The organism is Myceligenerans cantabricum, from assembly GCF_054777735.1.
On record NZ_BAAHAJ010000011.1, the window covers coordinates 346,029 to 441,511 of the forward strand.

Genomic DNA, 95,483 nt, shown 5'->3' on the forward strand with positions numbered 1-95,483 from the left:
GGAACGGCTCCCGGCCGCCCGTGGAACGCGTGACCTGACTCACCGCAATTTCGGTTTCGTGCCTGGCCCCCGGGTCGGCTATGCTGAGCAGGCTTCCGCGGCCCGAGGGCCACGGGCGGCACTCCGGGGTGTGGCGCAGCTTGGTAGCGCGCCTCGTTCGGGACGAGGAGGTCGCAGGTTCAAATCCTGTCACCCCGACCCTCCGAAAGGCTCCCTGACCAGCGGCAACGCGTGGTCAGGGAGTCTTTTTTGCGTTGTCGGCACCATCGCCTCGTCAACCTCTTCGCGGCCCGGGCGCCCGACGACGGGCTGCCGTCGCGCCGCGGGAAACTTCTGAGCCGTCACGGGGTCACGCCGGGGCATCCCTCGTGAGAACCTGGAGCCATTCGTCCGCGCAATCCCTGGAGGCTCGTGATGGAACCGATCGTGCTGGTCGGCGGGGGCCTGGCGAGCGCCCGCGCCGCCGAGACGCTCCGCGACGAGGGGTACGACGGCGACGTCGTCGTCGTGACCGCCGAGCCTCACCACCCGTACGAGCGGCCCCCGCTGAGCAAGGACCTCCTGCGCGCGGAGGCGGAGCGCGACGTCGTCTTCCCGCTCGACGACGCCTGGTACGACTCCCACGGCGTCGAGGTCCGCAACGCCGCCCTCGCGGTCGGGCTCGACGCCACCGACCATGTCCTGACGTTCGCGGACGGCTCGACCCTCCCCTACGGGCAGTGCCTGCTCGCCACCGGATCCGCGCCCCGCCCGCTCGACGTGCCCGGCACCGACCTGTCCGGCGTCCACTACCTGCGCACGCTCGATGACGCCGACCGCCTCTCCCACGTCCTCCTCGACTGCTCGCTGGAGGGCGCGGGGCGGGTCGCCGTCATCGGGGACGGCTGGATCGGGCTCGAGGTCGCGGCGTCGGCGCGGTCGCTCGGCCTGGACGTCACCGTGGTGGGCCGGAACGCCGCACCGCTCGGGAACGTGCTCGGACCCGAGATGGCAGAGGTCTTCGCCGGCCTGCACGCCGAGCACGGCACCCGGCTGGTCCGCGAGATCTCGGCGGTGCGCCTGCTCGGTTCGGAGTCCCGGGTGGTGGGTGTCGAGCTGTCGGACGCGACGGTGATCGACGCCGACATCGTCGTCATCGGCGTGGGAGCGACGCCGAACGTCGGGCTCGCGGAGGCCGCCGGGCTCGACCTGCGGCCGGCCGGTCTGGGCGGCGGCATCGCCGTCGACGGCACGCTGCGCACGTCTCACCCCGACGTCTTCGCCGCCGGCGACGTCGCGAGCATCCCCTCGCGGCGCTACGGCCGCCCGCTCCGCGTCGAGCACTGGGCCGCCGCGAACGACGGCGGGACGCACGCCGGCCGCGCCATGCTCGGCGCCGACGCGCCGTACGACAGCCTCCCCTTCTTCTACTCCGACCAGTACGACCTCGGCATGGAGTACATCGGCTGGGTCGACCCGAGCGCCGGGTACGACGACGTCGTCGTGGCGGGGTCGGTGCACAAGCGGGAGCTGGTCTCGTTCTGGGTGCGCGACGGACGGGTGCTGGCCGGGATGGCAGTGAACGTCTGGGACCAGGTCGACCGGATCAAGGAGCTGATCCTCACCGAGCACGACGCGACGCGCTCGGAGCTGGAAGGCTTCACGTGGTGACGGACCACATACCGAACACCGCTGGACGCGCACGCACGTCGGCGACTACCGTGCGGAGCTGTGAACATCCGTTGGTATTGGCACTTTACGTCGGCTCCTGGTGGAGCCCGGCGCGTGAGCGCCTGACCACATCCACCCGGAGCCACAGGGCCTAGGACACCGACCGTGTCCGGGCCCTTCGTCATTCCAGACGGGCCGCTCCGGATCACGAGGCGGTGGCGGCACCCGCCTGGACGCAGCAGCAGTCCGAGCACAGCCGAGCACCACCGACTCCCAGGAGCCATGAGACCGATGAACACGCCCACCACACAGCCCGGCCTCGACCCGTCGTCGTCCGAGCCCTCGCCCGACACCTCCACCGAGCTGCAGGCACGCACCTCCGACCTGCGCGTCCGTGCCTTGGCGCCGTTGCCGGCGCCGGCTGGTGTGCTGGGGGCGATGCCGTTGGGGACTCGGTTCGGGGATCTGGTGGCGACCTCGCGGCGGGAGGTGCGCGACGTGTTGACGGGGGAGGATGACCGGTTGCTGGTGATCGTGGGTCCGTGCAGCGTGCATGATCCGGTCGCGGCGCTGGACTACGCGGGCCGGTTGGCCAGGGTGGCGCGGGGGTTGGCGGATGATCTGGTGGTGGTGATGCGGGTGTACTTCGAGAAGCCGCGGACCACGGTGGGGTGGAAGGGGTTGATCAACGACCCGTTCCTGGATGGTTCCCATGACGTGGAGCACGGGTTGCGGCTGGCTCGTGAGGTGTTGCTGGGGGTGTTGGACGCGGGGGTGCCGGCGGCTGCGGAGTTCTTGGAGCCGATCAGTCCGCAGTACATCGCGGATGCGGTGACCTGGGGTGCGATCGGGGCGCGGAACGTGGAGTCTCAGGTGCACCGGCAGCTGGCCTCGGGGTTGTCGATGCCGGTGGGGTTCAAGAACGCGACCGACGGGGACGTGCGGATCGCGGTGGACGGTTGTGTGACCGCGGCCAGTGAGCACACGTTCTTCGGGACCGATGGTGCGGGGCGGGCTGCGGCGGTGGCCACGGCAGGCAATCCGGACTGTCACGTGATCTTGCGTGGTGGGCGTGGTGGGCCGAACTACGGTCGTGATCAGGTGGCCGGGGCGTTGGAGGTGGCGCGTTCCGCGGGGCTGGGTGGTGCGGTGGAGCACGGTGTGGTGATCGATGCCTCGCACGGCAACTCGGGCAAGGACCATGTGCGTCAGGCCGAGGTGGTGCGCGAGATCACCGACCGGCTGGCCGGGGGCGAGCGGGGGATCAGTGGGCTGATGCTGGAGTCGTTCCTGGAGGCGGGTGCCCAGCAGCCCGGCCCGCTGGACACGCTGACCTACGGCCGGTCGGTGACCGACAAGTGCATGGACTGGAACACCACCCACACCCTCCTGAACCAGCTCGCCCACGCCGCACGCCAACGACGCACCGCCTGACCCCTCCCCCTCGGACGCCCGCGAGAGCGGCCGCCGGTCACCGGTAGGGTGACCGGCGGCCGCAGCGGTGCGGCCCCGCAGGGACGACCCCAGGGAGCAGCATGAACGTCGTGCGCAGGACCGCGGAGCTCGCCGGACGATGGTTCGCCGTGCTCGTCGTGCTGGGGGGAGTCGTCGGCCTGCTCCTGCCGGGGCCGATCGTGCCCCTCGCCCAGCACATCCCGCTGTTCCTCGGGATCATCATGTTCGGCATGGGGCTGACCCTGCGCGGGCGCGACTTCACGCTCGTCGCCCGGCGGCCGTGGGCGGTGCTGATCGGGGTCGTCGCGCAGTTCCTCGTGATGCCGCTCGCCGCCTGGGCCGTGGGCGGGCTGTTCGGGCTCACCGGCATGGCACTCCTCGGCATGATCCTGGTCGGGTCCGCGCCCGGCGGGACGGCGTCGAACGTCGTCGTGCACCTCGGGAAGGGTGACACCGCGCTGTCCGTGACCATGACGGCCGTCTCCACGCTGCTGGCGCCGCTGATCACGCCCGTCCTGATCCTGTGGCTCGCCGACGAGACCCTCGACGTCGCCTTCATGGACCTGTTCGTCTCGATCGTGCAGGTGGTGCTGGTGCCCGTGCTGGCAGGCCTCGTGCTCCGGGCTCTCGCGGGGCGGTTCGTGGAGCGGCTCCTGCCCTACCTGCCGCTCGTGTCCGTCACCGGCATCGTCGTGGTCGTCGCGGCGATCGTCGCCGCCAACGCCGATGCCGTCCTCAGCACCGGGCTGCTGGTGGCGCTGGCCGTCGTCGTGCACAACCTGTTCGGGCTCGCCCTGGGCTACGGCGCGGCGAAGGTGGCGCGGCTGGACCGCGCCGCCCGCCGGGCGGTCAGCATCGAGGTCGGCATGCAGAACTCCGGTCTCGCGGCATCCCTCGCCGCCACGCACTTCACGCCCGCGGCCGCCCTGCCGGCGGCGCTCTTCTCCGTGTGGCACAACGTCTCGGGCTCGGCGCTGGCCACCTGGTGGGCCCGGCGGCCCGGGACCCGCGGGTAGCGCGTAGCGAGGTAGGGGCAGGTGCTCACGTAGGGGCGTGGGGAGCGCCCCCTGGCGCCTACCTGGGCACTCGCCCCTACCTCGCCGTCGCCCCTGCCCGCGCGATCTCCTAGGCTTCCGCCATGAAGCCGTTCCTGCTGCTGGCGACCCGCGCCGAGGACGAGGCAGCCGACGCCGAGTACCAAGCCTTCCTGAACTTCGGCGGGCTCGCCCCCGAGCAGCTCCGCCGGGCCCGGCTCGAGGCGGAGCCGCTGGGCGAGGTGGACCTCGACGACTACTCCGGGATCATCACCGGCGGCGGCCCCTTCAACTTCTCCGACCCGCCCGTGCTGAAGACCACGGCGCAGCGGCGCGTGGAGTCGGAGATCTTCGCCCTGCTCGACCGGGTCGTCGAGCGGGACTTCCCGTTCTTCGGCGCGTGCTACGGCGTCGGGACGCTCGGGGCGCACCGGGGCGCCGAGATCGACCGGACCTACGGCGAGGCCCCCGGGCCCGTCTCGATCGAGCTGCAGCCCGCCGCCTCCGACGACCCGTTGCTCGCCGGCATGCCGGCGACGTTCGCGGCGTACGTCGGGCACAAGGAGGCCGTCCGCAAGCTGCCCGACGACGCCGTCCTGCTGGCCTCCTCCGCCGACTGCCCGGTGCAGATGTTCCGGGTGAAGCAGAACCTGTACGCCACGCAGTTCCACCCCGAGCTCGACTTCCCCGGCATCCGCCTGCGCATCCAGGTGTACAAGAGCTACGGCTACTTCCCGGCCGACGAGGCCGTGGCGGTCACGGAACGCTCGCGCGCGGTGCGCGTGACGGAGCCGATGCGCATCCTGCGCAACTTCGTGGCGCGCTACGCCCGCGGCTGACCCCGGGGCGCGACGCGGGGCCGGACCCCCGCGGCCGTCTGCACCCGGGGCGGGTACGGGCGGCCGGGGACGCTCCCGGCTCAGGTCCAGCGGAACAGCTTCACCCCGAGCGGGAACAGCACCGCCGTCCAGGCGGCCATGACCAGCACCTCGGTCAGCGGGAAGCCGTCACCGAACCAGCCGGACAACATTCCCTGCGAGGCCGCGCCGATGGGCGTGTACTTCGCGATCTCGGCCATCCACACCGGCATCACCGGGATCGGCACCCACACCCCCGAGAGCAGCAGACAGGGGAAGTAGAGCAGCATCCCGAGGCCGGACGCCGCGCTCCCGCGGTCGGCCCGGGCGGCGACCAGCAGCCCGAGCGAGAACATCGCCGCGGTGGCGAGCACGAAGCAGAGCAGCACCACCAGCGGGTCCACCGCGAACGGGATCTTCAGGATGGTCAGCCCTCCGACCACGGCCGCCACCGCGGCCACGAGCAGCGCCACGACGTTGATCACCAGGTGCACGCCGATGAGGTTCTGCGGCGGCATGGGGGTGGTCGCCATCCGGCGCAGGACGCCCTTCTCCCGGAAGGTCGCGAACTGCACCGGCATCGTCGTCAGCGAGATGGTCGCGACGGCGAGCGCGAGCATCGTCGGGAGCCAGATGGTCACGTTGGGCGCACTGGCCCAGGGCAGGTCGTCGCCCTCCATGGGACTGCGGAAGTCGGGGATCACCAGTCCCAGCCCGACGAGCAGCAGCGCGGGGAAGACGAGCGCGAAGAACACGGCGGCCGGGTCACGCAGCCACACCTTCGTCTCGGTGGCCAGAAGTGGTCGGACGGCGCTCATGCCGCCACCTCCTCGTTCTCGGGGTTCGTGGCGTCGGCGCTGTACTCCCGCCCGGTCAGGTGGACGAACACGTCCTCGAGGGTCCGTGCCACGGTCCGCACGTCGTCGGGCACGACGTCGGCCGCGGCGAGCTCCTGGACGACGGCGAACAGCACCTTGCGCGTGCCGGTGACCTCGATCTCTTCACCGGCGGGCGCGACGCCGGCGACGTCGTCGTCACGGGTGGCGAGACCGGTGAGCAGGGCGAGAGCGCGCCCGCGGCCGGCGTCGTCGGCGAACCGGAGGCGGACCGCGCGGTCGCCGCCGAGGCTCTCGGTGAGCTCCGTGGGCGTGCCCTGGGCGACGACGGTGCCGCCGTCGATCACGACGAGCCGGTCGCAGAGCCGCTCGGCCTCGTCCATGAAGTGGGTGACCAGAAGGATCGTGACACCGGCGTCCCGGACGCGTTCCACGAGCTTCCAGGTGGCGCGGCGGGCCGACGGGTCGAGTCCGGTGGTGAGCTCGTCGAGGATCGCCACCTGCGGCTTGCCCACGAGCGCGAGGGCGATGGACAGGCGCTGCTTCTGCCCGCCCGACAGCTTCGTGAACTGCACGTTCCGGTGCGCGGTGAGGTCGAGCAGGTCCAACAGCTCGGCCGGGTCGGCGCGGTTCTCGTAGAAGGAGGCGAACACGTCGAGCGCCTCGCCGACGGTGATGCGGTCGTGCAGCGCGGCCTCCTGGAGCTGGACGCCGACGTGCTCGCGGACGGAGGCGGGGTCGGACTGCGGGTCGTGCCCGAGCAGGCGGACGGTCCCGCCGTCGGCCTTCCGCAGGCCGGCGAGGCACTCGACGGTGGTGGTCTTCCCTGCCCCGTTGGGTCCGAGGATCCCGAAGATCTCGCCCCGCTCCACCTGGAACGACACGTCGGCCACGGCGATCTTCTCGGGGCCGCCCTTCACGGGATAGGTCTTGCGGAGGTTCCGGACGTCGACGACGGGTGTTCCGGCGCCGGGTTCGTGGACTGTCATGCTGCTCCTTCTCTGGGTCACGAGCTCTGGGTCACGAGCTGGCATGCTTGACAGGGATGTCGCGGAGGATGAGGCCGAGGGCGACGCACGTCGCGGCTGCCGCCGCCGCGACGACGGCGAGGCCGACCAGCGCGGGCAGGGGGCCGTCCAGCCCGAACAGCTGCTGGGCCAGCGCGGTCGCGGGCCCCGCGTACAGTGCGACGTCGGCGACGACGGCGGGGATCAGCAGGCCGAGGCAGACGACGAGGCCGAGCCACGGGCCGAAGCGCAGGAACCCGGCGCCCACGGCCGCCCCGAGCAGGAAGTAGGTGAAGGCCACCAGGCCTTCGCCGACGGTGTTCACGACGAAGCCGACGACGGCGGTGCTCTCCTCCAGCCCGAGGTTGCGGTACCAGTCCAGGCCGAGAAGCTGCCACACGCCCTGCTCGACCGCGTACAGGACGGCGATGACGAGCCCGAACCCGATCCCGGACGCCGCCGCGCCGCGCGCCACGCCGCGGAACAGGGCACGGCGGGTGCCCCCGGCGGCCACGTGCGGACGGATCATGGCCATCGGGATGATCACGCCGAGCGAGAACGCGAACCAGCGGGCGCTGCCCACGGTGTACTGGAGCGTGCTGCCGTCCAGCGCGTCGAGCCGGACCTGGATCACCGCGACGGCCAGCGCGGCCAGCGCGATGATCGGCCAGTACCAGGCTCCGACGGCGAGCAGCACCGTCCCGATCTGCCGGTCGACGGCACGGACCGCGCTCCGCTGGGCCGCGGCGCGGCGGTCGTCCAGGGCTTGTGCGACAGCACTCATCGGACGTTCTCCTTCCGGGTGAGGTGGACGAAGAGGCTCTCCAGCCCCTCGTGGCCGACGGTCACGCCGGCGGCGGCCGCTGCGCGGGCCTCGTCGTCGGACAGCCGGCCCTGCACGGCGATCCGGGTGGTGGGGCCGAGCTGCTGCCGGTCCAGCACGTCGTGCCCGGAGGTGAGGCCCTCGACGGCGGACGTGGGCCCGGTCAGGGAGGTGGCTCGGGTGCGGAGGTCCTCGGCGGGCTCGTCGAGCACCACGCGGCCCCGGTCGAGGAGCACGACGTGCTCGAACAGCCGCTCCGTCTCCCCCACGAGGTGGCTGGACAGGACCACGGTGCGAGGGTGCGCGGCGTAGTCGGCGAGCAGCGCGTCGTAGAACGCGAAGCGGGTCGGGGCGTCCATGCCGAGGTACACCTCGTCGAAGATGGTCAGCGGTGCCCGGGCGGCGAGCCCGAGGGTCGCCGCGAGCGCCGACCGCTTGCCGCGGGACAGCGTCGACGGCTTCATCCGTACGGGCACCTCGAACAGGTCGAGCAGCTCCGCGGCGTAGTCCGCGTCCCACTCGGGCCGCAGGTCCGCGTAGTAGGAGAGCGTGGCCGCGACCTTCTGGTCGTGCAGCACGTCGCCGCCCTCCTGGACGAGCAGCACCGCGGAGGTGAGGGCGGCGTCCTCCCAGGGGTCGCGGAGGTCGCCGTCGGGGCCGACGAGGACCGATCCGTGCGTGGGGCGGCGGAATGCCGCGAGCAGGCCGAGCATCGTGGACTTGCCGGCGCCGTTGCGGCCGAGCAGGCCGGTGATCTGGCCGGCCGGGAGCTCGCAGGTGATCCCTACGAGCGCGGTGCTGCCGGGTACCCGGTAGGCCGCCCCGTTGGCGCCCATGGTCCAGGTGTGGGGGAACGTCGCCTCGACGTCGTCGAACCGTGCGGCGAACGGCGGGAGCGGAGTCATGATGCTGTTCCCTTCTGTGTGTCGGGGGTGCCGTGGCCGCGGACGTAGGCGACGACGTCGTCGTCGGAGACGCCGAGGAGCGCCGCCTGCGCGAGGGCCGGCTTCAGCACCTCGTCGAAGTAGCGCGAGCGGTGGTCGGCCTGGAGCCGCTCGCGGGCGCCGGGCGCGACGAACATGCCGAGCCCGCGGCGCTTGTACAGCACCTGCTGGTCGACGAGCTGTCCGAACGCCTTCTGCGCCGTGGCCGGGTTGATGCGGAACGTGGTGGCGAACTGTGTGGTGGACATGACCTGGTCGTCTTCGGCGAGTTCGCCGGAGAGCACCTGCGCGCGGATCATCTGCGCGATCTGGAGGTAGATCGGCTCCGGGCCGTCGAACACGGATCGCTCTCCTCGGGTTGGCTGGTTGGTTCAGGGGTTCATTACATGAGTAATGAACCACACGAAGGAGTGGTCGCGCAAGGAAAACCGGAGAAGAGCTCGCCGACGCGGTCGGGAGGTGCGACACGACGGTCGGCCCGGCGGGGGTGCGGCCGAGGACGCAAGACGCCGGGGCGGGAGGCTTCCCGTGGGAAGCCTCCCGCCCCGGCGGCGTGTGGAGGGACGGGCCCGGTACTACACCTCGGCCGCGTCCAGGGTGCTCAGCTCCGCGAGGTCGCCGGCCACCAGTTCCGCGATCTGCACGGCGTTCAGCGCCGCGCCCTTGCGCAGGTTGTCGTTCGCGACGAAGAGCACGAGCCCCTTCCCGCCCGGCACTGACTGGTCGGCGCGGATCCGGCCCACGAACGACGGGTCCGCACCGGCGGCCGCGAGCGGGGTCGGCACGTCCGCGAGCTCGACGCCGGGTGCGGCACCGAGCAGCTCACGTGCCTGCTCGGGCGTGATCGGCTCCGCGAACTCCGCGTGGATCGCCAGGGAGTGCCCGGTGAAGACCGGCACGCGCACGCAGGTCCCGGCGACGGCCAGGTCCGGCAGCCCGAGAATCTTGCGCGACTCGTTGCGCAGCTTCTGCTCCTCGTCGGTCTCGCCGGAGCCGTCGTCCACGAGGTTGCCGGCCAGCGCCAGCACGTTGAACGCGATCGGCGCCACGTAGGCCTTCGGGTCAGGGAGGTCGACCGCCCCGCCGTCGTGCACGAGACCCTCGAGGCCCGGCGCGTCCGCGGCGACCGCCGCCCGCGCCTGACCGGCGAGCTCCGCGACGCCGGCGAGCCCGGAGCCGGACACCGCCTGGTAGGTCGCGACCTTGAGCCGCTCCAGCCCGGCCGCCTCGGCCAGCGGCTTGAGCACCGGCATCGCGGCCATCGTGGTGCAGTTCGGGTTCGCGACGATGCCCTTGGCCGCCTCGCGCACGGCCTCCGGGTTCACCTCGGAGACCACGAGGGGCACCTCGGGATCGAGCCGCCATGCGGACGAGTTGTCGATCACGACGGCACCCGCCTCGGCGAACCGTGGCGCGTGCTCACGCGAGGTGCCGCCACCCGCCGAGAACAGTGCGATGTCGATGTCGGCGAGGTCCTCGGTGGCGGTCGCCGCCGTGTCCTCGACGGTCACGTCCACGCCGGCGAACTCCAGCGTCGTCCCGGCGGAGCGCGCCGAGGCGAAGAGGCGCAGTTCCTTGACCGGCAGCCCGCGCTCGCTCAGCAGCCGGCGCATCACGGTGCCCACCTGCCCGGTAGCGCCGACGACGGCGACGTTCACACCCTGGGAAGAGATCATGGCCATCTCGCGATCACCGCCCCGTGCCGGCGTAGACCACGGCCTCGCCCTCGACGTTGTCGAGACCGAACGCGGTGTGCACCGCCCGCACGGCCTCGTCCAGCGAGTCGGCCCGCGTGACGATCGAGATGCGGATCTCGGAGGTGGAGATCATCTCGATGTTGATCCCGGCGTCGCGCACGGCGCCGAACAGCCGGGCGGACACGCCCGGGTGGGACTTCATGCCCGCGCCGACGAGCGACAGCTTGCCGATCTGGTCGTCGAACTCGAGGGAGTCGTAGCCGACCTCGTCCCTGACGTCCCGCAGCGCGGCGAGCGCGTTCGGGCCGCTGGCCTCGGGCAGGGTGAAGGAGATGTCGGTCCGGCCGGTCGAGGCGGCGGACACGTTCTGCACGATCATGTCGATGTTCGCGCCGGACGCGGCGACGACCTCGAAGATGCGCGCGGCCATGCCCGGCTTGTCCGGGACGCCCGTGACCGTGATCTTGGCCTCGGACCGGTCGTGCGCCACGCCGGAGATCAGCGGGTCTTCCATGACGTCTTCCTCCTGCTCGTCGCCGTCGGGGGCGTTGGGGTCGATCAGGTCTCCGTAGGTACCGGAGACGAGCGTGCCGGGGGCGCCGCTGAACGACGACCGCACATGCAGCGGGACGCCGTAGCGACGGGCGTACTCGACGGCTCGCAGCGCCAGCACCTTCGCGCCCGACGCCGCCATCTCCAGCATCTCCTCGTACGTGATGCGGTGGACCTTGCGGGCCGTCGGCACGATGCGCGGGTCCGCGGTGAACACGCCGTCGACGTCCGTGTAGATCTCGCAGACGTCGGCGTCGAGACCGGCCGCCAGCGCGACCGCCGTCGTGTCCGAGCCGCCGCGGCCGAGCGTCGTGACGTCGTCCGTCTTCCGGTTGACGCCCTGGAAGCCGGCCACGATCGCGACCTGCCCCTTCTCGATGGTCTTGCGGATACGGTGCGGCACGACGTCGACGATCCGCGCCTTCCCGTACGCGGCGTCGGTGATCACGCCGGCCTGCGGGCCCGTGAACGACTTCGCCTTGATCCCCAGGTTGTTGATCGCCATCGCGAGCAGCGACATCGAGATGCGCTCGCCGGCGGTCAGGAGGATGTCCATCTCACGCTGCGGTGGGATCGGAGTGATCTGTGCGGCCAGGTCCACGAGGTCGTCCGTGGTGTCCCCCATCGCGGAGACGACGACGACGACGTCGTTCCCGGCGCGCTTCGCCTCGGCGATACGCTTCGCGACCCGCTTGACGCTCTTCGCGTCAGCGACCGAGCTACCGCCGTACTTCTGCACGACAAGTGCCATGTGCCTGCTTCCTGTTGCCGGCCTCCGTCTGTCTCAACGGCCCGCCGGATCGGTGTGCTTGCGGCACCAAGACTACGGTGGGAGCGGTTCCGGCTCCAGGACGTCCATCCTTCAGGACGACCATTCGACGGCCACGTCCCAGCCAAGCCGGAGTATCAGGAGTGCAACGACGATCACGAAGACGACCCGCACGAAGCGCGAGCCGCGAGCCACGGCCATCCGCGCCCCGAGGTACGCCCCCACGAGGTTCGCCGCGCCCAGGCCGAGGCCGAGCGTCCAGATCACGTGCCCCGCGGGCACGAAGAAGATCAGCGCGCCGAGGTTCGTGGCGAAGTTCACGATCTTCGCGATGGCCGACGCCGGGAGGAACGAGTATCCGAGCACGCTCACCAGGGCGATCACCAGGAACGTGCCGGTGCCGGGCCCCAGCAGGCCGTCGTAGCCCCCGATGAGCAGGCCGATCGCCGCCGCGATCCGGCGGTGGCCGTTGCCCACCCAGCGCAGGTCGTCGTACTCGCCGAGCTTCGGCCGGGCCAGCGTGAACACCAGCACCCCGGCGAGCACCAGCAGGATCACCGGCTTGAACAGCTCCGCGGGGATGAGCGCGGCGAGGGCCGCCCCGCCGACCGCCCCCGCCAGCGCCGCGACCGCCATCGGGCCGGCGGTGCGCAGGTCCGGCCCGACGCGCCGGTAGTAGGTGATCGACGACGTCGCGGTGCCCAGGATGCTGCCGAGCTTGTTCGTGGCGAGCGCCTGCACCGGCGTGATGCCGGGCACGAGCAGCAGCGCCGGGAGCTGGATCAGCCCTCCCCCGCCGACGACGGCGTCGACCCATCCGGCGGCGAGCGCGGCGAACAGGAGCAGGACGATGGTGAGGAGATCGAGCTCGGGCACGCCGCATTGTCTCCCGGCGGTGCGTGTGCGGCGGCGGACGTGTCCGGCCGCGTGAAGCCCGGCGGCGAGGGCCGTCGTCGATGTCGGGGTCCCCGCGTAGGCTGTCCCGCGTGTACGAAGGTGCGGTCCAGGACCTGATCGACGAGCTCGGGCGACTTCCCGGCGTCGGTCCCAAGAGCGCGCAGCGCATCGCGTTCCATCTGCTCGCGTCCGACGACCACGAGGTGAAGCGGCTGGTCGACGCGCTCGTCGAGGTGAAGCGGCGCGTGCGGTTCTGCGAGCTCTGCGGCAACGTCGCCGAGGCCGAGCACTGCCGCATCTGCGCCGACCCGCGGCGCAGCGACGAGGTCATCTGCGTGGTCGAGGAGCCGAAGGACGTCGTCGCGATCGAGCGGACGCGCGAGTTCCGCGGGCGGTACCACGTGCTCGGCGGAGCGATCAATCCGATCGACAACGTCGGCCCGGACGATCTGCGCATCAAGGAGCTCATGTCGCGGCTGGCGGACGGTGCCGTGCAGGAGGTCATCATCGCCACCGACCCGAACGTCGAGGGCGAGGCGACGGCGACCTATCTTTCCCGATTGCTGGCCTCGTTGGAAATCACGGTCTCCAGGCTGGCCTCCGGGCTGCCCGTCGGTGGAGACTTGGAGTACGCCGACGAGGTGACCCTCGGGCGCGCATTCGAAGGCCGACGAGTAGTCGGCACCTGACGACAGGGGTGACAACGATGAGCGAGATCGCCGCGGACTCCGACCTTCGCGAGGTGGCGGACCAGGCATCCGCGCAGGCCAGGACGTTCCTGTCGACGATGACGAAGGTCGCCTCCGGGGGGATGCCCGGTGCCGAGCTCACGCTCCTGCTGCTCGCCACGAGCGACCTGCTCGCCGTGGGCGCCCGCCTCGCGGCGATCGTCGACGTCGTCCCCGCCGAGCGCTACGAACCCGACGCCGGCGCCGAGACCGACATGGACCCCCTGCGGGACGCACTGTCCCGGCTCCTCGACGGGTTCGACGACTACCTCGAGATCTCCGACCCGATGCTGGGCGAGGAGGTCGGCCCGGCCACGCTCTCCGGCGACATGGCGTGCGTCGCGGAGGCCGTGGCCAAGGGCCTGCAGCACTTCGACGCCGGACACGAGCTCGAGGCGCTGTGGTGGTGGCAGTTCAGCTACTTCTCGGTGTGGGGCGAGCGCGCGGCGTCCGCGCTGCGCGTGCTGCAGTCGGTGCTGGCGCACCTCCGCCTCGACGTCGACGACGACGTCGCCGCCGAAGCGGAGTACGACGCGCTGCATGCGTGACCCGGGCGGCCGCCCTCCTGGGCGGCCGGCCCGTCACGCCACGCGGGTCCCCTTCGGCAGGGCACCCGTGGGGATCCGGAGCCTGCGCACGGCCACGACGACACCGGAACCCCCGAGCAGCAGGTCGAACCCGAGACCCCACGGCCACGCCATCTGGTCGGTCACCTCGACCTCGCCGGGCCCGTCGGGGTCGACACCGTTCATGGTGTAGCACTCGTTCCGCGCGGTGCCCTCGTCCGTCATCGCGTAGCGCACGCCGTACTGCACCATGGAGAGCAGGTTCGAGTCGTCCATCAGGTCGACGTCCCCGACCAGCGGCTGCGCGTCCGCCACCAGCACGAACGGATTGGGCGCGAGCATCCACCAGCTGCGCTCGTGGTGCCAGACCGGGACCGTGCGCGTCTCCCAGGCGCAGTCCTCGGCGAAGCCCGTCTCGCTGTCGTACGAGGTCTCCGACCAGACCCGCACCTCGTCCTGCGTGGTGGTCAGCGGCGCCAGCAGCCCGAACAGGATCGGGAGCACGACCGTGACCGAGCCGATCGTCAGGTAGGTGAGCACCGCGGCCGCGGAGGGCTTCGTGACGATCGCCGAGAACCCGAGACCGATCGCGCAGACGATGCCGAGCACCACCGCCAGCATGAGGAGCGTGCCCACCAGCGCGAGCACGGTGAGGCCCCCGGCGAGCACCGCCCACAGGACGAACGGCACGCTCGCCACGAGGAACGCGAGCGCCGCGATCCAGGCCGCCGCGAGCTTGCCCAGCACGATCTCCGCCGGGCTGAGCATCGTGACCTGGAGCGTGGCGAGCGTGCCCGCGTTCCGGTCGCCGTTGATCGCGCCGGAGGACAGCGTGGGTGCCACGAGCAGCCCGAGGAACAGCACGAAGCACACGACGATGCTGTAGATCAGCCCACCGAACTCGTCCGGGCCGTAGTAGGGGTCCTGCGCCTCCACGGCGAGGGCCCAGGTGGTCAGCCCGGTGATCGCCCCGACCACCACGAACCACAGCACGAGCGCCAGCTTCCACCGGGTGGACCGGATGCGCTGGCGCAGCTCCAGCAGGGTGACCGTACGCAGCCCGTGCCAGGACAGGGACCAGGCCCCGCGCTCGGCCGTGGCGGCCGTCGTCGTTCCCGTGGGAGCCGGGCCCGCGCCCGTGTCCGTCGTCGTCCCCGTCATCGCCGTTCCTCCTCGAGGGCCAGGTACTTCTGCTCCAGCACGCCACCGGCGGGGGCGAGGCTCACCACGTCGACCCCGGCGCGCACCGCATCACCCAGCAGGGCGGCCGCCTCGGCGTCGTCGGTCAGCGGGACGAGCACTCCCGTACCGCCGTCGGGGTCGGCGTCGTGCGCGACACCGGCCTGGACGAGATGCGCCAGGAGTGCCTCCCGGTCCAGGGCGGTGATCCGCCACCGGCGGGCCTCGCCCGCGGACTCGACGGTCTCCGTGGCGACGGTACGGCCGCTGGAGAGGAAGACGGCGTCGTCGGCCATCTCGTCGAGCTCGGTAAGCACGTGCGAGGAGACGAGGACCGTCTTGCCCGCGGCAGCCAGCCGCCGCACCAGGACCCGCAGGTCGACGCGCGAGCGCGGGTCGAGGCCCGACGCCGGCTCGTCCAGCAGGAGCACCTCCGGGTCGTGCACCAGGGCGCGCGCGAGGCCGAGCCGCTGCTTCTGCCCGCGCGAGAGCACGTGGGCGGGCTGGTCGGCGAGCTCGGCCAGGTGCACCAGGTCGAGGAGCTCGGCGGCACGCCGCTCGCCGTCGGCCGCGGCGATCCGGTACGCGGCGGCGACGGTGGTCAGCACCTCGCGCGCCGTCAGGGAGTCCCAGGTGCCGAACACGTCCGGCATCCAGCCGGTGCGGGAACGTGCCTGGTAGGTCTGGGTGGCCGGGTCGAACCCGGCCACGGAGATGGTGCCCGCGTCGGGTGTGAGCAGTCCGGCGAGCATGAGCAGGAGGGTCGTCTTGCCGGAGCCATTGGGCCCGATCAGGGCTGTCACGCGTCCGGGGACCGCCGTCAGCTCGACGTCGGCCACCGCCTGCACGCTCCCGAACGACCGCCGCACGCCGTGCGCCGTTATTCCGCTTTCTGTGGACATCTTCCGACGCTAGCGCGACGGGGCCGCGCCGGCGTGGAAAGTCCCTCGTCAGGGGCGTGTCGTGGCCGAGTCGTAGCCCGGGGGCGGTGGGCCGAGGGAGAGGTCCGCCCCGGGCTCCCGGGCGCGGGGTCGGTGGCGCGGGGTCGGTCAGGCCGCCGTGGCGGTCGCGTCCAGCAGCCGCGTGTCACCGAAGGCCACGTTCTGGTCGAGCGAGACCGTCACGTCGTCACCGTCGAACCGGAGCGTGAGCGTCCAGGTGAAGGGGGACCCGACCGAGATCATCCGCACCACCAGCAGGTTCGGCTCGGTCCAGGCCGCGGCGCACGCGAGCTCGTCCGGTCCGTCCACGAGGCCGGACCGTTGCCGGACCCACTCCCCGCGGCCCAGGGAGAGCGTCCGCTCCTCGCCTCCCCGCACCTCACGCAGGGCGAGGCGGCCGTCGTCGCCCCAGGTCAGCTCGAGCTCCTCCAGGCCACCGTCGTTCTCGGCCACCCGGTACGTGCGCCCGGTCACGGGCGTCTCGGGGCCGTCGCCCTCGCCCACTGGGAGCGGAAGGTGCAGGTCCCAGGTGACGCCGCCAACGGGTGACGTCACCCGTGACGACGGCGCCGTCGCGGACGGCAGGCCCGCGTCCCGGGCCGCGACGGGGTCGAGCCCGGGGAGCAGCGCGTCCCACACCGCGTCCTGCACCGACTGCAGGTTCTGGACGCCGGAGGTGATCGCGAGCACGACGTCGTGGTCGGGCCAGACGATCGAGTACTGGCCGAACGCGCCGTCGGCCCGGTACGCGCCGAACCGCGAGCGCCAGAACTGGAACCCGTAGCCCTGCCGCCACTCCGGCCAGTCGTCGTGCGTGCTGTGGACCTGGCGGGACGAGGCTGCCTCGATCCATTCCCCGGGGATGAGCTGCTCGCCGTCCCAGCTGCCGCGCTGCAGGCAGAACTGGCCGAACTTCGCCAGGTCCTCGGTCCGCACGCGCATCCCGTAGCCGCCGACGTCGAGCCCTTCCGGGTCCTGTTCCCACGTGGCGCCCTCGAAGCCGAGCGGTTCGAGCACGCGTTCGCCCAGGTAGTCGAGCATCCGGCGGCCGGTGAGACGCTGGACGATCACGCCCGCGAGGTAGGTGGCACCCGTGTTGTAGACGAAGCGAGACCCGGGCTCGTGGGGCACGGGCATCGCGAGGATCTGGCGGACCCAGTCGGCGTGCCTCAGCCCGAGGTTCGTGGGGTCGAGCGCCTCCATCGTCGAGGCGTCGTGGCCGGTGCTCATGGTGAGCAGGTGCCGGATCGTCATGGCCCGGAGGTTGTCCGACGGCGGCTCGGGAGCCTCCGCGGGGAGGTGGTCGACGACCTTGTCGTCAAGGTCGAACAGGCCGTCCACGAACGCCAGGCCGACGGCGATGCTGGTGAAGCTCTTGCTCACGGAGAACATGAGCTGTGGTGTCGCGGGCTCGTACGGCGACCACCAGCCCTCGGCGACCACGTTCCCGTGCCGTAGCAGCATGAAGCTGTGGACCGCGTCCAGGTCGTCGAGATGCCGCACGAGACGGAGGACCGCTGCCGGATCCAGCCCTTCGGCCTCGGGGGTGGAGCGGGGCAGGTCGCGCGTCGTCGTCACGCGACGATCGTAAAGGATCTGCGATGCCGGCCGGATCCTCCGCGCGGAACGTCCTACCGGGCATCGAGGTGACCTCCGCTGCCGAGACCGGCGGTGCGTGCCGATGCGGCGGCCCCCTTCGTCAGTGTCGGTGTCCCCGTCTATCGTTGCTCGCGTGACCACCGCCTTGTATCGCCGCTACCGGCCCGACACGTTCGCCGAGATGATCGGCCAGGAGCACGTGACGGGACCGCTCATGCAGGCGTTACGCAGCGGCCGGGTCAACCACGCCTACCTGTTCAGCGGACCGCGCGGGTGCGGCAAGACGACGTCGGCCAGGATCCTCGCGCGCACGCTGAACTGTCGTCGCAACACTCCCGAGACACCGCTCGACACCCCGTGCGGCGAGTGCGACTCGTGCGTGGAGCTCGCGCGCGGCGGTTCCGGTTCGCTCGACGTCGTGGAGATCGACGCGGCGAGCCACAACGGCGTCGACGATGCGCGGGACCTGCGCGAACGCGCCACCTTCGCCCCCGCGCGAGACCGGTTCAAGATCTTCATCCTCGACGAGGCGCACATGGTGACGCCGCAGGGCTTCAACGCGCTGCTGAAGATCGTCGAGGAGCCGCCCCCGCACATCAAGTTCGTCTTCGCGACGACGGAGCCGGACAAGGTGATCGGCACGATCCGGTCGCGCACGCACCACTACCCGTTCCGGCTCGTGCCGCCGGACGTGCTGTCGCCGTACCTGGAGAAGCTGTGCAGCGCGGAGGACGTCCAGGTCGGCTCGGGCGTACTCCCCCTGGTGACGCGGGCAGGCGGCGGGTCGGTGCGGGACTCGCTGTCGGTGATGGACCAGCTGATCGCCGGCGCTTCGGGCGGCGAGGTCGGCTACGACCTGGCGGTCGGCCTGCTCGGCTACACGCACGCCACCCTGCTCGACGATGTCGTGGACGCGCTGGCGGCGCGGGACGGGGCGTCGATCTTCCGGGTGGTGGACCAGATCATCGCGACCGGGCACGAGCCGCGGCGGTTCGTCGAGGACGTGCTGGAACGGCTGCGCGACCTCATCGTCATCGGCGTCTCCGGGGATGCCGCCGACGCCGTGCTGCGCGACCTCCCCGCCGACCAGCTCGAGCGCATGCGGGCGCAGGCAGGGCGCCTCGGCGTGGCCGAGCTGTCCCGCGCCGCCGACCTGGTCAACATGGCGCTGACCGAGATGACGGGCGCGACGTCGCCGCGCCTGCACCTGGAGCTGCTGTGCGCGCGGCTCCTTCTGCCGGGTGCCGACGACGGCGCCGCCGGGCTGGCCGCACGCATCGACCGCCTGGAGCGCGGGGGGATCGCGGCGCAGGGTGCCGTCGGCGCCGAACCTGCGGCCGTCGGCGACGTGGGCGGCGGGCTGACGGGAGCGGCGGCCGCGCGGGCGGTGGTGGAGGCCAACCGGGCGAAGAAGGGCGCGCCCGCGGACGGAGTCGCGGCTCCCGCGCGGGCTGGCGACGGCGCGGTCTCCGCGCACGCGAGCGGGGCCGCCACGGAGCAGGCCAAGGCGACGGGCGGCACGGCGGAGTCGGCGGTGACGCCGGAACCGGCGGAGCCTCAGGACGCGGAGACGGCCCAGGACGCGGGCGAGACACCGCACGCGGGCGGATCACAGCAAGCGGACGAGTCGCAGGACACCGGCTCGCAGACCGTCGCGCCTCGGTCGCAGCGGGCGGTGTCGAAGGACGAGCGGGTGTCCGTGCCTGCGGCGGCCCCCGCGCCCGACGCGGTGGTCCCGGGCCCCGGGGCGACGCCGGGCAGCGGGGCGATGACCACCGAGGAGGTGCGGCGACGTTGGCCCGAGGTGCTCGAGACGCTGTCCGCGGCGCGGGTGACGTGGTCGCTCGTCGGACAGAACGCGCAGGTCGCGAGCCTTGACGGAGGGATGCTGAAGCTGGCCTTCCGTGCGGACGGGCTTGCCCGGGCGTTCTCCAACCCTCGGCACACCGGCGCGGTGGAGGATGCCGTCTATCAGACCCTGGGGATCCAGGTGAAGGTGGAAGGGATCGTCGGCGACGGGCCGGGCCCCGCCGACGGGCCGGGCGGCGGGGCTGGGCCGGGCGGCGGCGCCGGACCGGAGAGCGGCTCGGGCGGTTCCGGTGGGCCCAGCAGCCCTGACGGTGCTTCCGGCGGGCCCGAGGGCCGCTCCGCGGACCCGTCCGTGCGCGGCGGCGGTTCCGCGGGTCCGGCCAGGCAGAGCGGCACAGCGGGTCCGAGCGGCACGGGCGGGCCGCGGGCGGAGGCACCCGCCGGGGCGGGCAGCAACGGCCGGACCGCACGTGCACCGGCTTCCCGCGGCGAGACAGCCTCGACCGGAGTCGCCACGCCCGACGAGACCAACGGCTGGCCCGAGGTGCCGGTCCCGGGCGGTCAGGCGACCGGGAGCGCGGGCGGCGAGAGCAGCACGTCCGGCAGCGACAGCGCGGGCGCAGCCCACGGCCGGAACGCGGGCGGCCACCGCAGTACCGGCGGCGCGGGCGGCGGCGGCGCGGGCGGCAGTGGCACGGCTCGGAGCCAGGTCGCGGCTGCCGGCGGGAGCGTGCCCGGCGCGGTCGCCGTGGCGGAGCGCACCGCGGTGGCATCGGCGCCCGCTCCGTCGTCGTCCCGTGCCGCATCGGCACCCCGGTGGAGTCCGACGCCGGACCCCGAACCGGTCCCCGAGCCGCCGCCAGGCTACGACGACGACCTCGAACCCAGCACCGGCCGCGCGCCCACGCCTCCCCCGGTTCCCGAGTCCGTCTACGCGACCCCGAAGGCAGCAGCCCGTCTGACCGGTGCCGAACGCGCCCGGGAAGCACTGCGGCGGGCGCAGGCCCCGCGCGACCCGGACGCAGCCCGCACCACCACGAGCGGAGCGGGCTCCGTCTCGGTCACGGGCGCGGCCTCCTACGACGAGCTCTCGGCCGACGACCCGGACCTCGAGGCCGGGGGGAACGGGCTCGTGGGGGTACCGCTGGTCGTGCAGATCCTCGGCGGCACGGTCATCGACGAGCAGGTCGAGCAGTCGTGACGGAACCGCTGACCACACTGCGGATCGTCGCGGCGGTCGTGATTGGCGCGGACGGACGCCACCTGCTGGTCCGCAAGCGCGGCACGACGTCGTACATGCAGGTGGGAGGCAAGATCGAGCCCGGCGAGGAGCCGCTGCCCGCCCTGCTGCGCGAGGTCGAGGAGGAGGTCGGGCTCACGCTCGCCCCGGAGCGGGCCGGCCCCTTCGGGCGTTTCGCGGCGCCGGCCGCGAACGAGCCCGGCCACGACGTCGACGCCCACGCGTTCGTGATCCGGCTGGCGCCGGGCGAGCGGCCGCGAGCGCAGGCTGAGCTCGAAGAGCTGACGTGGATCGACCCGGCCGCGCCGGTGACGCCGCATCCGATCGCGCCCCTCAGTCTCAGCCTCCTTGCCGTCTGGCACGGGTACGAGGCTGAGACCGGCGGCGCCTGGGCCGCAGACGCGACGCGACCACCGGTGCCCTGAGGCACCGGCCACCGGGTCGACGGGTGGCCATGCCGGACGGAGCGGCGAGCGTCAGGCCCGACGGCGAGTGTCAGACCGGACGGAGCGCGACCATCGGCAGGACGTCGACGAGCCGGCCTCGGTCGTCGTCAGCGTGCGGTACTCGAACCCGGCCAGCTTGCCCAGCAACAGCTGGGCGACCGGCATCAGGAGCCGGTTCCGGTAGAGCGCGTTCGGCACGGCGAACGCGCGCTTGAGCCGGCCGGGCATCAGGGTGTTCGCCATGAGTCCACCGTCGGGTCGGCGTCCTGTGGGGTACCCGCCTCTCCCTGGAGCCGTGCCCGTGCCTCCATCAGGGCGAAGCCGAGCAGGTTGCGCCCTCGCCAGCCGCTCGGGTTCTCGGCGTTCTCATGGCGCGCGCCCATTCCGATGCCCCAGATCCGGTCCCGCGGGCTTGCCTCGACCAGCACGCGTTCCCGGGTGTTGAGCAGGTAGGTCCGCAGGTCAGGAGCCGACGAGAACTTGTGGACGCTCCCGCGCACGACGACGTCGAAGCGTTCCCGCTCCCACGCCGCGTCCTCGAACCCGCGCACCGTTCGGCCGGCGGCCTTCGCGAGCGCCGGGTTCGCAGCCTCGACCGCGGCTCGCTCGGCCTCGGCGTCCTGGAACAGACGGGCCTTCTCCGCCATCATCCAGTGCTCGGCGGTCCGGTAGGTGGTCCCGTCGACGGTGAAGGGCGACGGCCACCACTGGCTCAGGCAACCCCGACCGAGGACACCGTCCGCCTCAGGCCGGTGGCCCCAGAAGTGCAGGTACTTGACCGGAGCGCCGGATGCGATGTGCGTGACGAGCTCGTCCACGGTTCGGGCGGCAACGGCGCTGATCATGGGCGGAAGTATCGCAGTGCGGCGGTGCGGGGCGGTCATCTGTGCGGGGCAGGTGCGGACTTCGAGGGCGTCGACGCCGACACAAGGTTGTGCATAACCCTGTTTATACACAGATCCGGATCCTCGGTAGCGGCTGATGCATGTGCTCTGTATCGTCGAACACCAGAGCGAAGCGGCCGGACAGCCGGCCGGAGAGAGGCGGTGGAACGGTGCAGGATGGTTCGCGAATCACACGGCTGGTTGAGATATCCCGTTCTGGCCTGGAGCACGCCCGGCCGGCCACGGCAGGCACGGCTCTGGACGCCCTCGCGGAGCACATCGCCGACCTGCCCGATGACGTGCTGGCCGGCATGGTGCGCACCGCGGCGAGCCTCGCGGGCTGGGTCGCAGGCGTCCAAGCCCGTGCGGCGGGCGAGCTGACGCGCCGTTCGCAGGGGTTCACCGGGTTCGAGGAGACGACCACGATGGTGTCCGGCGAGCTGCGCGAGACCCGCAGGACCGCACGGGTGATCACGGTGCGCGCTGCCGCGGGCCTGCACCATCCGGCAGTGATCGACCACCTGAGCACGGGACGCATCGACGCACCGCGTGCGGATGCCCTGCTGCTCGCCGGACGGTCCCTGACCGACCCGCAGCGGGCCGAAGCCATCGAACGGCTGCTGCCGATCGCCCCCGAGCGGTCGGCGGCGTGGCTCGCGAACGAGATGCGCAAGCTCGCTCGCACCCTGGATCCGGGAAGGGAACGCAAGGCGGCCGCGGAGTCGCGGGCGGTGTTCCACGATGTCTGCGAGGACGAGATGGGCACCGTGACCGCATTCCTGCCCGCAGTGGACTCTGCCGCGGTGTGGGGCGTGGTCGACGACCTCGCTCAGCAGCTGCGCCGCACCGAGGACACGCGCACGCTGGGCCAGCTCCGCGCGGACGTGCTGACCTCCATCGTGACCGGTCGCCTCGTTCCCGAACACCGCGACCTGGACGACGACCTGGACGACGACCACCAGGGCGAGAGGTGGCCGACCGTGCGGCTCACCCCGACCCGCCCGGTCGTGCGCGTCACCGTACCCATGGACGCCCTGCGCAGCCTCGACGGCCGAACCCCGCCGTTCGGCCGAGCGGCGGCCACGAACGACGCTCCGGACGCCGACGCGCCAGGCGCCGTGGCTCCAGAAGTCGTGGCTCCAGAAGTCGACGCACCGCAGCCCGGCTCCGAGACCGACCTCCCTGGCGGAGCCGCGCAGCTGGACGGGTTCGGCCCGGTCAGCGCCATCACCGCCGCCCGGGTCGCCTTCGACTCGGACTCCACGTGGACCCGGCTGGTCACCGATCCGGTCACCGGCATCCTCCTCGACTACTCCACCCGCGCATATCGACCGCCCAAGGCCTTGGCCGACGCGGTGCGCCTCCGGGACGCCACCTGCCGGGGACCTGGCTGCCAGACCGATGCACGATGGTGCGACCTCGACCACATCGACCCCTACGACGCTCGCCGCGCGCCCGTGCCCGGCGATCCGGGACAGACACGCGCCGACAACCTCCACGCCCTGTGCCGCACCCATCACCGGCTCAAGACGCGGTACGGCTGGCAGGTGCACCGTGATTCCGCAACCGGGATCACGTGCTGGACCGCGCCCACCGGCCGCCACTACCTCAAGACGCCCACCAGCGCCGACCCCGAGCCCACCAGCTTCAAGGAGTACGTGAACGCCCGGCTTGCCGCGCCGCCCGCACCAGGACCCTGTCCCTTCGACGGGGACGATGCCAGCCTCCGCAACCCCGACGACAGCCACGATCTCGACGACAACCAGAGACACGAGAGGTACGGGAGCCCCGGGGAGGACCTGCCGCACCAAGGAGTGCAGGGCACCCGTCCGGACGCGCCAGAGAAACCACCCTTCTGACGCCCGCACGGACAAAGACCGTCGGCGTCCGCCGATCACGCCTGATGCGCCCTTCCTGCGCAACGTCGGCGGCCCGGGCGGCCCGTCCGGACGGATCTCCCACCCGGACGGATCTGGCGAGATCACGCGCCATCCGGGGGCTTTGTGCCGCATCCGACCACGACCTGTAAGGATGTGCCCATGAGTCGCGGAGCGCTGCATCATGTCGAGCTCTGGGTCCCCGACCTGTCCCGGGGTGAGGACGCCTGGGGCTGGCTCCTGACCGCCCTCGGCTACTCCGAGCACCAGCGCTGGACGGGCGGTGCGAGCTGGATCCTCGGCGGCACGTATGTCGTGGTCGAGCAGAGCCCCGCCCTGACGAGCCCGCTCCACGACCGCCGGCGGCCCGGCCTGAACCACCTCGCGTTCCGCGGCGGAACCCGGGCCGAGGTGGACAGCCTCGTCGCCGATGCCCCCTCGCACGGCTGGTCCCTCCTGTTCCGCGACAAGCACCCGTTCGCCGGCGGCCCGGACCACTACGCCGCCTACCTCGAGAACGACGACGGCTACGAGGTGGAGATCGTCGCGGACGACGCGCCACCCGACGCTCCCGCGTCCGACGGTCCCGCCCTCGGCACGACCTCGGTCTCATGACCCCCGCCCTCCGCCTCCACCGCGTCACCCATTCCTTCGGCGCCCGCCGGTCCCTCGACGGCTTCTCCATCGCCGTCCACCCGGGCGAGGTCGTCGCGATGATCGGCTTCAACGGAGCCGGCAAGACGACGGCGATGCGCGTCCTCGCGGGCCGTCTCCGCCCCGACGGCGGTACCGCCGAGATCCTCGGCCACAACCCGGCTCACCTGCCCGGACACACGACACGTCGCTTCGGCCACCTCATCGACGCCTCGCTCGCCCACCCGGACCTCACCAGCACGGAGAACGTCCACGCGGCCGCCCGCCTCCACGGACTCGCCCGCACCGCCGCGGCCGACGCCACCACGACCGCCGTCGCGCGGCTCGCGCTGGAACCGTGGGCCGACGCCCGGGCCCGCACCCTCTCCCAGGGCAACCGCCAGCGCCTCGGAATCGCGTGCGCCACCGTCCACGCCCCCGAGGCAGTCGTGCTCGACGAGCCCACGAGCGCGCTCGACCCGCGTGGCGTGGTCGTGGTGCGCGACCTGATCCGCGAGCTCGCCACGCGCGGCGCGGCGATCCTGGTCTCCAGCCACCACCTGGACGAGGTCTCACGGGTGGCGGACCGGATCGTCGTGGTGCACGACGGGCGCGTCGTCGGCGCCCTCGAACCGGGCGGCGCGGACCTGGAGCACCGCTTCTTCGCCCTCGTGCACGACGCCGACACACGCTCCCCCGCCGACACCGACCAGGATCCGGAGGCCACCCGATGAACACCTTCCCGGCCGCCGGCTTCCCTGCCGCCTGGGAGACGGAGTGGCTCCTGCTCACCCGCTCCACGATCGCCCGTCTGGCAACGCCTCTCCTCCTGCTGGTGATCCCCGGCGGGTCGATCGGCGCGGTCGCGCTGGCCCGGGCCGAGACGTCGGCATCGGTCACCGCGGCCAAGCTCACCCCGTACGCGACGGGCCCGCTCGCCGAGACCCACCTGCTCGTGGCCGCGCAGATCCTCTCCGTCGCCCTCCTCATGGCCGGCGGGTTCGCGATGGCCTCAACGTTCGGCCAGGAGATCGCCGCGGGCCTGGCCGGTGCCCGTACCGGGATGACCACCTCGCGCGCCTCGGTCGCGCTCGCCAAGCTGCTGGTCCACCTGGTGTGGATGGCCGGCTGCGTGGTCGCCGTCGTCGGCCTGACGCTCGCGGCGTCCGCCCTGGTCTGCGCCGCGACGGGCGAACCGTTCGACGGCGGCGTCGGGTCCCGCGCGGGCCTCGCCCTCGTGTCCGGGCTGCTCACGGCAGGGCTCACGCTCCCGTTCGGCTGGGTCGCGACGCTCACGCGCAGCCCGCTGGGCACCGTCGGCGTGCTGATCGGCGTGGTCGTCGTGACGCAGATCGTCACGACGCTCGGCGGCGGGCCGTGGTTCCCGTACGCGGCGCCGTCGCTGTGGACGGAGATGGGTGGCCCGGAAGCAGCGTCCGCCGTCGGGCCGCCGCACCTTCTCCTGGCCGCGGCGGTCGCGCCCGTCGGCGCGGCCGTCACCGTCCGCGCATGGCGACGGCTGGACGACGTCTGAGGTCTCGGCGACGTTCCGTTTCCACCCGGTAAACATCTCCCGCGACCTCCTCGCCACCGGACATTCTTCGCGCTACGGTCATACCGTTCCCAGCGAAGGCGCTCGGCCGTGCACCCGCACGCCTCGGGCGCCACGACTCGGAGGTTCCCCGTGACGCCCATCCGCTCACACACGGCTCGTCCCACAAGGACGCCCCGAACCATCGCCCGTGCCGCCGCCGCGGCACTCGGCGCGACCGTCCTGACCGGCACGCTCCTGGTCCCGCTGACCGCGACCGGCGCGCCGGGCACCCCGGCGCCGCCCCAGGGGACGTCCCTCGCGGACGCCACGCGCGCGGCGGACACCGGCATCGTCCCGGACGGCCCCGAGCCGGTCGAGGTCGTACCGGTCACCGTCCCCGACCGGGACGCCCTCGACGACCTGGTCGCCACGGGCGCAGATCTCAACGAGGCGGTCGACGTCGTCCCGCTCGGGCTGCGCGTGGACGCCTACCTGACGCCGTCGGAGCAGGCGGCGATGAACGAGCTCGGCTTCCGCACGGGCGACCCGGTCCTCACCCAGGACGAGGCGGACGCGCTCGCCGAGGAGCAGAAGTCGTCCGCCGCGGCGGCCGCCGACGCGGAGTCCGAGGCCCTGGCGGACGGCGACGAGCTGCGCATCCAGCGCGCCGCGTGGCTCGACGACGCGCAGGGCGACTTCATCGAGGTCGAGGTCTGGTCCCAAGCCGGTTCAGCGTCCTCCGGCGTGGTCCTCGACGTGGCGATCGACGCCGGCGAGGGCACGGAGATCGGCGACGGCGGGACCTTCACGCTCTCCCGGTTCCAGGACGCAGGCCAGTACATGTACCACACCCTCGGCAGCCCGCGGCCGGTCGACGACGTCCCCGCCCGGATGCGCGTGACCAGCACCGTCGACGGCGAGGTCGTCGCGACCGAGGAGACCGCCTTCACCGAGTACCTCGACGGCGAGCTGCCCGAGGGCCCGGGCGCCCCGGGCGACTGGAGCGACATCGCCACCGGCTTCGTCGACCACTACGTGGACCCGACCGAGGCGTACGAGCGCATCGAATCCCTCGCGGCGGAGTTCCCGGACCTCGCCGAGATCGTGGAGCTGCCGGAGCCGACCGGCGGCTACCAGCGCAAGGCGATGCACCTGACCAGCGGTGTCCCGGCGAACGCCGCCGTCAACGTGACGTCCGACAACTGGGGCCACGAGGGCGGCAACGCCCTCACCGTCGAGTACGCCGACCCGGGTACCCCCGGCAGCCCGCTCGACGTCACGACCGACGGCACCGACATCACGGTCTCCCTGGCCACGGACGACGACGGCACACTGGTGAGCACCGCGGCCGACGTCGTCGACGCGATCAACGCCTCCGACGCGCCCGTCACGGCCCAGACCTACCGCGGCAACGCGGGCGCGGGAACCGTTCGGACGTCCGGCCCGGCCGGCCTGAGCGACTTCCTCAGCGCGCCGGACAGCGTGGAGCGCGGCCCGTCCACGATGAAGGTGCTGCGCATCGGCAAGCACCGGGACGGGTCCCGGACCGGCGTCTACCTGTACTCGCAGGAGCATGCCCGCGAGTGGGTCACGCCGATCACCGCGCTCGAGACGGCCGAGCGCCTGCTGCGCAACTACGAGTCCAGCACCGCGATCGCCGACATGGTCGACGACCTGGATATCTTCCTCCTGCCGGTCACGAACCCGGACGGTGCCCACTACTCGATGCACGACTTCACGTTCCAGCGCAAGAACCTGACCAACCACTGCCCGGCCGACGGCACGTCGGACGCGAACGCCCGGAACTCCTGGGGCGTGGACATCAACCGGAACTTCCGGGCGGGCAGCATCTCCGAGGGGTACACGGGCGCGTCGACCGTCTGCACGAGCGAGGTCTTCGCCGGGCCGGAGCCCCTGTCGGAGCCGGAGGCACGCAACGAGGTCTGGCTCGTCGAGAACCACCCGAACATCAAGTTCTCCATGAACACCCACACGCACGGCGGGTACTTCATGTGGGCGCCGGGCTCGTACAAGGCGGCGGGCCGCGAGACCAACGAGCGTCCCAGCATGGGCACCGAGGAGTTCTTCTACGACGCGTCGGACCTGATCCTCAACCGGATCGAGGAGCACCGCGGCACCGTGCTGTGGCCGAGCCGCGTCGGCCCGATCGCCGACGTCCTGTACTCGGCCGCCGGCAACAGCGCTGACGAGTTCTACTACAACTACGGCGTGTACTCCTGGTCCTTCGAGGCCGGCGCCCCGCGCTGGAACGGCAGCTCGTGGGAGTCGGTCGGGTTCACCCCGCCGTACGCGGAGGGCCACGAGGAGGCCATGGAGTTCTCCAACGGCTGGCTGGGCATCCTCGAGGTCGCGCGCCTGTACAGCGCGGACGACGTCGAGCCGACGGCCGAGCTCACCCCCGACGACGGTACGTACCCGGAGCCGGTGGATGTCACGTGGGAGATCAGCGAGGCCGCCGACGTCTACTACACGCTCGACGGCTCACGACCGACGTACGCCTCCGAGCGCCTGGAGCTCGAGGGGCCGCGGCAGGGGATCGAGTCCCTGACCATCACCGAGACCACCACGATCAGCTGGTTCGCGGTCGACGCCGCGGGCAACGTGTCGGACGGCTACGACCCCGAGGGCGACGGCGAGGAGTACTCGGAGGCGACGATCACCATCGGCGGAAGCTGATCCCGGAGGGTGTGCGACGGGTCCCGGCGGCCTACCCGGGACGGCCCGCAGCGGCACGGGGACAGCAAGGACCCCTCGCACACCCACCAGAGCTCACTTACCCTTGCTGCCTTCCGGCCCTGGGGGAGTTCGGCGAGGTGGTGCCGCACGAGGGGTCTGCCCACACCCTAACCGAGGCCGTCCCGGAATCCCGAATCGGGCGGCAGCTACCGCAGTCTCGCAGGCGACCGACTACGTCACACCTGCGCAACGCCGTTTCGATTCGGCTCCAGGCCGTTCGGTCCGGTATCCTCGTCAGGCCGTCGCAGGTACGTGTTCGCCTGAACTTGCCGGTGCACCCACGGGTGCGAGGAGGATTCGCCTAGTGGCCTATGGCGCACGCTTGGAAAGCGTGTTGGGTTCACGCCCTCGGGGGTTCGAATCCCCCATCCTCCGCTCTGGAAGCCCCGGGACCCTCGTGGTCCCGGGGTTTTTCGTTGCAACGGCGCGGTTTCCGGGCTGTCTGTTCAGTTGGCACCTGTACGCTGGGATGCGCTACAGACAGCATGAGACCAGTACGTGGATAGTCACAGCGGCAAGCACATCGGAGCAGGTCAGACGGCGTACTCGCCAAGACCCTGACCATCTTTCCCACCCCCACGTATGGAGTCCCGATGACCTCTGTCCCCGCTGCCGTCGCCGCCGTCGACTACGACCACTTCGTCACCGAGCCCGACGGTTCGAAACTCCCGCAGTCCTCCGCCGTCGCCTCCATCGAGCGGATGCTCACGGACCTCGACGTCGCCCCGGGACAGCGGGTCCTGGAAATCGGGACCGGCTCGGGCTACACCACCGCGCTCCTGTCACGCTTGGTCGGCGCTGCAGGATCGGTGCACTCCGTCGAGGTCTTCGCCGACCTCGTGCCCCGCGCACAGGAACGCCTTGCCAGAGCTGGCGTCACCAACGCGACCGTGACGTGCGGGGACGGCTACGCCGGACACGCCCCAGGCGCTCCGTACGACCGGGTCATCGCCTGGGCCACACCGCACCTCATCCCCGCTCCATGGACCGAGCAGATCGCCGACGACGCCGTCATCGTCGCCCCAGTCAAGATCGCACCACTGGCCACCGCCAACGCCATCAGCACCATCACCGTCACGGGAGGGACACTTGCCGTCACCACGATCCGGCCTGGCAGCTACATCGAGATGCACCCCGAACCCGTCACGAACTTCGGCCTCCCCATCCGATACGTCGACGCGTTCTACATCCCCGACAACGCCGAACCCTGGTGGATCAGCAGCGTGGACCTGCACGGCTCATCGGGCGACGCCCAGAAGCGCATCGACCAGCTCCGCCGCTCCACCACCACCGAGCCCACCATGCTGCACGCCGACGAGTCCCTCCAGGACCTTTCCGCGTGGCTCTACGCGACCCTGCCGGCAAACCTCGCCACCGCAGGGCTCTCGGACCGGTACAGGGCCATCGGCGCATCGACTCCCGACAGCGCCGCCTTCCTCACGCCGACGGAACTCGTCACCAGCACTACGGAGGGTGACGCCTCTGGGGTCCTGAAAGCATGGGTAGGTGAATGGCGTACCGCCGGACGTCCTGGCTGGAACGACGTGATGGGGACCATCGAAGCCAGCGACGATGGATGGACAGTCCGCATCATCACGGACTGAACGAGGCTCCGACCCGTGCTACCCAAGCCCAGGGACAGCCGGATCGACCTCCGCAGGCTGACCGCACTCGACCGCAAGCAAGGCCCTTCGTCATGTCCGGTGCGTTCGCCGCACGCCCCGGTCCGCGCCCCACACCTCAGCTCTCGCCCGCGGCCTCGGTGCTCTCTGCTTCCAGCGCTTCCATCTCCAGCGACAGGACCCGCTTCTTCGGGGTGATCTCGTCGGCCGGTACACAGTTGTCGACGTTCTCCAGCGGCAGCTCCGGCGCGGGCACGTCCTCCTCGTCGACTGGCCTGTCGTACTTCTCCCCGATGAGCAGGTCGACCTTCCGCCCCGCGCGATCGTCCAGAACCATGCGCATCGACGGGAACTGCGCCGCGAGCGTGTAGGCGGGCACGATCCCCTTCGTCCCGAAGCGCAGCTCCGAGTCCTCGAGGCGGTTGTCCTCGGGCATGGTGCCCAGCTCGAGGACGGTGAAACCCCGCCGGACGAGCTCCTCCTCGAAGGCCTTCGCCACGCCCTGGGCCTCCGAGGCGTTCAGCGAGTTCACCTCGATCTCGGCGGCAGGGAGCGGCAGCGCGCCGTCGGGCTGCCCCTCCACCTGCGGCAGGCACGGCGCGGGCACCTCTTCCTGCTGCGAGACGCCCACCACCGTGAAGTCCCGCTGGAACGGGCCGACGAGAGAGCCGGTGTACATGGCCAGCGCGAAGATGCCGCAGACCGCGAGGAAGGCGATGATCACGCCGAAGACCACGGCCTGGCGCTCATGCTGGTGGCGTCGCCGCGCGGCACGTGCCTCGTCAGGAGAAGTAGGGTCGGTCACGGAGAAAATCTATCCGATCGTGAGGACGCGCGCGTGCAGCACCGGGCGCTGCTGGAGCGCCGCGCGCACTGCACGATGCAGTCCGTCCTCGAGGTAGAGCGTGCCTTCGAACTCGACGACGTGCGCGAACAGGTCGCCGTAGAAAGTGGAGTCCTCCGCGAGGAGAGTTTCCAGGTCCAGCGTCCGCTTGGTGGTCACGAGCTCATCGAGCCGGACCTGCCGGGGAGGGACGTCGACCCAGTCCCGGGTGCGGGTGCGCCCATGGTCGGGGTAGGGCCGGCCGCCCCCGACGGCCTTGAAGATCATGGATAAAATCCTAAAGTTCGACAACGGTCTTTGCGGACGGAACAGCCTATCGAAACGGTCACATCACGCAAAGTCCGTGCGGTATCCACATGATCTGCCGGTACACCTCGCCGGGCGTTCATACCGGGAGGCCGGATGCCATGATGGCCGCCGACGACGGTCGCGGGTGCGCTCGCACCGGAGGCGCGACCCGCGACCGCCGTCGTGCCCGGTCTCAGGCGGAGGGGATGTCCCGCCGCCGGAAGCCGAGGAACGCGATCCCGAACAGGACGACGACCGCGACACCCAGGCCGATCATGTGCGAGGGCTCGGGCCCGTCGACGAACGCTGCCGGCAGCCAGTACATCGGGTCGGGGTAGTTCGCCGCGTCGGGCAGGTCCTCGAGAAGGTTCCCGAACATGCCGATCACGAAGCCGTACACGAGCAGCAGCCAGCCCAGTCCGGTCGCCTTCGGGAACCAGGCGTACAGGGCGGCGATGAACCCGAGATAGCAGAGCACCGCCGGGATGTACGGCCAGAACACCTCGGTGTAGTCGCCGAACGTGGGCGTCTCGGAGCCGACCACCACGCCTCCGGCCCACATCGCATAGACCGTGACGGCCGTCAGCACCACGGTCCCGATGCCCGCGACCAGGAGCTGTGCCCCGTACCAGGTGGACCGCGCCAGGGGCCGGGCGAGCACGACCTCGACACGCCCGGCGGACTCCTCAGTCTTGGCGCGGCCGCCCATGACGATCGCGTACGCGGCGACGCACAGCATGCCGTACAGGAGCATGATGCCCAGGAACGCCGCGGTGAAGCCCTCGGGGTCGTCCCCGAAGAGCGCCCCGACCATCGGGTTGCTCTCGACCATGTCGCTCATCAGGTCGCCGATGTCCGGGAGCATCGTCCCGGTCGCGAACCACATGAGCCCCAGGCCGAGCGCACTCCAGAAGAGCGCCCAGCGCTGCTGCCGCCACGCGAGGGCGACCGGCCCGGCGAGCGAGCTCGCGGCGTCCGCGTGCCCGGCGCGCTCCGCGAGCAGGCCCCCGCCGAAGTCCCGGCGCGACGCCAGGGACGAACCCAGCAGCAGGAGGAGCACGATCGCTGCCAGGGACAGCAGCGCCGGCCACCAGATCAGGTCGACGAACGGCTGCATCTGCTGCGCCCACGCGAACGGGGACGCCCAGGACAACGGGCTCCCGTGCGTCTCGATCATGTCCCCGGCGGCCCGGGCGAAGAACGCCGCGCCGAGCACGGCCATGCTGAGCCCGACAGCCCCACGACCGTGCACGGTGAGCTGCGCGAAGACGAAGGCGACCACGCCGAACACCATCGACGCCAGGGCCACGCCACCGGTCAGCGCGAAGGAGTCGGCGACGGTCACGTACTCCCCTCCCATCGCCACGAGGATCCCCGCCGAGAGCACCGCGATCAGCGCGTTCACGAGGGTCAGGGTGGTGATCGCCGCGACGGCCGGTGCGTGCCGGCCGACGACGTTCGCCCGCACCAGCTCGGACCGGCCCGACTCCTCCTCGGTCCGGGTGTGCCGCACCATGTGCATGATGCTCATGATGCCGAGCGCGATCACCCACCAGGTGATGCCCTCGTTGGCCACCGCGCGCTCGGGTGTGTAGTCCTCGACGCCGTAGCCGGGCCCTCCCATCGCGATCCCGCTGGGCGTCTCCATGAGCGCCGCCCGGCCCGCCATCGCGTCCGCGTCGAACGTTCCGAGCGCGGCCATGAAGTACACGTAGAACAGCACGATGCTGAACGACCACCAGAAGATCCGCACCCGGTCACGGCGCAGGATGAACCGGATCATCCGCCCGGCCCCGGTCAGCGAAGACCCGAACCCGGTGGTCCGGACGTCCGGCGGCGTCGCCGGCCCGGCGACCGGTGCCGTGGCCGGCGCGCTCATCGCACACCCGCGTTCTTCGCCGCGCGCTGGGCGGCCTTCCTCGCGGCACGCCCTTCCGGCGCCTCCTCGACGGCCGTCTCGGCCGCGGCCTCGTCGTCCGCGATGACGTCGCCGTAGTGCCGCATGAACAGCTCCTCCAGCGACGGCGGTGTGATGGTGATGCTGCGCACGTCGAGCGCCGAGACAGCCTTGAGCACGTCGGCGATGTCGGAGTTGTCGGCGTCGAACACCACCCGGGTGCCGTCGTCGGCCGGCGTCGTGGTCAGGTCGTTGACCGCGTCGAGCGCCGACAGGTGCGCCGGGTTCCCGCCCACCACCGCGGTCACGCTGGACCGCGTCAGGTGCCGGAGCTCGTCGAGCGTGCCGTGCTCGACGGCGGTGCCGTTGCGGATGATCGTGACGGTGTCGCACACCTTCTCGACCTCGCTGAGGATGTGGCTCGACAGCAGCACGGAACGCCCGGCGTCCTTGGCCTCGCGGATGTACTCGGTGAACACCGACTCCATCAGCGGGTCCAGGCCGGACGTCGGCTCGTCGAGGATGTACAGCTCGGCGTCGGACAGGAAGGCCGCGACCAGGGCGACCTTCTGCCGGTTTCCCTTGGAGTAGGTGCGGGCCCGCTTGCGCGGGTCGAGCTCGAAGCGCTCCAGGAGCTCGGCCTTGCGGGCGCGCAGCGCCTTCTTGTCCGCGGTGCCGCGCAGGCGGGTGAGGTAGTCGATGCACTCCCCGCCGGTCAGGTTGGGCCACAGGCTGACGTCGCCCGGGACGTAGGTGATGTGCTTGTGCAGCTCGACGGCGTCGCGCCAGACGTCGCGGCCGAACATGCGCGCGGTGCCGGCGTCGGAGCGCAGCAGGCCGAGCAGGACGCGGATCGTGGTGGACTTGCCGGCGCCGTTGGGGCCCAGGAAGCCGGCGACCTCGCCGGCCGGGACCACGAGGTCGAGGTCGTCGAGGGCCTTGACCGAGCCGAAGGACTTGTGGAGTCCCGCGATCTCGATCGCGGGCACGCCGGAGGAAGTGTTGGTCATCAGATGCTCGCTCTCTGGTTGTCGTTCCCAGTTCACGGAAGTGGAGGGGCCGCGGTGCGCGGCTCTTGCGGTACGACGTGCACCTGGAGGTGCTACGCCGTCGTCGCGCCGTGCGGCGGGTCGCCGACGTACAGGAGGTAGTCGTCGAGCATGCGGCGGGTGGTGAGGAAGCCCTCGGTGTAGAGCTCGAGCATGGGCAGGTAGGTCTGCTCCAGGAACCTGTTGAGGATCACCATGAGGTCCGCGGGGTCCGCCGGCGGGTCCAGGGTGACCTCGAGCAGCAGCGCCCCCAGTCCGGAGAGCGTCAGGTAGCGCGCCCGGGCAGCTTCGTCGCGGCTCGGCACGGCCAGGCCCGCGGCCACGGCGTGCTCGGTGTACGCCACGGCGTCCTCGATCATGTGGTCGATGAACTCCTGGGCGAGGGCGCTGCCGTCCTGCATGGAGCGCAGGACGTAGGCCAGGATCGGGGCGCTGCCCTCGGCGGCCGCGAACACCTGCAGGAAGGTGCCGCCCCCTGCCGCGTGGTCGATGTTCTCGTTCTTCAGTTCGCGGATCCGGGCGAGGACGTGCTCGTCGCACACCTCGCGCAGCGCGTCCTTCGAGCCGAAGTGATGCATCACCAGGCCCGGGCTGACTCCGGCGTCCTGGGCGATCACGCGGACCGACGCGCCGAAACCGCTGGTGGCGAACCGCAGCATCGCGGCGTCACGAATGCGCGCCCGCGCGGTCCGATCCACGGCGGGCGTCCCGTCCTGCCCGGGAGGGCGCACTTCTGCTGAACGCACGTTCAACATGCTACACACGCGTTCAGCCGCAAGGGAAGACTTTTCGGTCGAACGGTCCCGGCGGACCGTGTCGTGCGGACGGACCGCCGCGAGCCGCCGGAGCCTGCTATCCGCGCAACCGGCTGACCAGACGCATGCCGTGGTAGATCAGCAGGGCCGACGCCGCGCCGAGGGCGATGCCCTCGAAGCGGAGGTCGCCCGCCACCCACGTGTAGTTCGCGATGCCCACGACGAGCGGTACCGCCGCGGTGGTGAGGTTGACCGGGTCGGAGAAGTCCACGCGGTTCTGCACCCAGATCCGCGCACCGAGGATGCCGATCATGCCGTAGAGCAACGTGGTGACCCCGCCGAGGACGCCGTCCGGCACGGAGTTGACGGCCGCGCCGAACTTGGGCGACAGGCTCAGCACCAGCGCGCCGGCGGCCGCGACCCAGTAGGCCGCCGTCGAGTAGACGCGCGTGGCAGCCATGACGCCGATGTTCTCCGCGTACGTCGTCGTCCCCGAGCCGCCGCCCAGGCCTGCGAACGTCGTCGCGACGCCGTCGGCCAGCAGGGCACGGCCGGTGACGCCGTCGAGGTTCTTGCCGGTCATCGCCGCGACCGACTTCACGTGCCCCACGTTCTCCGCCACCAGGACGAGCACGACCGGGACGAACAGCCCGAGCACCGCAGGATCGAACGACGGTGCCGTGAAGGTCGGCAGACCGAACCAGGCGGCGTCCCCGACCGGCGCGAGGTCGACCTCGCCCCGCAGCGCGGCGAACGCGTAACCCGCGACGACCCCGAGCAGGATCGACAGGCGCCCGAGGATCCCCTTGAAGAGGACCGTGACCAGGATGATCGAGGCCAGCGTCACGACCGCTGTCAGCGGCGAGGCCTGGAAGCCGGAACATGCGCCGCCGTCGTCGCAGGACCCCCAGGCCGCGGGCGCCAGGTTCAGGCCGATGAGCGCCACGATCACGCCCGTCACCACCGGCGGCATGACGACGTCGATCCACCGCGCGCCCGCCAGGTGCACCACCAGGCCGACCGCGGCCAGCAGCAGCCCCGTCACGAGGATGCCGCCCACCGCCACCGACTGCCCGCCCGATGCCGTCGCCGCCGAGATCGGCGCGATGAACGCGAAGCTGGAGCCCAGGTAGCTCGGCAGCCGGTTGCCGGTGATGAGCAGGAAGCCCGCCGTGCCGACCGCCGAGAAGAACAGCGTGGTGGCCGGGTCGAACCCGGTCAGCACGGGCACCAGGAAGGTGGCGCCGAACATCGCGACCACGTGCTGCAGCCCGATCCCGACGGTGCGGGGCCAGCTCAGCCGTTCCCCGGGCGCCACGGTCTCCCCGGGCGCGATCCGGGCACCGTCGCCGTGCATCGTCCAGCCGATCTTCATGATCGTCCCATTTCTCGTCGCAGGTGCCGCCGGTCGGGGCGGTCCTTGAGGTCCGGGAGCGGAGCGTAGTGCACGACGACGGGCACGGGCCGGTGCTCAGTCGAGCTGCGGACGCACCTCGCGGGCGACGAGGTCGAGGTGATCCAGGTCGTGCAGGTCCAGGACCTGGAGATACACCCGGGAGACGCCCGCCTTCTCCAGGGCCCGCAGGCGCTCGACAGCCTCGTCGACCGTGCCTGCCACGCCTTGCTCGCGGACCTCGGCCGGCTCCCGGCCGATCGCGGCGGCGCGCCTCGCGAACTCGGCCTCGTCCTTGCCCACCGCGACCACGAGTGCGGCGGACTGGACCATCGAGTCCGCCTCGCGACCGGCGTCGGCCAGCGCCTGCTCGATGACCTTGACGCGCGGGCCGATCGTGTCGATCTCGGGGAACCCCTGGTTGAACTCGGACGCGAACCGGGCGGCCAGCGCCGGGGTGCGCCGCGGCCCGCCGCCGCCCACGATGACGGGGATCTTGCGCTGGGCCGGCTTGGGAAGCGCGGGCGAGTCGGTGAGCGTGTAGTGCTCACCGTCGAACGAGAACGTCTCGCCGACCGGCGTCTCCCACAGCCCGGTCACGACCGCGAGCTGCTCCTCGAGGATCCCGAAGCGCTTGTCGGGGAACGGGATGCCGTAGGCGGCGTGCTCGGCGGCGAACCAGCCGGTCCCGAGGCCGAGCTCGACCCGCCCGCCGGACATCTGGTCCACCTGGGCGACCTGGATCGCGAGCACGCCGGGGTGGCGGAACGTCGCCGACGAGACGAGCGTGCCCAGCCGGACCGTCTCGGTGTCGCGCGCGAGACCGGCCAGGGTCGTCCAGGCGTCGGTGGGGCCGGGCAGCCCGTCGCCGTCGCCCATCGAGAGGTAGTGGTCGGAGCGGAAGAACGCGCTGAAGCCCAGCTCCTCGGTCGCCTGGGCGACGGCGAGCTGGTCGTCGTAGGACGCGCCCTGCTGCGGTTCGGTGAAGATGCGAAGGTCGAGACTCATGCCACCCACAATGTCAGTGCGGCCCAAAACGTTCCGGCAGAGTTCCCGGGACTCCTGCTCAGCTGAAGTTCAGCGACCCCGTCCGGGTCCGCTTCATCTCGAAGAAGTCGGGGTACGAGGCGAGCGCCACCGCGCCGTCGAACAGGCGGACCGCCTCCTCGCCGCGCGGGATGGACTGCAGCACCGGCCCGAAGAACGCCACGCCGTCCACGTGGATGGTCGGGGTGCCGACGTCGTCGCCCACCGGGGTCATGCCGGCCTCGTGCGAGGTGGCGAGCGCCTCGTCGTACGCGTCCGACTCCGCGGCGGCCGCGAGCTCCGCGGGCAGCCCGGCCTCCGCGAGCGCCTCGAGGATCACGGCGGCGAAGTCGTTGTCGTTCCCGTTGTGGATACGCGTGCCGGCGGCGTTGTAGAAGGCCGTGAAGGCTTCGGGGCCGTGGTCGGTCTGCACGGCGCAGGCGACACGGCCGATGCCGCGCGAGCGGTCCATCCGCTCCCGGTAGTCGGCGGGGATGTCGCGGTCCTTGTTGAGCAGGTAGAGGCTCATGAGCTTGAAGGTGAGCTCGACGTCCCGGTGCTGCGCGACCTCGAGCACCCAGCGCGAGGTGATCCAGGCGAACGGGCACACCGGGTCCACGTAGACGTCGACGACGGGGGCTGGGGTGGTGGTCTTCTCGGTCATGCACCGACCCTATGCCGCCTGTCCGACATTCATCGACGCCCGGGCGGCAGTGGTCCCACCCGCTACGGTGAGCGGCATGCGCTGGTCCAGCCTGTTCACGGTCGTCGGCGGAGCGGTGGTGGCCACCGCCGGGCTGATCGGCCTCGCCACGGGGCACCCGTGGTCCGCCCTCCCGCTCGCACTGGGGATCGGGATCGCGGTCCGCGAGGTGCGCTATCTCCAGCGGCTCCGCTCGGGCCGGATCCGGGAACGGTAGCCTGCCCTGCATGACAGCGGTCCGCCCCCATACGCACGCCCAGGCGGTCGACGCCGCCGTCGGCCTCTTCACGCGGCAGGGTTACGAGAAGACCACGGTCGAGGAGATCGCGGACGCCGCCAGGGTGAGCCGTGCGACGTTCTTCCGGCGGTTCCGGTCGAAGGAGGACGTCGTCTTCGCCGACCACGAGCTGCTGCTCGAGGAGGTCGTGGTGATGCTGGCCGCCACCCGCCCGGAGGCGCGGGCGAGCGAGGAGGCCGGGGGCGACGTCGGGCACGGCTGGGACCCGGAGATGGGCCCGTACCTCGAGGTGTGCCGGGCGGCGCGCATGGTCTTCGACCACCATGTGGGCCAGCGGGAGACGTCGCTGGCCCGGTACGCCCTGCTGCAGGAGGTGGCGGCGCTGCGGGACCGTGAGCTGGTCACCACGCATCGCTACGAGCGGGCGTTCACGCAGTACCTGCGCGACACCCTGCCGCCCGACAGGTCGAACACGACCGCGTCGATCGCCTTCGCCGCCTCGGTGGTGTCGGTGCACAACGCGATCCTGCGGCGCTGGCTGCGTCATCCGTCCCTCGACCTGCGGCCGGATCTGGAGGAGGCGTTCGCGGAGCTGCGGCGGGCCGTCGCGCACGGCAGGGCCGCGACGACGCCGGAGCCGGGCGCGAAGCCGCGCCGCCGCGTCGTGGTCACGGTGCTCGACGGCGAGACGGCGCCCGACGACGTCGCCCGCGCCGTCCGGGACGCGCTGGGGTGACCTCGGAGCCGGAGGCCGTGCGTGGGATCCTTCTGGCATGGACGTGATCCGCTGGCTGTTCGACGCCACCTTCAGCATCGCTGATCAGCAGATCCTCTGGCGTGAGGTGATCGGCAACGTCTTCGGCCTGACGTCGGCGCTCGGCGGGATGCGGCGCAAGGTGTGGGCGTGGCCGGTGGGCATCGTCGGGAACCTGTTGCTGTTCACGGTCTTCCTGGGGTCGTGGTTCGGCGGGACGGGGCGGGCCGACATGCTGGGGCAGGCGGGCCGTCAGGTCATGTTCGTCGCCGTGTCCGTCTACGGCTGGTACCGCTGGCGGGAGACCCGCCGTCGTGCCGCGGACGTACGTGCGGACGGCAAGGTCCCGGCCGACGACGGCGCCGCGGTGCACCCACGGTGGGCGTCGTGGCCGGCACGCCTCGGCCTGGTCGCCGCGCTCGTGGTCGGGACGCTGCTGCTGACTCCCCTGTTCCGCGCGCTCGGCTCCTACGAGCCGGTCTGGGCCGACGCCTGGATCTTCATGGGCTCGCTCCTGGCCACGTACGGCATGGCGAAGGGGTGGGTCGAGTTCTGGCTGATCTGGGTCGCGGTCGACATCGTCGGTGTTCCGCTGCTGCTCGGCGCGGGGTACTGGGCCACGGCCGCGATGTACGTGTTCTACGGCGGCTTCACGCTCGTCGGCTTCTTCGTCTGGTGGCGCGTGAACCGCCGGGAGAGCCTGGCGGCCGCCTGACCGGTACGGCGGCACCTACATTGAGACCCCGTATCACTTGACGTGATATTCGGTACCGGCGCACGATGGTCGGCATGACTCAGACTCCCGGGGTGACGGCGCCCGAGTACGACCTCTCCCAGCCGCTCGACATCGACTTCGCCGGAGCGTTCGCCGACGCCACCGACGAGGAACGAGCCCACCAGCACAAGGTCCGGACGTTCGTGCAGGACGAGGTCCTGCCCGTCATCGCCGACTACTGGGAGCGCTACGAGGTCCCGATGGACCTGGTCAAGCGCCTGGCCGAGCTCGACCTCCTGCGCGACGGCGTGGACGTCCCCGGCCTGCCGCACGTCACCCCGTACGCCGAGGGCCTGGCCGCGATGGAGATGTCGCGCGGCGACGGCTCCGTGGCCACCATCTGCGGCGTGCAGGGCGGGCTGGCGCTGCAGTCCATCACCATGCTCGGCTCGGACGAACAGATCGAGAAGTACGCCGGCCCGATGGCGCGCGGCGAGATCCTCGGCGCGTTCGGCCTCACCGAGCCGACGCACGGCTCCGACTCGGTCGCCCTGGAGACCACGGCGGTCGCCACCACGCGCGACGGCGTCGAGGGCTACGTCATCAACGGCGAGAAGAAGTGGATCGGACTCGGCTCGATCGGCGACATCACGGTCGTCTGGGCCAGGTCCGTCGGGGACGGCGGCGACAACGCGGTCCACGGCTACATCGTGCCGCAGGACTCCCCCGGCTACGAGGGCACCACGATCCGGGGCAAGGTCTCCCTGCGCGCCATCCACCAGGCGCACATCGTCCTGGACGACGTGTTCGTGCCGGCGGAGAACCTGCTGCCGGGGTCGCGGTCCTTCAAGGACACCGGCCGCGTGCTGTTCGCGACGCGCCTGGGGGTCGCCTGGTCCGCCGTCGGGCACGCCATCGCCTGCTACGAGTCGGCGGTGGCCTACTCGAAGCAGCGCGTGCAGTTCGGCCGCCCGCTCGCCGCGAGCCAGATGATCCAGGAACGCCTCACACAGATGCTCTCCACGCTGACCCAGATCCAGCTGCTGGTGAAGCAGATGACGCGGCTCGCCGAGTCCGGCGAGCTGACCGGCCCGCAGGCGTCGATCGCCAAGTACTCCTGCACGCGGGGCGCGCGCCAGATCGCGCAGATCGCCCGCGACATGCTGGGCGGCAACGGCATCCTGCTGGAGAACCGCGTGGCGCGGCACTTCGCCGACATCGAGGCCCTGCACACCTACGAGGGCACCGAGAGCATGCAGGCGCTCATCATCGGCCGCGACATCACGGGGGTCAGCGCGTTCGCCTGAGCCCTGCTCGCCCGGACAGCACGCGGGACGACGGCGGCGGCGCGGGCAGCAGGGGCTGAACGGGTCCGGCGAAGAGTGCAAGGATGTGGGCCGTGCTCACCGACGCCCGCCCCGCCCGCGTCCTGACCCGCGTCCTGCTCTCGCCGTGGGCCGTCGCCGTGGCCTTCGCCGCCGCCCACGCCTGGCTGATCCTCGAGGCGTGGCAGTGGGAGCCGCAGATCTTCGGCGACGTCACGCTCTACGAGTGGTGGGCGCGCAACGGCACCGGTGAGGGCTACTGGCCCGTCTTCGACTTCGCGTGGGTGTACCCGGTCGGGGCGCTCCTCGCGATCACGCCGCCGGCCTGGTTCTCCGAGACCACCGCCGGCTACGAGTGGGTCTGGCTCTGCCTCGTGACCGCGCTCGACGCCGTCGCCACCGTCTTCCTGGCGCGCGCCCGCCCGCGGGGTCGCCTCGCGGCCTGGTTCTGGCTCGCCTTCCTCGTGGCGCTCGGCCCCATCTTCCTGGGCCGCCTCGACGGCGTCATCGCCCCGATCATGCTGGTCGCGCTGGTGATCGCGGCCAAGCACCCCGCGACGGCGATGACGCTGGCGACGGTCGGCGCATGGATCAAGATCGCACCCGGCGCCGTGGCCGTGGCGATCGCCGCGACGTCAAGCAGCCTGTACGGCTTCGCGCGGAACGTCGTGCTGCCGGGCGCGATCGTGACCGCCGTCGTCGTCGGATCGGCGCTCGCACTGGGCAGCGGCGGGCGCGTGCTCGACGTGTTCGGCGAGCAGAGCGACCGCAACCTGCAGGTCGAGGCGGTCGGCGCCACACCCTTCCTGCTGATCGGGATGGACAACCCGAAGTACGACCCGGCCTGGAACGACGAGATCTTCACCTACGAGGTGCTCGGCACCGCGCCGGCCGAGCTCGCCGAGGCGCTCGACGTCGCGCTGCCCCTCGCCGTCCTGCTCATCGCCCTGCTGGCGGCGTTCGTGGTCCGACGGCGTCCCGAGCGTGCCCAGGACGTCCTCCTCCTGACGGCCGCCGCCGCGCTGCTCGCCCTCATCGTCTTCAACAAGGTGGGCTCGCCCCAGTTCATCGCCTGGCTCGGCCCGCCCGTCGCCGCCGCGATCGCGCTCTACGGCCGCGACGGTGCCGAGGCCCGGCGCACCTGGCTGCCACCGGCGGTCGGCCTGCTCGTCGTCGCGTACCTCACCAAGGAGATCTTCCCGGTCCGTTACGACGAATTTCTCGGTGGTTTCCCGGGAATGACCCTGACGGGAGCGGTACGCAACGCCCTACTCGTGGCACTCTTGCTGGGAGCACTCGCGCGGTTGATCCAGATCGCGGTCACGGAGAGGCGCCGGAAGGAGGACCCGGCGGAGACTTCCGTGGCCGTCCCGGTATCGGAGAAGGAGCAAGATGACACGTGACGTTTGCCGGCACTCCGCTCGTAGGCCCCTGACGCGTCACCACACGATGGTCGAGTGGCTACCGTGCGCGTAGCCATCGTCACCGAGTCCTTCCTCCCGCAGGTCAACGGAGTGACCAACTCCGTCCTGCGGGTACTCGAACATCTCGAGCAGCGTGGCGACGAGGCCATGGTGCTCGCTCCCGACGCCGACAGCGGCGCCGTACCCCCTTTCGTCAGCGGAGCGCCGGTCGTCGAGCTCGGGTCCATCGGGTTCCCCGGCTACCCGGACGTCCGCCTCGTGGTAGGCAAGAAGTGGCGCACGGAGCGCACGCTCGCGGCGTTCGCGCCCGACGTCGTCCACCTGGCCTCCCCGTTCATCCTCGGCTGGCGCGGCATGCTGGCCGCCGAGCGGATGGGGCTGCCGACCGTCGCCGTCTACCAGACCGAGGTCCCCGGCTACGCCTCGCGGTACGGGCTGGGCCACTTCGAGCCCCTGCTGTGGAAGCGAGTCAAGGACCTGCACGAGAAGGCCACGCTCAACCTCGTCCCGTCGACGGCGACCATGCACCAGCTCGCCTCCCGCGGCATCCCGAACATGCGCCTGTGGGGACGGGGGGTGGACACGACGTCGTTCCACCCGCGGTTCCGCGACGAGAACTGGCGACGCGCGGTCGGGAACGGCCGGGAGGTGCTGGTCGGGTACGTCGGGCGACTCGCCGCGGAGAAGCAGGTCGAGGCGCTGAGCGTGCTACGGGACCTGCCGAACGTGCGGCTCGTCGTCGTCGGCGACGGGCCCGAGCGGGACGCCTTGCACCACCTCCTGCCGACCGCCCACTTCACCGGGCTGCTGCGCGGCACGGAGCTCTCCCGGGCCATGGCGAGCCTGGACGTCTTCGTGCACCCCGGTGAGCTGGAGACGTTCGGCCAGACCCTCCAGGAGGCCCACGCCAGCGGCGTACCCGTGGTGGCGCCGGCCGCCGGCGGGCCGCTGGACATCGTGCGGCACTCGTACGACGGATGGTTGTACCCTCCAGGTGACCACAAGGCGCTGCGCCGACATGTGGCCGACCTCGTGGGCGACGAACGCAAGCGGATCGCCTTCGGCGCGGCGGCCCGCGAGCGAGCAGAAGGCCGCACCTGGCACGACATCTGCGAAGAGCTCGTGCACCACTACGAAGACGCGATCCGGGTCCACGAGAGGGCCGGGTCGGCGGAGGTATGACGTGCGCATCGTCCACATCGCGAATTTCTACGGTCCGCGGTCGGGCGGGATCCGCACCGCGATGCACGCGATGGCCGGCCAGTACCGCGACCACGGGCACGAGCCGGTGCTCGTGGTACCGGGCGAGCACGACTCCGTGACGCGCGTGGACGGGGTGCGCCTCGTCACGGTCGCCGCGCCGCGCGCGCCGTTCTCCGGCGGCTACCGCGTCGTGGTCCGCCCGGCCAAGGTCAGACGGCTCCTCGAGACGCTCGAACCGGACCGCCTGGAGGTCTCCGACCGGACCACGCTGACCGGGATCGGCGACTGGGCGTCGAACGAGGGCGTGCCGTCGCTCGCGATGCTGCACGAGCGGGTCGACGGCGTGCTGCGCTCGTGGGTTCCCGGACACGGCCCGGACGGCCGTATCGCCGCCCTCGGCGCCGCCTCCGCGCCACGCTTCGCCGACCGCTACAACCTGGCGACGCTGACCAGGTTCGACCGCCTCGTGGCCACCACGGAGTTCGCCGCCGGCGAGGTGGAACGCCTGCGCCGGCGGAGACGGAACGTGGCGCTGCCGCCGCTCGTCCGGGTGCCGCTCGGTGTCGACCTCGAGATGTTCCGGCCCGGCCGGTACGACGACGCCTTCCGGGAGCAGTACGCGCCGCCCGGCACCACGCTGATCGTGACCGCCAGCCGGATCTCCCAGGAGAAGCGCGTCGACCTCGCGGTCGACGCGGCCGCCCAGGTGATGCGCGACGGCCGTCCGGTGCGGCTCGTCGTCGCCGGCGCCGGGCCGCTGCTGCCGAAGGTGCGCGACCGGGCCCTCGCCGCCGGGCTGCCGCACCGGTTCCTGTCGTTCGTGCCGGACCGGGATCGTCTCGCAACCCTGCTGAGCTGCGCCGACGTCGTCGTCGCCCCCGGGCCGATCGAGACGTTCGGACTGGCTGCGCTGGAGGCACTGGCCTCCGGGACACCGGTGGTGTGCTCCGCGACGAGTGCACTGCCCGAGATCGTCGGCCCGGCAGGAGCGGCGGCGCCGCCCGACCCCGCCCCGCTCGCCCTCGCGATCCACGACGTGCTGGACCGCGACCCGGCCGCCCGCCGCGCGGCGGCCAGGGAGCGCGCGGAGCTGTTCCCGTGGACGGCGACGGGCGAAGCGATGCTGGCGCTGCACGACAGGCCGGCGTTCGAGGACGCGAGCGCGCTGCCCGGGAAGGCCGCCGATGGCGTGGTGATGGCCGGAACCCGGCCATGATCCCGGGGCCGACGACGGCTGTCGCTCTGGGTGACTCGATCACCGCGGGCGTGGGCGACGTCGTCGGGCCCGACGCACGGTACGGCCCGGGCTGGGCCGCGCACCTCGCGGAGGTGCTGCAGGTCGAGTCGTTCCGGAACCTCGCCCACAACGGGTCCCGCGCCCGCGACATCGCGGGCGGCCAGCTCACCGAGGCGCTCCGGCTGCGGCCGGCACTCGCCACCGTGCTGGTGGGCGGGAACGACGTGCTGCGCAGCGACTTCTCGGCGCCCGAGATCGAGCTTGCCCTGGCACGGACGGTCGACACCCTGACCGGTGCCGGGACCGCCGTCGTCCTCGTGCGGCTGCCGGTGATCGGCCTGTTCGAGCTGGCGCCGCGCCTGGTGCGCCGGGTGATGCGGCGTCGGGTCGCCCTGGTCAACGCCGCCGTCGATGCCGCCGCCGCAAGGGCCCGGAAGGCCACGGACCACGTCCTGGTGGTGGACGGGGCACGGGCCATCGCCCACGCCGGCGCAGCGGCCTGGCACATCGACCGGGTGCACCCGTCGCCCACCGGGCACCGGCGACTCGCGCTGGGTGTGGCGAGGGCGTGGCTCGACGCCGTGGACCTGGCGGGCCCGACGTGCACGGTTCCGGCCACCGGCGCCGTGCACGAGGTGCCGACGACCGCGGCGCTGCCGTCCGACGCCGACCTGGCGGCCCGCCTGCCCGATGCTCCGGATCCGCCCTCCCGGCGGCAGCGGGCCAGATGGCTGGTGACCCAGGGCATCCCGTGGACCTGGCGCCGCGGCGGGGACTTCCTGCCGGGCCTGATCCGCGCGGTCGCGGCCGATCTCCGTTCCGAGCGGGCCCTCTCCGCCGGGTCCGCGATCGCCGGGATCACGGGCTCGGGACCGGACCCGCGCAAGCGCCTGAGGCGCCGGAACTGACCTGTTACCGGACGATCAGCTGGTTGATTTCGGGTATTTATAGGAACCATGTTTTCGCGCCGGTTCCAGCATTTTATTCCGTGGGTGAAATCCGACCCCCGCGTGGACAGCCAGGAAAGCCTCTGCCTAGTTTTGACGTGCCTCCCGAGAAGGCACGAGGCAGATATCGGCGCCACGGCAAGGGCCCTGAACGGCCGGATGCCAGGCGCCGCACCACAGGGGAAAGGGGAAAGCACATGGTTGACGAGACCGTGCAGAGAACCGACGTCACGGTGGATCGGGACCGCATCGCCGAGGAATTCGCGGCGCGCATGACCGGAAAGCTCGAGCAGGAGAAGATCGATGCCGCGGTGGTGGCGCTCCGGACGACCACCGCGACCTACCCGGCCACCTGCGCCCTGGCCGGCGCCATCTTCTACCTCAACGTCCAGATCACGATGGAGCAGGACGGTGAGCAGTTCAACGGCGACTCCGGCGGCTTCGGGAGCCCGGGCGGAAACGTCATGTGGGGCGACGTCTACACCGACGACCTCAACCGGCTCTACGCCGCGACCGAGACCTTCGAGCTCAACGCGACCCCGGTCTACACGAGCGTGATGTTCTTCGACGGCAGCTCCAACTTCCTCGGCCACTTCGAGTCCGGAGGGATCGGGACCATCCTGGGCGTGTACGGCGGCAAGGGGTCCTGGTCGTAGCACCGGGACGCTACGCACCACCGGATCCGGGACACCGCGCCCCTGACCGGCCTCGCGCCGGTCAGGGGCGCGGCCTCGAGCACGGCGCGACGCCGGAGAAGTGCTCGTCGACCCACACGGGGGCCTCGTGCCCCCGGAGGCCCGGGTGAAGCCGTCGCCGCCGATCGTCTTCCCGGCGGGAGGAGGCGGCGCCATCCAGCGGGTCGAGCTATCGATTGGGCGATCCGGAGCCTGAGCAGGTATCCTGCTACGGCCCGCTTCGGTGGGCACCAGGTAGCGTGTCCGAGCGGCCTAAGGAGCACGCCTCGAAAGCGTGTGTGGGTTAACAGTCCACCGTGGGTTCAAATCCCACCGCTACCGCACTTTTTGAAGGAGTCGAGCCTCTGACCGGCAGAAACACTGGTCAGAGGCTCGATTCTTCGGGCTTGCTCCCCGGAGAAGTCCCAGAAGAGGGGACGACGAGCTCGCCGGGCTGATCTCCCTGATCGCGGTCATCAACGCCTACAACCGGATCAACGTCCTGGCCGGCACCCCGGCCGGCAGCTACCGGCCGGGCGACTTCGCCTGAGGACCACGCGGCACACGGGCTCCCGCCCGGCGGCATGCCGGACGGGGGCCCGTTTCGCACCGCCGTCGTCAGTAGACGGTGGGCCAGCCGTTGTCGTACCGCAGCAGGTTGATCCCCAGCTGCGCCACGCCGTCGTCACGGTAGTAGTGGTAGAAGATGGCGTCCGCGTCGGAGTCGGCGAGCACCGTCTGGTGACCCGGCCCGTGGACCGAGCCCTGGCTCGCGAGGATCTCGGTGCCGCCGCCGCTCATCATGGACGTCCCGTTGCGGTCGACGTACGGCCCGGTGACCGACGTCGACCGCCCCACCATCACGCGGTAGGTCGAGTCGGCCCCCTGGCAGCACCGGTCGAACGACACGAACAGGTAGTAGTAGCCGTCCCGGTGGTGGATGGTCGGCGCCTCGATCGCGCCGCCGCCGCGGCTCGCGATGCTGTGGAGGTCCGAGCCGGACCGCAGGCCTGTCGACGCGTCGAGCCGGATCATCTTGAGGCCGGACCAGAACGAGCCGAAGCTCATCCACCAGGTCCCGTTCTCGTCCTCGGTCACGGCGGGGTCGATGGCGTTGAAGTCGTCGCTCGTGCCGGACTCGATGACCACGCCCCGGTCGGTCCACGACCCCGACGCGCCCGACGGGCTGGTCGCGAGGAAGATGGCCGACCGGTTGGACCCGAAAGACGACGCCGAGTACCACAGGTAGTACCGGCCGTTCGCGTACCTGAGCTCGGGCGCCCAGAGGTTGCGCGCGCCGCCGGTGTACCTGTCGGCCCAGGGCGTGCCGTTCGGGAAGGCGGCGCCGACGTCGTTCCACCGCGTGCGGTCGCTCGACGTCTTGAGCCCGACGCCGTTCGCGGTGAACGCCAGCAGGTAGGTGCCGTCCGGCTTCTTGATCACCTCGGGGTCGTGGGCGAACGTGTCGCCCGTGACGACTCCGGGGCCCGGGTAGGCGGCCGCGCCGACGTCTCCGGAGGCGTCGTCGTCGGCGGTGACCTCGGCGACGGCGTCGGCGGTCGCGACGGCGGTCGCGCCGGCGGTCGCGCCGGCGGTGACCGTCACCGCGTCGCTTCCGACCAGCCCGACGGCGACGTCGCCGTCGGCGGACGCCGCCGTGGCCGGGGCCACGAGCGACGCCATGACGAGAGCCGGCACCGCGAGCAGCATCGTTGCTGCCCTGGGCCCTCGCCAGGAGTGCGCGAATACAGATTCCATGACATCTCCTCGTTGCGGTGTGATCGCTCACACGTGCAGGGTGAAATCCAGGTTTGCATCGATGTAAATCGCTGTCAAGCACTCCGGCCGGCCGAGCTTCACCCCACCCGCACCACTCAGTAGGCTCGGAGGGTGCAGCCCCTCTCGCGCCCCACCACCTGGCAGCCCGAGCCCGTCGAGGTTGCGCTCACGAGCGTCGACGACGCCGTCCGCACGCTCGCAGGCACCCGGTTCGTGGCGCTGACCGGCGCGGGCATCTCCACGGACTCCGGGATCCCCGACTATCGCGGCCCCGACTCGCCGCCGCGCAACCCCATGACCTACCAGCAGTTCGTGGGCGACGCCGCGTTCCGCCGGCACTACTGGGCCCGCAACCACGTGGGCTGGCAGCACATGCACCGCACCGAGCCGAACGCGGGGCACCGCGCGCTCGTGCGGCTCGAGGAGCGCGGCCTCCTCGCCGGGACGATCACGCAGAACGTCGACCTCCTGCACGAGGAGGCCGGCGCCCGCAACGTCATCGACCTGCACGGACGCTACGACCGGGTGATCTGCCTGTCCTGCGCCCGGGTGGTACCGCGCGCACAGCTCGCTGCGCGTCTCGACGCGCTCAACCCGGGCTTCGCGGACTCGGTCGGCACCGTGGGCGACATCGAGATCGCCCCCGACGCCGACGCCGTCATCTCCGCCACCGCCCACTTCCGGCCCGCGCCCTGCGACTCCTGCGGCGGGATCCTCAAGCCCGAGATCGTCTACTTCGGCGAGAACGTGCCGCGCACCCGTGTCGCGGCCGCGTACGCGATGGTCGACGACGCCGAGTCCCTCCTCGTGGCCGGCACCTCCCTCACCGTGATGAGCGGCCTGCGGTTCGTGAGGCGCGCGGCACGGGACGGCAAACCGGTGGTCATCGTGAACCGGGGTGCGACCCGCGGCGACGCGCACGCCACCGTGAAGGTCGACGACGGGACGAGCGCCGTCCTGGCAGAGCTCGACGCGCGCCTGCCGGGCCCGCCCGCCGACCGCATGCCGGGCCCGCCCCGCTGACCGCCGCCCGCCGATACCCGCAGGTTTCAGTCACTAGCCCACCAAACAAGGATTTTGCTAGCGTCGTCGCACCGCAATCTCAAGGACCTTGAAGGGACGACGACGTGCCTGCTCCGAGCCTCGGCGACTGGGCGACCCACAGCCCGTACAGCAACCCCGCGCCGCACACCGACCTCCTGACCGCCATCCGGCCCGAACCGTCCGCCGTGCACGCCGCGGCGTGCGCCACCGTGGTGCACTACCGGGACGAGAACCTCCCCGGCGGCCCCACCCCGGACCAGTGGCACGACGTCGACCGCCGCTGGCTGTCGGCCACCCTCGACGCCGCGACCGAGCGTGCGCCCGGCCCGCTCGACACACCCCGCGAGCCCGCGCAGCAGGTCGCCGGCTGCTGCCGCGACCACACGCTGTTCTCGCTCGGGGTGCTGCGCAGCCACGGCGTCCCGGCGCGTTCACGGATCGGCTTCGCCGGCTACCTCCAGCCCGGCTTCGAGGCGGACCACGTGGTCGTCGAGCACTGGGACGGCACCCGCTGGGTGCGCTGGGACCCGGAGCTCGCCCCCGGTGAGGAGCTGGGCTTCGACCCGTACGACATGCCCTCCAGCGTCACCCGCGACCCGGCGTCGGACCTCGACCAGCCGTTCGTCACCGCGGCACAGGCCTGGCTCGCGATCCGGGCCGGGGTGGCCGATCCGGCGTCGTTCGGCGTGGCCGGCCTGCCCGAGCTCTCCGGCCAGGACTTCGTGCGGCGCTACGTGCTCCTGGAGGTGGCCCACCGGCACCGCGACGAGCTGCTGCTGTGGGACATGTGGGGACCGATCATCGGGACGGTCCCCGACGACCTCCCCGGCGCGGGAACCGGCAAGCAGGCCGCCGCTGCGGCGGGGATGCTCGGCCTGGACATCTCGACCGACGAGTTCGACGCGCTCGCCGACGAGCTCGCCCATCTCCTGGTCGCCGCCGACGCCGGGGACGACGTCGCCGCCGAACAGCTCGCCGAGCTCTACGACGGCGACCACCGGCTGCACCCCGGTACCCGCGTGGGCACGTTGTCCCCGTCGGACCGCAGCGGCATCACGGACCTGGCGACCCGCACCACGCAGTGGCGGCTGGACGGGGCGCCGTCGCGTCAGGCCGGCTGACCCCTCCGGGCGTCAGCCGCTGCGGCGGGTGGCGAAGAAGGTACGCAGAAGGGCGCCGCACTCGTCCGCACGGATCCCCGCGATCACCTCGACCTCGTGGTTCGACCGGCGGTCGCGGACGAGGTCCCAGACCGAGCCCGTCGCCCCGGCCTTCGCGTCCCATGCGCCCAGGACCAGGCGTGACACTCTCGCCAGCACGAGTGCGCCCGCGCACATCACGCACGGCTCGAGCGTCACGACGAGCGTGCAGCCCGCGAGCCGCCACTCGCCCCGGGCCGTGGCCGCCGCCCGCAGGGCGAGCACCTCGGCGTGCGCGGTCGGGTCGCCGCCCGCCTCGCGCTCGTTGTGCCCGACGGCGATCGTGCGCCCGGCCTCGTCCAGCACCACTGCGCCCACCGGCACGTCGTCGGACCCGAGCGCCTTGCCGGCCTCGGCGAGAGCGGCTTCCATCGCGGACTCCCACACCGCGGTCCGCTCGGCCCGCGTCGCCCCCGGGAACCCGTCGCTCATGCGGCCCAGCCTAGAAGGTCTCGCCGGCCCGTGGCGTGCGCCGTACCGTGCGCCCGGCGGTCGGATGTCCCGTGGCCAGGCCGGTACCGTGGGGCCATGCGCCTGCACGTTGCCGACCATCCGCTGGTGGACCACAAGCTCACCGTCCTGCGGGACGAGACCACCCCGTCCGCCACGTTCCGTCTGCTGGTGGACGAGCTCGTCACCCTGCTCGCCTACGAGGCCACCCGGGGCATCGCCACGGAGCCCAAGGAGATCACCACCCCGGTCACCACGATGACCGGGACGACGCTCGCCTCCCCCGCACCGCTCGTGGTGCCGATCCTGCGTGCCGGACTCGGCATGCTCGACGGCATGACGCGCCTGCTCCCGACGGCGGAGGTCGGCTTCCTCGGGATGATGCGCGACGAGGAGACCCTGCAGGCGGTCACCTACGCCAACCGGCTGCCCGAAGACCTGACCGGCAGGCACGTTTTCCTGCTCGACCCGATGCTCGCCACGGGCGGCACCCTGGTCGCAGCGATCGACTACGTGTTCGCGCGCGGTGCGCGCGAGGTCACGGCCGTGTGCCTGCTCGCGGCGCCCGAAGGTCTCCGGGCCGTCGAGGAGCAGGTGGGCGACCGGGTCGACACGGAGATCGTCGTCGCTGCGGTGGACGAGCGGCTCAACGAGAAGGCGTACATCGTGCCCGGCCTCGGCGACGCGGGCGACCGCCTGTACGGCGTGGTCTGAGGCCGTCGACCGGGAAAGCCCCGGGTCGGCAGGCCCGGGGTGTGCCGGCGCTCCGGACCCCGGAGGGCTCCGGCCTCAGCCCTCCGTCTCCTCGCTCTCCGCCTGCTCGTCGATCGTCACGAGGTCGACGGACTCCCCGGAGGCCTCGCCCGTCGGATCGCTCGACTCCCACCCCTGCCTGGGATAGGGCTCCTGGCTCCCACCGGAGCCACCGCCCACCGACGGGCCGGAGCCCCCGCCGGACGAGACCGAGCCGTCGCCCTGGTTCGTCGCAGGCCGCTCGACCTGCTCGCCGGTTCCGTCGTCCTCGTCCTTGCAGCCGCCGTTGAACCAGGCGGTGATCCAGCTCGTCGCGCCCGAGCCGCTGGTGCAGCTCGTCGTGGGCTCGCAGGCGATCGGCGCCACGTCATGGCTCTGTGCCACCGTGCGCGTCCTGCCCTCGAACTCCCGGCTGAGCCGGACCAGCACCTCCGGATCGCGGTCCAGCGCCACCGGTCCGCGCAGGACGAGCGTCGCGGCACCGTTCGCGGGTACCTCGGCCTCTTCGCCCTGGCGCCCGGAGTATGGCCGGACGAGCGCACCGGTCCAGGTGCTGCCGCCCACGTTGCGCACGACGGCCTCCACCTGCGCCGTACCGTTCACGCACTGTGCCTCGAGCCCGGCCTCGACCGACTTCCCCGGCCATCCGACGTCGGCGCACGAGGTGAACGTCACGTCCACGGTCGCGAGCTGATCGCCGCCCGTCGTCGTCAGCGCCATCCGGTCGGTGCCCCACGGCACCCGGACGTCCATGGTCCCGGTCTTCCCGGCCTCGACCTGGAGCGTGGTCTCGCCCATCCGGAAGGTGACCGGAAGGGTCGACCCGGTGTTGTCGACCGGCACCTGGAAGGTCCCGACCGAGGCACCGCGGGCGCTGTCGTACGTGCAGTCCGCGTTCATGGTGCGGGAAGGAGCCGTGTACGACGGCGCGATCACGGCCCGGCCGTACTTCGCCTCCGGACGCGACCCCGGTTCCGCCGACCGGACGGGCGGGTCGCCGTCCCTGTCGAACGTCCAGCGAGCCAGACGGAAGGTCGCCTGACCGGGATCCGTGCGGTCCTGACCGGTGGCCACCGTGAACGTCCCGAGCTCACCCGGCGGGACGGTCTTGGTCTCCGAGACGAGGCGGCCCGACTTCACCCGCACCGCCATCTCGACCCGCATCGGCTCGTCCGACTTGTTCGAGAGCGTGCCCTGGATGCCGACCCGGCCGCCGGCGTTCACCGTCACGGCCTTCGCGCTGGACTCCCAGGACGGGTTGTAGCAGTCGGTGTCGGGGAAGCCGCCCGCGGGCACCCGGTGCTGGTAGGTGACCCCTTCCACCGTCCGGGAGAGCACCCAGGTCGCGGCGCCCTTCGGCACGCGGATGCCCTCGTCGCGACGGAGCGTCACGCGCTCGCCCGGTCCGAGCGGGTCGGCGTGGACGGCCTTCTTGCCCTCCACCTCCAGCTCGACGGACACGGTCCGCGCGGTCCCGTTGGTGTAGGTGCCGGACACCTCGGCCTTGGCCACCTTCAGCCCGCCGGTCGCGACGCACGTGGAGGAGAGATCGCCGACGCCCCCGGAGGCACCGGTCCACGCCGGCGTCACGGAGACCTGGGCGCGGGCGTCCTGCGTGTGGTTCGCACCCACCGGAGCCACGCTCGCCGTCCCTTCGGAGCTCTCGACGGAGGACTGAGGGCTCGGCGGGACGGCCACGACCTGGAGCGCCAGGTCCTGCCAGGCTCCCGGCGCGAGCGCCAGCGGCTCATGGGGTGCGCAGGACCAGGTGCGCGACTCGCCGGCCGTGCAGGTGAGCGCCTCCTGCGCCGCGGCCGGGCGGACGCCGCCGGGCAGCGTCACCGACATCGACCAGCCCTTCGCCGCGCCCTGGTCACCGGTGTTCCCGATCCGCACGGGCAGGACACCGCTGCCCGGGGACGCGAGGTCGGTGGCCTGCGTCTGCGCGGAGAGCTCCGGCCCGAACGACATGACCTCGCGCACGGGGAGCGCGATGGACCGCGCGTCGATGCCGTCCGCCCGCAGCTCGGCGCCGATCGGGTAGGTTCCGCCGCCCTGTGCGCGCACGGTGACCTGCACCTCGCGCGCCTCTCCGGCGCCCACGGGCCCGACGTCGCAGAACACCACGCCGGGCTCGGAGCCCGGCGTGCAGAGGGTCCGGACGGGGGTGACAGGGCTGGACGGACCGATGGCCGACGGGGCAGGACCGCCGGTCGCGCCCGAGGCCTCGGATCCGATGCCGGTCCCGGAGGCGGACGCGTCACTCTCTCCGGCCGGCACGACCGTGTCGCCGCCGGCCGCCGACAGGTCGCCATCGGCCGCGGAGGTGTCTCCGGTCGCGGACGCGTCTCCGGCGGCCTCGCCGTCGGTCTCAGGAGCGGGGTCGATGGTGACGAGCGCCGGGGCGATCCCGGCGCCGGACGCCCCTTCCGGCGCGGCCGGCGACATCCCCTCGGGCAGCATGAGCCGCAGCGTGGTCCCGGTGACGTCCGTGCTGCCGCCGTTCGTCACCGAGACCACGAGGTTCTGCGCACGGCGCGGCTCCAGGGGCGCACCGGAGTCCGCGAAGCTCAGCGTGAAGTCCTCCGCCCCGGTGACCGGGAGCAGGTTGCTCGGCCCGGTGGCGTCCTCAGCGGGCGCCCTGGACGGCTCGGTGCCCGACGACGGCAGCGACGACGGCGGCGTCGGGATCCCCGTCGCCGCCACGACGACCGGGTCCGGGTCGCCCGTCTCCCCCTCGGCCGGTGCGCCCATCAGCTGCAGTGCGGCGACGACACCCACCGCCGCGACCGTGATCGCACCGGCGGCGATGGCCCCGGTCGTCGCCGCGGCGCCGCCCGCACCGACCACGCCGACCGCGGTCGCACCCGCCGTCGCGCCCACGACTCCGGCCGCCGTACCCGCCCCCGACGCCCCCGCCGTGGCGGCCGTCGCGCCGGCTGCCGCCGTGCTCGTGCCCGCCGCGACCGAGGTCGTGCCCACACCGGTGCTCGCTCCGGCGGCCGCGCCGCTCGCGGCACCGCCGCCGGCCGACGCTCCCGCGGTGCTGCCCGCGGACGCCGACGCCGCCTTGACCGCCGCCGCCAGGCTGGCGCCCAGCGGGATCGCCGACCCGACCAACGCGAGCCCGGCCGCGCCCAGCACGAGCGGTGCGACCACGCACTTCATCCCGTGCGCGACGTCGGCCAGCTCCAGGACGAGCGCACTGCACGTGCCACACGTGGCCAGGTGGGACTCGATCCGCGTCTTCTCCCGCTGGGAGAGGCTGTCGCGGACGTAGCCGCCGAGGTGCGGGTTCACCACCCGGCAGGTGTCCGACGGCGCATGGGTGAGGTGCTGCTGCAGGTAGCCGTCGCGCAGGGCGTCCTTCGCCCGGTACAGGAGCGCGGAGACGCCGTTCGCCGTGAGCCCGAGGACGGGCGCGACCTGAGCGGGCTTGAGGTCGTCGACCAGGCAGTACCAGAGCACCTCCCGCCACCGCTCGGGGAGGGCGAAGTAGGCGCGCGACACGACGGAACGCTCGAAGCCTTCAAGCGCGGGGTCCTCCGACGACGCGACCCTGCCGAGCGCGGCCTCGATCTCCTCGTCCTCGGTCGGCCGCATGCGGCTGGCGCCACGGGAGACGTCGTAGGCGCGGTGGCGGACCACCGTGTAGAGGTAGGTGCGGAATCCGCTGTCGGGACCCGCGCCCCGGCGCAGCATCTCGTACAGCTTCGAGAAGGCGTCGGCGACGACGTCCTCGGCGTCGCCGGGCTTCACGTACTGCCGGGCCAGGGCGCGCGCGGCCGCGGCATGGCGTGTGTAGAGCGCGCCGAATGCCTCCCGGTCGCCTGACCTGACCTGGAAGATCAGCTCAGCATCACTCGGCGCATCACCTGCGCCGCGATCCACTTGCGTCACGTTGCCAACCTCGCCGCCTCTGTGTCGCGCCCATTCGACAAGGGCCGTTCCCGGTCCCCTGAACACACTTGACAGATCAGACTATAGGGCCTCGCACCTCGAACAGGGGAGGGTGAAAGTGCGGATGAAATCGACCAGCAGGTGGTCTCAGTCGCCAATTTATGCGTCATGATGTACCTCCGTGGGGGTCCAACAATCATGAGCGAGTCGCAGCAGAAGGCGCGGAACCCCATCCGCAGCCTGCGTGAACGCTGGCGTGACGAGAGTCTGGCCACCGTGTGGATCCGTCCTGGGGACTGGTATCACCCGGCGGTCGAGGCCCTCGTGGAAGCGGTGGCGGCCGGCCGGCCGGCGGGGGGGCCTGCCGAGCGTCTTGGTGCTGCCCGCGCCGCCGTCGGCGCCGGGATCGCCGAGACGCTCGACGACGTCATGGTCCTCTTCGGCGTCGCTTCCATGCCGGTCCCCCCGCACATCATGCGTGCGGTCGCGGTGGGATGGGTGGCGGAGACGGAGCGCGTCCCGCTCCAGGTGACCGCGCACGACCCGGCGACCGGCCTACCCACCGGCGAGTACCTCGGCGAACGCCTGCGGGAGACGTACGGCGCCACGCAGCGCGAGGGCAGCCAGGTCTCCTCGACGCACTGCCTGCTGATGCTCGACGTCGGCATCGACGACCTCGACACGTGGCAGCGCCTCGCCCGGTCCGCAGCGATCGGACGCACGCTGCACCAGGTCTTCGGCGAGGGGCACCCCATGGCCGCCATCAGCGACGCCACCTACGCGGTGCTGTGCGAGCGCGGCCCGGCGACCGCCGACATGGGGCACGCGCTGCGTCGCGTCGTCGAGCGCAACGCCGAGGTGCTGGGCCTGACCGCAGAGGTGCGGCGCCCGACCCGGGTCTGGCTGGAACGCCTCCCGGACACGCACGAGGCGGCCCTGATGCTGCTGACACACCTGAGCCGCTGAGCCGGGAGGGACCGCGCGGTCTGGCACCGCGTGGTCAGCACGTCTCGCGCTCAGGTGGTCAGGCGGTCGCTCAGCCCTGCGCGCGCGACGATCAGGCAGTCTCGAACGTGAGGCAGTCCGCGTGGCCAGGGTCCTCAGGGCCCGCACCGACGCGGATCGAGCTGGCCGTGCACTCCAGGTGCTGGTTGTGTGCGCACTCGCCCCGCTGGCACGCACCGACGTGGGCGATGACCTTCTCCAGGCCGCCCTTGTCGCTCAGCGGGATGAACGTCGCGCAGGCGGCGTCGCCAGAACGCCCGGCGATGGTCACCGCCCCGGCGTGACAGCCGTGGTCGTGGTTGTATCCGCAGCCGTCGACCGAGCACTCGGCGACCTCGGGCATCTCCATCAAAGTGCTCATGCTTGTCTCCCCGGTCCGTCGGTACGCCCGAGAGACTCCCCGGGCACTCCCGTGGTTACCCGGCCAACATATTCCAGAATCTCGTGACCGTACAGCCAGGAAAGCCTTACCTGAACATTTCCCGGCGCGATTTCCGGGCAGCTTTACTTAAGAAATAGTTGCATCAGGGAAATCACCGGCGGTCGGCCCGGTGCGGCCGCCAGAGCACAAGCGCGCCGGACGTCCTCGCGCGCCGTCCCCCCTCGGCCCGTTCCACCACCGCTTCCTCGACGTAGACCTCGCCACGCCGCACGCGACGCCCCCGCGGCACCACGACCACGTCACCGCTCGGCCCCGCGGCGAAGACCCGTCCCGTCTGCTGCAGCTGGACCAGCGCCTCGTGGAGCCGCTCCTCCAGCATCGACACATGGGCCTCGAGGTCGAGGATGCGCTTGATGCCCGCGAGGTTGACGCCGTCGCCCTGGGCGAGCTCCTGGACCTGCCGCAGCCGGGCGACGTCCCGCCGGGAGTAGCGGCGGCCCCGGCCGCGCGTGCGCCGGGGCACGACCAGCCCCAGCCGGTCGTACTGCCGCAGCGTCTGAGCGTGCATCCCGGCGAGCTCGGCCGCCTGGGACACGGTCAGCACGGGTGCGTCGTCGGCCGCCATGGGGACCTCCTCTGCCCTCGCGGATCGTGTATCGAGCCAGGCTACCCGGGCCGGGCGGACGCCCGGCCGGTGCGGCCGACGTACGGCTCCTCCTCGTCTACTCTTCGGCCCGCGCCACCAGGTCGGCACGCGGATCGGTACCGTCGTTCGCGGCCGTGAACGCGTTCAGCGCGTCCTTGGCCTTCTTGCTCAGCTTCTGCGGCACGACGACCTGCACGGTCACGAGCAGGTCTCCCGTCGTGCGCGCGGTGCGGACGCCGCGGCCCTTGGCCCGCAGCACCTTGCCCGACGGCGTCCCGGCAGGCAGCTTCAGCTTCACGGTCTCGCCCGACGGCGTCGGGACCTCCACCGTGGCGCCCAGCGTCGCCTCCGGAAACGTCACCGGCAGCGTGAGGCGCACGTTCGCGCCGTCGAGCGTGAACACCGGGTGTGCCGTGACGTGCACGATGACCAGGAGGTCCCCGGCCTCGCCGCCACCGGCGCCGGGCCGGCCCTTGCCGCGCAGCCGGATCTTCTGCCCGTCGTTGACGCCGGCGGGAATCCGCACGGTGAGCTTGCGGCCGTCGACCATCAGGTCGACCGTCGCACCCTCCAGGGCGGTGCGGAACGGCACCGTGGTGGCCGCCTGGACGTCCGAGCCGCGCGCCGGCGCGCGGAACCCTGCGGGTGCGCCGCCGCCCCCGAACATGCCCCCGAGGATGTCCTCGAAGCCCGGGCCGCCCTGAGCGGCCCCGGGGCCCGTCTGCGTGTACCGCATGCGCGGCCCGGCGCCCCCGCCACCGCCGAACATCGCCCCGAGGATGTCCTCGAAGCCGCTGGCGCTGCCGCCGCCGGGACCGGCGTTGAAGCGGGCGCCGCCGGCCATGGCGCGGATCGCGTCGTACTGCCGGCGCTGCTCAGGGTCGGAGAGCACCGCGTACGCCTCACCGATGGCCTTGAACCTCGACTCGGCCTGCTCGTCGCCCTGGTTCTGGTCCGGGTGGTAGGTCCGGGCCAGCTTGCGGTAGGCCTTCTTGATCGTCGCGTCGTCGGCGTCCTTGGGGACGCCGAGCTCGGCGTAGAAGTCCTTCTCCATCCAGTCCTGACCGGTCACGGCACCTCTTCTCTCCGTGTGAGTGGGGTGTTCGGCGCGGTGGCCGCCTTCGCGGTGGACGCGCCGAACACTCCGCTCACCACGCCGCTGTCACTCGGGGCCGACGACGCCGACGCGCGCCGCACGCACGACCTTCTCGCCGATCCGGTACCCGGGTTCGACGACGAGGCTCACCGTGGTGCTGGTCGCCTCGGCGTCGGTGTTGTGCATGAGTGCATCATGCACCTGCGGGTCGAACTCCTCGCCCACCTGGCCGAACCGCGCCACGCCGAACTTGGCGAGGGACTGGTCCAGCTTCTCCGCGATGGCCGCCATCGGACCGCTCAGCTCGCCGTGCTGCTTCGCCCGCTCGACGTCGTCGAGCACGGGGAGCAGCGCCGCCAGGACGTCCTGGACGCCCCGGTCCCGCGCGGCCTCCTGGTCGCGCAGGGCGCGGTTGCGGTAGTTGGTGAAGCTCGCACGCTCCCGCTGCAGCGCGTCGAGATGCCGTGCCGCCTCCGCCTTGGCGTCGAGCACGGCGGCGCTCTCCCCGGCCTCGGCGGACGGCTCGAAGTCGAGCGCGTCCAGCGGGTCGGCCGGAGCCGCGTCGTCGCCGGACCCGGCCTCGGCGGCGCCGCCCTGGGCATCGGACCCTGCGTCCGGTGCCGTACGCGGCGTCCCCGCCTCCGGGTCGACCTTGCGCTTGTCGGTGAACTCGAAGGGGCGCCCGCCCGAGCTCTCCGAGCCCTGGGGCTCCGGCTCGGGCGAGGCCTGCGGTGTCTGCTCGCTCACTTCTTGTCGCTCTCGTCGTCCACGATCTCGGCGTCGACGACGTCGTCGTCGGCGGCCGCCGGCTTCGGCTCGTCCGCCGGAGCACCGTCGGCACCCGGCTGGCCGCCCTCGGACTCTGCCGCGGCGTAGAGTGCCTGGCCGATCTTCTGGGACGAGACCCCGAGCTTCTCGTAGGCGGACTTGACGGCCTCGGCGTCCTCGCCCTCCAGGGCGGTCTTCACCTCGGCGACGTCCGCCTCGACCTCGGAGACCACGTCGGCCGGGAGCTTGTCACGGTTGTCCGCGATCTGCTTCTCCATGGAGTACGCGAAAGCCTCGGCCTGGTTGCGGGTGTCCGCCTCCTCGCGACGCTTCTTGTCCTCCTCGGCGTGCGCCTCCGCGTCCTTGACCATGCGGTCGATGTCGTCCTTCGGGAGGGCCGAGCCGCCGGTGATCTTCATGGACTGCTCCATGCCGGTACCGCGGTCCTTCGCGGACACGTGCACGATGCCGTTGGCGTCGATGTCGAACGTGACCTCGATCTGCGGCACGCCACGCGGGGCAGGGGCGATGCCGGTGAGCTCGAAGACACCCAGCGGCTTGTTGTCGCGGGTGAACTCGCGCTCGCCCTGGAACACCTGGATCGCCACGGACGGCTGGTTGTCGTCCGCCGTGGAGAAGACCTCGCTGCGCTTGGTCGGGATCGCGGTGTTGCGCTCGATGAGGCGCGTCATGACGCCGCCCTTGGTCTCGATGCCGAGCGACAGCGGGGTCACGTCGATGAGCAGGACGTCCTTGCGGTCACCCGAGATGACGCCGGCCTGCAGCGCGGCGCCGACGGCCACGACCTCGTCCGGGTTGACGCCCTTGTTGGGCTCCTTGCCGCCCGTGAGCTCCTTGACGACCTCGGTCACGGCCGGCATGCGGGTGGAACCACCCACGAGCACGACGTGGTCGATGTCCGACACCGAGATGCCCGCGTCACGGATCACGGCGTGGAACGGCTGCTTGGTGCGGTCGATGAGGTCCTGCGTCATCTGCTGGAACTGCGCCCGCGTGAGCTTCTCGTCCAGGTGGATGGGGCCGTTCTCGCTCATCGACAGGTACTGCATCGAGATGTTGGTGCTCGTCGCGGAGGAGAGCTCCTTCTTCGCCTGCTCGGCGGCCTCGCGGAGGCGCTGCAGGGCGATCTTGTCCTTGGACAGGTCGACGCCCTCGGAGTTCTTCACCTGCTTGATCAGGTGCTCGACGACGCGCTGGTCCCAGTCGTCGCCGCCCAGGCGGTTGTCGCCGGAGGTGGCGCGCACCTGGATGGTGGAGAAGTCGTCCTCGTCCTTGCCGACCTCGAGCAGGGAGACGTCGAACGTACCGCCACCCAGGTCGAAGACGAGGATCAGCTCGTCCTCCTTGCCCTTGTCCAGGCCGTAGGCGAGCGCGGCCGCGGTGGGCTCGTTGACGATGCGCTGCACCTCGAGGCCCGCGATCTGGCCGGCGTCCTTCGTGGACTGGCGCTCGGCGTCGTTGAAGTACGCCGGGACGGTGATGACGGCCTCGGTGACCGGCTCGCCGAGGTACTCCTCGGCGTCACGCTTCAGCTTGCCGAGGATGCGCGCCGAGATCTCCTGCGCGGTGTAGGTCTTGTCGTCGATGTCCTGCGTCCAGTCCGTGCCCATGTGGCGCTTGACGGACGAGATGGTGCGGTCGACGTTGGTGACGGCCTGGCGCTTCGCAACCTCGCCCACCAGGACCTCGCCGGTCTTGGAGAAGGCCACGACGGACGGCGTGGTGCGCGAGCCCTCCGCGTTCGCGATGACGGTGGGCTCGCCGCCCTCCAGGACGGTGACCACCGAGTTGGTGGTGCCCAGGTCGATGCCGACGGATCGGGACATGGTGTTCTCCTTCGCAGGGGGACGGCGGCGATGAGCACGGCCGCCGGTACGGGTTGAGTCTGCTGCGCTCAACTTATGCCCTCGGTCACCCGCTGGCAAACCGAACCGTCCAAAGTTGAGTCCGTCTGGCTCAACCTTGACGCTGTCCCCCGTATTCCTCCACGCCGTGCTCCTCCGTGTCGTGTCCCTCCGCGCCGCGCTCCTCCGCGCCGTCCTCGTCCGTCGCGAGCTCCTCGACAACGAGCTCCTCCGTAGCGCCCTCCTGCGCACCGTGCTCCTGCGCACCGTGCTCCCCGGGCGCGAACGGCTCTTCTGCCACGGTCGCGTCGGCCGGCGGCCACGGCGTCGCGTCCGCCACCGCGAGCGCCCGGGCCGCCCGGCGGCGTCGTCCCCGGATCACCAGCCGGGCCACGAGCAGCACGGCGCCGAGCGCGAGCAGCACGGCGAGGATGCCTGTCCACGTCGCGAGGCCCGCGAGCCGCGAAGCACGTGCGGCGCCCTCGGCGGCCGCCTCCAGGTCTCCGGCGGCCAGGTCCTGCACGGCGAGGTCCACGGCCGGCCGGGCGAACAGCACGAGCTCCCCCAGCTCCGTGACCGGGTCGCGGTCCGCGACCACCTCCTGCGCCGCAGCGCTCACCTCGCCCGTCACGTCGGCGGCCCGGGGCAGCGTCTCGGCGAGCTGGGCGTAGTCGGCGTCGGTCATCGCCGACTCGTAGACCTCGCGCACGGCGAACGGGGCGGGAAACCCTCCGGCGGCCGCGGCGTCCTGCACCCGCCCTGCTGCCTCGACCGCGTCGCCGAGGTCGTCCTGCGCGGTGCTCGCGTCGGCGAACCGCCAGGTCGTCATCGCTCGGCGGATGCCGGCCGGCGGCTGCCACTCGCCGTCGGCCTCGTCGAGCGCGAAGTAGGCCTTGCGGGCGTCCGCGCGGGGCGCGAGCTGCGCCTTCTCCTGCTTCGTCAGCACCCACGTGCGCAGCGTCCCGGCGGCGCCCTGGGCGTCCGTGCGGTTCTCCAGCAGGTCCAGCAGCCGCCGCCAGTCGGTGACGCCGAAGCTCCGGGTACCGGGCTCCTCGTACGCGGACTCGCCCGCGAGGATCGCCGAGACGATGCCGGCGAGCTCCTCGTCGTCGAGGCCCGCCAGGAGCGCCTCGACGGCCGCCGCGGACGCGGTGTAGGCGTAGTCCTCGGTCTGGTCGTCCATGTCGAAGTCCCAGGAGAGGTCGGTCCAGGTGCTCAGGGCCAGGGAGCCGGCCCCGTCACGGGCGGTCTTCGGCCGCTCGGGCTTCCCGCCGGTCCGCTCCACGACCCGTCGCGCCACGGCCTCGGTGAGGCCTTCCTGCAGCCACCGTCCCTCGACGGTGTCGCCGTTCACCCAGGTGTGCGTCAGCTCGTGGTAGAAGAGCTGTGCGTCGAGGTCCTCGCCGACGACGATCTCCTCACGCCGCCCGTCGTACCAGGCGTAGCCGACGATCTCCGGGGAGACGTCCTCCCGGATCTGTCGCAGCCCGCCCGGCCACTCCTGGCCGATCACGTCCTCGAGGACGGGCAGGCCTTCGTCGAGCTTCTTCCGGACGAAGGACGTCCACTTCTTGTCGCCGGGGAAGCTGAGCAGCGTCAGGTCCTCGCCGGCCACGTCGACCTGCGTCTTGTCGGCCTGGTCGGGGTTGCGCAGCGAGACCGGGGACCAGATCCCGTACTCGTCGGTCACTGAGCTCGCGGACCAGGTGGCCTGCCCGTCCACGCGCGACTCGGCGAAGTCCCCGGCCATGGTCGTGAGCTCCATCGAGGACGGCGCGACGATCTCCACGCTCACCGCGCCCGGGTCGCCGACCGCCTGCGCCTGGAACGTCGCGTACCCCTTGCCGACGCGGGTGTACCCCGCGGAGCGGATGGGGTCGCCCGGGATCGTGTAGCTCCAGTCGATGGTCCGGCTCTGCCCGTACAGCAGGTTCGAGAAGGAGGCCATCGCCCAGTTCGTGAACTCGTCCTCCGTGGGTTCGAACCGCACCGGGAGCGACTGCCCGCTGCTCGTCGCCCGGATGTCCCGGGCCCCCTTCGGGACGGGGATCCCGTGGGCGTTCCAGTAGAAGTACTGGCGCCCTTGGTCCGGCTTGACGTTCCGCACGGTGGTGCTCACCGTCGCCCGCACGGTCCGGGACTTCGCGTCGTACACGTACCGGCTGTGCGACTCCTCCGTCAGCCCGTCGGCAGCGAGGGCGGGGAGCGCGGCGCCGGGCAACGCGACGGCGTGCGAGGTGTCGGCGGGCACCGTGACACCGGCCGCCGAGACCTCGCTCGGCGGCACACGGTCGGCGGCGGCCGCGGGCACGGCGAGCACGCCGAGAGCGGTGCCGCCAACGACGACGGCCAGCACAGCGCTCGCCGTTCTCTCCGCCACGGTGGCGAGACTCTTCCTGACCTGGCCCATCTGCGGTTTTCCACCCGTCCTCACGTCTTGCCGTCCTGCCGCGAACCGGCGGGTCGATCGCTTGCAGACTTGTCGGCAGAGCGCCTCCTGGTCAAGCCAGATCGCCTCGTTCCCGGGTGAAACGGAGGTATTTCACCCGGGTGGCCGAGGGGGCGCCGCGGTGCCGGGCCGGCCCCGGGCCGAGCGGTCTGCCACGCAGCATCGTCGCGCCGACAGGCGCGAGGGCGCGAGGTGCGGTACACAAGTGCCACGGTCGGACGCGCGCAGGGGGCGCGTCGGGTCCGGCCTCTCACGAGTTGTGGCCACCAGGGGGTTCACATGGCAAGCGTCCAGGGCAGTTCGTTGTCGATCGCTCTCCTCACCTCGTTGCTGGACCCGGAGGAAGAAGGTCTGCGCTCGCCGTTGGTCCAGGACCTCCTGGACGAGGCTCTCAACACCCGGGGCGAGGCCCGCGACGTCATGGTCGCGCTGCTCGCGGCGTCGGGCTCGATGCTCCGGCAGATCAGCGACCACAACGGTGACGAGCCGCTCGAGTCGCTGCAGAAGGTGGCGCTCGGCTTCCAGAAGAAGGTCGTCGAGCTGGGCTCCTGAACCGCCGTCGTCGCGCCCCACCCGAGCATCCGGTCCGGCAGCGCGCCGGGCTCCGGTGCACGAGCGAGCGACCGTCAGGCGACGAGCCGCTCCGTGCTCGGCGCCCGCTCGGCGGCGACCCGCTCGGCCGCGCACTCGGCGCCGTGCAGCACGCGGAGCATGTTGCCGCTGGTGAGCTTCGCCAGGTCCGCGTCGGACCAGCCGCGTTCGGCCAGCGCCGCGAGCAGGTTGGGGTAGCCCGACACGTCCTCGATCCCGGGAGCGAAACCGCCGGCCCCGTCGTAGTCGCCACCGAGGCCCACGTGGTCGGGCCCCGCGACGTCGCGCACGTGCTCGATGTGGGCGACGACGTCGTCCAGCGTCGTCGGCGGCATCGGGTGCGCCACCTTCCACTCGTCGGTGAACGCCCTGTACTCGGGGATGCCGGCAGGGTCGATCCCCTGAGCGCGTGCGGCGGCGGCCGCCGCGGCGTGCCAGTCGCCGACGGCCGGGCTCACGAAGCCCGGCACGAACGTCACCATGCACAGCCCGCCGTTGTCGCCAAGGCGCGCGAGCACGTCGTCGGGCACGTTCCGCGGCACGTCGCAGACGGCGCGCGCCGAGCTGTGGGAGAACATCACCGGCGCCTCGGTCACGTCGAGGGCGGCACGCATGGTGTCGGCCGAGACGTGCGACAGGTCGACGAGCATCCCGAGCCGGTTCATCTCCCGCACCACCCCGGCCCCGAACTCGCTCAGACCGCCGTGCCGGGGCTCGTCCGTGGCGGAGTCCGCCCACGGGGTGTTGTGGTTGTGCGTGAGAGTCATGTAACGCACGCCGAGCTCGTACAGCATGCGCAGCGTGCCGAGCGAGGAGTCGATGGCCTGGCCGCCCTCCGCGCCCATGAGCGAGGCGATGCGGCCGGCCGCCCAGGCCTTCTCGACCTCGTCGGCCGTCAGGGCGAGCGCGAACGTGTCCGGCCAGGTGGCGACGAGCCGCCGCACCGCGTCGATCTGCTCGAGCGTCGCGGTGACCGCCGCGCTGCCCGGCAGGTCCGACGGCGCGTACACGGACCAGAACTGCGCGCCCACGCCGCCGGCCCGCAGCCGCGCGACGTCCGTGTGCGTCCGTCCGGACGTCCCCGCGCCGATGTCGAGCGCCGACCAGTCGTAGCCGGTCTGGTCGCGCGCTTCCCAGGCCAGGTCGTTGTGGCCGTCCCAGACGGGGTGTCGTTCCAGCAGTGCGGCGATGCGGTCGGCGACGGCCGACGACGGTGTGGGCGCAGGCATGTCCGTCACGCTACCCGAGCACCGCCGCCGGGCCCGGTCGCTCGCGGGCCCGGGCGGCGCCGATCACCCGACCTTGATCACCATGACCGGGCAGGTCGCCTCCCGCACGACGCGGTCGGCCACCGAGCCGAGGATCCTGCCCGCCACCCGGGAGTGCCGCCGCCCGCCGACGACCACCAGGTCGGAGGGCGACGCGCCGTGCAGCAGGACGGACGCGGCCGGACCACCGCGGACCTCCAGCGCGGCGCGGACGCCGGGGAACTTCTCCGACCACTTCCGGATCTCCTGCTCGAGGCGGTCGTGCGTCTCCGTCCGCTCGGCCGCCTCGAACGTCTCGTACTCCCGCAGCCCGTCGCCGAGCAGCGACACGTCCAGCGCGTGCACGACGTCGAGCCGGCACCCGCACGACTCCGCCTCCGCGAACGCGCGCTCCAGGACGCGGCCGGCGTCCTCGGGCCGGTCCACGCCAGCCACGACCCGCTCCGGTCCGTGGGCCCCGGTCTCGGCCGGGATCACGACGACGGGCCCGTGCGCGCGCGCCACCACGGCCCCGGACGCCGATCCCAGCAGCGCCCGGCTCACCCTGCCGAGGCCGCGCCGGCCCAGGACCACCAGGTCCGAGGTGCGAGAACGCTCCGCGAGCAGCGCGCTCGGGGAGCCGACCGCAGTCAGGAGCTCGGCAGCGTGGCCGCCGGGGCGGACCTCGCCGAGGCGGTCCGCGGCGCGGCGGAGCGCCTCGTCCGCCGCCGCGCGCACGTCGATGTCCTTGACCTGCAGACCGGGCGTCGGGTCCTGCTCGGGCTCGTACGCGGCGAGGACGGTGAGCCGGGCGTCGTGCCGGGTGGCGGTGGACGCGGCCCAGTCGAGCGCGGTCAGGCTCTCCGGAGAGCCGTCGACACCGACGACCACTCCGCGGTCCCACGTGCTGTTCATCGATCTCTCCTCTCGTCAGCCCCCTGCACCCACCACGACACCAGAACGCCACCAGCCCCCGACAGGGCCGTTCGTCTCTGCCGACCGGGGACGATGGTCCCGACGGCGCAGGGCCGTCGGTCAGCGGCCGCCGAGCGGAGCCGCGCCGAGCAGCCCGTGAGGAACGCGACCTGGACGCGTCGTCTCAGCGCCGACGGCCGCGCAGGCGATCGATCTCACGCCGCTCGCGCTTGGTGGGGCGCCCGGCGCCACGGTCCCGCACGCCCACCGCTTCCCGCTCCACGCGCGTCGGGAGCGGCTCGCTGTGGTCCAGGTACGCCTTCACGGCCGCGGGCGCGCCGACCCGCTTCGGCAGCAGCTCCACCACCTCGACGTCGCGCCCGCGCAGCGCGTCACGCCAGGTGACACGATCCCCGACGGCGACGCTCGACGCCGGCTTGGCGGGTCTCCCGTTGATCCGTACCCGCCCGGCCCGGCACGCGCCCGCCGAGACGGAACGGCTCTTGAACAACCGGACAGCCCACAGCCAGACGTCGACTCGCATTCCCCCATCCTCCCAAACGCGGCCGCCGAGGTGGTCACCTGGCCGGCCAGGTGACCACCTCGGCGGCGGCGGGACAGGGAGGATCCGTGCGTCAGCTCACCCGGGTCCAGGTGCAGCCGCCCGTCTCGAAGGCGCGGGCGCCCGACGGCATCGTCAGCGTCGTCGGCTCGGTGACGGTCCCGGACCTGATGACGTGTGCCCCGCTGCGGTTGCCCGTCGTCTCCTTGAGGATCGCGTAGTAGCACGGCACACCGTCCGCCGCCGACGGCCCCGCCGTCCTGTAGGTGCCGCGCTCCAGCTGGTCGCCGAGGATCCAGACGCCCTCCGCGGGAGTCGTGCTGCGAGCCTTCGTCATCCCGGGGAAGTACTTCGTCCACGCGCCGCAGCCGTCGGACCAGAAGACCCAGTCGTTGGACTTCACCGTGGCGACGCGCGGGCCGGAACCGTAGTCCGCACCGAGCCGGTTCGTCGGGGACGCCCACCGCTCCCACACGCACAGCGAGGACCCTGCCCTGGCCGTGTAGGTTCCCGCGGGGACGTCGACGTTGTCACCTTCCGGGATCCTGATGGGGCCACCCACCGCTGGGGTCTTGTCGCTGAGACGCGGCGTCGTCGCATATCCCGAACGACGTGCCGTGACCTGCACCGTGATGCGCTTCTTGTGCTGCGGGCCCTTGAGCTTGAGGGACTTGCCTGTCGCACCCGAGATGGGCCGGCCGTCGGCGAACCACTGGTAGGACAGGCCCGCCGGGCTCGGCTTCCAGTGTCCGGGCTTCGCAGTCAGCTTTCCCCCGACGCCGAGCGTGCCCGACATCCCCGGCCGGTACGTCGTGGAGAACTCCTTGCCGACCTTCAGGCCCTTGCTCGTGTCCCACGCACTCCGGTATCCCGCGCGGTAGCCCTTGACGGTGACGCTGAGGGTCTTGCCCTTGTGCTTCGCGGGCACCTTGTACTTGGCGCCGGTCGCTCCGCTGATCTTCGACCCGTTCACCTTCCACTGGTAGGTGGTCCGGGTGCGTCCCGGCGTCCACTGGGCAGCGACCGCCTTGAGCGTCCTGCCCACGGCAGGTGTCCCCTGGATCCGCGGGGTCGAGGCGGAGAAGACACCGGAGGCCACGGTGCTGCCGCCGAACGTCTGCTTCACGTTCTCGTAGCCCGGGTGCCGGGCGACGAAGGTCACCTTCAGCGTCTTCCCGCGCACCGACGCCGTCGGCTTGTAGGCGAACTTCGTGGCACCGCTGATGTCCTTGCCGTTCGCCTTCCACCGGTACGTGAACCGGGTGCCGGAGGGCCAGGCGGTCCCGGCCTTCGCCCGGAGGACTGCCCCGACACGCACGGCCCCGGAGATCCAGCCGCCGCCGCTCATCGTGCCCGGCGCGACGGCCGCCGTCGGCGCGCTGGTCCGGGCGGTGGGCAGGCGACCGTCGGCCCGGCCGACGACGCTCACCGAGATCTTCTTGCCGACCTCTGCCGGCTTGATCCTGTAGGTACGCTTCGTGGCGCCGGAGATCATCTCCCCGGTCCCGTCCCCGTCCCGGTCCACACGCCACTGGTACTCCAGGTTCGCGGCGGGGACCCAGGCACCGCCGTCGGCGACCGCGGTCAGCGTCTGCCCGACCGTGGCGGTCCCGGTCACGGCCGGGTCCGGCGTGACGTCGAACTCCATGGCCTGCGCGAGGTCGTACGCGGCCAGGACGTCGAGCGTGCCCTCGCCGTACACGTTGTTGTCGTCGGCCGTGCCGCCGCACCCCAGGGCGGCGCTGCCACCGACGTCGACCGCGGAGTCGTCCAGGATCGCGCGGGTCCGGGGCACGTCGCCGACCAGCTCGGGCACCGCGCTCCAGAGCAGCGCGACGGCACCCGCCACGTGCGGCGCGGCCATCGACGTGCCGGACAGCCGTCCCAGCCGTCCTCCCGGCAGCGACGACAGGATGCCGACGCCCGGCGCGGTGATGTCCGGCTTCACGTCGCCGCCCTGGCCCGGGCCGCGCGAGGAGAACTCCGCGACGGTGCCCGACACCTGCAGCGCTCCGACCGCGTAGCTGGCCGAGCGCGAAGCAGGCGCCCCCGAGGTGTCGCAGCCGAGCTCGCCGTCGTTCCCGTTGGCGAAGGTCGAGAAGATTCCCGCGGCCTCCCAGGCCGTGATGACGTCCTCCATGAAGGGGTCGGTCGAGAACGAGTAGCCCCAGGAGTTGTTCACGACGTGCGGCCGCTCGGCGGGGTCCGGGGCGCTCCCGTCGACCCGGGTGGGCGCGAGGATCCACTGCCCCGAGCTGATCAGGGCGGCGTCCGCGCAGAGGTCGGCGCAGCCGTTGGCGGCGATCCACTGGGCGTCGGGGGCGACGCCGAAGGCACGCCGGGTCCCGTTCCAGGACGCCGCGCCGCCGATCATCGTGCCCATCGTGTGCGTGCCGTGGCCGTCGGAGTCGCCGGGAGCACTCAGTCCCTCACCGGCGGCGTCGTACCAGTTGTAGTCGCTCCCGGACGTCACGCCGCGGTAGGCGTCCCGGACGCTCGTCAGCCCCCGGTCCACGCCGGTGTCGACGTTCGACACGACGATGCCCTCGCCGGTGATGCCCTGTGCCCACAGGTCGTCCGCGTTGATCGCCTCGATACCGACGATGGGCGCGCCGTCGACGGCCAGGTCCGCCGCCGCGTCGTCGCCGGCCTCGTCCGCGGGCTCGTCGACCGGTTCCGGCAGGGCGTACCGCGTCGTCGGCCGGACCTCGAGGATCTCCGCGTCCGCGGCGAGCTCGGTGGCCAGGTCCAGCGAGCCGCCCTCGACGAGGATGGCGTTCGTGGCCCACTGCGCCGTGTACGCGACGCCGGAACGCTCGAGCTCGGCGATCGTCGCGGCCTGCGACTCCTCCGCCGTCGCCGACAGCGTCTCGAACACGTACTCGCCGCGCTCGGCCCAGTCGGTGATGCCGTAGGCGGCCGAGAGGTCTGCCTCGTCGCCGAACCGCAGCCAGAAGTCGGTGGTGCCACGCACGGCGAACCTCTTGCGCGCGGCGGCGGTGATCTTGTCCGCGGGCGACACGTCCCCGGGCAGGACGCGGGTGGACGCGCCGGGAGCCTCGCCGGGCGACCCGGGTGGGCTCGTCCGGAAGGTGGGGGCCTCGCTCGGCGCGGTGACGTCGTCGAGCGGGGCGGCGACGGCGGCCCCTGGCGTCGCCAGGAGAGCCGCGGCGGCCACCGGCACGACGACGCGGGACATCATGGGATGCATAGAAATACTCCGGGGAGAGTGCGAGAGGCGCCCGATCCTGGGCGCTGCGCCCGCCGTCAGCGGCGGGGCAGGAAAACCATATCCGCACTCACCGGAATTCCCGCGCCATTTCCCTTGATTTCACCCGCGAAGGGTGAAAAGCCATGCTGGCACGACATTCTTGCGAAGGCGGGCCGGAAATGACCCACCGCCACTCTCCCGACCAAGTCGTGACGACAAAGAAACGCCGGCCCGGCACCACGATTGCCGGACCGGCGCCCCGGAGGCGCTCGGCTCACACCGAGCGCCTCCGGATCAGTCCCGGTGCCGCGTCACCGTCACGCCGACCCACCGGCGGTCCGACGTCGTCACCTCGTGCACGGCGCCCGCGACCCGCACCGTCCGGCGCGTCGCGGCGGGCCGCCGGACGGCTCCGGCCGCGTCGCCGCCGGCCGACCGTGCGTCGTCCGTGTCGGCGATCCCCTCGGCGACCACCTTGACGACGCTGTCACCCGCGCTCGCGCCGACCCACACCTCGACGTCGCCCGGCTCGACGATCCGGCGCAGGTGCCGGTCGGAGAACGCGAACCGCTGCGTGGGCACGTCGAACGTCACGGTGGCCGACTCCCCCGGCTCCAGCGCCACCCGCCGGTAGGCGAGCAGCTGCTCGGTCGGCCGGGCGACGGAGCCGAGCACGTCGTGCCCGTACACCTGCACGACGTCGGCCCCGGCGACGGCACCCGTGTTCGTGACGCGCACGACGGCACGGAACGCGCCGCCCGCCACGACCTCGGTGTCGATCGAGACGAGCTCGCGCTCGAAGGCCGTGTACGACAGGCCGAACCCGAAGGGCCGCGTGGGCGTCGGGTCGGTGCTGGTCACCTCCGACGGACCACCCAGGATCGGGTGCTGGTACGCGTAGGGCTGCGACCCGGTCGCCCGCGGCAGGGACACCGGCAGGCGGCCGGACGGGTTGACCCGGCCCGCCACCGCGCCGGCGACGGCCGTCCCGCCCTCCTCGCCCGGGAAGAAGGCCTGCACCACCGCCGCGGGCCGCGCCGGGGCGCCGTCACCGGCTCCCGGGACGCTGTCGAGCGCCCACCCGATGGCGTACGGGCGGCCGGTGAGCAGCACCATCACGACCGGCTTGCCGGTGGCGGCGACGGCCTCCACCAGCTCCCGCTGCACGCCCGGCAGGTCCAGGGACTCGCTGTCGTTGCCCTCGCCCACGGTCCCGCGGCCGAACAGGCCGGCCTGGTCGCCCACCACCACGACCGCGACGTCCGCGGCCTCGGCGGCGGCGACGGCCGCGCCGAACCCGGACGTGTCAGTGCCCTCGACCGCGCAGCCCGCGGTGTACGTGATCGCAGCACCGGGCAGCTCGCCCCGCAGGGCCTCCAGCACGGACGGGATCTCGAAACCGATCTCCACGTCGTCGTGATGAGCCAGCACGTGGTTCGCGAACGAGTAGCAGCCCATGAGCGCCTCGGGGCGGTCCGCGTTCGGACCGATCACTGCCACCCGGCCGGGCGTCGTGCCGTCAGCCCCGGTCAGCGGCAGCACGCCGTCGTTCGCGAGCAGCACCACCGACTCCTCGGCGAGTCGGCGGGCGATGTCGCGGTGCCGCGGCGGGTCGAGATCGATCTCCGAGGGCGGGTCGTCCTCGAAGGCGTCCGGTTCGAGCAGCCCGAGCTCCTCCTTCTGCGCGAGCGCGCGCAGCACGGCGCGGTCCACGTAGGCCTCGTCGTACTCGCCCGAGCGGATGCGCTCGGCCAGCGGCGCGAGGAACGCGTCGCCCGACGGGAGCTCGATATCGATTCCCGCGGTGAGCGCGAGGGCCGCCGCGTCACCCCGGTCGGCCGCGACGGCGTGCATCACGGTCAGGAACGCGACGGCGAAGTAGTCGGAGACGACGACGCCGGTGAATCCCCACTTCTCGCGCAGCAGCGTCGTGAAGTACTCCTCGTTCGCAGCCATCGGCATTCCGTCGACGTCCGTGTACGAGTTCATGACCGACCGCACACCACCGTCCAGCACCGCCATCTCGAACGGCGGGAGATAGGTGTCGGCGATCTCGCGCGGGCCGGCGCTCACCGGCGCGTGGTTACGGCCCGCCCGGGAGCCGGAGTACCCCACGAAGTGCTTCAGCGTGGCGTGCACCCCCGCGCCCTGCAGGCCGCGCACGTACGACGTACCGATGGTGCCGACCACGTACGGGTCCTCGGCGATGCACTCGTCGACCCTGCCCCAGCGGGGATCACGGACGACGTCGAGCACCGGGGCGAGGCCCTGGTGCACGCCGAGCTCCGCCATCGAGTCGCCGATCGCGCGCCCCATCTCCTCGACCACCTCGGGGTCGAACGACGCGCCCCACGCCAGCGGCGTCGGGAACGTCGCCGCCTGCCACGCGGCGAGGCCGGTGAGGCACTCCTCGTGCACGAGGGCGGGGATCCCGAGGCGGGTCTCCCGCTTCAGGCGCCGCTGCTCCTCCCAGAGCCACGCGGCGCGCTCGGCGGGGTCGACCGGGCGGGTGCCGTACACGCGCGTGTACTGCCCCAGGCCGTGCTTGGTGATCTCGGCGAGCCCGCCGGCCCCCAGGCCTCCGGCCATCTCGCCCTGCATGGGCGCGACGACGTTGCCGCCCTGGTCCAGCCAGTACCCGACGATCTGCGCGAGCTTCTCCTCCAGCGTCATCTGCGCGAGCAGGTCTCGCACGCGCTCCGACACCTCAGGCATCGCGGGCAGGGCCACTTCGAGATCCGTCATCGGACCCGTCCTTTCTGCGTGTGCGGGAAGCCGTCGGCGCTGTGCGCCATCAGCCCTTCACCGCACCTTGGAGTCCGCTGACGATCCGCTTCTGCATCGCCAGGAAGAAGATCAGCGCGGGGATCATCGCGAGCGCGGTGAACGCGAAGACGCCCGCGGTGTCGGCCGAGTGCTCCGACGAGAAGTCCGCGACCCCGAGGGGCAGCGTCTTCATGTCCGCCTGGAGCAGGAGCAGCGGCAGCAGGTACGCGTTCCACGAGCCGACGAACGCCAGCACGCCCACCGTGACCATGCCCGGCCCCGACAACGGGATGAGGATCCGCCAGAAGAAGCCGATGCGGCTCGCGCCGTCGAGCATGGCCGCCTCCTCGAGCTCCAGCGGCAGCGCCATGAGGAACGGGCGCAGGATCACCACGGTCATCGGCAGGGCGAACGCCGCCTGCGGCAGCGCGACACCGATCCACGTGTTGCCCAGCTGGAGGTTCTGCGTGATGAGGATGAACAGCGGCACGATGGCGACCGTGGCCGGGAACAGCAGCCCGATCACGAACACCATGAAGAGCGCCTCTCGGCCCTTGAACCGGTAGCGGGCGAGCGGGTACGCGGCCATGACGCCGAAGACCACCACGATCGCCGTGGTGATCACCGCGATCGCCGTGGAGTTCCAGGTGTACTGCCAGAAGTCCGGGTTGGTCAGCACCCCGACGTAGTTGTCCGCCGTCCACGGGTCCGGCAGACCGGCCGGGCTCGACGCGAGCTGTGCATTGGTCCGGAACCCGCCCAGCACGCCGTAGACGACCGGGCCGAGGGTCACCGTGACGACCACCAGCGCGATCCCGTACACCAGCAGGCTGATGCCGCGGGGGGTCTTGCTGCGGGCCTTGCGCCTCGTCGGCGCCAGAGAGAGGTCGTTCATCGTCCTACCCATCGGTTCACTTCCTCCCCGTCTCGGGCTGCGTGTCGCGCCGCAGGATCAGCTGCTGGTAGAGGACCGCCATGAACAGGGCCACGACGAAGAGCACGACGGACGCCGCGCCGGCGATGCCGAAGTTCTGCCGCTGGGTCCCCTCGTTGACGAGGAAGGTCGCCATGGTGCTGGTCGCGTTGGCGGGGCCGCCTCGCGTGAGGATCCACACCATGTCGAAGAGCTGCAGCGAGCCGATCATCGACAGGAAGCCCCAGGTGCGCAGCGTCGGGCCGAGCAGGGGGATGGTGATCTTGCGCTGCACCTGCCACCACGTGGCACCGTCGAGCTGCGCGGCCTCGTAGAGCTCGCCCGGCACGCCCTGCAGGCCGGCGAGGAAGAGGATGACGGCCAGGCCCAGGTACTTCCAGGTCAGCACGACCATGAGGGTCCCGAGCGCGAGGCTCGGGTCCCCGAGCCACCCCTGCTCCGGCCCCTGGATCCCGAGCGCGTCGAGTATCGAGTCCACGACGCCGTACTGCGGCTGCAACAGCTGGAACCAGACGACGCCGGCGACGACCTCCGCCAGCACGTACGGCACGAAGATGATCGTGCGCAGCGCGCTCTGCGCCCACATGTTCCGGTTCAGGAGCAGCGCGATCGCGAGACCGAGCGGCAGCTGGATCGCGATGGAGGCGAACACGATGACGAGGTTGTGCACCAGCGCGCCGGTGAAGACCTCGTCGCCCAGCACGGCCACGTAGTTCTGCAGGCCGACGAAGTCGACCAGCGGGCCGAAGCCCTTCCACTTGTACACCGAGAGCTGGACGGCCGTGATGATCGGCCAGATGACGAACAGCGCGAAGAGCGCCAGGGCCGGCGCCACGAAGAACGCGATCTCCAGGCGCTTGCGCAGCTGCGAGCGCGCACCACGACGTCGGCCCGGGCCCGCCGGCCGTGCCTCGGAGGCACGGCCGGCGGAACCCTGTGCGGGCTGGGACGCCGCAGGCGAGGCGGCCACGGACGTGGTCACGTCGTCTGCCACGCCGCTCACTCCTTGTCGGCTGCGGACTGCACCGCGTCGACGACGTCCTGCGGGCCGGCCTCGCCGGCGAACATCAGGCCGATGGCGTCGTTCATGGCGCCGCCGACCGACTGGCCGAGCCGGGTGTCGAGGTACAGCTGCGTGTTGCCGCCGCTGTCACGCACGTCGACGAGGCCCGCCAGCGTCTGGTCGGCCAGCGCGCCGGTGGCGTTCGGGTTGGTCGGCAGGCCCATGTCGCGCTCGGCGAAACCGGTCTGCGCCTCGTCCGAGAGGAGGAACGCGGCGAAGTCGACCGCGGCGTCGGGCGCGCCGGCCGAGACGGACCAGGCGTCGCCGCCGCCCATCTGGTCGGCCGGGTCGCCACCCTGGCCGTCGAACGTCGGGAAGGCGAACCAGTTCAGGAACTCCGGGACCTCGCCGGCCTCGGTGAGGCCGCCGGCCACGCCCGGCTCCCAGTGCCCGGCCAGCTCCATGGCGACCTTCTCGGTCGCGAGCAGGCCGGAGGCCGACGTCGGCCCGTCCTGCGCGCCGGTGGAGAGGAATCCCTTGTTGAACGGGTCCTTCGCGATGATGTCCTCGACCTGCTCGCCGGCCTTGACGAAGCAGGGGTCCGAGTAGTCCTTGTCCGCGATGGCGGCCTCGACGGTCTCGAACGAGCACTCGCGGACCACGCCGTAGTACCAGTAGTGCGCGGCGGGCCACAGGTCCTTGGCACCGACCGAGAGCGGCGTGATGTCCGCCTGCTCCAGCGCGTCGACGTAGTCGTAGAACTCCTCGACGGTCGGGTTCGGCGACACGTCGTCGATCCCCGCGTCCGCGAAGAGGTCCTCGTTGTACCAGAAGCCCACGATACCCATGGAGTACGGCAGGGCGTAAACGTTGTCGTCAACCGTGTACTGGTCGGTGAAGGCGGAGATCTCGGTGATCACGTCCGACGCGTCGTCGGTGAGGTCCCGCACCAGGCCGGCGTCGACCTCCGCCTGGAGCTCGCCGCCTCCCCGGCTCATGTACACGTCCGGGATCTGCTCGTCGTTGCCGGACTGGAACGCCGCCTGCAGCTTGGTCAGCATGTCCTCGTGCTGCATCGCACTGACCTCGACCGCGACACCGGTCTCGGTCTCGAAATCCGCGGCGAGCTGGTCGTAGTACGCCTTGCCCTCGCCGGTGTTCGAGTTGTGCCACCAGGTGATGGTGTCCGCGTCGGCGTTCTCGCTGCCGCCGCCACCGCCGCCGCTGCCACCGCCTTGACCGACACACGCGGTCGCAACGAGGGCGACAGCTGAGCCGAGCGCGATCAGGGCCGCGCTTCGCTTCGTCCTAGTCATGGTTCAGAACCCCTTGGTCTTCTTCGACGGAGTCGACAGGATGAGTCTGTCACCAAGGAGAGTGACAGGTGACACATGTCGGCGTCAAACGTTGTCGATAACGTTTTCAAAACGCTTCACCTCGGCGCGAAGCATTCCCGTAGTCAAGGTAGTGTCTCCTTCGTGCAGAGCGGTACGAATTTTCCCGGTAGAGCCGGGGCGGAAAACGATGTGGCGGCGACAGCGACGTCGACTTCTTCCGGCGTGCCGTCAGGCGACAGGCCGGACGAGAACACCGGGAGTGGCGCTCTGCGCCCCGGCCGCGTCACGATCACCGACGTCGCCCGTGCGGCCGGCGTGTCGGTCGCCACGGTGTCCAAGGTGGTCAACGGCCGCTACGGCGTCGCGCAGACGACGGCGAGCCGCGTCCTCGAGGTCGTCGAGCAGCTCGGGTACGAGTCGTCCCTGGTGGCCCGCAGCCTCCGGCGGCGGCGCACCAACGTGATCGGGGTGCTCGTCGCCGAGTTCGAACCGTTCAGCACCGAGCTCCTCAAGGCGATCTCGAAGGCCGTCGAGGGCACGGGCTACGAGCTGCTCGCCTACTCCGGCGGCGGCGACACCTCGGACCGCGTGGGCTGGGAGCGGCGTTCGCTGTCCCGCCTCGGCGGCACCCTGATCGACGGCGCCGTGATCGTCACGCCCACCGTCCAGGTCCCCATGAACGAGGGCGTCCCGGTCGTCGCCATCGACCCGCACACCGGCCCGACGGGACCGGCCACCGTGGACTCGGACAGCCTCGCCGGCGCCCGCATGGCCACCGAGCACCTCATCGGCCTCGGCCACACCCGCATCGGGCACCTCGGCGGCCGCCGCGACCTCGAGTCGGCCCGGCTCCGCGAGCTCGGCTACCGCCAGGCGATGAGCGACGCCGGCCTCACCGTGGACCCGAGCCTGGTCCTCACCGGCGGGTACCGCCCTGACCTGTCCGACCGCCCCGCGCACGAGCTCCTCGACCGGCCGGACCGGCCGACGGCCGTCTTCGCCGCGAACGACCTGTCCGCGCTGCACGTCGTGGAGGTCGCCCAGGAGCTGGGGATCCGGGTCCCGGAGGATCTCTCGGTGGTCGGGTACGACGACGTGCCCGAAGCCGCCGCCGCACACCCGTCGCTGACCACGGTCGCCCAGCCGCTGCGCGAGATGGGCGCCGAGGCGCTGCGCATGGTCGTCGCACTGATCGACAGCGACGCGCCCCGCACCGGGCACCACACGCGTCTGCCCACGCGCCTCGTCGAGCGCGCCAGCACCGCACCGCCGCCGGCAGGCTGATCCGGCACCGCGCCGCCGCCGGCCGGGCGGTGCCGCCACGGTGACCCTGCAGCACCGCGTGCGCTCGCGCCGGGCAGCCTCAGGGCCGGAAGGGCACCAGCTCGACGGCCGGTGGCCTCCCGCCCGGGATCTCGACGGGGTCGTCGAAGTCCGTGCCGGACGGGTTGACGAGGATCATCGCCGCGATCCCGGCGAGCAGCACGAGGGTGACGCGGAGCAGCATGCTCCGCGAGCGCGGGCGGGCGTGGTGCTCGGGCTGCAGCACGCGGTCAGCCTCCTCGGGTCGGCACGGCGGTGTGCATCAGAACCGTAGCAACCCCGACCGGCGCCGCGTCACCGCGTCCCGTGCCGCCGGCGCGACGAGATCGTCCCCAGCACCCGCGCCGCGGTCCGCCTGAAGCGGCTCGCCGAGCCGTCCGAGAGGGAGATGAGCTCCGCGAGCTGCTTCTCGCTCACCTCGGAGCCGGGCACGAACGGTATCCGGCCCACCGGCATCGCGAGCGCCATCTCCCGGACGTCCTCGTCCATGGCCGCGAGCGGGCCGGCCACGAGCGGGCCCACGGCCGGGTCCGCGACCGCCTCCCGCAGCGTCGACCCGGCGGTGAGGGGACGCGGGACGTCGTCGCCGACGATCTCGGCGCGGCCCGACACCCGCAGGTCGCGGCTCGACGCGCCGACGTCGATCCGCCACGTGCCGCCCTCGGTGACCCAGCCGCCGTCGCGCACGCTCCAGTGCGCCAGGTCGGCCGCGGGCACGGTCAGCTCGACCGGCCGCGACTCGCCGGGCTCCAGCTCGACGACGTCGAACGCCGCCAGCACGCGCGGGGGCCGCGCCACGGCCGACGTGTCGCGGCCCACGTAGCACTGCACGACCTCGCGGCCGGTCACGTCGCCGGTGTTCGTCACGGTGAGGGTGACGCGCAGGCCGTCGTCGGTGGTCGTCGCCGTGAGGCCGGCGTAGCCGAACGTCGTGTACGACAGCCCGTGGCCGAACGCGAAGCTCACGTCCATGTCGCGGGCGTCGTACCAGCGGTGGCCGACGAACACGCCCTCCGAGTAGCGCACGTGCAGGTCCTCGCCGGGGAAGTCCAGGTAGGCGGGGGTGTCGGCGAGCCGGTGAGGGATCGTCTCGGACAGCCGCCCGGACGGGTTGACGCGGCCGGTGAGGACGTCGGCGGTGGCCGGGCCGCCCGCCTGGCCCAGCAGCCAGCCCTCGACGATCGCGGGGACGCGGTCCGCGAACGGGAGCCGCACGACGGAGCCGTTGGACAGCACGAGGACCACCCGCGGGTTCACGTCGAGCACGGACCCGAGCAGGTCCGTCTGGACCGTGGGCAGGTCGATGTGGGTGCGGTCGCGGCCCTCCGCCTCGGCGTCTTCGGGCAGGCCGGCGAAGAAGAGGACGACGTCCGCGTCGCTCGCCTCGGCGACGGCCTCGGCCGCGAGCGCCGTCTCGTCGCCGGCCGTGTGGCCGAGCGAGTATCCGGGGGCGAACGCGAGGTCCGGGTAGTCCTCGGTGAGGGCGGTGAGGGCGTCGTCCAGGCGGGTGGGGACGACCTGGGAGGATCCGGCGCCCTGGTAGCGAGGGGTGCGGGCGAGCTCGCCGACGACGGCGATCCGGGCGTCCCGCGCGAGCGGGAGCAGCGGGGCGGGCTCGTCGACGGGCTCGTTCTTGAGGAGCACGATCGCGCGTCCGGCGGCCTCGCGGGCGAGCTCGCGGTGCTCGACGATGTCGGTGGCGTCGTCCGCACCCTCGGTGTCGCGGACCCGCCGTGCCAGGGCGACGACGCGCCCGGCGGCGCGGTCGACGTCGGCCTCGGGGAGGTCGCCGGACCTCACCGCGTCCAGGAGCTGGCGGACGCGCGCCTCGCCGGGCGCGGGCATCTCCAGGTCGAGTCCGGCGCGCAGTGCCGCGACACGGTCGTGCACGGCGACCCAGTCGGACATGACGAGCCCGTCGAACCCCCACTCGTCGCGCAGCACCCCGGTGAGCAGGCGCGGGTCCTCGCCGACGTAGGTGCCGTTGACGCGGTTGTAGGAGCTCATCACGGTCCACGGCCGGGCCTCGGTGACCACGCGCTGGAACGGCCGCAGGTGGATCTCGCGGAGGGTGCGCTCGTCCATGTCGGCAGAGACGCGCAGGCGCTCGGTCTCCTGGTCGTTCGCGACGAAGTGCTTGACGCACGCGCCGACGCCGGCGGACTGGATGCCGCGCACGAGCGCGCTGCCGACGTGCCCGGCGAGCAGCGGGTCCTCGGACACGTACTCGAAGTTCCGGCCGCACAGCGGTGAGCGCTTGATGTTCACGCCGGGCCCGAGCACCACGCCGACGCCCTTCTCCCGCGCCTCCGCGCCGATCGCGGCGCCGACGCGTTCGGCGAGCGCGAGGTCGAACGTCGCACCGAGGGCGATCGCGGGCGGGAAGCAGGTGGCCGGCTCGGCCCCGGTGACCGCACCGTTCGCGGGGTGGAGGCGGCGCACCCCGTGCGGTCCGTCCGCGAGGTGCACGGCGGGCGCGTTCGGCAGGTCGGTGGTGGTCCAGTACGAGGCTCCACCGACGAGCCGGGCCTTCTGCTCCAGGGTGAGGCGCCCGACGACGTCGGCGGAGGTGGCTGAGGTCATGCCAGCATCATCGCATCGGACCCCTCCCGCGACGAAGGTCACGGCGCGGGGCGGCGCAGTGGCCCGCGTGACGTCGGCCTCAGAGCCTGCGGGCCATCTCGAGCTCCGGGCCCATGGTGCCGACGAAGCTCGCGCCGGTCTCGGCGAACCCGAGGCGCCGGTAGGCGCCCTGCGCGCGGGGGTTGTCCCGGTGCACGTACAGCCGGGCCCGGTCCAGGCGCAGCTCGCGGACCCAGCCGAGGGCGGCGTCGAACAGCGCGTCGATGACACCGCACCCCCGGTGCTCGGGACGGAGATAGACGCCGACGACGTGCGCGCCGTCGTGCTCGATCTGCTTGCCCTCGAAGTCCCGCGCCCCCGCGTGCTCGATCAGCGCGACGGTGGTGCCCGCCCACTGCCCGGTGTCGGACACCGCGACGAACTGCCGGGCGGCCGCCGTCGGCCCGGCGTCGACGGACGAGGTCCTGGCGCGGTCCTGCCAGAACCCGTCGGTGCGGGCGGCTTCCTCCTCGTACGTGGTGACGAACGCCAGGGGGGCGAGCTCGTCCTGCAGCGCCCCCAGGCGGAGGTCGCGGATCTCGCGCCACTCGGCGGCGCGGACGGGGCGGATCTCGTAGGGCATGCGGAGATCGTCGCACGCCCTTGAGGGGATGAAATTCTCCTGTCCCTCTTCACAGATATGTCACAGTTCTGGTTCGGTGTGACCCATGACACCCAAAATCACCCGCGTCGCGCGGTGCACGGTGGCTACCCTGCCCGTCGTCGCCCTGACCGTCGCCACCCTGGCGACTGCTCCGGGCAGCGCGACGGCCGAGCCCGCCCCGACACCCGAGATCGGCGCCTCCGAGCACTTCGTCAACTACGCAGAGGCTCAGGTCCAGCCGGACGTCGGCACCGACCTCCAGATCACGCAGGACGGCCGCGTCATCGAGCACGCGCCCGGAGACACCGGACGGACCGTCGACCCCGACGTCCAGGCCGCGTCCGAGGAGCTCGAGGCCAAGTATGCGGGCGGCAACCCCGCGACCGCCGAGCAGCTCGCCGCGGCGGAGGCCGAGGCCATCGAGCAGGGCACCAGCCCTGCCGAGGTCCGCGAGAACCGCGCCGCACGTGCCGCGGCGGCCGGCAGCAAGGCCGTCAAGCAGGGCAAGCACGGCAAGCATCACGGGAAGAAGCACGGGCACAAGAAGCCGAGGTACAAGGAGTCGAGGACCACTCAGGAGGCCAAGCTCCTGACGATCCTGGTCGAGTTCGACGACGAGGTCGAGGACGACTTCACCGACTCGATGGTCCCGACCTACTGGGGCTCGTCCGAGTGCATGCCGGGCAACGTCCAGAGCGGCCCGAAGCACAACAACCTGCCGGACCCGGGCACGATGGAGCTCGAGGACAACAACTCGATGTGGGTCGAGGACTTCTCCTCCGAGCACTTCAACCAGATGCTCTTCACCGACGACGGCATCACCGACCGCGTGCGCACCGACCTCACGGGCCCCGACGGCCGCGCCGGCTTCGACATCTCCGGCTACACGATGAAGAACATGTACGAGGAGATGTCGCACGGCGCCTACACCGTCACCGGCGAGGCGACCCCCTGGGTCACCGTGCCGCACTCCGAGGGCTACTACGGCGCCACCCGCTGCTTCCTCAACGACGAGGGCGAGTGGGAGGCCGGTGCCTACCAGGGCATGCAGGGGCACCCCGACAACCCGCTCGGCGCGGGTCAGCTCCCGATCGACGCGGTCGCCGCGCTCGCCGCGACCGACCCCGACTTCCCGTGGGCGGACTACGACGTCGAGGACCAGAGCGACCGGGACGGTGACGGCGACCTCTACGAGCCGGACGGCGTGATCGACCACGTCGTGCTCGTGCACGCGGGCGCCGACAAGTCCGGCGGTGGCGGCGACGAGGGGACCTACGCCCTCTGGGCGCACTCCTCGGCCGTGGCCGGCGGCGCGGACATCCCGGGCAGCGACCTGAAGCTGTCGAACTACATCGTGCAGCCGGAGGACTCCGGCGTGGGCGTGTTCGCGCACGAGTACGGCCACGACCTGGGCCTCCCGGACCTGTACGACACCTCCGGGAACGGCGACTCCGACGTCGACTTCTGGGACCTGATGAGCTCCGGCTCGCACTCGGGCCCGATCTTCCAGTCGATGCCGACGCACATGAGCGTCTGGGACAAGTACGTCCTCGGCTGGGCCGACCCGCTGGAGATCGACCCGGGCGACCGCGCGCGGACGGTCGCCGTCGGCCAGAACTCGCGCCCGCTCGTGGGCACCCAGGACGGCATCAAGATCAACCTGCCGGACAAGGACCTGTTCCTCACGGAGCCGCACTCGGGCGAGAACTCCTGGTACACCGGAGCCGACCAGGACTGGGCGGACGTGCGGCTGTCCCGGAGCGTCGAGGTGCCGGCCGGCACCGAGGCGACGTTCTCGATGTGGAACGACTACATCATCGAGGAGGACTGGGACTACGGCTTCGTCGAGCTCTCCACCGACGGCGGCACGACCTGGGACGAGGTGAAGGTCTACGACGAGTCCGGGGCCGAGGTCACCACCGGCGACGCCTACGGCGACCCGAACGGCCGGCTGGGCGACTTCGGGGGCAAGCAGTACGCCCTGACCGGCACCAGCGGCGGCTGGGCGCAGCACTTCGTCGACCTGTCGGCGTACGCCGGTTCCACCGTGGACCTGCGCCTGCGGTACGCGACCGACGCCGCGTTCCTGGAGCGCGGCTGGTTCGCGGACGACTTCGCGCTCGTGGTCGACGGCGAGACCGTGTGGTCCGACGACACCGAGTCGGGTGACAACGGCTGGACCAACGAGGTGTCCACCTGGGTGGACAGCACGGGCCAGGGGTGGCACGCCGACTCCGGGTCCTCCACGCAGGCGCACTACTACCTGGTGGAGTGGCGCAACACGGACGGGTTCGACGAGGGCCTGGAGCACGCCTACGACTCCACCTACGCGGCTCCGCTGAGCGAGGCCTGGAAGGTCGAGAAGTTCGCGTACAACGCGCCCGGCATGCTGGTCTGGTACCGGGACACGACGTACGGGGGCACCAACCACGTCACGGCCAACCTGAGCGCCCTGCCGAGCCTCGGCGCGAAGGGCGGCCTGCTCATCGCGGACAGCCACTTCGACCCGCTGCGCCGTGACGCGTCCGCGGAGCCGGACACGTCTGCGCTGAAGAACCTGGCGTCGCGCCCGCAGTCGTCGAACGCCGCGTTCGGACTCCGGCGGACGTCACCGTTCACGGAGTGCATCGTGGCCGACGACGACCTGACCGAGGAGTTCTGCACCGACTTCGGGCGCCTGCCCCCGGTGCGGACGTTCACGGACGACCAGGGCTGGTACCCGGGCATCGAGGTGAACGACGAGGGCCTGTTCTACCGGGACAACGACGCGTCGGTCACGGTGCCGTCGTACGGGAACCAGCCGTACTCCTTCCGGATCGTCGACGCGGACGGGAACCCGCTGCCCGACTGGTACGGAGAGGACTTCGGCTTCCCCGCCCCGGCCGGGACCGGCAACCCGGTGGACGACGGTGTCGGCTACGGCACGACGCTCACCGTCAAGAAGACGCTGAAGGACGACAAGATCGCCCTGATCCGCCTCACCCCGCCGGGCATCTCCTGACGGCGACGGCGTGACGGCGGGCGCGTGACGGCGGCCGCCTGAGCGTCGGGAAGGGCCCGCCGGGCCGGCATCCTGGTTGCGACCAGGAGACCGGACCGGCGGGCCCTTCGCGCGAGTCGGCGGCCTGTCGGCGTCCGGGTCCGGACCGCGGAGCCGGCCCACCGGGGAAGCCACCGCGCCAGGCGCTACTTCAGCTGGAGCTCGCGGACCGCCTCCGCGGCTGCCCGGGCGACATCGGCGTCGGTGACCTCGTAGCCGCCGGCGTCACCGCCGCCCGGTCCGCCGTCCTCGGCGACGGCACGCCTCGCGCTGAGATGGACCGCGTCGACGCCGGCGACGGCCAGGGCCGGGACGTCCTCGGGCCGGACACCGCCGCCCGCCATGATCTCCACGCCCAGGTCGGCGCTGCGCTCCGCGAGCTGCGCGAGGCGTTCCACGCCCTCGGCCGCCCGGGCCGCGCCGCCCGACGTCAGGACGCGCGTCACGCCCAGGTCGGTCAGCACCTCGAGGGCGGCGAGCGGGTCGGGGACGGCGTCGAGCGCCCGGTGGAACGTCACCTCCGCGTCACCGGCGGCCGCGACCAGCGCGCGGACCGCGTCCTCCGCCACCTTCCCGTCGGGCGTGAGCGCGCCGACGACGACGCCGTCGGCACCCGCGTCCACGGACAGGATCACCTCGCGGACCATGAGGGCGAGCTCCTCGGCCGACCAGACGAACCCGCCCGGCCGCGGCCGCACGAGGACGTGGACCTCCAGGAGCGGGGCGCCGGCCGACTCGGGCACGACCGCCGCGGCGTCGATCGCCGCCTCGATCAGGGCCGCGCTGGGCGTGATACCGCCGGTCGCACCGAGGGCGGAGCACAGCTCCACGCGCCGGGCGCCGACGTCGGACGCGATCCGCGCGCCTGCGGGGTCTTGGACTGCCAGCTCGAGGGCGACGTTCTGCACGGACGACAGGCTACCCGTGAGCAGGGGTCGCCCCGGGTACGCACCTTTCACTAGGCTCTGCGTCCATGACCGTCGACCCGAGTGCGATCCTTCAGGGACGCCCACCAGGCCGTGCTCCCGCCGGGGTCATCGTGGCCATCGCGTTCTCGTCCTTGTGCCTGATCCTCGTGCTCGCCTTCGACGCCATGAACGGCGGCGCGTCGTTCATCGTGGGGCTGCTGCTCGCCCTGCTCCCGCTCGGGATCTGGCTGCCGGCGATCCTCGCCCTGGACCGGATGGAACCGGAGCCCAAGAACGCCCTGGTCCTCGCGTTCCTCTGGGGTGCCGGTGTCGCCGCGCTGGTGGCGCTGGTGCTGAACACCCTGAACTTCGTGGTCGTCACCGACCTGCTCGTCAGCACCGACGACGGCTGGTACTGGACGGCGGTGGTCGGCGCGCCGATCGTGGAGGAGGTGCTCAAGGCCTTCGTGCTGTTCGGCATGCTCTGGTTCCGCCGCCACGAGGTCAACGGCGTCACCGACGGGATCATCTACGCGTCGATGGTCGGGCTCGGCTTCGCCGCCACCGAGAACATCACCTACTTCATCCAGGCCTCCGACGCGGGGCAGCTCGGCTTCGTGTTCCTGATGCGCGCGGTCGTCGCGCCGCTGCTGCACCCGCTGTGCACCGCCATGACCGGGATCGGCGTCGCGGTCGCGGCGATGAGCCGGCCCGGCATGCTGCGGTTCGCGGCGCCGCTGATCGGCCTGGCCGGGGCGATCGCCCTGCACAGCCTGTGGAACGCGGCGTCATCCCGCGGCATCGGCGGCCTGGCGTCCGCGTACCTGATCGGCCTCGTCGTGATGATCGTGCTGATCGTGACGGTGCGGCGGGAACGTCGCCGGCTCGTCGGGCTGATCCACCACTACCTGCCGAAGTACATCCCCACCGGCGTGGTCGCGACGGTGGACGTGCAGATGCTCAGCTCGCTGAAGGCCCGCAAGGCCGCGCGCGAGTGGGCGGCCTCGCGCGGCGGCCGGGCAGCGGCGGACGCGATGCGCGAGTACCAGCAGGCCGCGACCGAGCTCGCGATCCTGCACGAGCGGGCCGAGCACGCCGCGGCGGAGCCGGCCGAGCTCGAGAACCAGCGCCAGGCCCTGCTCTGGGTCATGCAGCGCGCCCGCGCCGCGTTCCTCCCGGGCGGCGGCACGGCAAACCTCCCCTGGGCAGCCAACGCCTGACCCCACCCGGCCGGCCCCGTCGACGGGGCCGGCCGCTCGGCGGTCGTCAGGCGCGGAGGGTGCGGTACCTGGTGATGAGGGCGGCCGTCGAGGCGTCCTGGGCCGCCAGGACCGTCTCGTCGCCCGTCACCGCCGGGGCGATCTCCAGGGCCAGCTTCTTGCCCAGCTCGACACCCCACTGGTCGAACGAGTCGATCCCCCACACGACGCCCTGCACGAACGTGATGTGCTCGTAGAGCGCCACGAGCTGGCCCAGCACGGACGGCGTGAGCGCTGGCGCGAGGACCGACGTCGTCGGCCGGTTGCCGCTGAACACGCGGGCCGACACCAGTTCCTCGGCCGTGCCCTCGGCGCGGACCTCGTCCGCCGTCTTGCCGAAGGCCAGCGCCTTCGTCTGCGCGAAGAAGTTCGCGAGGAACAGCCCGTGCACGTCCGCGCCGGGCTGGACGGCCTTGCCGTCGCCCACCGGGTCGGCCAAGCCGTACGCGGGGTTGGCGACGGCGATGAAGTCCGCCGGGACCAGCCGCGTGCCCTGGTGGATGAGCTGGTAGAACGCGTGCTGCCCGTTGGTGCCGGGCTCGCCCCAGAAGACCTCGCCGGTGCCGGTCGTGACGGGCGAGCCGTCCCAGCGCACCGACTTGCCGTTGGACTCCATGGTGAGCTGCTGCAGGTAGGCCGGGAAGCGGTGCAGCTGCTGCGCATACGGCAGGACGGCGTGCGTGTGCGCGTCGTGGAAGTTCGTGTACCAGACGTTCAGCAGGCCCATCAGGACCGGCACGTTCTGCGCGAGCGGAGCCGTGGCGAAGTGCTCGTCCATCGCGTGGAAGCCGGCGAGCAGCTCGGCGAACCGCTCCGGGCCGACGGCGATCGCCAGCGACGTCCCGATCGCCGAGTCGAGCGAGTACCGGCCGCCCACCCAGTCCCAGAACCCGAAGGCGTTGTCGGTGTCGATGCCGAACGCCGCGACCTTGTCGAGCGCCGTGGAGACGGCGACGAAGTGGTTCGCGACGGCGTCGGCCCGGCCGGTCTCGGTGTCCTCGATCGCACCCGAGGCCACCAGCGAGCGCCACAGCCAGTCGCGCGCGAGCCGCGCGTTGGTGAGGGTCTCCAGCGTGCCGAAGGTCTTCGAGGCCACGATGAAGAGGGTGGTGGCGGGGTCGAGGTCCGCGGTCTTCTGCGCGACGTCGGTCGGGTCGATGTTCGAGACGAACCGGCACTCGAGCCCTGCGGCGACGTACGGCTCCAGCGCCTCGTACGCCATGACGGGGCCGAGGTCCGAGCCGCCGATGCCGATGTTCACGATCGTGCGGACCTTCTCGCCCGTCACGCCGGTCCACTCGCCCGACCGCACCTTCCGGGCGAAGGCGTAGACGCGGTCGAGCTCGGTGCGCACGTCGGTGTCGACGTCCTGGCCGTCCACGCGCAGCGCGGGAGCCGCACCCTGGGGCCGGCGCAGCGCGGTGTGGAGGACGGCACGGTCCTCGGTGACGTTGATGTGCTCGCCGGCCAGCATCGCGTCCCGGCGTGCGGCGACGCCCGTCTGCTCGGCGAGGGCGACGAGCGCTGCCAGGACGTCGTCGGTCAGCAGGTTCTTGGACAGGTCCACGTACAGGTCGGCAGCCTGGAACGCGAACCGGTCGGCCCGTCCGGGGTCGGTCTCGAACCAGCCCCGCAGGTCCGGCTCCAGGCCCCCGGAGAGCCGGGTGAGATCGCCCCAGGCGGACGTGGTCGTGGCGTCGACAGGCTGCTGTGCAAGCTCGGTGCGCATGTGCACAAACCTACTGTCCGACGGCGGCCGGGGCGGAGTCGGTCCGAGGGCGCGCCCCCACTCGGCGGTCAGCCGCCCAGGAACTCCGCGACCTCCGCCGTGGCCGGCTTCTCGCGGAGCTCGTCCGGCGGGGCGACCTGGAGCAGGCGCCCGGCGAACATGACGCCGACGCGGTCCGCCACCGCGAAGGCCTCGTCGTGGTCGTGGGTGACGAAGAGCGCCGTCGTCCCCGTCTCCCGCAGGACCCGGCGGACGTCGGCGGCCAGGCGCTCCCGCAGGCGGCGGTCCAGCGCGGACAGCGGCTCGTCGAGGAGCAGCAGTCGCGGACGCGGTGCGAGCGCCCTCGCGAGCGCGACCCGCTGCCGCTCTCCCCCGGACAGCGTGGCCACCCGGCGCCGCTCGTAGCCCGCGAGCCCGACCAGGTCCAGCAGGTCCACGACCCGTGCGGCACGCTCCCGCCCGGGCAGGTGCTGCGCCTCGAGCCCGTACGCGACGTTGCGCCCGGCGTCCCGGTGCGGGAAGAGCTGGCCGTCCTGGAACATCAGGCCGAACTGGCGGCGGTGCACCGGCACACCGGCCAGGTCGCCGTCGTCCCACGTCACCGTGCCGCCCACGAGCGGCTCCAGCCCTGCGACGGCGCGCAGGAGCGACGACTTGCCGCACCCGCTCGGCCCGAGCAGCGCGACGATCTCGCCGCGGCCCACGTCGAGGCAGACGTGGTCGACGGCGGTCGTGGTCGCTCGCGCACGGCGCCGCAGCCCGCCGGCCGTCTTCTCGTAGCGGACGACGACGTCGCGCACGGCGAGCCCGCCACCGGCTCCTGGACCGGTGGCCAGGCCCTCGGACCCGGTGGTCGAACCTGTCGAGCCCATCAGAACTCCCCTCCGCCATGATCGCCTCGCAGGCGCTCCGCCAGCATCATCACCATCGCCGTGAGCCCGGCCAGCACCACCGACGCCGCGAGCGCCATCCCGTAGTTCTCGGCCCCGGGCCGCCCGATGAGCCGGAAGATCACGACGGGCAGGGTGTCGCTCTGCGGCCGTACGAGGAAGGACGTCGCGCCGAACTCCCCGAGCGACACGGCGAACGCGAACCCGACGGCCAGCCCGAGCGATCGGGCGGCGAGGGGCAGGTCCACCGTACGCAGCACGGCACCGGGGCTCGCTCCGAGGGTTCCGGCGACCTCGCGCAGGCGCGGGTCGATGGCCCGCAGCACGGGCAGGACGGTGCGCACCACGAGCGGCACGGCGACGACGGCCTGGGCGATCGGCACGAGCGCGGCGGAGGTACGCAGGTCGTACTGGACACCGAAGGGCTGGTCGAGGGTGATGAGGAAGCCGAAGCCCACGGTCACCGCCGACACCCCGAGGGGCAGCATGAACAGCCCGTCCAGGAGGGACACGGCCCTCCGCGTCCCGGCCCCGCCCGGCCGGCGCGACACGAGCAGCGCGACGAGCCCGCCCACGACCAGCGCGGTCACGCACGCCCAGGTGGCGGTCCGCAGCGAGTTGCCGAGCGCCTCCCACACAGTGACGTTCAGCGTGTTGCCCGCGGTGGAACCGAGCGCGACGTAGTTGGCGAGCCCGAGGTCGCCGTCGGGCCCGCGGAAGGACCGCAGCACGAGTCCGCCGAGCGGAAGCAGGATCAGCCCGCCGACGACGGCGGCCGTCGCCGCCACGGCGGCCGTGTCGGCGGGCGAGCGGGTGAGCGCCCGGGCCGACCACCGGTCGCTGACCAGGTGCAGAGCGGCCTCGCGCCGGCCGCGGGTGCGCGCGGACACGGCGAGGGCGGTGGCGACGACCACGAGCTGCAGGATCGACAGGACGGCCGCCGAGCGCAGGTCGAGGAACTGGGTGGTGCGCTCCCAGATCTCCGTCTCGATGGTCCCGTACCGCGGGCCGCCGAGCACCATGACGACACCGAAGGACGTCGCGCAGAACAGGAACACCACCGACGCGGCCGAGACCAGCGCGGGCCCGAGCGACGGCAGCGTGACCGTCCACCACACCCGGAGCGGCGAGGCGCCGAGCGCTCCGGCAGCCTGCTCGGCGCGCGGGTCGAGCCGCTCCCACAGCCCGCCCACCGTGCGCACGACGACGGACAGGTTGAAGAACACGAGCGCGACGACGATCCCGCCCAGAGTCTCCTCCAGGCCGATGAAGCCGAGCGCGCCGCCGGGCACGAACAGGCTGCGGAACGCCACCCCGACCACGACGGTGGGCAGCACGAACGGGACCGTGACCAGGCCGCGCAGCAGCGTGCGCCCGAGGAAGCTGCGGCGGTAGAGCAGGAACGCGACGGGTAGGCCGAGGAGCAGCGAGAAGACGGTCCCGAGGAGGGACTGGGCGAGCGTCAGCCCGATGAGGCGCCAGGTGCGCGGGCGGCTGAGGACGTCGGCGAACCCGGACAGGTCGAGCGCGCCGTCGTCGACGAAGCCCCGGGCGACCAGCGTCGCGACGGGCCACGCGAAGAACAGCCCCACGAACAGCAGCGGGACGAGCGCGACCACGCCCCAGACGACCCCTCGCCAGACGATCCCCCGCCGGACGGCGCCTCGCCGGACGGCGCCTCCACGGAGCCTCAGCCCAGCACGATCGCGGTCCACGCCTCGATCCACTCGTCGCGGTTCTCCGCGATCTCGTCCGCTTCCAGCTCGTACGGGTCCTGTGCGAGCGGGGCGTGCTCGGCCCAGCCCTCGGGGAGCTTGGTGCGGTCGCTGACCGGGTACATGTACATCGAGGTCGGCAGATCCTCCTGCACCGGGTCCGACAGCAGGAAGCTCACCAGCTCGCTGGCGCCCTCGCTGTTGTCGGTGCCCTCCAGCACGCCGGCGTACTCCTCCTGGCGGAAGCAGGTCTTGAGGAGGGCGCTGGTGGTGGACCTGCCGTCGTCGCCGACCGTGGCGGCCGGGGAGGTCGAGTACGACAGCACGAGGGGGCGGTCACCCTCCCCGTCACCGCCGGAGAAGTCGACGTAGTAGGCGTCCTCCCAGGAGTCGACGACCTTGACGTCGTTGCCGCGCAGGGCGCCCCAGTAGTCGCCGAACCCGGTGTCGCCGAACTCGTCGACCGTGGCCAGCAGGAAGGCGAGGCCCGGGGACGACGTCGCCGGGTTCGTCACGACGAGCAGGCCCTGGTACTCGGGGGCGGCGAGCTCCTCGAGGGTCTCGGGGATCTTGAGGCTCTGCTCGGCGAACCATTCCTTGTCGGCGTTGATGCAGACGTCGCCCCGGTCGACCTGCAGCAGGTCGCCCGCGATCACGTCCTCGTCCGTGACGCGCGACGCGAACGTGTTGTCGATGCCGAAGACGACGTCGCCGACCGGCGCGTCCTTGGTCAGCACGAGCTGGTTCGCGAGCGTGCCGGCATCGCCGGCGGTGTTCACCTCGACGGTGAGCCCGGACTCCTTCTCGAACCTCTCGAGGATGCCGTCGCTCAGCGCGAAGGAGTCGTGCGTGACGAGCGTGACGGTGTCCGGCTGCCCGGCGGACTCCTCGCTGTCGGGCTGCCCCGTGCATCCTGTGAGCAGCAGCGCGGTCGCGGCGGACGCCGCGGTCACCGCCGTGCGGCAGAAAATGGTCATGAGGGGGTCCTTTCGACTTCCTCCACCGGTGCTAACCGGATCAGGTTCAAGGGTCTGCGGCGGACCGCACTCTCAGCGCCCACACGTCTGGTGGGGGCTCCCCTGTCGTTTGTTCTCGGCAGCCTACCGCTGCTGGCCGACACGGATGCCGCTACGGTGGGTACGTGGCCGAGAATGAGACGGAACCGACACTTGCGGTGAAGGTCGGCACGATCGCCCTCACCTTCGCCGCCGGATGGGCGGCGCAGAAGGCGCTGGGACTGATCTGGAAGAAGGTGACCGGTAAGGAAGCCCCGACCAAGCCCGACGATCCAGAGCTCGACATGGTGCAGGCGACGGTGTTCGCCGCGGCCGCCGCCGCGACAGCTGTCCTGGCCAAGCGGGTCGCGGCGAAGGGCGCGCAGCGGGCCGTGGCCCGCATCGCGGCCCGCTCGACGTCCCGCGCGATCTGACCGGGACAGACACCGCACCCGAGCACACCGGCTCGGTCGGTCCGTCGGTGAGTGATCGGTCGTTCAATCTGCCGATCACTCACCGACGGACCGACCGGGCCACCCACGCCACCCCGCGCGTGCTCGGGACGGCGCCGTGGCGGCCCGGTGGTCTTCTACCCTGGACACGTGACTTTCACTCATCTCGACGACCGTGGCGAGGCCCGCATGGTCGACGTCACCGCCAAGCAACCCACCGTGCGGTCCGCGACCGCGACCGGTCGTGTCGCCTGCGGGCCCGGCGTCGTCGCGGCGCTCCGGTCCGGTGACGTCCCCAAGGGCGACGTGCTCGCGGTCGCCCGCATCGCGGGCATCGCCGCCGCCAAGCGCACCGCGGAGCTCCTGCCCCTGGCCCACGTGATCGGCGTGCACGGCGCGGTGGTGGACCTCGTCGTGACGGACGACGGCGTCGACATCACCGCGACCGTCCGCACCGCGGACCGCACCGGCGTGGAGATGGAGGCCCTGACGGCGGTGTCGGTGGCGGGGCTCGCGGTGGTCGACATGGTCAAGGGCCTGGACAAGTCGGTGTCGCTCGCCGACGTGCGGCTCGTCCGCAAGACGGGCGGCAAGTCGGGCGACTGGGTTCGTCCGGGAACGGAGCAGCAATGATCCAGGTCCGCTACTTCGCCGGCGCCCGCGAAGCGGCCGGCGTCGCCACGGAGGACCTCCCGGGCCCGACGACGGCGGCCGCCCTCCGCGCCGACCTGACCTCGCGCCACGGAGCGGGCCTGGGCGACGTCCTGTCGCGGTGCGCCCTGCTGGTGGCCGGCGCCCGGACGACGGCGGACGACGCCCCGGTCCCCGACGGCTCCACGGTGGACGTCCTCCCGCCCTTCGCGGGCGGCTGACCGCTACAGCGTCGTCGGTGCGGGATGGTCGCCGCCGTCGAGCTGGTCACGGATGTGTGGCCACAACGGGAGGACGACCGCGGCGCCGTCACGCGTACCGCCCGTGGACCCGGGCAGGTTGACGACGAGCGCGCGCCGGTCCCCGTCGGGCATCCGGACGGTCCCGGCGAGACCCCGCGACAGGACCGCACTCGGAACGCCGGCGCCCGCACCGCGGGACCGGATCGCCTCGGCGATCCCGGGGAGCTCCTCCTCGAGCAGGTCGCGCGTCCCCTCGGGGGTGCGGTCGCGCGGCGTGACGCCGGTCCCGCCGGTGGTCAGGATCAGGCGGGCGCCCTCGTCGAGCGCCCACCGGATGGCGTCGCGGACGGAGTCGGCGCCGTCAGGCACGGTCCGGGAGACGACGTCATCGGCGCCGTCCTCCTTGAGGAGGCCGACCAGGAGCGGCCCGGAGCGGTCCTCGGCCTCGCCACGGGCACAACGGTCCGACACGGTGATGACGGCGACACGATCGGTGCTCATGAACACACGATAGGGCGGTCGGATCATGGCGCCGCGACCCGGCTCGGTGCCTCCGGCTCCCCTGCGGGCGCGACGTCGGCCGCGGCCTTCCGGTCGATCCGGTACGCCCGGAAGGACCAGGTGACCGCGGCGGCCCAGCCGATCCAGATCGCCGCGTAGACGAGGATCTCGGTCACGCCGGACGCGCTGACCCAGCCGCTGCCGAGGAGGGTCCTGGTGTTGGTCAGCACGATGACGCCGCCCACCATCGATCCGAGCACGCGCGGCGGGACGTGCCGTACCAGCCAGGCGGCGATCGGTGCCGCGACGAGGCCGCCGACGAGCAGCGCGAGCACCGAGCCGACGTCGACGCCCTCCCCGGACAGACCGATCAGGAAGCCGATGCTGGCCGCGACCGCGACGAAGAACTCTGACGTGTCGATCGTGCCGATCACCTTGCGCGGCTCCATCCGGCCGCTCGCGAGCAGCGCCGGCGTGCCGACCGGCCCCCAGCCGCCGCCCCCGGTCGCGTCCATGAACCCGCCCACCAGTCCGAGCGGGGTGAGGAACCGCCTGCGAAGCGGCTTCTCCGATCGGGTCGGCAGGCCCTGCACGGTGAACCGCAGGAGCACGTAGAGACCCAGCGAGAGGAGGATCAGCGACATCACCGGCTTGGCCACGTCGGTGGAGAGCGACGAGAGGAAAGTCGCGCCCACGAAGGAACCCACGGCGCCCGGGATCCCGATCTTCGCGACGACCCGCCAGTCCACGTTCCCGAACTTCCAGTGCGATGCCCCCGACGCGAGCGTCGTGCCGATCTCCGCAAGATGCACGGTGGCCGACGCCGCGGCCGGGTTGGTGCCGATCGCGAGCAGCAGCGTCGTCGACGTGACGCCGTACGCCATACCGAGGCTGCCGTCGACGAGCTGGGCGCCGAGACCTACCAGCGCGAGCAGGATGAGGGTTCTCATGGTTGTGACTCCAGGTGAGGGTCCGCCGCGACAGGAGGCGCGCGTCGGACAGGACGAGAATAACCCACCACTCCGGTCGGATACAAGCACTTCAGATTGATCGGGTTTTTGCTCCGTCTCCAGGGTGGCCTTCGTCTCCAGGGTGGCTGTCGCGTCCACGGCAGCTCCGCGTCCGCGGCGTCGGGGCCTCGGCGCCGGCATCCAGGGCCCGCACTGCGGAGCGTGTCGCACACCCCGCAGCACACTGTGTGCGCAACCCGCCTATTCCGGTGAACAATACGGTTATGAGGATCTCAGCCCGCGCCGACTACGCCGTACGCGCCGCCGCCGAGCTGGCGGCCGCAGACCACCACGCCCCCGTGCGCGCCGAGGCGCTCGCCAGCGCGCAGGGCATCCCCTATCGGTTTCTCGAAGGAATCCTGAGCGACCTGCGCCGGGACGGTCTCGTCGTCAGCCAGCGGGGCGCCGGCGGCGGCTACCGGCTCGCCCGATCCCCGGAAAAAGTGACCATCGCCGACGTGATCCGGGCCGTCGACGGCCCACTCGTGTTCGTGCGCGGCACGCGTCCGTCCGACCTCGAGTATCAGGGGCCGGCCGCGCAGCTGCTCCAGGTCTGGGTGGCGCTGCGCGCCAACGTCCGGATCGTCCTGGAGGAGGTCACCCTTGCGGCGCTCGTCTCCGACGGGCTCCCGCCGGAGATCCGGGACCTCGTCAAGGCCGAGGACGCCTGGGAGAACGCGTAGCCGTCCAGGAGGCTGTGCGTGAGCAGCACCATGGGCCGAGGGGCCCTGCACCGTGATGAGTGCAGGACCCCTCGGCCTGTGTGTGTAAATGGAGGAAGCCCTCAAACTGGTGTTTGAGGGCTTCCTGTGAAGTGGGGTCCGGCGGCGTC

The 95,483-nt window shown here is 72.0% G+C and carries 83 protein-coding genes, 3 tRNA genes, 1 other RNA gene and 1 riboswitch; of the genes, 38 read left to right on the plus strand and 49 right to left on the minus strand.

All coding sequences use genetic code 11. The features are described 5' to 3' along the window. Nucleotides 1-124 precede the first annotated feature (124 nt). The 5 genes from ACYU96_RS16145 (at nt 125) to ACYU96_RS16165 (ending at nt 4,978) form a co-directional block, all read left to right on the plus strand. A tRNA-Pro gene (locus ACYU96_RS16145) sits at nt 125-198 on the plus strand. A gap of 216 nt (nt 199-414) precedes the next feature. Beyond that, nucleotides 415-1,650, plus strand: a complete 1,236-nt coding sequence (locus ACYU96_RS16150; protein ID WP_460755652.1) for an NAD(P)/FAD-dependent oxidoreductase — start codon at nt 415-417, stop codon at nt 1,648-1,650. Between the two features lie 291 nt (nt 1,651-1,941). After that, nucleotides 1,942-3,084, plus strand: coding sequence for a 3-deoxy-7-phosphoheptulonate synthase (locus ACYU96_RS16155; protein WP_460755655.1), 1,143 nt, complete (start codon nt 1,942-1,944; stop codon nt 3,082-3,084). 101 nt (nt 3,085-3,185) lie between these two features. Next, complete coding sequence (locus tag ACYU96_RS16160; RefSeq protein WP_460755658.1) at nt 3,186-4,121, plus strand: bile acid:sodium symporter family protein; 936 nt, start codon at nt 3,186-3,188, stop codon at nt 4,119-4,121. Between the two features lie 122 nt (nt 4,122-4,243). After that, a complete protein-coding gene (locus tag ACYU96_RS16165; protein ID WP_460755661.1) occupies nt 4,244-4,978 on the plus strand; it encodes a glutamine amidotransferase in 735 nt (244 codons plus the stop codon). An 80-nt stretch (nt 4,979-5,058) separates the two neighbouring features. Here ACYU96_RS16165 and ACYU96_RS16170 read toward each other — a convergent pair whose 3' ends face one another. From ACYU96_RS16170 to ACYU96_RS16205, 8 genes are all read right to left on the minus strand, one after another. Next, on the minus strand, nt 5,059-5,814 hold the full coding sequence (locus ACYU96_RS16170) for an ABC transporter permease (RefSeq protein WP_460755664.1): 756 nt from the start codon (nt 5,812-5,814) through the stop codon (nt 5,059-5,061). Then, nucleotides 5,811-6,821, minus strand: a complete 1,011-nt coding sequence (locus ACYU96_RS16175) for an ABC transporter ATP-binding protein (protein WP_460755666.1) — start codon at nt 6,819-6,821, stop codon at nt 5,811-5,813. The genes ACYU96_RS16170 and ACYU96_RS16175 overlap by 4 nt, the downstream gene beginning before the upstream one ends. Nucleotides 6,822-6,852: 31 nt before the next feature. After that, nucleotides 6,853-7,623 (minus strand): hypothetical protein, encoded by a 771-nt coding sequence (locus tag ACYU96_RS16180; RefSeq protein ID WP_460755669.1) that lies wholly within the window; start codon nt 7,621-7,623, stop codon nt 6,853-6,855. Continuing rightward, nucleotides 7,620-8,567 (minus strand): ATP-binding cassette domain-containing protein, encoded by a 948-nt coding sequence (locus ACYU96_RS16185; protein ID WP_460755671.1) that lies wholly within the window; start codon nt 8,565-8,567, stop codon nt 7,620-7,622. The genes ACYU96_RS16180 and ACYU96_RS16185 overlap by 4 nt, the downstream gene beginning before the upstream one ends. Next, the gene (locus tag ACYU96_RS16190) at nt 8,564-8,947 is read right to left on the minus strand and encodes a GntR family transcriptional regulator (RefSeq protein ID WP_460755674.1); all 384 of its coding nucleotides are present in this window, start codon (nt 8,945-8,947) and stop codon (nt 8,564-8,566) included. Before ACYU96_RS16190 ends, ACYU96_RS16185 begins: the two co-directional genes overlap by 4 nt. A 234-nt stretch (nt 8,948-9,181) precedes the next feature. Further along, on the minus strand, nt 9,182-10,288 hold the full coding sequence (locus ACYU96_RS16195; protein WP_460755676.1) for an aspartate-semialdehyde dehydrogenase: 1,107 nt from the start codon (nt 10,286-10,288) through the stop codon (nt 9,182-9,184). 7 nt (nt 10,289-10,295) lie between these two features. Beyond that, complete coding sequence (locus tag ACYU96_RS16200) at nt 10,296-11,606, minus strand: aspartate kinase (protein WP_460755678.1); 1,311 nt, start codon at nt 11,604-11,606, stop codon at nt 10,296-10,298. Between the two features lie 111 nt (nt 11,607-11,717). Then, nucleotides 11,718-12,500 (minus strand): TSUP family transporter, encoded by a 783-nt coding sequence (locus ACYU96_RS16205; protein WP_460755681.1) that lies wholly within the window; start codon nt 12,498-12,500, stop codon nt 11,718-11,720. A gap of 110 nt (nt 12,501-12,610) precedes the next feature. On the opposite strand from ACYU96_RS16205, the gene recR reads away from it, so the two are divergent. Together recR and ACYU96_RS16215 are read left to right on the plus strand one after the other, a co-directional pair. Beyond that, the gene (gene recR / locus ACYU96_RS16210) at nt 12,611-13,210 is read left to right on the plus strand and encodes a recombination mediator RecR (protein ID WP_460755684.1); all 600 of its coding nucleotides are present in this window, start codon (nt 12,611-12,613) and stop codon (nt 13,208-13,210) included. Nucleotides 13,211-13,227: 17 nt separating this feature from the next. After that, complete coding sequence (locus ACYU96_RS16215; RefSeq protein ID WP_460755687.1) at nt 13,228-13,797, plus strand: DUF5063 domain-containing protein; 570 nt, start codon at nt 13,228-13,230, stop codon at nt 13,795-13,797. A 33-nt stretch (nt 13,798-13,830) separates the two neighbouring features. Here the strand turns inward: ACYU96_RS16215 and ACYU96_RS16220 are convergent, their stop codons facing one another. From ACYU96_RS16220 to ACYU96_RS16230, 3 genes are all read right to left on the minus strand, one after another. Then, the gene (locus ACYU96_RS16220) at nt 13,831-14,976 is read right to left on the minus strand and encodes an ABC transporter permease (protein WP_460755690.1); all 1,146 of its coding nucleotides are present in this window, start codon (nt 14,974-14,976) and stop codon (nt 13,831-13,833) included. Continuing rightward, a complete protein-coding gene (locus ACYU96_RS16225; RefSeq protein ID WP_460755693.1) occupies nt 14,973-15,896 on the minus strand; it encodes an ABC transporter ATP-binding protein in 924 nt (307 codons plus the stop codon). Before ACYU96_RS16225 ends, ACYU96_RS16220 begins: the two co-directional genes overlap by 4 nt. 147 nt (nt 15,897-16,043) lie before the next feature. Continuing rightward, on the minus strand, nt 16,044-17,513 hold the full coding sequence (locus ACYU96_RS16230; RefSeq protein WP_460755696.1) for a serine hydrolase domain-containing protein: 1,470 nt from the start codon (nt 17,511-17,513) through the stop codon (nt 16,044-16,046). A 154-nt stretch (nt 17,514-17,667) separates the two neighbouring features. Here ACYU96_RS16230 and ACYU96_RS16235 point away from each other — a divergent pair, with 154 nt between their 5' ends. Further along, on the plus strand, nt 17,668-20,544 hold the full coding sequence (locus tag ACYU96_RS16235) for a DNA polymerase III subunit gamma and tau (protein WP_460755699.1): 2,877 nt from the start codon (nt 17,668-17,670) through the stop codon (nt 20,542-20,544). Further along, a complete protein-coding gene (locus ACYU96_RS16240) occupies nt 20,541-21,008 on the plus strand; it encodes an NUDIX hydrolase (RefSeq protein ID WP_460755701.1) in 468 nt (155 codons plus the stop codon). The genes ACYU96_RS16235 and ACYU96_RS16240 overlap by 4 nt, the downstream gene beginning before the upstream one ends. A 51-nt stretch (nt 21,009-21,059) precedes the next feature. Here the strand turns inward: ACYU96_RS16240 and ACYU96_RS16245 are convergent, their stop codons facing one another. Together ACYU96_RS16245 and ACYU96_RS16250 are read right to left on the minus strand one after the other, a co-directional pair. Then, nucleotides 21,060-21,272: a hypothetical protein gene (locus ACYU96_RS16245; RefSeq protein ID WP_460755704.1), complete on the minus strand. Its 213-nt coding sequence runs from the start codon at nt 21,270-21,272 to the stop codon at nt 21,060-21,062. Beyond that, on the minus strand, nt 21,257-21,874 hold the full coding sequence (locus ACYU96_RS16250; RefSeq protein ID WP_460755707.1) for an NADAR family protein: 618 nt from the start codon (nt 21,872-21,874) through the stop codon (nt 21,257-21,259). The genes ACYU96_RS16245 and ACYU96_RS16250 overlap by 16 nt, the downstream gene beginning before the upstream one ends. Before the next feature lie 209 nt (nt 21,875-22,083). Between ACYU96_RS16250 and ACYU96_RS16255 the strand changes: the two genes are divergently transcribed. The 5 genes from ACYU96_RS16255 to ACYU96_RS16275 all read left to right on the plus strand — a co-directional run bounded on the left by ACYU96_RS16255 (nt 22,084) and on the right by ACYU96_RS16275 (nt 28,654). Continuing rightward, nucleotides 22,084-23,772 (plus strand): HNH endonuclease signature motif containing protein, encoded by a 1,689-nt coding sequence (locus tag ACYU96_RS16255; RefSeq protein WP_460755709.1) that lies wholly within the window; start codon nt 22,084-22,086, stop codon nt 23,770-23,772. Between the two features lie 180 nt (nt 23,773-23,952). After that, nucleotides 23,953-24,405 (plus strand): VOC family protein, encoded by a 453-nt coding sequence (locus ACYU96_RS16260; RefSeq protein WP_460755712.1) that lies wholly within the window; start codon nt 23,953-23,955, stop codon nt 24,403-24,405. Beyond that, nucleotides 24,402-25,157, plus strand: coding sequence for an ABC transporter ATP-binding protein (locus ACYU96_RS16265; protein ID WP_460755715.1), 756 nt, complete (start codon nt 24,402-24,404; stop codon nt 25,155-25,157). The genes ACYU96_RS16260 and ACYU96_RS16265 overlap by 4 nt, the downstream gene beginning before the upstream one ends. Further along, nucleotides 25,154-25,957 carry an ABC transporter permease gene (locus ACYU96_RS16270; protein WP_460755716.1) on the plus strand — a complete coding sequence of 268 codons (804 nt, stop codon included), beginning with the start codon at nt 25,154-25,156 and terminating at the stop codon, nt 25,955-25,957. Before ACYU96_RS16265 ends, ACYU96_RS16270 begins: the two co-directional genes overlap by 4 nt. Nucleotides 25,958-26,107: 150 nt before the next feature. Then, nucleotides 26,108-28,654, plus strand: coding sequence for a M14 family zinc carboxypeptidase (locus ACYU96_RS16275; protein WP_460755719.1), 2,547 nt, complete (start codon nt 26,108-26,110; stop codon nt 28,652-28,654). A 63-nt stretch (nt 28,655-28,717) separates the two neighbouring features. On the opposite strand, the gene ffs is transcribed toward ACYU96_RS16275, so the two are convergent. Next, nucleotides 28,718-28,814: signal recognition particle sRNA small type (ffs, locus tag ACYU96_RS16280), an RNA gene on the minus strand. Between the two features lie 190 nt (nt 28,815-29,004). Between ffs and ACYU96_RS16285 the strand changes: the two genes are divergently transcribed. Then, nucleotides 29,005-29,089 (plus strand) — tRNA-Ser (locus ACYU96_RS16285). A gap of 218 nt (nt 29,090-29,307) precedes the next feature. Next, the gene (locus ACYU96_RS16290) at nt 29,308-30,318 is read left to right on the plus strand and encodes a protein-L-isoaspartate O-methyltransferase family protein (protein WP_460755721.1); all 1,011 of its coding nucleotides are present in this window, start codon (nt 29,308-29,310) and stop codon (nt 30,316-30,318) included. A 136-nt stretch (nt 30,319-30,454) separates the two neighbouring features. Here ACYU96_RS16290 and ACYU96_RS16295 read toward each other — a convergent pair whose 3' ends face one another. From ACYU96_RS16295 to ACYU96_RS16330, 8 genes are all read right to left on the minus strand, one after another. Continuing rightward, on the minus strand, nt 30,455-31,141 hold the full coding sequence (locus ACYU96_RS16295; RefSeq protein ID WP_460755723.1) for a LytR C-terminal domain-containing protein: 687 nt from the start codon (nt 31,139-31,141) through the stop codon (nt 30,455-30,457). 9 nt (nt 31,142-31,150) lie between these two features. Continuing rightward, a complete protein-coding gene (locus tag ACYU96_RS16300; RefSeq protein WP_344101268.1) occupies nt 31,151-31,447 on the minus strand; it encodes a type II toxin-antitoxin system VapB family antitoxin in 297 nt (98 codons plus the stop codon). Nucleotides 31,448-31,661: 214 nt separating this feature from the next. Continuing rightward, nucleotides 31,662-33,347 (minus strand): ABC transporter permease, encoded by a 1,686-nt coding sequence (locus tag ACYU96_RS16305; protein WP_460755726.1) that lies wholly within the window; start codon nt 33,345-33,347, stop codon nt 31,662-31,664. After that, nucleotides 33,344-34,375, minus strand: a complete 1,032-nt coding sequence (locus tag ACYU96_RS16310; RefSeq protein ID WP_460755729.1) for an ABC transporter ATP-binding protein — start codon at nt 34,373-34,375, stop codon at nt 33,344-33,346. Before ACYU96_RS16310 ends, ACYU96_RS16305 begins: the two co-directional genes overlap by 4 nt. A 92-nt stretch (nt 34,376-34,467) precedes the next feature. Further along, complete coding sequence (locus tag ACYU96_RS16315; RefSeq protein WP_460755732.1) at nt 34,468-35,169, minus strand: TetR family transcriptional regulator; 702 nt, start codon at nt 35,167-35,169, stop codon at nt 34,468-34,470. Nucleotides 35,170-35,266: 97 nt separating this feature from the next. Next, entirely contained in the window at nt 35,267-36,544 is a 1,278-nt protein-coding gene (locus ACYU96_RS16320) for a uracil-xanthine permease family protein (RefSeq protein WP_460755734.1), read from the minus strand. 96 nt (nt 36,545-36,640) lie between these two features. Further along, the gene (locus ACYU96_RS16325) at nt 36,641-37,570 is read right to left on the minus strand and encodes an LLM class F420-dependent oxidoreductase (RefSeq protein WP_460755737.1); all 930 of its coding nucleotides are present in this window, start codon (nt 37,568-37,570) and stop codon (nt 36,641-36,643) included. 58 nt (nt 37,571-37,628) lie between these two features. Continuing rightward, complete coding sequence (locus ACYU96_RS16330) at nt 37,629-38,252, minus strand: mycothiol-dependent nitroreductase Rv2466c family protein (protein ID WP_460755740.1); 624 nt, start codon at nt 38,250-38,252, stop codon at nt 37,629-37,631. A gap of 76 nt (nt 38,253-38,328) precedes the next feature. Between ACYU96_RS16330 and ACYU96_RS16335 the strand changes: the two genes are divergently transcribed. The 10 genes from ACYU96_RS16335 to ACYU96_RS16380 all read left to right on the plus strand — a co-directional run bounded on the left by ACYU96_RS16335 (nt 38,329) and on the right by ACYU96_RS16380 (nt 47,150). Further along, entirely contained in the window at nt 38,329-38,508 is a 180-nt protein-coding gene (locus ACYU96_RS16335; RefSeq protein WP_460755742.1) for a hypothetical protein, read from the plus strand. Between the two features lie 10 nt (nt 38,509-38,518). Further along, nucleotides 38,519-39,265: a TetR/AcrR family transcriptional regulator gene (locus tag ACYU96_RS16340; protein WP_460755745.1), complete on the plus strand. Its 747-nt coding sequence runs from the start codon at nt 38,519-38,521 to the stop codon at nt 39,263-39,265. Nucleotides 39,266-39,302: 37 nt separating this feature from the next. Then, entirely contained in the window at nt 39,303-39,998 is a 696-nt protein-coding gene (gene pnuC, locus ACYU96_RS16345; RefSeq protein ID WP_460755747.1) for a nicotinamide riboside transporter PnuC, read from the plus strand. Nucleotides 39,999-40,072: 74 nt separating this feature from the next. Beyond that, nucleotides 40,073-41,305, plus strand: coding sequence for an acyl-CoA dehydrogenase family protein (locus ACYU96_RS16350; protein ID WP_460755750.1), 1,233 nt, complete (start codon nt 40,073-40,075; stop codon nt 41,303-41,305). Nucleotides 41,306-41,388: 83 nt separating this feature from the next. Beyond that, on the plus strand, nt 41,389-42,726 hold the full coding sequence (locus ACYU96_RS16355; protein ID WP_460755753.1) for a glycosyltransferase family 87 protein: 1,338 nt from the start codon (nt 41,389-41,391) through the stop codon (nt 42,724-42,726). A gap of 63 nt (nt 42,727-42,789) precedes the next feature. Then, the gene (locus tag ACYU96_RS16360) at nt 42,790-43,929 is read left to right on the plus strand and encodes a glycosyltransferase family 4 protein (protein ID WP_460755902.1); all 1,140 of its coding nucleotides are present in this window, start codon (nt 42,790-42,792) and stop codon (nt 43,927-43,929) included. Between the two features lies 1 nt (nt 43,930). Continuing rightward, complete coding sequence (locus ACYU96_RS16365; RefSeq protein WP_460755756.1) at nt 43,931-45,166, plus strand: glycosyltransferase; 1,236 nt, start codon at nt 43,931-43,933, stop codon at nt 45,164-45,166. Then, nucleotides 45,163-46,095: a GDSL-type esterase/lipase family protein gene (locus ACYU96_RS16370; RefSeq protein ID WP_460755758.1), complete on the plus strand. Its 933-nt coding sequence runs from the start codon at nt 45,163-45,165 to the stop codon at nt 46,093-46,095. The genes ACYU96_RS16365 and ACYU96_RS16370 overlap by 4 nt, the downstream gene beginning before the upstream one ends. A 236-nt stretch (nt 46,096-46,331) precedes the next feature. Beyond that, a complete protein-coding gene (locus tag ACYU96_RS16375) occupies nt 46,332-46,790 on the plus strand; it encodes a VapA/VapB family virulence-associated protein (protein ID WP_460755761.1) in 459 nt (152 codons plus the stop codon). 272 nt (nt 46,791-47,062) lie between these two features. Further along, nucleotides 47,063-47,150: transfer RNA gene (locus ACYU96_RS16380), tRNA-Ser, on the plus strand. A gap of 276 nt (nt 47,151-47,426) precedes the next feature. Here the strand turns inward: ACYU96_RS16380 and ACYU96_RS16385 are convergent. Beyond that, nucleotides 47,427-48,566, minus strand: a complete 1,140-nt coding sequence (locus ACYU96_RS16385; protein ID WP_460755763.1) for an arabinan endo-1,5-alpha-L-arabinosidase — start codon at nt 48,564-48,566, stop codon at nt 47,427-47,429. Between the two features lie 132 nt (nt 48,567-48,698). Here ACYU96_RS16385 and ACYU96_RS16390 point away from each other — a divergent pair, with 132 nt between their 5' ends. Both ACYU96_RS16390 and ACYU96_RS16395 read left to right on the plus strand, forming a co-directional pair. Continuing rightward, entirely contained in the window at nt 48,699-49,610 is a 912-nt protein-coding gene (locus tag ACYU96_RS16390) for a Sir2 family NAD-dependent protein deacetylase (protein ID WP_460755766.1), read from the plus strand. 104 nt (nt 49,611-49,714) lie between these two features. Continuing rightward, nucleotides 49,715-50,752 (plus strand): transglutaminase domain-containing protein, encoded by a 1,038-nt coding sequence (locus tag ACYU96_RS16395; protein WP_460755768.1) that lies wholly within the window; start codon nt 49,715-49,717, stop codon nt 50,750-50,752. Between the two features lie 12 nt (nt 50,753-50,764). Here the strand turns inward: ACYU96_RS16395 and ACYU96_RS16400 are convergent, their stop codons facing one another. After that, entirely contained in the window at nt 50,765-51,202 is a 438-nt protein-coding gene (locus ACYU96_RS16400) for a nucleoside deaminase (RefSeq protein ID WP_460755905.1), read from the minus strand. A gap of 156 nt (nt 51,203-51,358) precedes the next feature. Here ACYU96_RS16400 and upp point away from each other — a divergent pair, with 156 nt between their 5' ends. After that, nucleotides 51,359-51,994, plus strand: a complete 636-nt coding sequence (gene upp, locus ACYU96_RS16405; RefSeq protein ID WP_460755771.1) for a uracil phosphoribosyltransferase — start codon at nt 51,359-51,361, stop codon at nt 51,992-51,994. A 75-nt stretch (nt 51,995-52,069) separates the two neighbouring features. On the opposite strand, the gene ACYU96_RS16410 is transcribed toward upp, so the two are convergent. Then, nucleotides 52,070-55,933: a sigma-70 family RNA polymerase sigma factor gene (locus ACYU96_RS16410; protein ID WP_460755773.1), complete on the minus strand. Its 3,864-nt coding sequence runs from the start codon at nt 55,931-55,933 to the stop codon at nt 52,070-52,072. 198 nt (nt 55,934-56,131) lie between these two features. Between ACYU96_RS16410 and ACYU96_RS16415 the strand changes: the two genes are divergently transcribed. Continuing rightward, nucleotides 56,132-56,899 carry a hypothetical protein gene (locus ACYU96_RS16415; RefSeq protein WP_460755776.1) on the plus strand — a complete coding sequence of 256 codons (768 nt, stop codon included), beginning with the start codon at nt 56,132-56,134 and terminating at the stop codon, nt 56,897-56,899. A 91-nt stretch (nt 56,900-56,990) separates the two neighbouring features. Here the strand turns inward: ACYU96_RS16415 and ACYU96_RS16420 are convergent, their stop codons facing one another. The 6 genes from ACYU96_RS16420 to ACYU96_RS16445 form a co-directional block, all read right to left on the minus strand. Then, nucleotides 56,991-57,299, minus strand: a complete 309-nt coding sequence (locus ACYU96_RS16420; RefSeq protein ID WP_460755778.1) for a DUF1540 domain-containing protein — start codon at nt 57,297-57,299, stop codon at nt 56,991-56,993. Nucleotides 57,300-57,471: 172 nt separating this feature from the next. Beyond that, nucleotides 57,472-57,945, minus strand: coding sequence for a heat shock protein transcriptional repressor HspR (locus tag ACYU96_RS16425; RefSeq protein WP_460755781.1), 474 nt, complete (start codon nt 57,943-57,945; stop codon nt 57,472-57,474). A 97-nt stretch (nt 57,946-58,042) separates the two neighbouring features. Continuing rightward, nucleotides 58,043-59,038, minus strand: a complete 996-nt coding sequence (locus ACYU96_RS16430) for a DnaJ C-terminal domain-containing protein (protein WP_460755784.1) — start codon at nt 59,036-59,038, stop codon at nt 58,043-58,045. A 90-nt stretch (nt 59,039-59,128) separates the two neighbouring features. Next, nucleotides 59,129-59,809 (minus strand): nucleotide exchange factor GrpE, encoded by a 681-nt coding sequence (gene grpE, locus ACYU96_RS16435; protein WP_460755787.1) that lies wholly within the window; start codon nt 59,807-59,809, stop codon nt 59,129-59,131. Continuing rightward, complete coding sequence (gene dnaK, locus ACYU96_RS16440) at nt 59,806-61,677, minus strand: molecular chaperone DnaK (RefSeq protein ID WP_460755791.1); 1,872 nt, start codon at nt 61,675-61,677, stop codon at nt 59,806-59,808. Before dnaK ends, grpE begins: the two co-directional genes overlap by 4 nt. A 130-nt stretch (nt 61,678-61,807) precedes the next feature. After that, nucleotides 61,808-64,075, minus strand: coding sequence for a hypothetical protein (locus ACYU96_RS16445; protein ID WP_460755794.1), 2,268 nt, complete (start codon nt 64,073-64,075; stop codon nt 61,808-61,810). Between the two features lie 348 nt (nt 64,076-64,423). Between ACYU96_RS16445 and ACYU96_RS16450 the strand changes: the two genes are divergently transcribed. Continuing rightward, nucleotides 64,424-64,696: a hypothetical protein gene (locus ACYU96_RS16450; RefSeq protein ID WP_460755796.1), complete on the plus strand. Its 273-nt coding sequence runs from the start codon at nt 64,424-64,426 to the stop codon at nt 64,694-64,696. Between the two features lie 74 nt (nt 64,697-64,770). On the opposite strand, the gene ACYU96_RS16455 is transcribed toward ACYU96_RS16450, so the two are convergent. The 8 genes from ACYU96_RS16455 to ACYU96_RS16490 all read right to left on the minus strand — a co-directional run bounded on the left by ACYU96_RS16455 (nt 64,771) and on the right by ACYU96_RS16490 (nt 76,689). Further along, nucleotides 64,771-65,964 carry a dipeptidase gene (locus tag ACYU96_RS16455; protein ID WP_460755799.1) on the minus strand — a complete coding sequence of 398 codons (1,194 nt, stop codon included), beginning with the start codon at nt 65,962-65,964 and terminating at the stop codon, nt 64,771-64,773. Between the two features lie 63 nt (nt 65,965-66,027). Next, on the minus strand, nt 66,028-66,897 hold the full coding sequence (locus ACYU96_RS16460; RefSeq protein ID WP_460755802.1) for a universal stress protein: 870 nt from the start codon (nt 66,895-66,897) through the stop codon (nt 66,028-66,030). A 184-nt stretch (nt 66,898-67,081) separates the two neighbouring features. Then, entirely contained in the window at nt 67,082-67,441 is a 360-nt protein-coding gene (locus tag ACYU96_RS16465; RefSeq protein ID WP_460755804.1) for an RNA-binding S4 domain-containing protein, read from the minus strand. Nucleotides 67,442-67,532: 91 nt separating this feature from the next. Then, entirely contained in the window at nt 67,533-70,658 is a 3,126-nt protein-coding gene (locus ACYU96_RS16470) for a S8 family serine peptidase (protein WP_460755807.1), read from the minus strand. Between the two features lie 306 nt (nt 70,659-70,964). Further along, nucleotides 70,965-73,415 (minus strand): beta-xylosidase/alpha-l-arabinosidase, encoded by a 2,451-nt coding sequence (locus ACYU96_RS16475; RefSeq protein WP_460755809.1) that lies wholly within the window; start codon nt 73,413-73,415, stop codon nt 70,965-70,967. Between the two features lie 49 nt (nt 73,416-73,464). After that, on the minus strand, nt 73,465-74,331 hold the full coding sequence (locus ACYU96_RS16480; protein WP_460755812.1) for a carbohydrate ABC transporter permease: 867 nt from the start codon (nt 74,329-74,331) through the stop codon (nt 73,465-73,467). A 16-nt stretch (nt 74,332-74,347) separates the two neighbouring features. After that, nucleotides 74,348-75,364 carry a carbohydrate ABC transporter permease gene (locus ACYU96_RS16485; RefSeq protein ID WP_460755814.1) on the minus strand — a complete coding sequence of 339 codons (1,017 nt, stop codon included), beginning with the start codon at nt 75,362-75,364 and terminating at the stop codon, nt 74,348-74,350. A gap of 5 nt (nt 75,365-75,369) precedes the next feature. Further along, nucleotides 75,370-76,689, minus strand: a complete 1,320-nt coding sequence (locus ACYU96_RS16490) for an ABC transporter substrate-binding protein (RefSeq protein ID WP_460755818.1) — start codon at nt 76,687-76,689, stop codon at nt 75,370-75,372. A 243-nt stretch (nt 76,690-76,932) separates the two neighbouring features. On the opposite strand from ACYU96_RS16490, the gene ACYU96_RS16495 reads away from it, so the two are divergent. Beyond that, a complete protein-coding gene (locus ACYU96_RS16495; RefSeq protein ID WP_460755821.1) occupies nt 76,933-77,994 on the plus strand; it encodes a LacI family DNA-binding transcriptional regulator in 1,062 nt (353 codons plus the stop codon). Between the two features lie 79 nt (nt 77,995-78,073). Here ACYU96_RS16495 and ACYU96_RS16500 read toward each other — a convergent pair whose 3' ends face one another. From ACYU96_RS16500 to ACYU96_RS16510, 3 genes are all read right to left on the minus strand, one after another. Next, on the minus strand, nt 78,074-78,259 hold the full coding sequence (locus ACYU96_RS16500; RefSeq protein WP_460755823.1) for a hypothetical protein: 186 nt from the start codon (nt 78,257-78,259) through the stop codon (nt 78,074-78,076). Nucleotides 78,260-78,327: 68 nt separating this feature from the next. Continuing rightward, a complete protein-coding gene (locus ACYU96_RS16505; RefSeq protein WP_460755826.1) occupies nt 78,328-80,616 on the minus strand; it encodes a glycoside hydrolase family 3 C-terminal domain-containing protein in 2,289 nt (762 codons plus the stop codon). Between the two features lie 79 nt (nt 80,617-80,695). Then, nucleotides 80,696-81,238: a GNAT family N-acetyltransferase gene (locus ACYU96_RS16510; protein ID WP_460755829.1), complete on the minus strand. Its 543-nt coding sequence runs from the start codon at nt 81,236-81,238 to the stop codon at nt 80,696-80,698. Between the two features lie 85 nt (nt 81,239-81,323). Here ACYU96_RS16510 and ACYU96_RS16515 point away from each other — a divergent pair, with 85 nt between their 5' ends. Next, the gene (locus ACYU96_RS16515) at nt 81,324-84,260 is read left to right on the plus strand and encodes an immune inhibitor A domain-containing protein (protein ID WP_460755832.1); all 2,937 of its coding nucleotides are present in this window, start codon (nt 81,324-81,326) and stop codon (nt 84,258-84,260) included. Between the two features lie 185 nt (nt 84,261-84,445). On the opposite strand, the gene ACYU96_RS16520 is transcribed toward ACYU96_RS16515, so the two are convergent. After that, complete coding sequence (locus tag ACYU96_RS16520; RefSeq protein ID WP_460755835.1) at nt 84,446-85,207, minus strand: copper homeostasis protein CutC; 762 nt, start codon at nt 85,205-85,207, stop codon at nt 84,446-84,448. A gap of 65 nt (nt 85,208-85,272) precedes the next feature. On the opposite strand from ACYU96_RS16520, the gene ACYU96_RS16525 reads away from it, so the two are divergent. Next, entirely contained in the window at nt 85,273-86,427 is a 1,155-nt protein-coding gene (locus ACYU96_RS16525; RefSeq protein ID WP_460755838.1) for a PrsW family intramembrane metalloprotease, read from the plus strand. 46 nt (nt 86,428-86,473) lie between these two features. Here ACYU96_RS16525 and pgi read toward each other — a convergent pair whose 3' ends face one another. From pgi to ACYU96_RS16545, 4 genes are all read right to left on the minus strand, one after another. After that, nucleotides 86,474-88,195 (minus strand): glucose-6-phosphate isomerase, encoded by a 1,722-nt coding sequence (gene pgi, locus ACYU96_RS16530; protein WP_460755842.1) that lies wholly within the window; start codon nt 88,193-88,195, stop codon nt 86,474-86,476. Nucleotides 88,196-88,263: 68 nt separating this feature from the next. Then, the gene (locus ACYU96_RS16535; RefSeq protein ID WP_460755844.1) at nt 88,264-89,067 is read right to left on the minus strand and encodes an ABC transporter ATP-binding protein; all 804 of its coding nucleotides are present in this window, start codon (nt 89,065-89,067) and stop codon (nt 88,264-88,266) included. Beyond that, on the minus strand, nt 89,067-90,800 hold the full coding sequence (locus tag ACYU96_RS16540) for an ABC transporter permease (protein ID WP_460755847.1): 1,734 nt from the start codon (nt 90,798-90,800) through the stop codon (nt 89,067-89,069). Before ACYU96_RS16540 ends, ACYU96_RS16535 begins: the two co-directional genes overlap by 1 nt. Then, the gene (locus ACYU96_RS16545) at nt 90,776-91,777 is read right to left on the minus strand and encodes a thiamine ABC transporter substrate-binding protein (RefSeq protein WP_460755849.1); all 1,002 of its coding nucleotides are present in this window, start codon (nt 91,775-91,777) and stop codon (nt 90,776-90,778) included. The genes ACYU96_RS16540 and ACYU96_RS16545 overlap by 25 nt, the downstream gene beginning before the upstream one ends. Beyond that, a riboswitch (TPP riboswitch) is annotated at nt 91,778-91,891 on the minus strand. It lies immediately after the preceding gene. Between the two features lie 50 nt (nt 91,892-91,941). Here ACYU96_RS16545 and ACYU96_RS16550 point away from each other — a divergent pair. From ACYU96_RS16550 to ACYU96_RS16560, 3 genes are all read left to right on the plus strand, one after another. Then, entirely contained in the window at nt 91,942-92,229 is a 288-nt protein-coding gene (locus ACYU96_RS16550; protein WP_460755852.1) for a DUF4235 domain-containing protein, read from the plus strand. Nucleotides 92,230-92,397: 168 nt separating this feature from the next. Further along, nucleotides 92,398-92,880, plus strand: coding sequence for a cyclic pyranopterin monophosphate synthase MoaC (gene moaC / locus ACYU96_RS16555; RefSeq protein WP_460755854.1), 483 nt, complete (start codon nt 92,398-92,400; stop codon nt 92,878-92,880). Beyond that, nucleotides 92,877-93,119 (plus strand): MoaD/ThiS family protein, encoded by a 243-nt coding sequence (locus ACYU96_RS16560; protein WP_460755857.1) that lies wholly within the window; start codon nt 92,877-92,879, stop codon nt 93,117-93,119. The genes moaC and ACYU96_RS16560 overlap by 4 nt, the downstream gene beginning before the upstream one ends. A gap of 3 nt (nt 93,120-93,122) precedes the next feature. On the opposite strand, the gene ACYU96_RS16565 is transcribed toward ACYU96_RS16560, so the two are convergent. Both ACYU96_RS16565 and ACYU96_RS16570 read right to left on the minus strand, forming a co-directional pair. Next, on the minus strand, nt 93,123-93,641 hold the full coding sequence (locus tag ACYU96_RS16565; RefSeq protein ID WP_460755859.1) for a MogA/MoaB family molybdenum cofactor biosynthesis protein: 519 nt from the start codon (nt 93,639-93,641) through the stop codon (nt 93,123-93,125). Nucleotides 93,642-93,664: 23 nt separating this feature from the next. Further along, entirely contained in the window at nt 93,665-94,591 is a 927-nt protein-coding gene (locus ACYU96_RS16570) for a sulfite exporter TauE/SafE family protein (RefSeq protein ID WP_460755862.1), read from the minus strand. 284 nt (nt 94,592-94,875) lie between these two features. Here ACYU96_RS16570 and ACYU96_RS16575 point away from each other — a divergent pair, with 284 nt between their 5' ends. Next, nucleotides 94,876-95,334: an RrF2 family transcriptional regulator gene (locus tag ACYU96_RS16575; protein ID WP_460755865.1), complete on the plus strand. Its 459-nt coding sequence runs from the start codon at nt 94,876-94,878 to the stop codon at nt 95,332-95,334. Nucleotides 95,335-95,483 lie beyond the last annotated feature (149 nt).

Coding starts and splice junctions, on each gene's coding strand:
- ACYU96_RS16150 (WP_460755652.1), top strand. CDS start 415: ATGGAACCGATCGTGCTGGTCGGCGGGGGCCTGGCGAGCGCCCGCGCC.
- ACYU96_RS16155 (WP_460755655.1), top strand. CDS start 1,942: ATGAACACGCCCACCACACAGCCCGGCCTCGACCCGTCGTCGTCCGAG.
- ACYU96_RS16160 (WP_460755658.1), top strand. CDS start 3,186: ATGAACGTCGTGCGCAGGACCGCGGAGCTCGCCGGACGATGGTTCGCC.
- ACYU96_RS16165 (WP_460755661.1), top strand. CDS start 4,244: ATGAAGCCGTTCCTGCTGCTGGCGACCCGCGCCGAGGACGAGGCAGCC.
- ACYU96_RS16170 (WP_460755664.1), bottom strand. CDS start 5,814: ATGAGCGCCGTCCGACCACTTCTGGCCACCGAGACGAAGGTGTGGCTG.
- ACYU96_RS16175 (WP_460755666.1), bottom strand. CDS start 6,821: ATGACAGTCCACGAACCCGGCGCCGGAACACCCGTCGTCGACGTCCGG.
- ACYU96_RS16180 (WP_460755669.1), bottom strand. CDS start 7,623: ATGAGTGCTGTCGCACAAGCCCTGGACGACCGCCGCGCCGCGGCCCAG.
- ACYU96_RS16185 (WP_460755671.1), bottom strand. CDS start 8,567: ATGACTCCGCTCCCGCCGTTCGCCGCACGGTTCGACGACGTCGAGGCG.
- ACYU96_RS16195 (WP_460755676.1), bottom strand. CDS start 10,288: ATGGCCATGATCTCTTCCCAGGGTGTGAACGTCGCCGTCGTCGGCGCT.
- ACYU96_RS16200 (WP_460755678.1), bottom strand. CDS start 11,606: ATGGCACTTGTCGTGCAGAAGTACGGCGGTAGCTCGGTCGCTGACGCG.
- ACYU96_RS16215 (WP_460755687.1), top strand. CDS start 13,228: ATGAGCGAGATCGCCGCGGACTCCGACCTTCGCGAGGTGGCGGACCAG.
- ACYU96_RS16220 (WP_460755690.1), bottom strand. CDS start 14,976: ATGACGGGGACGACGACGGACACGGGCGCGGGCCCGGCTCCCACGGGA.
- ACYU96_RS16225 (WP_460755693.1), bottom strand. CDS start 15,896: ATGTCCACAGAAAGCGGAATAACGGCGCACGGCGTGCGGCGGTCGTTC.
- ACYU96_RS16245 (WP_460755704.1), bottom strand. CDS start 21,272: ATGGCGAACACCCTGATGCCCGGCCGGCTCAAGCGCGCGTTCGCCGTG.
- ACYU96_RS16250 (WP_460755707.1), bottom strand. CDS start 21,874: ATGATCAGCGCCGTTGCCGCCCGAACCGTGGACGAGCTCGTCACGCAC.
- ACYU96_RS16260 (WP_460755712.1), top strand. CDS start 23,953: ATGAGTCGCGGAGCGCTGCATCATGTCGAGCTCTGGGTCCCCGACCTG.
- ACYU96_RS16265 (WP_460755715.1), top strand. CDS start 24,402: ATGACCCCCGCCCTCCGCCTCCACCGCGTCACCCATTCCTTCGGCGCC.
- ACYU96_RS16270 (WP_460755716.1), top strand. CDS start 25,154: ATGAACACCTTCCCGGCCGCCGGCTTCCCTGCCGCCTGGGAGACGGAG.
- ACYU96_RS16290 (WP_460755721.1), top strand. CDS start 29,308: ATGACCTCTGTCCCCGCTGCCGTCGCCGCCGTCGACTACGACCACTTC.
- ACYU96_RS16300 (WP_344101268.1), bottom strand. CDS start 31,447: ATGATCTTCAAGGCCGTCGGGGGCGGCCGGCCCTACCCCGACCATGGG.
- ACYU96_RS16305 (WP_460755726.1), bottom strand. CDS start 33,347: ATGAGCGCGCCGGCCACGGCACCGGTCGCCGGGCCGGCGACGCCGCCG.
- ACYU96_RS16310 (WP_460755729.1), bottom strand. CDS start 34,375: ATGACCAACACTTCCTCCGGCGTGCCCGCGATCGAGATCGCGGGACTC.
- ACYU96_RS16315 (WP_460755732.1), bottom strand. CDS start 35,169: ATGTTGAACGTGCGTTCAGCAGAAGTGCGCCCTCCCGGGCAGGACGGG.
- ACYU96_RS16320 (WP_460755734.1), bottom strand. CDS start 36,544: ATGAAGATCGGCTGGACGATGCACGGCGACGGTGCCCGGATCGCGCCC.
- ACYU96_RS16325 (WP_460755737.1), bottom strand. CDS start 37,570: ATGAGTCTCGACCTTCGCATCTTCACCGAACCGCAGCAGGGCGCGTCC.
- ACYU96_RS16330 (WP_460755740.1), bottom strand. CDS start 38,252: ATGACCGAGAAGACCACCACCCCAGCCCCCGTCGTCGACGTCTACGTG.
- ACYU96_RS16335 (WP_460755742.1), top strand. CDS start 38,329: ATGCGCTGGTCCAGCCTGTTCACGGTCGTCGGCGGAGCGGTGGTGGCC.
- ACYU96_RS16340 (WP_460755745.1), top strand. CDS start 38,519: ATGACAGCGGTCCGCCCCCATACGCACGCCCAGGCGGTCGACGCCGCC.
- pnuC (WP_460755747.1), top strand. CDS start 39,303: ATGGACGTGATCCGCTGGCTGTTCGACGCCACCTTCAGCATCGCTGAT.
- ACYU96_RS16350 (WP_460755750.1), top strand. CDS start 40,073: ATGACTCAGACTCCCGGGGTGACGGCGCCCGAGTACGACCTCTCCCAG.
- ACYU96_RS16355 (WP_460755753.1), top strand. CDS start 41,389: ATGTGGGCCGTGCTCACCGACGCCCGCCCCGCCCGCGTCCTGACCCGC.
- ACYU96_RS16370 (WP_460755758.1), top strand. CDS start 45,163: ATGATCCCGGGGCCGACGACGGCTGTCGCTCTGGGTGACTCGATCACC.
- ACYU96_RS16375 (WP_460755761.1), top strand. CDS start 46,332: ATGGTTGACGAGACCGTGCAGAGAACCGACGTCACGGTGGATCGGGAC.
- ACYU96_RS16385 (WP_460755763.1), bottom strand. CDS start 48,566: ATGGAATCTGTATTCGCGCACTCCTGGCGAGGGCCCAGGGCAGCAACG.
- ACYU96_RS16400 (WP_460755905.1), bottom strand. CDS start 51,202: ATGGAAGCCGCTCTCGCCGAGGCCGGCAAGGCGCTCGGGTCCGACGAC.
- upp (WP_460755771.1), top strand. CDS start 51,359: ATGCGCCTGCACGTTGCCGACCATCCGCTGGTGGACCACAAGCTCACC.
- ACYU96_RS16415 (WP_460755776.1), top strand. CDS start 56,132: ATGAGCGAGTCGCAGCAGAAGGCGCGGAACCCCATCCGCAGCCTGCGT.
- ACYU96_RS16420 (WP_460755778.1), bottom strand. CDS start 57,299: ATGAGCACTTTGATGGAGATGCCCGAGGTCGCCGAGTGCTCGGTCGAC.
- ACYU96_RS16425 (WP_460755781.1), bottom strand. CDS start 57,945: ATGGCGGCCGACGACGCACCCGTGCTGACCGTGTCCCAGGCGGCCGAG.
- dnaK (WP_460755791.1), bottom strand. CDS start 61,677: ATGTCCCGATCCGTCGGCATCGACCTGGGCACCACCAACTCGGTGGTC.
- ACYU96_RS16450 (WP_460755796.1), top strand. CDS start 64,424: ATGGCAAGCGTCCAGGGCAGTTCGTTGTCGATCGCTCTCCTCACCTCG.
- ACYU96_RS16455 (WP_460755799.1), bottom strand. CDS start 65,964: ATGCCTGCGCCCACACCGTCGTCGGCCGTCGCCGACCGCATCGCCGCA.
- ACYU96_RS16460 (WP_460755802.1), bottom strand. CDS start 66,897: ATGAACAGCACGTGGGACCGCGGAGTGGTCGTCGGTGTCGACGGCTCT.
- ACYU96_RS16465 (WP_460755804.1), bottom strand. CDS start 67,441: ATGCGAGTCGACGTCTGGCTGTGGGCTGTCCGGTTGTTCAAGAGCCGT.
- ACYU96_RS16470 (WP_460755807.1), bottom strand. CDS start 70,658: ATGTCCCGCGTCGTCGTGCCGGTGGCCGCCGCGGCTCTCCTGGCGACG.
- ACYU96_RS16475 (WP_460755809.1), bottom strand. CDS start 73,415: ATGACGGATCTCGAAGTGGCCCTGCCCGCGATGCCTGAGGTGTCGGAG.
- ACYU96_RS16480 (WP_460755812.1), bottom strand. CDS start 74,331: ATGAACGACCTCTCTCTGGCGCCGACGAGGCGCAAGGCCCGCAGCAAG.
- ACYU96_RS16490 (WP_460755818.1), bottom strand. CDS start 76,689: ATGACTAGGACGAAGCGAAGCGCGGCCCTGATCGCGCTCGGCTCAGCT.
- ACYU96_RS16505 (WP_460755826.1), bottom strand. CDS start 80,616: ATGACCTCAGCCACCTCCGCCGACGTCGTCGGGCGCCTCACCCTGGAG.
- ACYU96_RS16510 (WP_460755829.1), bottom strand. CDS start 81,238: ATGCCCTACGAGATCCGCCCCGTCCGCGCCGCCGAGTGGCGCGAGATC.
- ACYU96_RS16515 (WP_460755832.1), top strand. CDS start 81,324: ATGACACCCAAAATCACCCGCGTCGCGCGGTGCACGGTGGCTACCCTG.
- ACYU96_RS16525 (WP_460755838.1), top strand. CDS start 85,273: ATGACCGTCGACCCGAGTGCGATCCTTCAGGGACGCCCACCAGGCCGT.
- pgi (WP_460755842.1), bottom strand. CDS start 88,195: ATGCGCACCGAGCTTGCACAGCAGCCTGTCGACGCCACGACCACGTCC.
- ACYU96_RS16535 (WP_460755844.1), bottom strand. CDS start 89,067: ATGGGCTCGACAGGTTCGACCACCGGGTCCGAGGGCCTGGCCACCGGT.
- ACYU96_RS16545 (WP_460755849.1), bottom strand. CDS start 91,777: ATGACCATTTTCTGCCGCACGGCGGTGACCGCGGCGTCCGCCGCGACC.
- ACYU96_RS16560 (WP_460755857.1), top strand. CDS start 92,877: ATGATCCAGGTCCGCTACTTCGCCGGCGCCCGCGAAGCGGCCGGCGTC.
- ACYU96_RS16565 (WP_460755859.1), bottom strand. CDS start 93,641: ATGAGCACCGATCGTGTCGCCGTCATCACCGTGTCGGACCGTTGTGCC.
- ACYU96_RS16570 (WP_460755862.1), bottom strand. CDS start 94,591: ATGAGAACCCTCATCCTGCTCGCGCTGGTAGGTCTCGGCGCCCAGCTC.
- ACYU96_RS16575 (WP_460755865.1), top strand. CDS start 94,876: ATGAGGATCTCAGCCCGCGCCGACTACGCCGTACGCGCCGCCGCCGAG.